The sequence below is a fragment of the Staphylococcus simulans genome (genome assembly GCF_002994445.1).
Lineage (GTDB): Bacteria > Bacillota > Bacilli > Staphylococcales > Staphylococcaceae > Staphylococcus > Staphylococcus simulans_B.
This window is the reverse complement of sequence record NZ_MRZJ01000009.1, coordinates 1-84,345: the sequence shown is the minus strand read 5'-3', so window position 1 is coordinate 84,345 and position 84,345 is coordinate 1. Positions and strand designations below refer to the sequence as shown.

The 84,345-nt window shown below is 36.9% G+C and carries 63 protein-coding genes, 1 tRNA gene and 2 pseudogenes; 26 read left to right on the top strand and 40 right to left on the bottom strand.

Translation table 11 applies throughout. The annotated features are described in order from the left end of the window. Both C7N65_RS10600 and C7N65_RS10595 read right to left on the bottom strand, forming a co-directional pair. Positions 1-4,799, bottom strand: a 4,799-nt coding sequence (locus C7N65_RS10600) for a YSIRK-type signal peptide-containing protein (RefSeq protein WP_234019084.1), incomplete at its 3' end; no start/stop codon positions are given. 229 nt (positions 4,800-5,028) lie between these two features. Then, positions 5,029-5,118, bottom strand: a tRNA-Ser gene (locus tag C7N65_RS10595). A 141-nt stretch (positions 5,119-5,259) separates the two neighbouring features. On the opposite strand from C7N65_RS10595, the gene C7N65_RS10590 reads away from it, so the two are divergent. Continuing rightward, positions 5,260-6,297 carry a DNA-3-methyladenine glycosylase family protein gene (locus tag C7N65_RS10590; protein ID WP_105994441.1) on the top strand — a complete coding sequence of 346 codons (1,038 nt, stop codon included), beginning with the start codon at positions 5,260-5,262 and terminating at the stop codon, positions 6,295-6,297. A 6-nt stretch (positions 6,298-6,303) separates the two neighbouring features. On the opposite strand, the gene C7N65_RS10585 is transcribed toward C7N65_RS10590, so the two are convergent. Further along, positions 6,304-6,894 carry a TetR/AcrR family transcriptional regulator gene (locus tag C7N65_RS10585; RefSeq protein WP_105994440.1) on the bottom strand — a complete coding sequence of 197 codons (591 nt, stop codon included), beginning with the start codon at positions 6,892-6,894 and terminating at the stop codon, positions 6,304-6,306. Between the two features lie 152 nt (positions 6,895-7,046). On the opposite strand from C7N65_RS10585, the gene C7N65_RS10580 reads away from it, so the two are divergent. Together C7N65_RS10580 and C7N65_RS10575 are read left to right on the top strand one after the other, a co-directional pair. Further along, a complete protein-coding gene (locus C7N65_RS10580; RefSeq protein ID WP_105994439.1) occupies positions 7,047-8,567 on the top strand; it encodes an MDR family MFS transporter in 1,521 nt (506 codons plus the stop codon). Next, positions 8,564-9,244: a DUF4811 domain-containing protein gene (locus tag C7N65_RS10575; protein ID WP_105994438.1), complete on the top strand. Its 681-nt coding sequence runs from the start codon at positions 8,564-8,566 to the stop codon at positions 9,242-9,244. The genes C7N65_RS10580 and C7N65_RS10575 overlap by 4 nt, the downstream gene beginning before the upstream one ends. An 89-nt stretch (positions 9,245-9,333) precedes the next feature. On the opposite strand, the gene C7N65_RS10570 is transcribed toward C7N65_RS10575, so the two are convergent. The 8 genes from C7N65_RS10570 to C7N65_RS10540 all read right to left on the bottom strand — a co-directional run bounded on the left by C7N65_RS10570 (position 9,334) and on the right by C7N65_RS10540 (position 19,289). Next, positions 9,334-10,638 (bottom strand): anaerobic C4-dicarboxylate transporter family protein, encoded by a 1,305-nt coding sequence (locus C7N65_RS10570; protein ID WP_105994437.1) that lies wholly within the window; start codon positions 10,636-10,638, stop codon positions 9,334-9,336. A 220-nt stretch (positions 10,639-10,858) separates the two neighbouring features. Then, positions 10,859-12,793, bottom strand: a complete 1,935-nt coding sequence (locus tag C7N65_RS10565; protein ID WP_105994447.1) for a catalase — start codon at positions 12,791-12,793, stop codon at positions 10,859-10,861. Between the two features lie 712 nt (positions 12,794-13,505). Then, positions 13,506-13,742, bottom strand: a complete 237-nt coding sequence (locus C7N65_RS10560; protein WP_105994436.1) for a hypothetical protein — start codon at positions 13,740-13,742, stop codon at positions 13,506-13,508. A gap of 50 nt (positions 13,743-13,792) precedes the next feature. Then, positions 13,793-14,413, bottom strand: coding sequence for an ImmA/IrrE family metallo-endopeptidase (locus C7N65_RS12635; protein WP_199790684.1), 621 nt, complete (start codon positions 14,411-14,413; stop codon positions 13,793-13,795). Next, positions 14,398-14,901, bottom strand: a complete 504-nt coding sequence (locus C7N65_RS12630; RefSeq protein ID WP_199790683.1) for a hypothetical protein — start codon at positions 14,899-14,901, stop codon at positions 14,398-14,400. Before C7N65_RS12630 ends, C7N65_RS12635 begins: the two co-directional genes overlap by 16 nt. A 93-nt stretch (positions 14,902-14,994) precedes the next feature. Then, positions 14,995-15,789, bottom strand: coding sequence for a putative hydro-lyase (locus C7N65_RS10550; protein WP_105994435.1), 795 nt, complete (start codon positions 15,787-15,789; stop codon positions 14,995-14,997). Positions 15,790-15,978: 189 nt separating this feature from the next. After that, entirely contained in the window at positions 15,979-17,445 is a 1,467-nt protein-coding gene (locus C7N65_RS10545; protein WP_105994434.1) for an MDR family MFS transporter, read from the bottom strand. A gap of 260 nt (positions 17,446-17,705) precedes the next feature. After that, on the bottom strand, positions 17,706-19,289 hold the full coding sequence (locus tag C7N65_RS10540) for an FMN-binding glutamate synthase family protein (RefSeq protein WP_105994433.1): 1,584 nt from the start codon (positions 19,287-19,289) through the stop codon (positions 17,706-17,708). A 390-nt stretch (positions 19,290-19,679) separates the two neighbouring features. On the opposite strand from C7N65_RS10540, the gene C7N65_RS10535 reads away from it, so the two are divergent. Next, positions 19,680-20,384 carry an SDR family oxidoreductase gene (locus C7N65_RS10535; protein WP_105994432.1) on the top strand — a complete coding sequence of 235 codons (705 nt, stop codon included), beginning with the start codon at positions 19,680-19,682 and terminating at the stop codon, positions 20,382-20,384. A gap of 127 nt (positions 20,385-20,511) precedes the next feature. Here the strand turns inward: C7N65_RS10535 and C7N65_RS10530 are convergent, their stop codons facing one another. After that, positions 20,512-20,703, bottom strand: coding sequence for a hypothetical protein (locus C7N65_RS10530; RefSeq protein ID WP_105994431.1), 192 nt, complete (start codon positions 20,701-20,703; stop codon positions 20,512-20,514). Positions 20,704-20,820: 117 nt separating this feature from the next. Between C7N65_RS10530 and C7N65_RS10525 the strand changes: the two genes are divergently transcribed. The 4 genes from C7N65_RS10525 to C7N65_RS10510 all read left to right on the top strand — a co-directional run bounded on the left by C7N65_RS10525 (position 20,821) and on the right by C7N65_RS10510 (position 23,940). After that, complete coding sequence (locus C7N65_RS10525) at positions 20,821-21,210, top strand: hypothetical protein (protein WP_105994430.1); 390 nt, start codon at positions 20,821-20,823, stop codon at positions 21,208-21,210. A 102-nt stretch (positions 21,211-21,312) separates the two neighbouring features. Then, complete coding sequence (locus C7N65_RS10520; protein ID WP_105994429.1) at positions 21,313-22,455, top strand: hypothetical protein; 1,143 nt, start codon at positions 21,313-21,315, stop codon at positions 22,453-22,455. Positions 22,456-22,665: 210 nt separating this feature from the next. Continuing rightward, positions 22,666-23,106, top strand: a complete 441-nt coding sequence (locus C7N65_RS10515; protein ID WP_105994428.1) for a MarR family winged helix-turn-helix transcriptional regulator — start codon at positions 22,666-22,668, stop codon at positions 23,104-23,106. A 78-nt stretch (positions 23,107-23,184) separates the two neighbouring features. Beyond that, the gene (locus C7N65_RS10510) at positions 23,185-23,940 is read left to right on the top strand and encodes an SDR family NAD(P)-dependent oxidoreductase (protein WP_105994427.1); all 756 of its coding nucleotides are present in this window, start codon (positions 23,185-23,187) and stop codon (positions 23,938-23,940) included. Positions 23,941-24,040: 100 nt separating this feature from the next. Here the strand turns inward: C7N65_RS10510 and C7N65_RS10505 are convergent, their stop codons facing one another. The 12 genes from C7N65_RS10505 to kdpF all read right to left on the bottom strand — a co-directional run bounded on the left by C7N65_RS10505 (position 24,041) and on the right by kdpF (position 35,549). Beyond that, the gene (locus C7N65_RS10505) at positions 24,041-24,949 is read right to left on the bottom strand and encodes a hypothetical protein (protein ID WP_105994426.1); all 909 of its coding nucleotides are present in this window, start codon (positions 24,947-24,949) and stop codon (positions 24,041-24,043) included. Positions 24,950-25,123: 174 nt separating this feature from the next. Then, positions 25,124-25,861 carry an acetoacetate decarboxylase gene (locus C7N65_RS10500; RefSeq protein ID WP_105994425.1) on the bottom strand — a complete coding sequence of 246 codons (738 nt, stop codon included), beginning with the start codon at positions 25,859-25,861 and terminating at the stop codon, positions 25,124-25,126. A 104-nt stretch (positions 25,862-25,965) separates the two neighbouring features. Continuing rightward, positions 25,966-27,324: an adenosylmethionine--8-amino-7-oxononanoate transaminase gene (bioA, locus tag C7N65_RS10495; protein ID WP_105994424.1), complete on the bottom strand. Its 1,359-nt coding sequence runs from the start codon at positions 27,322-27,324 to the stop codon at positions 25,966-25,968. Further along, positions 27,321-27,992 carry a dethiobiotin synthase gene (bioD, locus tag C7N65_RS10490; protein ID WP_105994423.1) on the bottom strand — a complete coding sequence of 224 codons (672 nt, stop codon included), beginning with the start codon at positions 27,990-27,992 and terminating at the stop codon, positions 27,321-27,323. Before bioD ends, bioA begins: the two co-directional genes overlap by 4 nt. Next, positions 27,973-28,545: a biotin transporter BioY gene (locus C7N65_RS10485; protein WP_232168104.1), complete on the bottom strand. Its 573-nt coding sequence runs from the start codon at positions 28,543-28,545 to the stop codon at positions 27,973-27,975. Before C7N65_RS10485 ends, bioD begins: the two co-directional genes overlap by 20 nt. Before the next feature lie 155 nt (positions 28,546-28,700). Continuing rightward, positions 28,701-29,381: a thiaminase II gene (tenA, locus tag C7N65_RS10480; RefSeq protein WP_105994422.1), complete on the bottom strand. Its 681-nt coding sequence runs from the start codon at positions 29,379-29,381 to the stop codon at positions 28,701-28,703. Positions 29,382-29,396: 15 nt separating this feature from the next. Further along, positions 29,397-30,263 carry a patatin-like phospholipase family protein gene (locus C7N65_RS10475; RefSeq protein WP_158698121.1) on the bottom strand — a complete coding sequence of 289 codons (867 nt, stop codon included), beginning with the start codon at positions 30,261-30,263 and terminating at the stop codon, positions 29,397-29,399. A 702-nt stretch (positions 30,264-30,965) separates the two neighbouring features. Then, positions 30,966-31,121, bottom strand: coding sequence for a hypothetical protein (locus tag C7N65_RS12625; RefSeq protein ID WP_162912203.1), 156 nt, complete (start codon positions 31,119-31,121; stop codon positions 30,966-30,968). A gap of 12 nt (positions 31,122-31,133) precedes the next feature. Then, positions 31,134-31,697 (bottom strand): potassium-transporting ATPase subunit KdpC, encoded by a 564-nt coding sequence (gene kdpC / locus C7N65_RS10470; protein ID WP_105994420.1) that lies wholly within the window; start codon positions 31,695-31,697, stop codon positions 31,134-31,136. A gap of 12 nt (positions 31,698-31,709) precedes the next feature. Continuing rightward, positions 31,710-33,731 carry a K(+)-transporting ATPase subunit B gene (locus C7N65_RS10465; RefSeq protein ID WP_105994419.1) on the bottom strand — a complete coding sequence of 674 codons (2,022 nt, stop codon included), beginning with the start codon at positions 33,729-33,731 and terminating at the stop codon, positions 31,710-31,712. A gap of 33 nt (positions 33,732-33,764) precedes the next feature. Then, a complete protein-coding gene (kdpA, locus tag C7N65_RS10460; RefSeq protein ID WP_105994418.1) occupies positions 33,765-35,444 on the bottom strand; it encodes a potassium-transporting ATPase subunit KdpA in 1,680 nt (559 codons plus the stop codon). 24 nt (positions 35,445-35,468) lie between these two features. Beyond that, positions 35,469-35,549: a K(+)-transporting ATPase subunit F gene (gene kdpF / locus C7N65_RS10455; RefSeq protein ID WP_105994417.1), complete on the bottom strand. Its 81-nt coding sequence runs from the start codon at positions 35,547-35,549 to the stop codon at positions 35,469-35,471. Between the two features lie 170 nt (positions 35,550-35,719). Here kdpF and C7N65_RS10450 point away from each other — a divergent pair, with 170 nt between their 5' ends. The 4 genes and pseudogenes from C7N65_RS10450 to C7N65_RS10435 all read left to right on the top strand — a co-directional run bounded on the left by C7N65_RS10450 (position 35,720) and on the right by C7N65_RS10435 (position 41,217). Next, positions 35,720-38,350: an ATP-binding protein gene (locus tag C7N65_RS10450; protein ID WP_105994416.1), complete on the top strand. Its 2,631-nt coding sequence runs from the start codon at positions 35,720-35,722 to the stop codon at positions 38,348-38,350. Beyond that, the gene (locus C7N65_RS10445) at positions 38,347-39,042 is read left to right on the top strand and encodes a response regulator transcription factor (protein ID WP_105994415.1); all 696 of its coding nucleotides are present in this window, start codon (positions 38,347-38,349) and stop codon (positions 39,040-39,042) included. The genes C7N65_RS10450 and C7N65_RS10445 overlap by 4 nt, the downstream gene beginning before the upstream one ends. A 50-nt stretch (positions 39,043-39,092) precedes the next feature. Beyond that, entirely contained in the window at positions 39,093-39,521 is a 429-nt protein-coding gene (locus tag C7N65_RS10440; RefSeq protein WP_105994414.1) for a very short patch repair endonuclease, read from the top strand. Positions 39,522-39,629: 108 nt separating this feature from the next. Beyond that, positions 39,630-41,217 (top strand): annotated as a pseudogene (locus C7N65_RS10435) (BCCT family transporter). 60 nt (positions 41,218-41,277) lie between these two features. Here C7N65_RS10435 and C7N65_RS10430 read toward each other — a convergent pair. From C7N65_RS10430 to C7N65_RS10410, 5 genes are all read right to left on the bottom strand, one after another. Next, positions 41,278-42,477 carry a Fic family protein gene (locus C7N65_RS10430; RefSeq protein WP_158698120.1) on the bottom strand — a complete coding sequence of 400 codons (1,200 nt, stop codon included), beginning with the start codon at positions 42,475-42,477 and terminating at the stop codon, positions 41,278-41,280. A gap of 333 nt (positions 42,478-42,810) precedes the next feature. Beyond that, a complete protein-coding gene (locus C7N65_RS10425; protein ID WP_105994412.1) occupies positions 42,811-43,455 on the bottom strand; it encodes a metallophosphoesterase in 645 nt (214 codons plus the stop codon). Positions 43,456-43,458: 3 nt separating this feature from the next. After that, positions 43,459-45,093: an ABC transporter permease gene (locus C7N65_RS10420; protein WP_105994445.1), complete on the bottom strand. Its 1,635-nt coding sequence runs from the start codon at positions 45,091-45,093 to the stop codon at positions 43,459-43,461. Positions 45,094-45,239: 146 nt separating this feature from the next. Next, positions 45,240-46,274, bottom strand: a complete 1,035-nt coding sequence (locus C7N65_RS10415) for an extracellular solute-binding protein (RefSeq protein WP_105994411.1) — start codon at positions 46,272-46,274, stop codon at positions 45,240-45,242. Between the two features lie 2 nt (positions 46,275-46,276). Further along, positions 46,277-47,317 carry an ABC transporter ATP-binding protein gene (locus C7N65_RS10410; RefSeq protein WP_105994410.1) on the bottom strand — a complete coding sequence of 347 codons (1,041 nt, stop codon included), beginning with the start codon at positions 47,315-47,317 and terminating at the stop codon, positions 46,277-46,279. A gap of 168 nt (positions 47,318-47,485) precedes the next feature. Between C7N65_RS10410 and C7N65_RS10405 the strand changes: the two genes are divergently transcribed. Next, positions 47,486-48,355 carry a LysR family transcriptional regulator gene (locus C7N65_RS10405; RefSeq protein ID WP_105994409.1) on the top strand — a complete coding sequence of 290 codons (870 nt, stop codon included), beginning with the start codon at positions 47,486-47,488 and terminating at the stop codon, positions 48,353-48,355. Between the two features lie 90 nt (positions 48,356-48,445). Here C7N65_RS10405 and C7N65_RS10400 read toward each other — a convergent pair whose 3' ends face one another. Next, a complete protein-coding gene (locus C7N65_RS10400; RefSeq protein WP_105994408.1) occupies positions 48,446-49,219 on the bottom strand; it encodes a hypothetical protein in 774 nt (257 codons plus the stop codon). Between the two features lie 187 nt (positions 49,220-49,406). On the opposite strand from C7N65_RS10400, the gene C7N65_RS10395 reads away from it, so the two are divergent. Both C7N65_RS10395 and yidC read left to right on the top strand, forming a co-directional pair. Then, positions 49,407-49,997: a hypothetical protein gene (locus C7N65_RS10395; RefSeq protein ID WP_105994407.1), complete on the top strand. Its 591-nt coding sequence runs from the start codon at positions 49,407-49,409 to the stop codon at positions 49,995-49,997. A 177-nt stretch (positions 49,998-50,174) separates the two neighbouring features. Beyond that, on the top strand, positions 50,175-51,038 hold the full coding sequence (gene yidC, locus C7N65_RS10390; RefSeq protein ID WP_105994406.1) for a membrane protein insertase YidC: 864 nt from the start codon (positions 50,175-50,177) through the stop codon (positions 51,036-51,038). Between the two features lie 65 nt (positions 51,039-51,103). Here the strand turns inward: yidC and C7N65_RS10385 are convergent, their stop codons facing one another. Continuing rightward, positions 51,104-52,030: a DMT family transporter gene (locus C7N65_RS10385; RefSeq protein WP_105994405.1), complete on the bottom strand. Its 927-nt coding sequence runs from the start codon at positions 52,028-52,030 to the stop codon at positions 51,104-51,106. Between the two features lie 1,019 nt (positions 52,031-53,049). After that, entirely contained in the window at positions 53,050-54,084 is a 1,035-nt protein-coding gene (locus C7N65_RS10380) for a DUF4352 domain-containing protein (protein ID WP_105994404.1), read from the bottom strand. A 474-nt stretch (positions 54,085-54,558) separates the two neighbouring features. Here C7N65_RS10380 and argF point away from each other — a divergent pair, with 474 nt between their 5' ends. The 4 genes from argF to C7N65_RS10355 all read left to right on the top strand — a co-directional run bounded on the left by argF (position 54,559) and on the right by C7N65_RS10355 (position 62,286). Further along, positions 54,559-55,563, top strand: a complete 1,005-nt coding sequence (gene argF / locus C7N65_RS10375) for an ornithine carbamoyltransferase (protein WP_105994403.1) — start codon at positions 54,559-54,561, stop codon at positions 55,561-55,563. Between the two features lie 14 nt (positions 55,564-55,577). After that, positions 55,578-56,510 carry a carbamate kinase gene (gene arcC / locus C7N65_RS10370; RefSeq protein ID WP_105994402.1) on the top strand — a complete coding sequence of 311 codons (933 nt, stop codon included), beginning with the start codon at positions 55,578-55,580 and terminating at the stop codon, positions 56,508-56,510. A gap of 432 nt (positions 56,511-56,942) precedes the next feature. Further along, positions 56,943-58,508, top strand: a complete 1,566-nt coding sequence (locus C7N65_RS10365; RefSeq protein ID WP_199790685.1) for a YfcC family protein — start codon at positions 56,943-56,945, stop codon at positions 58,506-58,508. A gap of 2,485 nt (positions 58,509-60,993) precedes the next feature. After that, on the top strand, positions 60,994-62,286 hold the full coding sequence (locus C7N65_RS10355; RefSeq protein WP_105994399.1) for a transposase: 1,293 nt from the start codon (positions 60,994-60,996) through the stop codon (positions 62,284-62,286). 56 nt (positions 62,287-62,342) lie between these two features. Here the strand turns inward: C7N65_RS10355 and C7N65_RS10350 are convergent, their stop codons facing one another. From C7N65_RS10350 to C7N65_RS10340, 3 genes are all read right to left on the bottom strand, one after another. Next, positions 62,343-62,681 (bottom strand): nucleotide pyrophosphohydrolase, encoded by a 339-nt coding sequence (locus C7N65_RS10350; RefSeq protein ID WP_105994398.1) that lies wholly within the window; start codon positions 62,679-62,681, stop codon positions 62,343-62,345. Then, positions 62,674-64,197, bottom strand: a complete 1,524-nt coding sequence (locus tag C7N65_RS10345) for a DNA/RNA helicase domain-containing protein (protein ID WP_415918798.1) — start codon at positions 64,195-64,197, stop codon at positions 62,674-62,676. Before C7N65_RS10345 ends, C7N65_RS10350 begins: the two co-directional genes overlap by 8 nt. 431 nt (positions 64,198-64,628) lie before the next feature. Further along, on the bottom strand, positions 64,629-65,882 hold the full coding sequence (locus C7N65_RS10340; protein WP_158698119.1) for an MrcB family domain-containing protein: 1,254 nt from the start codon (positions 65,880-65,882) through the stop codon (positions 64,629-64,631). Between the two features lie 305 nt (positions 65,883-66,187). Here C7N65_RS10340 and lpdA point away from each other — a divergent pair, with 305 nt between their 5' ends. From lpdA to C7N65_RS10320, 4 genes are read left to right on the top strand one after another with little or no spacing between them, the layout of a single operon-like run. Then, positions 66,188-67,546 carry a dihydrolipoyl dehydrogenase gene (gene lpdA, locus C7N65_RS10335; RefSeq protein ID WP_105994395.1) on the top strand — a complete coding sequence of 453 codons (1,359 nt, stop codon included), beginning with the start codon at positions 66,188-66,190 and terminating at the stop codon, positions 67,544-67,546. A gap of 23 nt (positions 67,547-67,569) precedes the next feature. Then, positions 67,570-68,517 (top strand): thiamine pyrophosphate-dependent dehydrogenase E1 component subunit alpha, encoded by a 948-nt coding sequence (locus tag C7N65_RS10330; RefSeq protein ID WP_105994394.1) that lies wholly within the window; start codon positions 67,570-67,572, stop codon positions 68,515-68,517. 18 nt (positions 68,518-68,535) lie between these two features. Next, complete coding sequence (locus C7N65_RS10325) at positions 68,536-69,576, top strand: alpha-ketoacid dehydrogenase subunit beta (protein ID WP_105994393.1); 1,041 nt, start codon at positions 68,536-68,538, stop codon at positions 69,574-69,576. Between the two features lie 18 nt (positions 69,577-69,594). Continuing rightward, entirely contained in the window at positions 69,595-70,851 is a 1,257-nt protein-coding gene (locus C7N65_RS10320; RefSeq protein ID WP_105994392.1) for a dihydrolipoamide acetyltransferase family protein, read from the top strand. A 61-nt stretch (positions 70,852-70,912) separates the two neighbouring features. Here C7N65_RS10320 and C7N65_RS10315 read toward each other — a convergent pair whose 3' ends face one another. The 4 genes and pseudogenes from C7N65_RS10315 to C7N65_RS10300 all read right to left on the bottom strand — a co-directional run bounded on the left by C7N65_RS10315 (position 70,913) and on the right by C7N65_RS10300 (position 80,671). Further along, entirely contained in the window at positions 70,913-76,201 is a 5,289-nt protein-coding gene (locus tag C7N65_RS10315; protein ID WP_199790682.1) for a helicase HerA domain-containing protein, read from the bottom strand. Continuing rightward, positions 76,182-77,233, bottom strand: a pseudogene (gene dptG / locus C7N65_RS10310) (DNA phosphorothioation-dependent restriction protein DptG). Before dptG ends, C7N65_RS10315 begins: the two are co-directional and overlap by 20 nt. A 300-nt stretch (positions 77,234-77,533) precedes the next feature. Continuing rightward, positions 77,534-79,423, bottom strand: a complete 1,890-nt coding sequence (gene dptF, locus C7N65_RS10305; protein ID WP_158698118.1) for a DNA phosphorothioation-dependent restriction protein DptF — start codon at positions 79,421-79,423, stop codon at positions 77,534-77,536. A 372-nt stretch (positions 79,424-79,795) separates the two neighbouring features. After that, positions 79,796-80,671, bottom strand: coding sequence for a sigma-70 family RNA polymerase sigma factor (locus C7N65_RS10300; RefSeq protein WP_105994390.1), 876 nt, complete (start codon positions 80,669-80,671; stop codon positions 79,796-79,798). A gap of 303 nt (positions 80,672-80,974) precedes the next feature. On the opposite strand from C7N65_RS10300, the gene C7N65_RS10295 reads away from it, so the two are divergent. From C7N65_RS10295 to C7N65_RS10285, 3 genes are all read left to right on the top strand, one after another. Further along, positions 80,975-81,808 (top strand): DUF3100 domain-containing protein, encoded by an 834-nt coding sequence (locus C7N65_RS10295; protein ID WP_105994389.1) that lies wholly within the window; start codon positions 80,975-80,977, stop codon positions 81,806-81,808. Further along, a complete protein-coding gene (locus C7N65_RS10290; RefSeq protein ID WP_105994388.1) occupies positions 81,792-82,250 on the top strand; it encodes a hypothetical protein in 459 nt (152 codons plus the stop codon). Before C7N65_RS10295 ends, C7N65_RS10290 begins: the two co-directional genes overlap by 17 nt. A gap of 150 nt (positions 82,251-82,400) precedes the next feature. Next, positions 82,401-82,901 (top strand): hypothetical protein, encoded by a 501-nt coding sequence (locus C7N65_RS10285; protein ID WP_105994387.1) that lies wholly within the window; start codon positions 82,401-82,403, stop codon positions 82,899-82,901. A 100-nt stretch (positions 82,902-83,001) separates the two neighbouring features. Here the strand turns inward: C7N65_RS10285 and C7N65_RS12760 are convergent. Continuing rightward, positions 83,002-84,345 (bottom strand): SdrD B-like domain-containing protein (locus C7N65_RS12760; RefSeq protein WP_234019082.1); only part of this gene is annotated, 1,344 nt, incomplete at its 5' end.

Genomic DNA, 84,345 nt, shown 5'->3' with positions numbered 1-84,345 from the left:
CCATCTGAGAAGGTTACTTGTTTATTGCCATTTGGTAATGTTGTTGTATCTGTAATTGTGATTGATGTTCCATTTTCACCTTTTGCACCTTGTGCTCCGGTTTCACCACGGTCACCTTTGTCTCCTTTTGCACCTTTAGGAACAACTAATGATTTGCCATCACTGAAGATAACTTTTGTTGAACCATCGGCTTGAGGTGTAATGCTTGTAATTGTGATAGATTCGCCTTTTGCTCCTGTTGCACCGGCTGCACCTGTATCACCTTTATCGCCTTTTTCACCTTTTGGAATCACAAATTCTTTATTATCACTGAAGACTACTTTTGTTGAACCATCTGGTTGAGGCGTAATGCTAGTAATAGTGACTGAATCACCTTTTTCACCTTTAGCTCCAGCTTCGCCTGCGTCGCCTTTATCTCCTTTAGAGATAACAGCTGTTGAGTTATCGCTGAAATGAACGACTGTGTTGCCATCTGCATCTTTTGTTGTGCCTGTAACTGTTAATGGTGCTGCATCATGACCGTTTGTACCAGCTGCGCCTGTTTCACCGCGGTCACCTTTGTCTCCTTTAGAAATGACAGCTTGTTGACCATCACTAAAGTGAACAACTGTATTACCTGCTGGGTCTTTTGTTGTGCTTGTTACAGTTAACGGTGCAGCATTTTGACCTGCATCACCTTTATCCCCTTTGGCACCTTTAGGAATTGTTAAAGATTTGCCGTCTGAGAATGTTACAACAGTATCGCCATTGCTTTGCGGTGCAATTGAACGGATTGTGATAGATTCGCCTTTTGCTCCTGTATCACCTTTATCTCCTTTAGCACCAGTTTCACCACGGTCGCCTTTAGCAATTACTGCTTGTGAACCATCACTGAAGTGAACGACTGTGTTACCGTCCGAATCTTTATTAGTGCTTGTAACTGTGAGTGGTGCAGCGTTTTGACCAGCAGCGCCAGTTGCGCCTGTTGCGCCTGTATCACCTTTAGGAATTTCTAATTTTTTACCGTCACTGAATGTTACTTCTTTATTACCATTCGGCAATGTTGTTGTATTTGTGATTGTAATAGATTCACCTTTAGGTCCAGTTGCACCTGTGTCACCTTTCGCACCTTGTGCTCCAGTTTCACCACGATCACCTTTGTCACCTTTAGGAATAGTGATTGTTGTGTTATCACTGAATGTCACAACTTTATTTCCTTCAGGATCTGTTGTTGTTGATTTGATTGTAATTGCTTTTCCGTCTGCACCTTTTTGGCCTTTTGGAATCACAATTTCATGACCATCACTAAAGACTACTTTTGTTGAACCATCAGGTTGAACTTGCGTGCTAGTAATAGTAACTGATGTACCATTTTGTCCAGCAGCACCTGTTTCACCACGGTCGCCTTTATCACCTTTCGCGCCTGTTGCTCCAGCTGCACCTTGGGCACCCGTTTCACCACGATCTCCTTTATCACCTTTTGAAATTGTGGCTGTTGAGTTATCGCTGAAGTGAACTACTGTATTGCCAGCTGCATCTTTTGTAGTGTTTGTAACTGTTAATGGAGCTGCATTTTGACCTGCGTCGCCTTTGTCACCTTTAGCACCTTTTGGAATTGTCGCAGTTGAACCATCACTGAATGTGACAACGATATCGCCATTCGCATTCGGTGTAGATGATTTAACCGTAATTGGTGCACCATCTTTACCTTTTGGAATTATCATTGTTTTACTATCAGTAAATGTAACTTTTGTATCACCATTTGGTAATGCTTCAATTGTTCTGATACCAATTGATGTACCCGCTGCGCCTGTTTCGCCTCGGTCACCTTTATCACCTTTGGCACCTTGAGGACCGGCTGGACCTTGAATACCTTGGATACCTTGATCACCTTTTGGAATTTCTAATTTTTTACCGTCACTGAATGTAACTTCTTTATTACCATTTGGTAATGTAGTTGTGTTTGTGATAGTGATAGATTTTCCATCTGTGCCTTTAGGAATATCCATTGTTTTACCATCAGTAAATACTACATGTGTTGTTCCATCTGGTAATTTAGTAATACTAGTTATGCCGATTGATGTACCATCTGTACCTCTAGCACCTTGAGCTCCGGTATCACCTTTGTCACCTTTAACGCCTTTTGGAATTGTCATTGTTTTGCCATCTGTAAATGTGACTTTTTGGTCTCCATTTGCTAATGGTTCAATTTTTGATATTCCGATTGATGTGCCGGCTGCGCCTGTTTCTCCGCGATCACCTTTATCTCCTTTTGGACCTTGTGCTCCTGTTAAACCTGTATCACCTTTTTCACCTTTGTCACCTTTTAGACCTTGTGGACCGGTTGCTCCAGTTGTACCCTGAACACCTTGTATACCTTGGGCACCCTGAGGACCGGCTGGACCTTGTGCTCCTGTATCACCTTTTGGTCCCCTTGGAACAACTACTTGACTTCCATCTGAAAATACAACAAGAAGGTCCCCATTTGGCATTAAACTTCTAGATAATACTGTAATCGATTTGCCTTGTGCTCCCGTAGCACCCGTATCTCCTTTATCACCTTTTGGACCAGCTGAGCCTTGTGCACCTGCAGCTCCGGTATCTCCTTTATCGCCTTTCGGACCGGCTGGACCTTGTGCACCTGCAGCACCAGTATCACCTTTGTCGCCTTTCGCACCTCTTGGTCCTGCTGTTCCATCAGGAATGAATACAGTGCTGATTGGTTGGTTCGTATCTGCATTAATAATTGTTAATAATGTACCTTGTTTACCGTTTTGAGTCGTTCTTTCTTGTGTTGTTGTGATATTAGGCGTACGTCCATCACGAGGTACAATCATTTTACCTGGTAAACTTGTAGTTCCGTTTTTAGAAACAGTTGCTGTAACTACATCTGCTTCTCTTAACGGAGCATTTAAAGCCTGCGTAAAAGTACCTTGTGCATTAGATTGTGTTGTATACGTAGTAGGCCCTACATGAATAGTTACAGGTACATTAGGTTCTGTTTCACCTGTAACCGTTCTTGATCCGGATAATTGCGGATCTACGACAGGTGGCAATACAATGTCCGGTGTTTGTAGGGGCTGTCCAATTCCCAACTCGACAATTTTATTGACAGGCTGAAGAGTAACCACTCCTTGATCTCTTGTTTTACCAATTAACTCACCTTTGTAAGTTACAGTTGTTTCGTTGTATGTTTTAACTCCTTCACTACCTGTAGATTTAATTCGTTGTTGACCAGCTTGAAGGCTTGTTGTAGTCACATATTTCGTTTCAAACGGTAGAGGTTCACTCACTACACTTTTAGTAGTTTTGATATTAAGATCCGGGTTCCCATCCAAAATTACTTGCATTTTTTCATGGAAGTAATTATCAGTTGAATATGGATCGTGCTGTCTACTGTACGGTGAGTTTTGCGAATACATCATCGGGAATGCTTCTACACTTAAATCTCCATTCCAATCTGTAACAGGAACAGAAAACTCTAATAGACCATATCCTCCATTTGTCAATGTAGGATAATTGTTAAGCATTGGTCTAGAGTCCATGGCATAACCCTGCGGATAACCAGGTTTAGATAACCCTCCTTGTAGATAACCTGTACCTGGAGGAGAAGTAACTCCTGATTGTTTATATTTGTATGGAATCTGACTAGGGTGTTCATAAGCTTTACCAAGCTTCAATCCCCCTAAATCAATCGAATGATTTCCAGTGTTCACAGTAGCATCGTATTTAACTGAAAAATTCATTCTATTATTCGCTTTATCTGGAGTTGCAGTAAACACATAATGCGCTGGTAATTGACCAGAATATGTTTTACCTGTACCTGTAACAGATACACCTTGATCAGGAATACGTATTTCTGTTTTTAAAGCACCAACAACTTCAGTTGTTGTACCATTTTTAGGCAAAGTAACGTTTGAAGTTGTATTCTCATCACCTACAGGATACGTCTCATTAGTCGTACTTGATGATGTTGAAGTCGTATCAGATCCTGCTGCTCTTACTGCATAAACAGTATATTTAGAAGTTTGCTCATTTGCATACTCAATACCAGCTCGTAAAATATCTTGGAATAAATCTTCCGCAGAAACCGTATTATAGTCTACGTTAATTTTACTCATGATACCGTCTACATCATCTGGACCATAGTTATCCGCCAATAATTGACGTACTAACCCTTGTTTGTCCGATGTGTGCAAGTATTGTTCTACAAATTCTACAGGTGCTTTTTGCCCATCATTCAGCATTGAAAAATCTATAGAACTTGTATCCGCTTCTCTTGTACTTACTTTTGGCGCTTCAGTACTTTGATCGTTATTTTCAGTTGTAGTTTTCACTGCTTCAGTTGGCTGAGAATCTGCTGCTTTTGCAGGTTCTGTTGCTGTTTGCTTTTCTGCAGTCTGTGTACTTTCTGTGTTTGCAGGTGCTGCAGTATTTTGCTGAGGTTGTTCAGTTTTCACAGCTGTCTCTTTTTGTTCTGCGTTAACTTGCGTCGTTTTAGTCTGTGGGTTTGTTTCACTTGTTGCTTGAGGTTGTGAAACTTCTGATGTTTTTTCTGTGCTAGACTGTTCTGGTTTAGCTTCTGCATTTACAGCTTTTGTATTTTGGTCGGCAGGTGCTGCAGTTTGGTTCGCTGAATTTTCTGCTGGTTCTGTCGCTTGCTGAGAACCGTTCTCTTCAGCCGCTTCTGCATCACGGCTAGCCCCAAAAATTAATGTGGTCCCTAATAAAATAGATGCCGTTCCAACTGTAAATTTTCTAATCGAATATTTGTTATGAATATTCGGCAAGAAGTCTAAACGTTTGTTTGGTTTTCTCATGATGTCCTCCATGTAATTGTGTGTTTTTACTTTAAAACGCTGAAGTATTGCATGTTATTTTTTGTATAATGCATACTGATTAAGTATAACAAAGTTTTGTGCGTTTTAGTACAAATATTTACAAATTATGTACAATTCTATATCTAAAAATAGAATTTTTTCTATATATCGCTTGACTTCCTCAAAAATTAAAAACCGCCAATCCAACATTGGACTAGCGGTTATACAGCGGAGAAGAAGGGATTTGAACCCTTGCGAGCCTTTCGACTCCTGCTGGTTTTCGAGACCAGTCCCTTCAGCCGAACTTGGGTACTTCTCCTTCGTTATGAGTTGGTTGACATACATGCAAATTGATAATATCCATCACCAACATTATTTACACTAAAACTTTTGCAACATGATTTCAAAACCTTTGCTTAAACCATGCGGTATCACATAGTATGGTTCTAAGGAGGTTTCGATGATGCATCTCAAAACAAACTTCATAATAGATACACTTAAAACATTAGACGATCCCTATATCACTATTCCTGTACATGAAAGCTGGTATCAACATACCTTTACAATACATCTGCCCTATCATCCGCCTTACTTATGGGAAACTTTGCTTGCGTTTTTAGAACGTCGTGCGATACCAGGTGTAGAATTTGCGGATGAATCTTCTTATGCGCGTACACTGCTTATTCCGCAATCTGAATATCATATTCCGCTTAAAGGATGGCTTTCAGTTACACACGATTTTGAACATAACCAATTAAAAGCAGAAATGAGTGTCAGCTGTTATCCCGAATTAGGTAATATTCTTATGCGCCTACGTCATCTGTTTGATTTAGATTTCAATCCAGAAGTTATTAAAGCAGCACTCAAAGAACCCTGGATTGATCCGCACTTGCGTTTGCCTGGCGGTATGGACGGCTTTGAAGTAAGTGTGCGTACCATTTTAGGGCAACAAATTACTGTCAGTGCCGCAACCACTTTAGCAGGACGTTTGGTTAAACATCTTGGGACACCCTTTAATTATGGTCACCCTCAGCTGCAATATCTCTTTCCAAATGCTTCTATTATCATTGAAGCTGGCAGACAAAACCTTTTAGAAGGCGGTACTGGCATTGGTGATGTACTTGGTCCTTTAGGTATAACTGGTCGTCGTGCCGCAACTATCGAGGCAGTCGCAAAAGCTGTTCAATCCGGTGAAATCGCTTTAGCACCTCTGCCGATTTGGCAAAACGGCACACTCAATAACGATGCCATCATGAAAGCAGAACATATCATGAAACAATTATCTGCCATTAAAGGCATTGGACCTTGGTCTATGCATGCCATTGCGATGCGTGCTTTAGGTTATCCTGATGCTTTCTTAGAAACAGATATCGGTGTCATCAACCGTATGCGCGACATTTATCCGGAGATTGAACGTAAAGACAAGAAAAAACGCCTTGCTTACGCTGAAGCTTGGCGTCCATTACGCAGTTACGCGGTAATTAATCTATGGAAGTGATCAGCTTTAACGCTGTTGTTTTTGACTGTCTTCTAAAATATTTTTAAAGCCGTTCCATTGTACTGTAATGATGATGTCAGCAACTTCTTCAGAAGTCACTTCCTCTTTATGTCCTGCCCAATATTTGAAAGTCGTAATAAACATGTTGAAAATATATTCTTTCAACAAGTCTCTTTCGACTTTAGTCAGCTTTGTATTTTGACGAATAATATCAAAGCGCTGTTTCATATCATTTTTCAACTTCATTTCAAAGCTGGCATGGGTATTGAAACTTAATAAGAGATGTATTGTATCCGCATAAGGATACAGTGCATCAAACATTTCTTTGATTAATGCTTTTTCATAAAACTCAGTGCCGTCGCTTTTCGATTTAAATTGTTTGCGCAGTTCATTCAGCCTTTGGATAACTTCATCCTCAATTTCCTCCAGCAGTTCATATTTATCGTCATAATACCGATAAAATGTACTGCGTGTGATTTCTGCCGCTTCCGCAATCTGATGAATCGCAATCAAATCGAAATGTTTTTGTTTCATTAACTGAATCAACGCTTCTTTAATCTTTCGTTTAGTTTGATTCGTTTTTCTAGCATAAGGCATACATACCCCTCCATTTGCATTCAATATAACACAAAATCAAATAGACTGTCCTATTTTGGACACATTGTAACAATGTGTACTTTTTATCTTCAGAGTAAGGTGTTATATTGGAAAACGTCAATTTTTGAATAATAATTAATCAGGAGGAAAATATGACCTCAAACCACTCAACTCGCCCTGTCGATATACATGGCAAACCTTATAACCCGACGTTGATTATGGTAACAATGCTGCTGGCCACATTTTCAGGTGTTTTAATGCAGACATCGCTCGGCACAGCGTTACCGACACTTATGCACGATTTTGATATAGATTTCGCAACAGCACAACAAGCCACAACATGGTTCTTGCTCGCAAATGGTGTCATGATTCCATTATCTGCGTTCTTCGCAACACGATTCCCTACAAAATTACTGCACATCCTAGCATATAGTATTTTATTAATCGGCTTAGCGATTACCGCTTTAGCACCCAGCAGCCATCACTATTGGTTCGTATTCCTAGTCGGTCGTATTATTTCAGCTGTCTCTGTCGGCATGATGATGCCGCTGATGCAAATGCTGATTATTAATATGTATCCGCCGAAGAAACGCGGTGTCGCAATGGGACTCACAGGTCTTGCGATTGGTTTAGCACCTGCCATCGGTCCTACATTTGCCGGTTGGATTTTAGATAAGGACCACATTATTTTGGGTCTGACTTTAAGCAATTCATGGAGAAATATCTTTATCGTTCCAATCGCTGTGATGGTCATTGCATTAGTGCTTTGTATCTTCTTAATGAAAGATATTATTCCTAACAGAAAATTAAAACTAGATATTCCATCATTTATTTTATCGGTATTCGGCTTCGGTCTGTTCCTTTGGGGCTTTTCAAACGTGGCTTCAGAAGGATGGGGCAGCTTTTGGTGGGTCATTTTGCCGATTATCGCAAGTTTGTTCATCTTGACTTTCTTTGTAGTGCGTCAATTGAAAATGAAAGATCCATTCTTAGACTTGCGCGTGTTTAAAAACAGAAACTTCACCTTCGCCACATTGGGCATTGTATTAATCACAATGGCTATGTTCGGTGTAGAAATGATGCTGCCGACATACTTGCAGAATATCCACGGTTTCTCACCGCTTGTCGCAGGTTTGACTTTATTACCTGGTGCACTCTTAATGGGCATCACTTCACCGATTTCAGGTGCTTTATACAATAAAGTCGGTGTGAAACGTTTAGCATTTGTAGGTTTCTTTATTCTTAGTGTATCTACAATTCCTTTCGCCTTTTTATCAGGCGAAACATCTACAACACTTATTACAGTGTTATATGCCATCCGTATATTCTCAATTGCATTGATTATGATGCCGCTCACTGCTTTTGCGATGGATTCGATTCCTACAGAAGTCGGAACACACGGTACAGCAGTTAATAACACTGCACGTCAAATGGCATCTTCTATCGGTGTTGCATTATTAACATCTGTGACACAAAACATCATTAACAACAACGAGCCGAAAGCATCCTTAAAAGATACCGACCCGTTTGAATTCATGCGTCAATTCCAACATGCCATGATTGACGGTTTCAATACTGCCTTTGCGATTGGTTTAGTCTTCGCAATTCTTGGTCTTGCTTTAGTACCATTCTTAGGCAATAATCTTTCTAAAGAAAGTGAGGAAACAAAATGATTATATTAATATTACTAACACTTGCTGTTTTCCTCGCTTGGATGTTTATCAAGCCGAAAGCCGTTCGTATTGCGATAGGCAGTCTGTTAATGGTCTTATTACTGATTCAAGGTATCTTAATCGGTATGAACTTGCACCATCACTTTGGTATGAAGCAAGTCACAACAACTAAAGTACACCATAATGTTTACTCTGCAGGCGATAAACAAAACCCTGCTAATTTAATGATTGCAAAAGAACTCGGCAAAGATACAAACAATTATGTTTTGATTTATCGCGATCACAAAGATCAAAACAAAGCACAAGCTCATTTTAAACCTGACTTCAGCAAAGATAAACAAGTTGAAACTGTGAAAAAATCAGCGACGTATCAACTTAAAGACGTTAAACAACCTGAAGTCAAAACTAAAACTACGGCTTGGGTATTCGAAAATGATTTCTATCAAGCATTGATGAGCTTTGGTGATGATCACAAAGCATTAATTAAAGAGACTACAACCATTACTTTACCTAAAGATGAATGGGTTGCAGCATCACCAGAACAATTAAAACAGCTGCAAGCGAAACAAAAAGATTCTAGCAGCCAGCAAAAACAAATGGCCATGATGCAATCTATGCCGAAAGCAGAACAAACTAAAATGGCTGTGAAACAAATGAAAAAGATGTTAGGACAATAAGCAAACCAAAAGCGCGCAACCTTTAAAAGTGATTGCGCGCTTTTATTTATGTTTATATGCTTATTTATGCAATATACATTTTCAATCTCTTAATAACCTAAAAGAGCTTTCAATGAGAAACCGACTATAATCGAAACTGTAATAACAAAGAAGCCCGGAAGAATAAAGCTGGTCGGTCGTGTTTGTTTCGTTTCGTCTAGATCTACCGCAAAGAGTAATGTAGGCTGTGCCGGAATTACGAAGTTTACGTTTAATGTTTGAACCATCGCAATAAAGTACATCGGCGGCACACCGATACTCATCAATATCGGCAGCATAATCGAAGCTGTCGCAGATTGCGATATCACTATCATTGTCACCATGGAAACTAAAATAATGACAAGCCATGGTACTTGTTCAATAATGCCCCCTATTTCCTGGGTCATAATCTTTTGGTTGCTCGGTGCACTGAAGATCGTCGCACCTAACCAGCCGGGACCAAGGACCGCAAAGAGTGCACCAATTGCAGATTGCGTAATGTGTGCGTTCAAAATGTCTCTTGTATTCAGTTTAATCAGCACTAAGTTGATTGCGGCACTCGCATACATAAACAATTGCACTATCTCTGTTGTTTCTAACTTAACCGTCTCGCCATTTACTTTGAACGAAGGGACAAAATCTGAAAAGATACCAAAGAATAAAATACACGCAACTCCTGTTAAGAAAGCTGCTACACCGATTTTCACTCTTTTGGTAAATTCAGGACGCGGTTCTGTATCTTCTATCTCTTCTAAAAGCTGTTCCGCAAATTGACTCGGGTGCGGTTTGCGTCTGCCGACGACTGTGCAATAAACACTCAGCGCTAACATACTGATCAATGCTGTCGGCAAGACGATGGATAAGTATTTGCCCATGGTAATACCGGATACTGCGACAACAGAGATAATGTAAGCAGTCGCAGAAGCTGCAGGGCTGCATAATAAAGCCAAGTTCGCAGTCAGTACTGAGGCTGTTAAAGGACGCTTCGGCTGAATACCTGCACGTTTTGCGGTCTTCGCAATAATCGGTTCAAGCGATAAAGCAATATTCGCTGTTCCGATTCCGAATACAAAGAGAAACACAATCATCGGTGCGATAAAGATAATCGACTTAGGGAAGCGTTCAATAATTTTCGATGCCAAATGCACTAAATAATCAATACCGCCCGTTGCTTGCAGCGTACCGCCGGCAATACCGATAGATAATATAATCAAGACTGCAGTTACCGGCGCAGAACCCGGTGGTAATCCAAATATAAAAATCATGATTAATTGCGCCACAATCGCAAAGATACCGCAGCCTAATGCACCTGCTGCACGCAACCCGAGTAATATCGCCGCAATCATAATGATAATTTCTAAAATAAACAAGAACATGTTAACGCCTCACTTAATTTCTCTTTCTTGTGAAAAAAATAACATACTCTAGTTTATCATGATTCTTCACCGCTGTGCAGTGTAACACAATCGTCAAAAATGAAAATTTAGTGAAAGTCTAAAATTTTATATTGTTTCAATTAACAACTTATAACACACTATATTTTCTGTTCAAATAAAAAAAGCCCTCGGGTGTTACACCGAGGACCAAATGATTAACCTACGCTCTATCCCAATAGCGATATTGTTTGAATGCTTTTAAGATGGCTTCTGGATTATCTGAAACGATAACACCAGGCGAATCTAATTTCACTTTTTTATCTTGAAGCACTTTTGAAGCTGCTTCATTAAAGAGAATCGGTTTCTTATGCTTATAAGAAAGTGCCGCAAATTCTTCTGCTTCTGGTTCAAGCTCTGAACCATCTGATAATATAACCAGACTGTCGAATAATGTCGCATGTGCAGTGTCATAAGTCTCATTCACAGAAATATCTTCTGATAATGATTTTTGCTGCTTACCGACAAATGCATAGTTCAATTGATTATCCGCTGCACTTATCGCATAAGATTTTAATGTTTCTGGGTCCACATCACCATTGATTAAAATAGCCACAGAGTGTCCAGGTAATGGAATATCATATTTTTCCATTGTTAATTGACTGTCTTTCTTATCTGTTTTTACTTCTTCATTTTCTTCTGGTACTTCAACACCGACATTCGCCGCAACACGTTCAGCTAATTCTCGGTCAATTTTATTCAATTGATTCACTGCACGCTGACGTACGTCCATGCTTTTACATTTACCGATTTCAAATGAGAAGCCGTCTACAGTATGATCATATTCCGCTTGCGTTAAGCTGTTCAGATACAATCTTGGTTGTGAGTAATAGTCTTTGAAACTATCGCTGCGGCGTCTGATTTTATGTCCTTCTACTTTTTCTGGATAATGTTCATAACCACCTTCAGATTTAGAACTTGTAAACGGACAATTGCCTTCTAATTTGTTCTTATGATAAGAAGTCTGACCTTCGTGGATATTCATTTGATGCATCGCATCACGTTGGTTATTGCGTACTTTATTTACAGGACGGTTGATTGGAATCTGGTTGAAGTTCGGTCCGCCGAGTCTAGAAATTTGTGTATCTGTATAAGAGAATAGTCTGCCTTGTAACAACGGGTCATTTGAGAAGTCGATACCTGGTACTACATGACCTGGATGGAATGCCACTTGTTCTATTTCATCAAACACGTTATCTACGTTGCGGTTCAATGTCATTTTACCTACAACTTTAACTGGTATTTCATCTTCTGGCCAAAGCTTAGTAGGATCTAAGATATCGAAATCAAAGTCGAACTCTTGGTCTTCTCTAATAATCTGCAAGCCTAATTCCCATGCAGGATAGTCGCCTTTTTGAATAGATTCGTGCAAGTCTTTACGGTGGAAGTCGATATCTTTACCTTGCAAGATTTGCGCTTCATCCCATACTAATGATTCTAAGCCGTGTGTTGGGCGCCAATGGAATTTAACAAAGAAAGATTCGCCTTCTGCGTTGACTAATCGGAATGTATGTACACCGAATCCTTCAATTTGTCTGATATTCTTAGGAATACCGCGGTCACTCATCGCCCATACTGCAGTATGTGATGTTTCAGGGTTTTCTGCGAAAAAGTCCCAGAATGTATCATGTGCTGAACCGCCTTGCGGTGTTTCAGTATCTGGCTCAGGTTTTACTGCGTGAATCAAGTCAGGGAATTTAATCGCATCTTGAACGAAGAATACTGGAATATCGTTTCCTACTAAATCAAAGATACCTTCATCTGTATAGAATTTCGTCGCAAAACCGCGTACGTCACGTACAGTATCCGGTGAACCTTTTGAACCTTGTACAGTAGAAATACGCACAAACACCGGTGTTACTTTATCTGTATTCGTAAGGAAGTCCGCAGAAGTATACTTAGATAAATCTTCATATAATTCAAATTCACCATGTGCACCAAATCCGCGCGCATGTACAACACGTTCTGGAATACGCTCATGGTCGAAATGCATAATCTTTTCACGGAAATGGAAGTCCTCAAGTAGACTCGGCCCTCTTTTTCCAGCGGTTAATGTTAATTCATCTTCACTGACTTTTGTGCCATTATTCGTCGTCATTGCTTCATCTTGATGGCTTTTTCTGAATTGATCCAACTGCTCTTGCTTTTTGTTTTTGTGTTCGTTCACTTCAAAAAAACCTCCTCAAAAATCATGTCTTACTCCTACAATTCCCCGCACCTTTTAAGCAAAACATTTTTACACTTTGTTCACACTTTTTATAAATATATTATAAAGTGTTTGTATGGATTTACATTGAGGATTATCAAGATGTTAGAAAAAAAGCTGGAACTTTATTGTGTCTCCTAACTAAAAGCAGGAAGACCTTCATGATAAAAAAATGAAAAGTCTTCCTGCTTTAATTTTAAATAGTAATTACCGACTTGTAGAGCTAATAGTTTCTTGATATTAACTGCCATAAATATAATTTCAATTTCGATTTTGACTTTTTCTTTGCCCCTAAGGAACATCCGAGTGAAAACCAAATTATCCTACAGATTTCCGAAAAATGTTTCTATATCAATCTTATTGATTGTAGATTTTTGAAGTTTCCGTATCTGAAAGCATTTTCTATTACTACATTTGAAGTACTCCTACTTAAAGTTCTTCCTAATTTTCTTCTGTGTACTTATGTCTCAGTCCTTTATATGTGTTGACATAGTTTCTTTAATCCCTTTACATTGAGCTATTACTCATTTTGGAGTATTTACTTTTTACCAGTGTCTGAATTTTTACCGACCCTTTATTTTTTGTCACGACGGCGAGATATTTATCAACGCAACTTATCTTCTGTAATATTGTTATTTTTTGACCTTCTTAATGCTTCTTTTTCTTTTTGTGTCATTGGTCTTGCATCTTTGCTCGGACCATTTGGTGATTTTATACCTAATTTGTTGTTTAATTTAGCATAACCACGACCGTCTTGTTTTATTCTTTCTTCTAAACTTTGCTGTTTCATACCTCTTTCTCTATATTCTTTCATTATTTCTTTAACTTCTTTTTCATTCATATCCTAGCACCTCGTATATATGTCCTAACATCTTTACTAAGTATTCATATTTATTTTTTCAAAAATTTATATCCCTTATAACCAACACCTACTAACTGGAAAGCATCAGTATAAGAAATTTTATTTTGTTTTAAAGCATTGTCGACATATCTGAAGAAGACACTGTCCATTCTGTACTTCAGGTTGTTATTAAAGTTTCCGCCGGATTCAGAACTAAGCTTTTTATTCTTTTGTACTTTTGTATATGCCTCTTCGAGTTCCTTTACAGCAACTTGATAAGCGGTGCGGCTTATTCTATTTGTATCTAATAATCTTCTATATAAGACATATTGACTTACTGGAAATATTGTTTCTAGACTGTGAATATCATTTGTCTTGATCTTCTCAAATATGGATAGAGGTACAAGCAGTTCAGCTGTGATTTTATTAATATATGCTTCGAATGATTGCGCACTTTCTTCCAATGCATCACTATTGAAAATACCTTCATTACCTACAAACAAATGAACTAGTTCATGAATCAATGTGAACAAACGTCCCTTTTTAGTGTCTGTTTGATTAATAAAGATGATCGGTGCCTGTTTATCGCTTAATACAAAGCCTCTAAATTCTTTAATATTGAGCGGACGGTGTGTGTTGTCTTTTACTTTTCCATTTAAAAAAACAAACACTCCGATTCGATTGATTTTTTCCTGAAATAGTTAAATACATCAGGCTTTGCTTGTCCCATATAATCTTTTGGGACATCTAAAATTTTACGAATTTCATGTGCAACTTGAAGTACATCTGTTTGTGCTTTAAAAATATGGATATACGGAAGTTCATATTCTATCTCTTCTTTTAGAAACGCTTGCTTCATTCGCATTTCTTGTATTGTTGCTTTAAGCTCTTCGCTTTTACTTTCTGCCATTTTCGATTGAAGCACTCTAAAGTCCAATCTTTCTTTCGGCGCAGTCATTTTCTCATTCAACAATAATGCGCCAACGGGTACATTTATAATTTTCGCTATTTTGATAAGCTGATTAAATGTTGGGTCAATCTCTCCGCTCATGATGTCATCTATCTTTTCAACCTTCTCTTTAATAGCGGAGAGAGGCACATTTGCTTCTTGAATATACGCATTAAACACTTGTTTATTGAGTACGATACGTTTAACCATGGCGTTGCCTCCTCCAATATTTTTAAATATTATACCATGTCCCGTTAGTTAAATGATTGTATGAACCACTAAGCAACATCTATTTTTTTACCCTTAATCACTCAACTCGCTATCTTTAACATCTGTGATAAACATATGACCAGGCGCATGTGTGATGATGAGTTCTGGTTTTGCGTCTAATGCGACAGATTGCGGAGTAACACCGCATCCCCAGAATACAGGAACTTCACCTGGTTTAAACTGAACCGGTTCGCCGAAATCAGGATTATCCAAATCCGTCACGCCGATTGCTTTCGGATCTCCGATATGAATCGGTGTACCATGTACGTTCTTAAAGTGTGTTGTAATTTCTGTCGCTTTAATTGCTTCTGCCATTGTCATAGGACGCATGCTTACAGTGATATTACCATCAAAGCGGCCGCTTGGTTCTGCTGGAATGTTTGTAATATACATCGGCACATTGTGTCCTTCTTCAATGTGGCGGATAGGAATACCCGCTTCAAGCAGCGCATGTTCAAACGTAAAACTGCATCCGATTAAGAAACTGACCATATCTTCTGTAAAGACATGCCCGATATCTGTCGGTGTTTCAACTAACTCTCCATCTCGATACACACGATATAGTGACACATCTTGTGTGATATCCGCTTCTCTTCCATACTTCGTAAAATGTTTCTCCCCGACTTCTGACACGTCTAATAATGGACACGTCTTAGGATTCTTAAAACAAAACTTCAAGAAATCATATGCATACTTTTCAGGCAGAATAACCACATTCGCTTGAATGTACCCCTTAGCCATACCGCTCGTATGCCCTGTGATTTCCCCTTTCGCAATGGCATCGCGAATCTCTTTTGGTGTCGCATTTTGATAATCTTGTACTGTCATAAAACTACATCCCCTTTGTCTCTCTTTTGAACCATTCTATCATGAAACATTGTCTGTTGTATGGAGTTGCGAAAATATTCTGATAAAACAATTAAAGCAATTTATGCTTAATAACAAACAAAAAAGTCTTGGATACATTGTAAGTGCATATCCAAGACTTTGAATAAAGTATTATTTCAATATTTTTATTTATTGTATGTGTTGCTCGTCTGAAGTAAGCGGAGATGCGGCATCTGCGGCTTTTTTGCTTTTTAACAAGAACACGCTGATTAAACTGATCACCGCAATAATCACTGTAAACCAGAAGGCTGCGTGATAACCATTCAATAATGCATCGTGTTGTACAGCTTGCATCATCGCCTTCTTACCCATACCTTCATAATCCGCCATATCAGGTTTAAACGCTTTTGCATAATGACTCATGATTGTGAATAATGCGGCTGTACCGATAGAAGCCGCAATTTGTTGTACGGTATTCGTCATTGAAGAAGCATGCGCATTCAAATGCATCGGCAACTGGTTCATAATATGCGTCATTAAAGGCATTAAACCTAAAGCAATACCAACCATACGAATAGCGTAAACCGTCGCAAGCATGCCTGAAGATGTATCGCCATCCATAAAGACGAAGTACAATGTTGTCACAACAACTATTGATAAACCGATAATCGCAAGTATTTTGGCACCGAATTTCTGAAATAGAAAACCAGACAAGACAGACATGATTCCCATTACAATCGCACCCGGCAATAAAATAAGTCCGGATTCAAGTGCCGGTTTACCCATAATATTTTGTACAAAAATCGGTAATACCGTTTCTGAACCAATCATCGCAATCATCACAAAGGCCATTATCAAAATACCTACCGCAAACTGACCTTCTTTAAAGACTCTGAAATCAAGCAGCGGTGACGTTAAACGTGTTTGTCTGATGATAAAGATGACCACCAAAATTAAACCGCCGATAATCGTTGTTAAGACAATCGGATCATCAAAACCGTCTCTTGAAATTGAACTTGTGCCGTATAATAAACCGCCAAAACCTATGACTGAAAGTAATATCGATAATACATCAATCGGGACTTTCTTTGTGGTTCCTACGTTAACCACAAATTTCAAACTGCCTAAGAAAGTAAGCACCGCTATCGGCGCTACAACATGGAACAATGAACGCCAATTAAAGTATTCTACTAAGTAACCTGACAATGTCGGTCCGATTGCAGGTGCTAAACCAATCACTAAACCAAAAATCCCCATATATTTCCCGCGTTCATGCGGTTCAAAAATATCTAAGATTGTTGTCATCATTAATGGCATCATCATACCTGAACCGAGTGCTTGTACAATACGTGCAATCAACAGCACTGTAAAGTTCGGACTGAATCCAGCGGCTATTGTGCCGATTAAAAAGATTAAAATCGCTGTTGTGAAGACTTGGCGTGTTGTAAAGCGCTGGATAACCATCGCTGATAACGGTATAACTACACCATTTGTAAGTAAGAAAGCAGTCGTTAACCACTGTACTTGTGTGTATTCAATATTGAAATCTCTCATAATACTCGGCAATGCTGTCGCAAGCAGAGTTTCGTTCAGCAAACCGAAAAATCCGCCCATCAGCATTGTTATAATCATCACTAGTTTTGTTTTATGTGACATATTTCATCTCCTCTAAATTCTATTGCATGCTCATTCCCATTTTAAATAATGCAATTTATCATACCACAACTGTGCATTAAAAAGATTGATTCCAGTTTAATTAAGTGTTAAATCTAATAAAAATCAGTCAACTGGCAGATAGCACATTGAAGTATTGCATTTGCCATGGAATAGTATCCCATACAAAAAGCGACATTTTCCACATACATCTCATGGAAAATGTCGCTTAATAGACACAGCACTTCAGTTATAGATTATCTTTATGAAGCTTCAATCAGTTTCAGTTTATAATCATAAATTGATTGAAGGTCGCCGCTCTTGTTTTTAAGTATTAAATGCTCTTGCGTAATTTCAGTCGGACTATTAACACCGACTGCCGCTGCTAAGTTGAATAACCCTTCATGCAAGCTTGTCACATAGTTTGTGACACGGTAGTTCTTCTCATCTACAAATAAACCGCGTTCTAATTTAGGGTTTGTTGTCGCAACACCGACTGGGCATGTGTTTAAGTGGCATTGCTGACTCATGATACAGCCGACACTGATCATCATACCGCGTGCTACATTGACTAAGTCTGCTCCTAGACCAAGTGCAATTGCGATTTTATCTGGTGTGACCAATTTGCCTGATGCGAAAATTTTCATCTTATCGCGGATGCCGTATTTCTCAAGCATACCTGTTACAATCGGCAGTGCTGTAAACAGCGGCAAGCCGACACTATCTTGAAGCTCTTGATAAGTGGCACCCGTACCGCCTTCACCGCCGTCAATTGTAATGAAACTTGGGAATTGATTACGTTCTTTCATTGTCTTAACCAAGCCTTCAATTTCTGAGACACGGCTGACTACAATTTTGAATCCTACAGGTTTTTGTCCTGCTTCTTGCAGCTGCATAATCCAATCTAACAAGTCATCATAATTATGAATGAATTCAAAACGGTTTGGTGAATTGATTGTTTTACCGACTTCTACACTTCTTATTTCTGCGATTTCTTCTGTTACTTTAGCACCTTCCATGTGACCGCCGCGTGTTTTAGCCCCTTGTGCCAACTTCACTTCAAAGGCTTTCACTTGGTCCATGTCTGCTTTTTGTTTGAATTTTTCTATATCAAACTCACCGTCAGCGGTACGTACACCGAATAGACCTGGCCCGATTTGATAAATTAAATCTCCGCCGCCTTTAAGATGGTGGTCAGACAAACCGCCCTCTCCGGTATTCATCCAAGTCCCTGCACGTCCTAATCCCATTGAAAGTGCAGTAATCGCATTCTTACCGAGTGCACCATAACTCATACCAGATTGACCGACTAAACGTTTTACCACATAAGGATGTTTGAGGCCTTCGCCTAATACCACCGCATCCTCATCTGAAAGGTAATAAGGATCAACTTCATCCGATTCGCGATGTTCTTCACGGTCGAATAAACGTTCATTATCTACTTTATACAAGAAAGTAGAAATCAAGTTCGATTGATCGATACGCATTTCAGTTGCTTGTTTCGGAAACATTGTATTTTGAATGAAGAACCCATCTTCATAGTCCATTAATGTCCCAAAACTTGCCATACGCGACTTGTATTTACCCGCTTTAACAATATCCGTATATTGTCTGCGTGAAAACGGCTTCCCTTTCGTATCCTCTGAGAATAAATATTGACGCAGCTCAGGTCCGATCTTTTCGAAGAAATAGCGCACACGTGCAAGCACAGGGTAATTTCTTAGGACACTGTGTTGTTGCTGGCGCTTATCTCTGATTAACAAAACCAATCCAGAAATCAACAATCCCACGACAACGATAGCGATGAAAATGTTGAGTATGAATTGAAGAATCGTAAGCAATAGCATTTTTGTTCCCCTCTCTCTATTGATATGCCTTAACTCTATTTACTTCAATTCTCAGCAGCCCACTCTGCTGAAATTGCACATAATTTAAACATAATTTCATTGTATACCAAAATTTATCTAGTTTCATTATGCTTTTAGAAAACGTTTACATTTTCGTAGAAATAATTATGAAAGGATGCTTTTAATCGCATTTTCTACACTAGAAATGTAAAAAATTCCAACACCGTATTTAATCTAACATATCTCTAACCTATTCAAAACAGGGTTTTAAAGTTTTCAAATGTTCGGATTATTTAGTCTTTCTTATGTGTACACAATGCTTATACACAGAACAATTAAGGGAATATGTTAAAGTGTAGGTAAATAAGAGAGAGAAAGGCGGATTTACTCATGACAGAATTGAACAAGAAAGTCGCTGTAGTTACGGGTGCGAGCAGCGGTATCGGGAAAGGCATCGCACTTAAACTATCAAATGAAGGCGCAACGGTCGTACTTGTTGCACGTGATGAAAACAAATTAGATGCGGTTTCTACTGAATTAAGAAAAGCAGGTGCGAAGAATTTTGAAATCATCAGTGCAGATGTCACAAAACGTGAAGAAATCGATCGTGCCGTTGCACAAGCTGTAGAAGAATTCGGCAAAGTAGACATTTTAGTCAACAGTGCAGGACAAATGAAATCATCTCAAATCACAGATGGACAAGTAGAAGCTTGGGATGACATGATTGATGTAAACCTTAAAGGTACACTATACGCAATCAACGCAGTCATGCCCCACTTCCAAAAACAATCCAGCGGACACATTGTCAATATTGCTTCAATTTCGGGATTTGAAGTCAGTAAGACAAGTGCACTCTATAGTGCCACAAAAGCAGCTGTTCACGCTATTACACAGGGCTTAGAAAAAGAACTGGCTAAAACTGGTATCCGTTCTACAAGCATTTCACCAGGTATGGTAGACACTGCAATGACAAGCGATACAGATTGGGGCAACCGTAAAATGTTAGAACCTAAAGACATCGCAAATGCCGTTGTATACGCCTTAACACAACCAGGTCACGTCAATGTTAACGAAGTCACAGTACGCCCTGTATAAAAAGGTACTATACGAAACACTTAGAAAATGAGTCATAAGCCGAGGGACAACCTTGGCTTATGCTTTTACATAGATGCAATCGCATAAAAAAGGTACTAAGCTTAACTTAGCACCCCCGCAGATTGCTTTAGATTTTAGGCTGGAATAAGATAAAATAGATTGTAAATAATACAAGATAGACAGCCATGAAAATACCGACGCGTTTTAAAAGATACAGTCCAGTATTGGAACGATTTTTGATAAATCGATTTGAAATCGCGTTCGTTACTAGAAAACTGATGACTATAATCAATACATAGACAAATGTTGTAACATCCATTGAAGTTCTCCTTCATTTTATAATTCTTATTCATTAATGTACCATAACCTGCGGTACAATCCTATATGAATCATCCGCACATTCGTCTAGATGTAACATTGAAGAAAGGATAGAGACATGCTTCAAGAATATTTAACAATCGCCCAAATAATGACAAGAAAATATAGTTTGCCTGAACTTAAGAATATTTGCAGGAAATATCATATTCATGGTTTTGCGAACACCAGAAAGAATGAAATTGCCTTAATGATATCTAAAACATTCTACGAAGAACCTGATGAAATGCTGGATATCCTATTAGAAGATGACGAAGCCGTCGCACTGCTTTCGCTGTTTTTTGTTCATGAACATAATGCTGTCAGTCTAAAAGACCCAGTACCTTCTGCCATCGATGATGCGTTTATGGTCAATTATAATAAAAAGAAGCACATGATCAGTGTCCCTCAAGATATCTATTTCATCCTCAGCAAGTACTTTAAAAAGCATCATATCGACATTAAAAGCTGAATATCGCTATTGTAAAATTGAATGATAGAATTATTAGTTATCACCTTGCTTTTAGTATAAAATAGATAAATAAGATTAATTAACGCATGAGGTGACAGATATATGTACGACTTCTCTGATAAATATGATAATTACGACCGACTCCTTTACGCAATACAAATTAAAAATCCGAACTATAAAAAAGAAGATGCTATGCAAATGACTGAAGCTGAAATTTTCGCTGATTATGCGAAATACAGTAATAAAAAAGAAAAACAAGTACTGGATTTCATTCTGTCTAATCAAATAGAAGTACCTGTAATCTCTGAGAAAGATGCTAGATACATGCCATTATTATCGGCGACCAACTTTATCTTTCCATTGGATGATGAAGGCTGGTTTGTGGATATTGATTTCCTCAATAATTACAACCAATATGTACTTAATAGTCAATACAAGCCTTTACCGCAATTAGATAACGATGAAGAAGAGGCTATTATAGAAATGCAGGAGCTTCATGAAGCAAGACAAGAATACGGACTTTATCACTTGCCTTACAGATTATGCGATTTTACAGTAAAAGAACTCAAACAAATCTGCCGCAACTTTAAAATCAAAGGTTTCTCAAAATGCAATAGTGATGAATTAATTGAATTGATTGAAGATGCCTTCATGGAGGATCCTTTCGAACGTTTCGATTATCTCACTGAAGATGCACGTGGTTTAATTGCTTATTTCATTGTGGAAGGAAGCAACGTCATTCCATTTACGCATGTATCAAACTTGGATTTAGACGTCTTTATGGTTGCTGCTGACTGGGATTATAGTGTGCTTTATATGCCGATTGATATCTTTGAATTCTTAGTTGATTATTTCGAACAAAACAATATCGATCCATTAGATTACATCGATCCCGACGACCGAGAAATTCTTGAAGAAATTAATAAAATGCAGAAATTGAACGCACTTACTTCAGAGATGCCTAAAAATATCGAAGGTGCCATTGCGGCCTTCTCAGAAGCAGGACAAGATGAAGACATGCGCGAAGTCGTTAAAGAATTACTCGCATTTGAAGACGATGGTTCAGATGACGCCAAAGTCATGAATGCGATTTTAGACGGTAAAATCACCTCTCAAGATGAATTAGACCAATTCTTATCAGAACTTCATGACGATACACCGACACAACCAAAACAACGCAAAACAAACAAATCTAATCACCCATCGCAAAGCAACGTGATTGATTTCAATCAATACCGCAAATAATACAGAAATTCAAAATAAAAAATCAAAACGCAGAACAGGAAGATTTTCATGATTATAAAGTGAAAATCTTCCTGTTTTACATTAGTGATTAATATCATCTCATTCGCTTTCACAAAAACAATCAAATCGTAACCATATACCTAAATAGTTTACCAGTAAGCATCTTACCGGTATAATAATATTATACAACACTTTAACTGAGGAGAGATTATGACAAACAACAACTTTTTTGAACTCATTCATCATTCAGACCTTTTGAATTCTGCCACAATGACCCTCTTTATCAAAAGGTTTGATGAAAATGTAAATATTTCTCAAATTTTAGTGCTATCGAAGTTAGCAAAAGAAGGTCCTCAAAAGCCTACAGATATTGCACATTCGTTAGACTATACATCTGGTGCAGTCACTAAATTAATCAACAACTTGCTTCGCAATCAGTATGTAGAACGTAAAGCACACCCGCATGATCGACGCGTCTTCTTAATTTCCATCACAGAAAATGGACAAAACTTATTAAGCAAAGCACAAGAACAAGGTCAAAAAATGAACCAAGAAATCTATTCTGTTTTAAACGAAGAAGAAGTCGAGCAACTGTTAAGCATTCAAAACAAACTATTTAATCACGTCAAAGAATTAAATGAAAACAATTAAGACACACCTAAGATAACTCAGAAAACAAACGTAATCAGATGCACATGGAAAAATATATTCAAAGGATGGTTATCTTAAATGGCAAAATTAGACAATAAAGTAGCAATTGTGACAGGCGGCGCAGGCGGTATAGGGTCTGGTATTGTCCGTGCGTATGCAAAAGAAAATGCACGTGTTGTGATTGCGGATATTGCTGAAGAAAAAGGACAAAACTTAAGCGAAGCATTAAACCAGCAAGGCTATGAAACAACATTCATCAAAACAGATTTAACTGATAAAGCCTCGCTGCAAGCATGTGTAGATCAAACAATAGAGAAATATCATCAGATTGATATATTGGTTAATAATGCACACGCATCTCGCATGAACAGCTTTTTAGATATTACAGAAAACGACTTGAACTTATCATTCAACACTGGATTTTTTGCGACATTTCATTTATGCCAGATGACAATTCCTTATTTAAAAGAAACTAAAGGAAACATTATCAACTTCGGTTCTGGTGCTGCGATGAAAGGAGACAAAAATCAAGGTGCTTACGTTGCCGCAAAAGAAGCAATTCGAGGTATCACGCGTGTGATAGCTAACGAATTCGGTGAATACGGTATCAACGCCAATATTATTTCTCCAATCGCTTACTCTGAAGGTGTCGACCAGTGGAGACAAAACAACCCTGAGTATTATGAAAAAGTAGTTAACGGCATTCCGCTTCAAAAATTCGGTGATGTTGAACAAGATATCGGACCTGTTGCGGTATTTTTAGGCAGCAGCGATTCTCAATACATCACAGGCCAAACATTAATGGTTGATGGCGGCAGCATCAAACTTTATTAACATGAATAAAACACTCCCTTATGGTTTTAATACTAACCATCGGGGAGTGTTTTTGTCTCATTATTTTTTTATCATACTTTATTTTGATGATAAAAAGTGCTTATACTTCATCGCCGTTTTCATCATATTTTGTCACAGTGCCGTCCGCATCAATGATATAAGAACCGACAAGGTTGCCTTGTTTATCTAAAATAGAGAAGCCCCATCCACCGTCGCTGCGTTTTTCAGGCTCTTTGAATGTATACGTGCTGGTATCTAATGTATGGCCTTCATATTCTTCAACTTTATCAATTACATTTTCACGTGTTACTGTACCTTCATCCGAAGTACTTTCAGAAGCTTCTGTTTCAATATTGTTCGCATTAGATTCAGGTACTTTTGTGCCGTCGCTGATCCAGCCTTCTACTTGATGTACCAAGGCATCATTGCCATCATAAAGCGGTACTACTTTGCCTTGGTTCATAATACTTTGTGATTCGCTGCGGCTGTATCCAGGCTCTATCCAGCGGCGATCTTGGAAATGGCTCGGTACAGGATAAATTGTGACTGTGCCGTCTCCATTGTTTTTATATACAACATGACCGGCTGCTGTCGGTGTAGCTGCTAATACATATGTTCCTTCGTCATAACGTACAGTATATTGGTTATACATATGCTGACCAGATACATCTAAATGGTCAATTGTGATAGAATCAAAATCACTTCCGCCATCTTGATAACTCTCTAACACACCTAACCAAACACGTGCTAAATATTCTTTACTGTTGGTATTCAAATCGCTGAATTTTTCTTTTGAAGATGATTCTTTTGAAGATTCATTTTGTGTGTCATTATTGTTCTCATGACTGTCTGATTCATTGTGATTGCTTTGATCTTGTTGGTTTGAACTATCTTGGTTGTGATTTGATTTTTCTTCTTGTTTTGTATCTTCGTTTTGTTCCTTTTGTCCGCATGCCGTCAATAATAATGCAGATGCGACAAGACTTGCACCTATATATCTGAATTTCATACATGTCCCCTGCTTTCGTATATTCTATTTTTCGATACTTAATAGCATTATACCCTAATCGAACACAACAAAGATATGTAATTCTAATGGTAGACATATATTGTCCATATAGCTTCTGCAAAACAAGTAAAAGGAGAAACAAGACCTCATGTCTCATTTCTCCTTATCTATTTATTATTCATTTAAATAATCATGTACAACTTCTGGTTTGCCTAATCTTAAGTCTGCAAGAATGTGTTGTGCATCTACAATTTCTTTAACTGGGAAGTCTGCTAACGGTGCATTGACATGTTCAAATAGTTGTAAGCGTGCATCGCCTCTGAATGCCTCTTTAATTTGAATGTCTGTAATTTGAGAACGAGTCATTTCTAAAATTCTAGATGTCCCGTCATAGTTCGGCATTTGTTTCAGCATAAAGCTTGGTTTGGTAATTAGCTCTTTTGCTTCCGCTTCTTCAATCGGATGATATTTATACGTCATTGTCGCTTGTGCCACGCGTAATGAATGATAATCCAATGTACCGACTAATGTATCATTATCGACATAAAGTCTTGGTTCACCGTATTTCTTAGGGAACGTCGACAACTCTCTGCCTAACGCAATCGCAGGCTGATTGTTTAAGTACATGGCTAAGTAATACTCGCCTTGTTCACCGTTATACTCAACCGGAATCACTTGTCCGCATTCTGTATAAGAGCCAAGCCCTGTACTATCAGGCATATCGATGACTTCAAATTTGATTAAATCACTTGTCACCTTTAACGGCTCTGGTACTACAGCTTTCAATTTCTCTATATCTGTTCTATATACAATGTTTAAAAATTCGCGGTTTCGAAAATGCACATCTACTTTGGCAAACGTCGGCGCATTGACAGGTGTAGATGCCATATCGAACAATTCTTTTTTATTCACGCAACTTCCTCCTTGATTTTCTCTATCTACTCTAACCTTATAGCCTTTATCAAGGAGATTCAATCTAAACGAAAGATTACGGCATTTATGTACAGAGTTATTCTTTAAACTGTTTGATTTTCTAGTACTTGTGCTAATGCGGCTTTAAAGATGTCTGTCATCTTTTGGATTTCAGATAAACTCATATTCAAGACCGGCACAAAGGTAATTACATTTTCTAAATTTCGAATCATCAAACCATTTTCCTTACACGTCTGAATGATGCGTTCCACCGTTGGAATCGCAAGCGGTTGTGCAGGATCTGACGGGTCGGCCAATTCTACACCGAACATCAAACCATAGCCGCGGACATTACCGACATAATCTAATGTTTTAAGTGCATTCAGATTATCTTCTAGTAACGCGGATGTCTTACTGATATGGTCGATTAAATGCGTTTCTTCAAATAAATTCAAGCTTTCAATCGCCGCAGCACATACGACAGGGTTGCCGGTATATGTGTGGCCATGGAAGAATGTTTTATCTGCGTGGCGATTGCTTATGAAGGCATCATACACAGCTTGAGAGGTCATCGTTGCGGCTAACGGCAAATATCCTCCTGTGATACCTTTTGCAAGACACATAATGTCTGGGTTTACATCTGCGCGTTCACACGCAAACATCGTTCCTGTACGGCCGAAACCTGTCGCTACTTCATCCACAATCAATAAGATATTATATTCTCGGCAAAGTTGTTCCACTGCTTTGATGAAATGCGGCGGTTGGGCATAGATTCCTGTCGCACCTTGAATCAAAGGTTCTAACACAAAGCCGCAGATTTCATCACCATGATGCTCTAAGACAGTTCTGATTTCTTCTACCAAACCTTCAACTAACGCTGCTTCTGTTTCATATTCTGATTGGAATAAAGACGGACAGCTGATTTGAATATTCTCAAAGATTAAATCTTTAAAGATTGCATGGAACGTATCAATTCCTCCGACACTGACTGCACCGATCGTATCGCCGTGATAGCCATTCTTCAACGTAATAAATTTCTTCTTCTCGGCAAAACGTTCTGCATCTAAATTCTTCCAATATTGATACGCCATCTTAATCGCAATTTCTACTGCGGCACTGCCTGTATCAGAATAGAAGACTTTCTGTAATCGCTCAGGTGTAATTTCAACTAAACGCTTCGCAAGTTCTATTGATGGCACATTAGAAGAACCCAGTAATGTCGAATGGGCAATTTTACCTAGTTGTTCTGTAATTGCTTGATTCAATTTCGGATGATTATGCCCATGGACATTGACCCATAAAGAGGCATAACCGTCTAAATAGGCATTATTATCAATATCATATAAATAACTGCCTTCTCCGCGTTCAATAATAATCGGATCATGTTCGCGATACACACCCATTTGCGTAAACGGATGCCAGACATAATCACGGTCTGCTTGAATTAATGCTTGTTTGTTCATGACACTTCACCTTTCATTATAGTTTCTATCAGTGCCTCAGACACTTCTCGGACTTCTGCCCCTTCGCTTAATGTGTAGATAGGGCGTGCTAAATATCGGGTTAACGTTTCGTAATTATCTTGTGCAATCCTAGAAGTGTTGAAACGATTCATAATCAAAATATTCTCCGGCAAATGATGCGCTGTTAAATAATACTGATGCATGATAATATCGCTGATGGCACCGAGTTGAGACGGTACTACACTGATCACTTTATCTGCAGTATCTTTGATTAAATCTTCTGTCATATAAAATGTATCTTGGTCTTGATGAATCGGTACGCCTAAACCGCCTGCACCTTCAATCAGCACCACATCAAAATGTGCCGCAAGCTGATCTGCTTTCTCTATGACAGCTGATCTGTTGAGTTGCTGATGAGGTTCTAATTTAAATCCTAAATGCGGAGACACCGGTTCATGAAAACGATACAGCGAGGTTGTCTCATAATCTAAACCGCTGACTTTGCGATATGCTTCTAAGTCTGGATACGTTCCGTCTGCTTGTTCCTCGGTTTGAAAAGGTTTATACAAACCGACATGATAACCATGCGCTGATAAAGCACGATACAGTAATAAAGTTACATAAGTCTTGCCTACATCTGTACCTGTACTAGTGATGAAGACCTTCACGAATGCCAGCTCCTTTCATTACTTTCTCTAAACGTAAAATCAATACCGCTGATACCGCACCTAAAATGATGTCTCCAGGACCGCTGAGCAAAACGATACCGCTGAAAGTCTGGCTTGCTGTTATCGGGGTATGTAATACAAAATTCATAATGAAATAAAAATAAACACATCCGAACACATAAATAATCACAGTTCCTGCTAAATTAATCAGAAACGTCGTCACAAAATTGCGCTGTGTCCATTTTTGTTTCAGTATGGCCATCACTAAAGCCGCAACGACAAAGCCGATTAAGAATCCAAATGTTGGTTTCATTACATAAAAAAGCCCTCCGCCGCTTGCGAAGATCGGCAGCCCGAGCAAGCCCATCACCACATACAAAGCCTGACTCCAAAATGCGATTTTCACACTGAACAAATGCGCCACAATAAAGACTGTGACAATTTGAAGAGAGAAGGGAATCGGCCCTAATGTAAAGTGCAGCATACTTGAAACAATCGTAAGTGCTGTAAATAAACTGATAAATACTAAATCTCTTGTCTTGATGTTAATCACCTCAAAAGTTATTTTAGTACTCTGTTTCTTAAATGTAAACTTATTTTATTATTTAGTTTACATTTAAGTCTGTTATATCGTAAACGCAGGCATAAAAAAATGCTCAACAGCGTCAGCCATTGAGCATAAGAAATCATTATTAAAACTATTTTGTTTTATTTTACTGGGACATCCCATGTTTGAAGATGTTCTGCCATGTCCCAGAATTTATATTCATAGTAACTTGTACGTACGACGATATCTTCTAAAGCTTGAAGTTCCGCTTCTGTACGTCCCTCTGTCACTTGATTCATCAATTGTACACAATCTTCTTTGAATTGTGTAAATTCCTCTGATGCATACATATCTACCCATTCTCGATACAGCGGGTGATCTTTTGCGGCATCTTGTTCATCAAGTTTCAAGCCGATATAGTTGTAACTCCATGTGCACGTCAAAATAGCCGCAATGACATTTTCAATACCGCCGATTTGTGCCATATTCAGCATATAACTTGTATAAGCCGTTGTTGTTTCGGCAGGTTCTGTCGCTTCTAATTCTGATTCGCTGATGCCGAATGATTTGGCATAGTTGCGATGCAGATTCATTTCGGTATTCAACGTACCGTCCATTAATTGTGCATATGTCGACATCATCGTTAAATCGGTTGCTTTTGCTGCACCGATTGCGAATAAACGTGCATATTCAATTAAGTAAATATAATCTTGTTTCAACCAATGTTTGAATTTCTCCTCATCCAAAGAACCGTCTGCCAATCCTTTGATAAAAGGATGTTCCATATAAGATGCCCAAATAGGCTCAACGCGTTGATACAATCGATCAGTAAATTGTGTCACTGTTCTGCCTCCTCATTAATGTTGATTCCAAAATTGGTACATAGCGTCCACATCATTATAACCTTGTTTCGCACCTGCTTCAGCAATCTTAGTCCGAAGTTTAGGATTCATCGCATTTTCTTTAAAGTCTGTTAATATTTGTTTAACATGCTTATCCGGTGTCACCACACGTACGCGCTGTCCTTTAACACGCATTTTATCCACTAATTCATCTAAAGGATAAGGATAGGCAATCGGCAAATCCGCAGCTAAAATGACTACTGTTTTGGCATCTTTTGCCAAGTCTGCATTTTCTGCAGAATAAGAGGCGCCGTCATAATAATGTCTGCCGTTCATCTCAACTGGTGCCCAAACACCTGGGAAAGCAGAACTGGCAGTGACTGCTTTAATCAAATCTTCTCCTTCATCAAAAGAGAACAGATGACGTGCATTAGTCTCTGATTTTGTTGCAGCAATATGCAGGGCTTTTGGCCATGTTTCGCATGACGCACTGCCTAAACGCTTGCGAATCATTTCAAAACGCTCTGCTTGTGTAATGTCAGGGTGTGTAGCCTTGGATAAAGTGCTCAATCCATTTATCCACGCTGTCTCAGTTTCTGCGTCTTGTGCAATTGTCCTTATTTTTTGCTGCAGCTGTGCCATAGCTTCATCTGTCAGCGGTGAATCTTCTTGAATCGGCTGTTCGATTTGTTCTTTCCATATCGTATTCCAATGTAAATCAGAGGTAATCAATGCACCGACTTGTGCCCCTGCAGAAGTTCCCACTACTTCTTTTACATCTCTTAATTCAATGCCGCAGTCTGACATCCCCTTCAAGTATCCGAGCTGCCAAGCTATTGCATAATGACTGCCGCCGCCAAGTACTAAAGCTGACTTATCCATTTCAATCACTACTTTCATTCAACGATTTGAGGTTGTCTCTTACATGCATACGTACAAACTTGCAATATTACTCTTAAGTTTCCTCTACCCTATTTCTCAACCCTTAATAATTGAAAAAGCCGCCTTACTGAAATCAGTAAGACGACCAAAATGAACATAAAGCTTAATGAATGTCTTGTTTTCCGCCAGAAATGAATTGTGCAACAATTTGTTTAATAATTGCAATGATACTTTCTAACATGAAGTTCACCTCCGCTTTTGGATAAGGCGAGTATAATCCTATTACAGTTGATTTTGGGGCTTAGTGCCTAAGTCGTTTTATTGCCTGCCCAGTCTTTTTATCCGCTTTGCTTTTAAACAGTTATGTATGCTTAAGTGCACAAGAAACAGCCGGCAGCTGCTTTAGCAGCATACCGGCTGTAAGGATTGGATAGAATTGAATAGAGTTTACTTTCATAACAAGTTTATTTTTATTTTGGGATTATGACTTCATGCTTTTAGGGGAGGAACATGAAGTCTTATGCACTGAAAAAATGTGTTATCTTTATAGGTTGTCTGAACAGTTTGGATGTTAGGTATTGTTCAGTATGTTTTCCTATCAAGCGTTTATCAGGACATCATCGCCTCCTTTACTGTGCTTTGCACAGTACGATAAAATCTCATCTCACATATAAAGCACCACCCCCTTTGATGTATGTGTGTTTACCTTTCGTCAAAGTATTGTTTTTGAGCAATCAAGCCTTTTTCAATCATTTCCAGCTCATAATCTTTGGCGTGCAGATCATCTGTCTTTCTTAAATCATCAATGACTAAAATGAGAACTATGATAAATAAAATCAGCGTACTGATTATCCACATATGCATCCTCTCCTATGCCTTTAATTGATCTAATGCGATATTCATTTTCAAGACGTTCACATATGGTTCTGCCATAGGTGACGTTTGTTTGTGGTGCTGAATAATTTGTTTGACTTTATCTGGTGAAATATTACGTTCTTTAGCGATACGTTCTGCTTGTCTGTTCGCATTTTGAACCGTAATATCCGGGTCTAAACCTGAACCTGAAGCAGTCACTGCATCTACAGGCAGCTCTTTGCCTTCTTTATCGATAGTTTGTTCAACACGTTCTTTTAATTTTGGGTTCGTATTGCCGAAGTTGGAACCGCCTGAAGCCGGTCCGCCGTTTTCTTTGACTGCTTTTTCATCCATATTGTAATCCACAGCACTGATACGGCCGTGGAAGTATTTCGCATCTGTCCATTGCTGGCCGATTAATTTCGAGCCGACTACTTTACCATCCTGCTTTACCAGACTGCCGTTGGCTTGTTCGTTAAAGAGTACTTGTCCTGCCCCGGTAACTGCTAAAGGAAAGATAAAACCGCACAGCAGCAGCATCATGATGACCAGTCCTAAACTATTTCTGAATACATGCATGGCAATTGCCTCCTATACAAAGAATTGAATGACTAAATCTATGAGTTTAATACCGATAAACGGTACAATCATTCCGCCAAGCCCATAGACCAGCATATTTTTCATTAAGATTGTTTGTGTAGATGCGCCTTTGAATTTCACACCGCGCATCGCAATCGGTATCAGCAATACAATAATCAGTGCATTGAAAATCAGTGCAGATAATACTGCTGACTCTGGAGAATGCAGCTGCATAATGTTCAAGTGCTGCATTTGCGGCATCGCAGCCATAAACATTGCCGGTAAAATCGCAAAGTATTTCGCAATATCATTCGCAATACTGAATGTCGTCAATGAACCGCGTGTCATCAATAATTGTTTGCCGATCATCACCACTTCAATAAGTTTTGTCGGGTTAGAATCTAAGTCGATTAAATTTGCGGCTTCTTTGGCACTCATTGTTCCGGAGTTCATCGCCAGTCCGACATTTGCTTCAGCTAATGCCGGTGCATCATTTGTGCCGTCGCCTGTCATTGCGACGATATGACCTTTAGCCTGTTCTTCGCGGATGACATTGATTTTATCTTCCGGTTTGCATTCTGCCACAAAGCGATCAACACCTGCTTCTTTAGCAATAGTAGCGGCTGTTAATTCGTTGTCTCCGGTACACATAACTGTTTCAATTCCCATGTTGCGTAAAGCCTGGAAACGTTCAACAAGTCCCTCTTTAATCACGTCTTTTAAATAAACGACCCCTAAGATTTCTGTATTTTCGATTACTACTAACGGTGTACCACCTTTTTTAGAGACAGATTTCACGATGCTTTCAATATCCGGCGGAATCGTACCGCCAGCATCTTTTACGCGTTTTAACATACTGTTCGGTGCACCTTTATAAACCTCTCTATCACTGAAGACGACACCGCTCATACGTGTTTCTGCTTTGAACGGCTGATATTCGCCGACTTCTTGCGGTAAATCAATACCTTGTTTGTATGCGAGTTTAACGATACTTTTGCCTTCAGGCGTATCATCTGCGACAGATGTTTCGTAAGCTGCTTTGACTAAACGTTCATAATCGCATGTCTTCACAGGCAGAAAGGCATCTGCCATACGGTTGCCGTAAGTAATCGTTCCGGTTTTATCTAAAATCAAGACGTTGACATCACCGCAAGTTTCTACAGCACGGCCGCTTTTCGCTAAAATATTAAACTGTGTCACACGATCCATTCCAGCAATCCCAATCGCAGAAAGCAAGCCGCCGATGGTTGTCGGAATCAAGCAGACTGTTAATGCGATCAGCATCGCGATAGATAAATCTAAGTGTAAAAACTTCGCAAGCGGAAACATCGTTAAAATTACCACTAAGAAAATAATTGTCAGGGTCATCAAAAGCGTAAACAATGCAATTTCATTCGGTGTTTTCTTACGTGTTGCACCTTCAACCAATCCAATCATTTTATCTAAGAATGAATGACCGGGTTCAGATGTAATTTCGACTTCCAGCCAGTCAGATGCGACCACTGTACCGCCGATAACATTGTCGAAGTCACCGCCAGATTCTTTGATGACAGGTGCGGATTCCCCTGTAATTGCCGATTCATCGACTGTCGCAATGCCTTTGATGACTGTGCCGTCATTCGGGATTTGTTCTCCCGTTTCGACACGGACGATGTCCCCTTTCTTTAAATCAGATGCATCAATCGTTTCATAACTGCCGTCAGATTGAATACGGCGTGCAGTCATATTGGTTTGCGTTTGGCGTAGTGCATTGGCTTGTGCTTTCCCTCTGCCTTCTGCGAGTGCTTCTGAGAAGTTCGCAAATAGAACTGTCAGTAATAAAATGATAAAGATGCTGAGCAGATAAAAGCGCGATACAGATTCTTGTGCAAATAAATCTGGTACAAAAATCAAGATAAATGCCAAAACCATTCCTACTTCAACCACGAACATAATCGGGTTCTTAATCATATATTTAGGATTCATTTTGACGAAACTTTCTTTAAAAGCTTGTTTCATCAAATCCTTTTGCATACTTTGAGCGGATTGTGCCATCGTATGTTCCTCCTTATCTCTTCATCGTCATGGTTATCCATGCAGTAATAAATGTTCTCCGATAGGTCCAAGTAATAAGTCCGGCAAGAATGTCAAACCGCTTAACAAGAAAATAAAGATAATCAGCACCGCACTGAAAAAGACATTGTCGATCGGTACATCTTGATGCTGGTTTTGATATGTTTTCTTGCTGACTAGGCTTGAAACAATTAACAGTTGCAGCACAATCGGAACAAAGCGTGCCAGCAGCATTACTACCCCTGTAGAAATGTTCCAAAATGTTGTATCGTCTCCTAAACCTTCAAAGCCAGAACCATTGTTCGCAGAAGAAGATGTGAATTCATACAACACTTGCGACACACCGTGAAACGATGGATTTGTAATTGCGTCTTGTGCGCCCGGCACCACAAAGGCAAGTGCACTAAAGATTAAAATCAGCAGCGGATGCACTAAGAATGATAGTGCGATTAATTTCATTTCTTTGCCTTCTATTTTCATGCCTAAATAACTTGGTGTTTTCCCAATCATCAAACTGCAGATAAACACGGTTAACATCACATAAATAATCATGTTCATCAGTCCGACACCTTCACCGCCGAACACAGCATTCAGCATCATCAGTACCATTGGTACTAAACCGCCAAGCGGTGTCAAACTGTCATGCATGTTGTTGACTGTTCCAGTTGTAAAGGCAGTCGTAATTGTCGTGAAGAGTGCAGAAAGTCCGATACCAAAACGGGTTTCTTTCCCTTCCATATTGCCGCCGTCAATGCCTAATTGATGCAAGATCGGATTGCCTGCATATTCTGCGAATAAGCATAAGCTTAAAAAGCCGATAAACATCGCAAGCATTGCGATGAAAATCATCCATGCATGTTTATGGATATGTGCTTTATCTTTCATCATCATGCGTCCGAATAAGAATACTAATGACCCGGGTAATAACATCATACTTAACGCTTCTGCATAATTAGACCAATAAGTCGGGTTTTCAAACGGTGTTGAAGAGTTAGCGCCTAAGAAACCGCCGCCGTTCGTACCTAAGTGTTTAATCGATTCCAAGGACGCCATCGGACCGTAGGCAATCGTTTGTTTCACACCAGAAAGTGTATCGATGACTAAATTGCCTTTTAACGTTTGCGGTGTGCCTTGGCTGATTAAGAATAAACTGATGATAAACGCAAACGGAATCAGTACACGTAAAATAAAGCGTGTCATATCTTGATAATAGTTGCCGATGACATCCGTCACGCCAGTTAATCGTCTTAACATCGCAATACATACCGCATAACCAGATGCTGCAGATGTGAACATTAAGAAAGTAATGACACACATTTGTGTTAAGTACGTCAAACCTGTTTCACCTGCATAGTGCTGTAAATTCGTATTGGTTAAGAACGATGCCATAGTATTAAAGGCAAGTGATACGGATTGGTTCATGTTGTGATTCGGGTTTAAAAACAGCCATTGCTGAACTAATAAGAATAAGAATGAGATTAAACCCATCAACCCATTCACAATTAAAAAGTGTTTAATGTAAGTTTTGCCTGACATATGTTCAAGCTTTGTGCCGATAATGCGGTAGATCACATGTTCAATCGGCTGAAATACTTTATCCATTTTTGAGGGTGTCACCAGTGCGACAGAATAGAGATATCTGCTGACGATGTATGTCAACGCAATGAAGACACCTATAAAGATAACGATACTCATCTCAAACTGACCTTCTTTCATTAATTAGAATTTTTCACTGTACAACAGCGCATAGCATAAATACACAATAAGCGCGATAATCACCGCGACAAGTACTCCTCCCATTTGTCGTCCCTCCTTACTTTCAAGCCAAAGTTTACCAAGCAATGTATAACGGAAGTGTTAACGTTTCAGGAAAGTTATAAAGAAGTTATAAAGATGAGAAACAAAGACGTGAGGTCTGTCAAAAGTTGTATATACTATAGATAAAATAAACAAAAGCGTGGTGAGTCAGAATGCAAGAAGAGTCCATCAAACGCGGCAAGCTGACATTATATTTAGGCTACAGCCCAGGCGTAGGAAAAACATATGAAATGTTATCGAATGGTATTGATGCCTATCATGACGGTATTGATATTAAAATCGGTTATATTGAACCGCACCAAAGAATTGAAACCAGCCGTTTGGCTGAACAGCTGCCGCAAATCGAAACACGTTCTCATCAATTCGGCAGTCATACGTTTAATTATGTAGATGTGAATACAATTATCGAAGCACAGCCGGATATTGTATTAATTGATGAACTCGCCCATACCAATGTCTCAAAGAATCGGCATCTGAAGCGTTATATGGATATTGAAGAAATTTTAGCGCATGGTATTGATGTATGGACGACTATCAACATTCAGCATATAGAAAGTTTAAGCGGACAGATTTCTTTAATGACAGGCGTTCAAGTAAAGGAACGTGTCCCTGATCAATTCATCATGTCGGCAGATGCTATTGAAGTGGTCGATATTTCGCCAGATATGCTGATACAAAGATTGAAAGCTGGAAAGGTGTATAAGAAAGAACGTTTAGAAACTGCCTTTTCGCATTTCTTTACGTATGAAAACTTAACAGAGCTGCGTGAATTAACTTTACGTACTGTCGCAGATATTATGAGTCAGAAAGAACAACGATATAAAACCAAACATACAGACGTCACACCGCATATTGCAGTGGCAGTCAGCGGCAGTATTTATAATGAAGGTGTCATCCGAGAAGCGCGCAGAGCAGCCTACAAAGAACATGCGAAATTCACCGCGATTTATATTGATATCTTTGAGAAGTCTTCAGACCAGCAGCCGGGGCATCATGCGCATAAAAATTTAATGCTTGCGAAATCATTAGGCGCAGAAATCAAAGTGCTGTATGCACAAAACATTGCTACAGAACTCAATCATTGGTGCGAACATGCACATGTAACAAAACTGGTCTTAGGCCAAGCAGAACGCCCGAAATGGAAGGATTACTTTAAGAAGTCGTTATTAGATGCACTGACAGAACAGCCGCATCATTATAAGATAGAGATTATTCCGATTAAGTATGTACGTACCCAGCCTAAACCTAAGCTTCAAACCAATACTGCGCCGACAACAAGATGGTCGATTGATATTTTCAAAATGATTGTCATTCAAACACTTTGTGTCTTAATTGGTATGTGGGTCTATTCCTTTGATAAAAGCGAGTCGAGTACGATTATTCTCTTGATGTTCCTCATCGGTATTATCATATTATCGATTTGGACACAGTCTTATCTCATAGGGTTTGCAGCTTCAATCTTAAATGTGTTCGTCTTCAACTATTTCTTTACCGTACCGCGCTTTACTTTAGAGATGTATCGCTTCGCTTATCCGATTACCTTTGCGACGAGTATCTTTGCGAGTTTATTGACGAGTGCTTTGTTGAAGAATTTAAAGTATCAGCACACATTGACAGAACGCCAGCTCTACCGTACAAATACGATGCTGCACTTCAACCAGACAATCAAACAGTCCTATACTATTGAACAATTGCTGAATGTCTCTGCTGAACAGATCCATCAGCTGCTCAATCAAACCGTCACAGCATTTGAAGTAAAACAACAACGTATTGTGTCTCAAGCGACCTTCGGTTCAAAAGATATACAACACTTGTCAGATACTGAAACTTTAGATTGGGTGATTGAAAATGAAAAGCGTGCCGGCCGGCTAACCGATACATTCCCCGGCAGTAAAGCCATGTGTATCCCCATCGGTACTGCACCGGTAAAAGGCATTATTTCGATTCATTTCACAGACACAGATGAAGTAGATGCTTATGACAACTCTATTTTAGAGTCGATGATTAATGATTTGACCCTTGCAGTAGAGAACGTGTATCTCTTAAAACAAACACGCCAATCTATGATTAAAGCGGAACGAGAAACAACACGTTCTAACTTCCTGCACTCTATTTCGCATGACATCAGAACACCGCTTACTTCGATTATCGGCAATTTGGATATGATGTTATATCATAGAGATAATATGAAAACACAAGAATCAGATCAGCTGCTGAGTGCATCATATGAAGAAGCACAATATCTGCACACCCTCGTCAGCAACATCTTATCTCTAACAAAGTTAGAGAGCTCTGAAATCAAAGTCTTGCGTTATCCTTACCTTGTAGATGAATTAATTGAAGAATATGAAGAAGGTTTAGTGCGCAGACACCAAAGCAGAAAAGTTCAGATTGAAGCAGAAGATATTATTGAACTCATCGATATCGACAGTAAATTAATCTTGCAAGTCCTGTTCAATCTGACAGATAATGCGATAAAACATGCACAAGCCAGTCAACCGGTGACTTTGAAAGTCGTACAAAAAGAAGAAAGCATTGAATTTGCGCTGTATGATAATGGCGTCGGTATTCCTGAGAAAGAATGTGCATTAATCTTTGAACCCTATTATTCTGGAGATTATTTTAAAGATAATAAGAAAGATAGTTTAGGGTTAGGACTCTATTTAGTCCAGCTGATTCTCAAGCAGCACAACAGCCAGCTGCATTATAAAGAAAATCAGCCGCATGGCAGTATCTTTTATTTTGCATTACCTATCAACCAAAGTGAGAAGGTGGAACCATGAATACAACTGTATTGATTGTAGAAGATGATGAATCGATTCTGCATCTGATCGACGTGTCTTTAACCATGGATTATTATAAAGTCGTTAAAGCCCAACAAGGCAAAGAAGTCGATTTCAGAATCCGTACAGAACATCCGAATTTGATTCTATTAGATTTAGGATTGCCGGATATGGATGGCTTAGATGTCATTCATAATATCCGCAAAGAATCAGATCTACCGATTATTGTCATCAGTGCAAGACATGAAGAACATATCATTGTCGAAGCTTTAGACCGCGGTGCCAATGATTATATGACTAAACCTTTCAGTATTGATGAATTGCGTGCACGTATTCGTGTGGTCTTGCGGATGTATAACCGCAACGAAGAAATCGAAGACCGCTTCGAAAACGGTCCGCTCTATGTCGACTTCAATGCTAAAACGGTCTTTATAGAAGGACAAGAAGTCCGTCTGACACCTAACGAATTCCAATTACTGGATGTCTTAAGCCATCATGTCGGTAAAGTACTGACATATCAAACACTGTTAAAAGCACTTTATGGTTATGTCAATAAAACTGAAATGGCGGCTTTACGTGTCCATATGGCTTCACTCAGAAAGAAACTTGCGATTGATGCTTCCGAATACAATGATAAAAAGCTGATTCAAACACATCCAAGAATCGGCTACCAAATGATTCATCTCACTTAGCAGCATAACAACAACTGAGAACGGGAACACTATAAGCGAGGTGATGCAGCATGACAGAATCTAAAGCTTATCGCTCAAAAATGATGTCTAAGATTCGTGCAACCGGAGGCAAAGCAGAAACACAACTCGCAAAAGCGTTATGGCATGAAGGCATCCGTTACTTCAAAAACTATAAAAAACTTCCAGGCAAACCAGATATAGCCATTACTAAATACAATGTCTTAGTCTTTGTGGATGGAGAATTTTGGCACGGCTACGATTGGGAAAATCAAAAACAAAAACGTATCCATACCCATCGTGATTACTGGATACCGAAAATCGAGCGCAATATGGAACGCGACCAAGAAGTCACACAACAGCTCAAAGACATGGGCTACACTGTCTTGCGCTTTTGGGAAAAGCACGAAGTCTTCAAAGATATGGATGCATGTATCGTTGAAATCAAAAAGGCGATTGAAGAGAATAAAACTGAGGAATAAGCATTGTGTCGTATGACGTGACGCTTTTTGACTTAGCAGCTGACTATGATAGTATGTATAACGTCTTTACCTTGTTTAATAATCAAAGATAGAAAGGGTGTTAAACAATTGAAAGATACAACGCATAAACAAAAAACATTTTCTCCGGTATTTACGTACGCTTCGGTTTTAGTCGGCATCTTAGTCTTAATCGGGGCTGTTTTCCCAGACCAATTCGGTAAAGTTTCAGGTGCACTCGGTGCATGGATTACCGAAACTTTCGGCTGGTATTACATGCTTATCTTCTTTGGCATTTTCATCTTCTGTGTCTTCTTAGTTTTCAGCCCGATCGGCAAATTGAAATTGGGCAAACCCACAGATAAACCTGAGTTTCGTACAGTATCTTGGGCTCGCAATGTTATTTAGTGCCGGGATGGGTATCGGACTGGTGTTCTACGGCGCTTCTGAACCTATTTCGCATTATTTAACACCGCCTACCGCAAAGCCTGAAACTAAAGCAGCACTTGCGGATGCATTACGTGCAAGCTACTTGCATTACGGTTTTCACCCATGGGCCGTCTACGGTATTGTGGCTTTATCGTTAGCTTATTTTCAATTCCGTAAAGGCGAAGTCGGTTTGATTTCTACAACATTGCGCCCGCTGCTCGGCAATCGTGTCGATCGCACACCAGGTACCATTGTCGATGTACTAGCAGTCTTTGCGACGATTATCGGTGTAGCAGTCTCACTGGGTGTCGGCGCAATGCAGATTAACGGAGGTTTGAACTACCTCTTTAATATTCCGAATAATAAGTTAGTTCAAGGAATTATTATCGCAGTCGTGACAGTATTGTTCCTCTACAGTGCATGGAGCGGTTTAAGCAAAGGTATTCAGTTCTTAAGTAACTTGAATATGGCATTGGCCGCAATATTATTTGCTATATTGCTCATTGTAGGTCCAACCTTATTGATTATGAATCTTATGACTTCTGCGACAGGCGATTACTTGAATACATTGATTTTCAACAGTTTAGATACTGGACCGTTAAACAAGCAAAAGCATGATTGGATGCAGACATGGACTGTCTATTATTGGGGCTGGTGGATGAGCTGGAGTCCTTTCGTCGGTGTCTTCATCGCACGTATTTCTAAAGGACGTACCATCAGAGAATTCGTTATTGCTGTACTGCTGGTCCCTACAGTCATCAGTATTTTCTGGTTTAGTGTATTCGGCTTAACAGGTATTAGTATCGGACAAGAACACAAAGAAATCTTCAAGCTGCCGCCAGAAACACAGTTATTTGGTATCTTTAATGAATTGCCTATGGGTATTGTCTTATCCATTGTCGCACTCGCATTAATCGGCTCATTCTTTATCACTTCTGCCGATTCCGCAACTTTCGTTTTAGGTATGCAGACATCTTACGGTAATTTAACACCTGCAGGCTTCGTTAAAATTGTGTGGGGACTTGCACTTTCAGCTATCGCCTACGTCTTATTATTAGCCGGCGGTGAAACAGGCTTAGATGCCTTGCAGTCAGCAGCGATTATCTCCGCCCTCCCATTCAGTATTGTAGTCATATTAATGACCATTTCATTCTATAAAGATGCTAACAGAGAACGCAAAGCTTTAGGATTAACTTTAACCCCGAAAGTGAACCGTTCAGAAATCCTGCATTCAACTTCTGATAAAACATCTTCTCAAAATAATAAATAAAAGAATTCAGCGCTTTCACTAAAACATCAGTGGAAGCGCTGTTTATTCATTAATTTAGTTTTATTCTTGAGCTGATAAATGCTCAATGAATGTATCGTCTAGTTCATATACTGCAGGTCTTGACTGTAATTTGATCAATACATTTTCATGCTTTTGAATCAGCTTATTAAGCGTTGGTCTTGAAACCTTCAATACCTCAGCCAAATCAATTAAACTCAAACGAGAATACTGTGTACCGAATATTTTGTCTTGCAGCAATACAAAGAAAAATTGTCTTTCCTCTTTTTCACACCCCATTTTTTGCAACGCATTATACAACTTATTTAAAAGATCAAGATTTTGATTTAGTTCAAATAATGTACGCTGCTGTCCTTTAATCAGTAAATCAAACATACTTAATACAAAGCATGTCATATCACCTTTATTATAATATTCAGATGTTGCTTCAAAAGCCTTGTCATATGCCTTGCGATTTCTATTTACAGTATATGAAAACGTTAATGCAGATAACTCATCTAAATTGTCATGCAATAACTTTGCCAACAAGTATCGCCCTAAACGTCCATTACCGTCATAAAATGGGTGGAGGTACTCAAACATATAATGCGTTGCCATTATCTTTGCTAAATCAGGCAGCGTCTTATCACACAAAATATCCAACAACTTTTCTAAAAATTCATGGATTGCCTGTTCATCGTATTCATTTCTGTGAAGCCATTTACCTCTAGATGTATCATGCACACCAATCCCTTTCGCTCTAAAGTATTGGCCGTCAGGTTGATTATCCGCTTCAATATCATTAGATAATAGTGCATCATAGACCTTTCTGAAATCTTCAACTTGTTCTATTAATATATCCGGATTGCCTAATAATTTATATTGATTCACTAGTCCGATAAAGCGTTTATTTTGTTTAATGGTCTTTAGGTTATTAAGTATGTATCCCAACTCTTTTTTAGAAACTTTGATATTTTCTTTTTCGTTGGTACCTTGCAGTTCATTTAATAATAACTTGCGGATATATGAGCGCAGTGCGATGTTAGGCAATCGATGTGTCAGTCTTTCGATTTTTAATGCATTGCGGTAGATTTCATCAGTCTTACTTAGTATTTCTTTAGTAATACAAAGAAACAAAGGATATTTCACATCAAGCAGTTGTTTTTGATCTCTTATAGGGTGAATGGCAATCTCAAAAATAATTGCAGCGTAATGATTCAATCTGCTTTGATAAGCTTCATTACATTTTTGTTCATTTTCCATATGGAATATTGTCTTCAAGGGCTTGTATTTCAAAATTACCACCTCTATACGATTTTTTATTATTATAAACCTTTCCGAAAAAAAGGGCTGTTTTTTTTCATAATGGTTTCTGCTTTTTGCGGTGAAATAGAAAAATCACCCGCACACTTCTGAATTTGAAATGAGCGGGTGATATATCATTTATGAGATTAACGACGACCTTTACGATCATTCATAATTTTACGCACAATACGAAAAACAATTTTGCCAATTTGCATTGCTTGTCTTTGGCTGATTTTTTCCATGATAAGCCCTCCAATTTTTTTGTTTAGTATAACACGGGTTGCGTGTACCTCAAATTGATATCTGTTTTACTTTTACCCTATATTGTTTATCATTCGTCACATCATATAATGTTAAATATTCGCCATGCCCTGCCCCTGTATCTATGTTAATGGCGTCTTTTGTTTTATAGATGATGCCTTTTTGATTTACTTTCCTGAAGGTAGGTACATGGCCGTGTATCATTATTTTGCCAGGGGTATGATTAACAAAGGCATTATGATAGAACCCGGTCAATTGTACAGCTGTTTGGGATGTGATTGGAATATTCGGTGCGATACCTGCATGAACAAAGAGATAGTCTGCTGTCTCATAGTAAGTTTGGAAGGATTCAATCAGCGGCCGCCATTTTAATTTACGTCCATCTTGTTGGAGACGTTGATAAGTCATAGCCAGTTTATGATGCATGGCTTGTTCAATGTGCTGCATATCGGCTAACCACTGCAATTCATGATTGCCGAGCAAGACAATGGCGCCTTCTTGCTGGAGCTGTTGAATCAAGGCTAATGTACCTTCAGAATCCGGTCCTTTGTTGACATAGTCTCCGCATAATACCAGTTGATCATTTCCTGGGTTATATTGCGCTTTGTCTAAGAGCAGTTTTAAGGATACCCCATGGCCGTGAATGTCTGAAGCGGCTAATAATCTCTTATGCAATACTTAACGCTCCCTTCTCTTCTGCCAAATATCCAACAAAATAAGAATGACTGACGTAATACCGACAGATAATAAGGCCATAGCCATCCCTTGTGCCGATTCACCTTGTTCGAATTGTCGGTAAATATAAGTCGCAGATGTATCTGTATTCGGCGGTCTCAACATTAATGAACCGACAAGTTCACGCATGGAAATACAAAAGATTAAAATCCATCCTGAAACAATACCGGGTAATAATAATGGAAACTTGATTGTTCTAAAGCGTGTCCATCCTGTACTGCCGCTCATTTCAGCTGCCTCCATCAAATTCTTGCCAATCGTTTGATTCACGTTTTTGATATTTTGTACGGCATACGGAATATAAAGTACAGTGTACGTAATCACTAATATCGCAATCGTATTATACGCAGGTATCGGATTGTTTGTGTTATTCCAAAAGAGAATCAAACCTATCACTACAATAATGCCTGGCACTGTATTCGGTAATAAACTAAAGAAGTCGATCAACTTACTGCTCCATGGTGATTTGGCTTTTGTTTGTTCAGATGCTAAAACAAACCATAAACCTAATGCACTCGCGATAGTTGCGGCTGCTAGGGCCAGCATGACACTATTCAACAGTGCAATACCCCCATTGCCTGATAAGACTAATACAAAATTTTCTAAAGTAATATTATGCAGTTTTAATCCTCTGGATAATTGCTTCACAAAGGCATTTACAATAATACTGGCATAAGGCATCACAATCATCATAAATAACAATAGCCCTACAATACCGTAAAGGAGACTATCCCATTTACTTTTTGGTTGCTGCATCGTCTTTCTGCCTTTACCGCTGTCTCCAGCAACTGCAGTACGTATTTGAAACCATGTTTGAAAGGCCCAAACGGTCATACTGACACCTAATAAGAGTGAAGACAATAATGCGGCATGTTGAAAATCTATCGGCCATATCGATGCACTATGATGAATTTCAGAAGTTAATACAGCATAGCCGATACGATTCCCCATTGTGACCGGTGTACCGAACTCGCCGATGGTCTTCACAAAGACTAATAAAGCTCCCATACTATAACCAGATACAAACATCGGCAGCATCACACGGCGAAAGCGATACATAAATGAACCGCCGTAAATTAATGCGGCCTCTTCTTGAGACTGCTGAAGATTTAATAATGCCTTTTTAAGAATGACATACAAGAATGGTGCTAAATGACAACTCATAATCAATGCCATCCCAAAGAATGAAAAGAACAACGGCGTGATCTTATCAATACCTGGAATCAACTGTTCTAGTAAGCCATTGTGCTGCATTGTCAGCATCCATCCCATCGCACCGATATACGGCGGTGTCATAAATGGAATCATAATTAATATATCCAGCCATTGATGTCGTGCTAATGCAGTCTTTACCATAATGAAACTTAAAGGCAATGCGATCAGTGTAGAAAGGACAACGACCGCAAGTCCCAAAATGATAGAATTCCACAATATCTTTAAATTGTCTGCTTGAACTAATTGTTTTATATTATCTAGAAATCCCGCTTCAGCACTCGGCATAAATCCTTTAATCAAAATCATACATAAAGGCATGACAATTAAACACACTAAAATAACAATCGCAAGCAGGCGATTCATACTTTGTGCTATACCTCGGCTTTCAGCAAAACTTGAATGCGGTTCTTTCACTTTCTATTACTCCAATCTGTAAAAAAGTAGGCGGTACAACAACAAAACAATGTCTGTTTGTTTTGCTGGTTGGACCACCTTTTCATCACTTTGTTTTAACCTTTCATCATGCTCATGAATTTTTTAAGTACTTTTTCGCTTTCTCCTGATAATGATGGCCAGTCGTATTTCAATTCTTTAATATCTTCACGTGCTTTTGTCTCTTTATTTTTATGCGCTGATTTATCATTTGGAATTAAGAAGTGCGCATCAACTTGTTTTTGTCCTTTTTCACCTGTCGCATAATCCATATACGCTTTTGCGGCTTCTTTATGTTGTGCTGATTTCAAAATGAATGCTGGGCGCGGTGAAATTGCAGTACCTGATTCTGGGAAAGTAATATCTACTGGTTCACCTTTTTTCTTTGCTTTATAGACCATATAGTCTACGCCGCCGTAGACAGCTTTATTTTCACCTTTGATTACTGTTTCAAGTGCAGGTTTGTTCGCACCCGCTAATTTCATACCGTTATCTTTTAATGCTTGGTAGTCGCTCCATGCTTGTTGGTCATTGTTATGAACTTTGATAGATAACATATCTAAAGCAGTACCTGATTCAGATGGGTTCGGAATCGCTAATGCATCTTTATATTCTTTGTTTAATAAGTCTTTAACATCTTTAGGTGCTGTTTTGACTTTATCTGTATTGTAAGAGATACCAAGTGCACTGCCTCCGATACCATACCAATAACCATCTTTGTCTTGCCAATCTGGATACAGCTTATCAGCATTTTTAACTTTGTATGGTTCAATCTTGTCTTGTTTTTTATAATCCAGCGCTGCAGGTAATGAAGCTAACTGAACGACGTCTGCTTTCGGATTATCCTTTTCTGCTTCTAAACGTCCTAAGATTTCACCTGTTGTACCTTGATATACTTGAACTTTCTTGCCTGATTCTTTTTCAAAGTCTTTCACCATATCTTTTACTAATGCATCAGGACCTGCAGTATAAAGCACAAGTTTGTCTTTACTGTCTCCTGAATCTTTACTCTCTGATGATTGTGCTTTGTCTCCTTCTGGTTTATTTTGACAACCTGCGAGTACAAACACCATTGCGATCACTGCGATACTGAACTGTACAATACGTTTCATTATTATTTCTCCTCCAAATTAATGAGATAGTGTTGTGATATATCAAACTGCAAAGTCACTTTGTCACCTTCATCAAAGTAGGCGTCATCATAAAACATGACCGTGACACCTTCTATGTATGCGGTATATTCATAACGTTCACCTGTATAACTCACTGTAGCAATTACAGCTTCATAACCCTTTTGTGCTCTGTAAATGTGTTCTGGTCTAAGTAGCAAGCCTTTGTGTCCTGTTGCTTGTGTATGGTTCACCGGCAGCTTAAGCGTTGTCTGATCAATATGCATATACTGTTCGGATAGTGTGCCTTTTAAGAATGTCCCTTTTCCTATAAAGCGTGCGACTGCTTCGGTGTTTGGATGTGCATATAAATTTTCCGGTGTATCAAATTGCTCGATTGTGCCGTTTTGCATGACTGCGATACGGTCTGACATGGTCATAGCTTCGTATTGGTCATGTGTTACGAATATTGCGGTCATGTTGTATTGTTTCACTAAGCGCTGAATCAATATACGCATATCCTCTCGCAGTCCTGCATCTAAAGCAGATAAGGGTTCATCCATTAATATCAGTTCGCATTTTGAAACAATCGCACGTGCTAAAGAGACACGTTGTTGCTGTCCGCCGGATAGTTCATGAATTTTACGCTTCCCATAACCTTCTAAGTGAACTTCTTTCAAGACTTCATTGACACGTTGTTTTAAATCCTTAGTATCTTTTTTAACGCGCAAAGGATAGGCAACATTTTCAAAGACTGTCATATGCGGCCATAAGGCAAAGTCTTGAAAGACCATTCCGATATTGCGGCGTGAAGGAACAAGACTGATGTTTTTACCTTGATTTGAAAAGAAGACACGACCGTTTTGTTCAATATGGCCGCTATCTGCTTTTTCTAAGCCGGCAATTAAACGCAGTAATGTAGTTTTACCGCTGCCAGATGCGCCAAGCAAAGCAACAAACTCACCTTCAGCAATATCTAAGTCCACACCTTTAATAACCGATTGAGTACCAAATGCTTTTTTCAAATGACGAATTTCAAGTGCCACTGCTTTCACCTCTCTTCAATGCCAACTATAAACAACAGATATTAATGCATATTAAATACAGCATTAACAAACTATCAATATTTTCAATGTAGTATGTATATTGATATAGAGTTTCTCTATGTCTTTTTATATATTGTGATGTCACTACATAGATAGAGGAGACTAATGATGAATATTAAGCAAATGATGATATTTAAACAGTTCGTTGAAGTTCAAAATGTGAATGTGGTCGCAGAGAAGCTGAATATCACCCAGCCCACTGTGACGTTTCATTTAAAGAATTTAAGTGCCGCACACCATGTGCCGCTCTATCATAAAAAGGGAAAGTTGATTACATTAACGCAAGCGGGTCAAATACTGTATCAAAACAGCATTAAAATTTTAGCGTTAGTTGAGGAAACTGAAAATATATTGGGAGACTATAATACTTCCAAGAGAGGAACACTTAGAATCGGCGCTAGTCACGCACCGATTTATGGGATTTTGCCTAAAACTTTAAAAGCATTTATGGAACGTTATCCGGATATCGATATTCAACTAGAAGTCGATACGGCACCGAATACCATACAAAAAGTAAAACATAGAGATGTAGAAATTGCGGTGATTTCTGAAAGCGGACTTGAAGACCATGATATTGAAATCAAACGACTGCTTTCAGATCCGTTAATGTTAGTCATGGACCAGCAGCACCCATTAGCTGACAAAGCTGAAATCACTGTTTCAGATATTCAAGCCTATCCGCTGATTATTCATAGCAGCGGTTCTACTAAAGAAAAGATTGATGAATGGAAACATACGAATCTCATCCAGCTGCATCCCGTCATGCAGTCGAACAGCATGAGCAGTATTATCGAGACAATTCGAGATTCACACTTCATCAGTTTGTTAAGTGCCAGTGCTGTGACACACCCTAATATCATCAGCAAAGCAATTCCGGATGCACCGGCAGAACGTCATATTTCAATCGCTTATAAATCTGACCGTGTCATTACTCCTATCATTCAAAACTTCATTTCATTGTTATATCAACTAAAATAAAAAATGACCTCCCGTCAGTCTTACGTCACTGACCGGGAAGCCTTACCGCTATACATCTAATGCCTTTGTTATGCTGTTTAGCGGTAACCTTTAATAATTTGAAAAGATCATATCTGTTTTTAATTGATCATTAGTTTCGTGAATACCCATTGCATCTAATTTATGAATGATAGATTGCTGTACGCTTTTAGCCTCTGATTCACTTGATACTTTAGAAGAGATTTCAACGACATTATTTGAACCGATATCCCAGTTTTCAATCTTCACTTCATTGCCATCTATATTTCCTTTATGGCGTTCAAAATGAACAGGACCGATAAGTGACGGATTTGAAAATTGAAGCAACGATTTAAACGGTGCTTTGGCATTCGCTTGCAACACTTCTAAACTTTTTGAAGCATCCGGCAATTGACTGCCTAAGCTGACTTTTGATTCGTTAGAAGCACTTAATGTTTGCTTGCCTTCTCCATACTCTACTTCATATTCATCTGTTTGAAAGCCGTCTTGCTTTGCTTTAGATACTGCACTTTCTACATCGCCATTCATGATGGGATAACGTTTCTTATACTGTAGTTTAGTCTCTGCATCTTCTTCAGATTTTCTGACACGATAAGTGATGTTTTGGCCATAGTTTGTACGCTTTGCGTCATCTATGTATTGTACAGAGAAGTCTTCATCCTTATCTTCTGAACCTAACTGTTCTAAAATGTCGTGTTGAATATGACGATTATCTTTCACAATTTTGTCTGCTTTTGCATACACCTTCACTTCATATTGATCGACTTGTGCGTGACTTTGACCACCTGGCAGCAACATGAACATTGCGCCGATGGCGCAGCTTGATTTTAAAAGTATTGATTTCATAACTCCACCTCCAATTTCAATGTACCTTTAAAATATAAAGCTTTGACTTGTCTAGATTTAACTTCTTATAAATTTTCAAACAACTGATTAATACCTATATAGATAAACTGAATAAAATAACAATTGATTTAGGTTTAAACTTACATATATGCTGATAACATACAAAGAAACAGGAGGTCATATTAAGATGAATGAGGCATGGCAAACAGGCATCCAATTTCTAGGTCAATTATTCACCGGACAAGTACCGGCTGCTTTTATCATCATTCTCGTTATATCATTTCTGCTCAATTTTTCAATTGATTATATCTATGAAATGAATCGTTCAACTGATTTAAACCCGATTACTAACCTATTGAAAAATCTCATAGAATCGACAATAGAAACATTAGCATTCATTTACTTTTTTATTGCGTTTATACATATGCTTACCGTTATTCCATTTTTAAAAATTATTGACACTTCTACCCTGGCAATAGGCGAAATGACATTGATTTGTTATGCGGTTTACAGTGTTTTCAACATTCCATCAATCATGATTATGTACGCACCTACTATGCTTGGCCGTATCTTTAATTTGCTTGGGCAAGTCATTATCGGAGGATTGATTTACTACTTATTGTTGATAATTATGCCGCTGCATATTCCATTTAATATGCCTTTAATCATCGGTGCTTTTGTCTTAACACTTATTGGAAATCTTATTATTTGGAGTGCCACAGTCGCTGAAGCTGAAAAAGAAAAAAGTGAAAAACAAGCGAAAGCCAGCAAGCAATAAACTGCCGTCTTTCTTCTCTTTAATCGCATCACTTTCTATGTTAGGATTATTACTTGTAAGTGTACATGATATAGTGAAAATGCGAGATGCAACCTTAAAGCGAGGTTGCTTTTTCAATGAGATTCTAAGGAATAAGTCCTGATTATTTTTCAATAAAAGAGAGAAAGGCAGAGAAATATGAAAATCAAATACATACTGTTGCTTGCACTCACGACGGTACTGCTTGCGGGTTGTGATTATTCGAAGAGTTCCAACCGTGACGGCTTCTTCTTTAACACGTTCGCAAAACCAATGGATCAATTGCTGCATTGGTTAGGCCATAACCTTAACAACAACTATGGACTTGCAATTATTGTCATTGTCTTAGTGATTCGTTTGGTAATGCTTCCGTTTATGTTAAGCCAAACTAAGAACGGTCAAATCATGCGTAAAGTGATGGAATTTGCAAAACCAGATATGAAAGAAGCACAAGAAAAAGTTAAACGTGCGCGTACACAAGAAGAAAAAATGGAAGCACAGCAAGAAATGATGAAAGTCTATAAAAAATATGACATCAATCCGATGAAAAACATGTTAGGCTGTCTTCCAATCTTAATTCAAATGCCTGTACTATTCGGTTTATATGTCGCATTAAAATGGCCATCTCAAGGCGGCATTTTAGATCATCCGAACTTCTTATGGTTCAAACTGACTGAACCAGATATTTGGATTACGATTATTGCCGGTGTACTTTACTTCTTGCAATCACTAGTAAGTTTAGAAAATATGCCGAAAGAACAACGCCAAATGGGTTATATGATGATGATCATTTCACCTATCTTCATCGTATACATCTCACTAACATCAGCATCAGCACTTGGCCTATATTGGTCAGTCAGTGCCATCTTTATGATTATTCAAATGTTCTTTGCGAATAGACATTATAGTAAAGTCGCAGATGAAGAAGTGGCACGTATTAAACGCGAACAAGCTAAAAAAGAGGGCAAAGATAAAAAGCCTAAAAATACAAAAGTCGTTGCTAAGAAGAAAAAGAAAAAATAAGCAATACTTAAGCCCGGGAAGTCGTTATTTCTCGGGCTATATTTATGTCTAAGTATTCAACTGTCTTAAAAGAAACGCAGTAAAATGATACCGATAAAAATACAAATAATGCCTGTAATTTTACGAGCATTGATTCTATTTTGTTTAGCACCTAATATACCGAAGTGGTCAATAATCACACCCATTAACATTTGACCAAGCATTCCGACAATCGTTGTCAGTGCTGCGCCAAGATGCGGCATTAAAATAATATTAGCTGTAACAAATACCACACCTAATATACCGCCGATAAAATAAATCGGCTTGATTTTACCGATATTCGGTTCGAATTTTGAAAGTTTAAATGAACGATTCACTATCGCTGTAATGATTATCAGTGCAATCGCACCAATACAAAATGAGATAAGCGAAGCAAACAGTGAACTATTTACTTGCTGACCTAACTGACTATTAATCGCTGTTTGAATCGGAGGCGCAAATCCGAACATAAAGCCGATAACCAGCCACGGCAATACCATTGCTGATGTCTCAGCTTTTTGTTTATTACGCACATAATTCATCACAATAATGCCGATAAATAACAGTAAGACACCGACGAATTTTAAAAATGTAAATGGCTGAACATCCGCATTAAACCACCCGAAAGTATCTATAACACCCCCCATAATAATTTGACCGGCAATGGTAATAATCACTGTCAACGATGCACCTAAACGCGGAAATAACAATAAATTACCTGTTAAAAATATAACACCTAACAATCCGCCTACAAACCATGTGTAATTCAAAGATTGATTGGCAAAAAAGCTCGGCGTAAAGTGACTCGGTGTCACTATTAAATTAACCAACAGTAAGAAAATAGCCCCTACTGAAAATGAAATCGCTGATGAATAAAAGGACGAATGTGTAAATCGTATCAGCTTTGTATTAATAGATGTTTGAACCGGTACAACCATACCAGCTGCCAAACCTAATAAGAATAAAAACAGCATAAGCTACCTTCTTTCTAGTCTTAGTTAGATTAGTATAGCAAACCCTGAGATCTTCATAAATGCTAATTATCTCAAAAGATTATTGAAGCAAGAATACAAAGAGTAAACAGGCAATCTCCAAATGATTTTCATTATCTTGTTCAACACTCTAAAAAGCAAAAATCAGCATGTTTAAAGTAATTCAAAAAATTGAATTTATCAATAGGGCTATAACAATAGAACCATTAAACTTGCATCTAAACTTGCATCGTTTCTTGATTTTTGTTTAATATATATACAAAATCAGTTACAATGAGTTTAGATGTTGCACAAATGCAACATGTTTTTCATACAAAAAAGTCCACACGGCAATGTGGACTTAACTTACTAGTTATATTTCAGCAGTAATAAATCTGTAAACCATAAGAAAAGAGTAGATTAGGTATCAACTATCAGCCTATTCTGCTCTGTTTTTTTGCCATTCTGCTAACATTGGCGAAACTGCTGCTATTATTGAAATAACTTCATTTAAATTTAATTTAATGATTATTTCTATGATACTAACACCTCCTTTCATAGCTGAAAAGAGTGACTAGTAAGTATGTATTAATTATACGAACATTTGTTTCAAATTTCAAAGCGTCTTGACCCACTAAAATTTTTTTAATTTTGTCAATTTTAGAAAGAACACTGTCATATCAACCTTTTCAGACTTGAAATTACTCAATATTTTCCCGAAAATTAAAATTTGTAATTTTACCCTTGCTATTTTCAAGTTATTTTAAATGTATGACACTGTTGGGATTGATAAATATATACAGAACACATGTTCTATTTTATAAGAATGGGTATCTCTCTAAAAGAACAAGAAACAAAAAGCCCACGGTTTTCATGAGATTCAAAGTATAAAAAAGAATAGCACCCTGAAAGCAAGTAATCCAAGTTGCTATTCAAAGTGCCGTCCAAGTCCTTAAACTTTTGACTATATTAAAATTTTCACTTTTCTATGTGATGTGTGATTAAGCAGCCACAGTTTAATCCTAATATTCTTCTGACTCAGCTTCTGCTTCTTCTTGTTTTTGAAGTTCAGCTTCTTGTCTTCTCATTGCTTCTTCTTCTCTTGCGGCTTGTTCATCTTGACGTTTCATTTCAGCTTCATAAGCACGTTGATCGGCTTCTTCTTGTTTTTGACGTGCAGCTTCTTCACGTTGATAAGCCTCATCTTGGCGTTTCATTTCCGCATCGAATTCCTTATCGAGACGGTCTTGTTCTTTTTGCCATTCAGCTTCTTCGCGATCCAATTGCTTTTGGTATTCTTTTTCCCACTCTTCACCTAATGCTTCATAGAGTTTCTCAACACGTGCTGCTAAATCATTGTATTCTTTATTGGTTACCCCACGTGTCACATGATTCATTTTTTCTCCATCTGTCAGTGCATTATACTCATCTACTAATGCATTGTATTCTTCTGCTGTATAAGGATAATCTTCAGAATCATCTTTTGTTTTAGAAGATTTTTCTTCTGATGCTTCTTCTGTCTCACTGTCATGTGATTTGCCTTCTCTGATAAGTGCTTGATGCAAATTCCATTTTGCTTTTACATTGCTGTCTTTGAAGTACGTATCCATCTCTAAGGTATAGACTTTTGCGTCCGGCACATCAAATACTAATGTACCTGTAGCTGTTTTACCTTGATTTAATTGATGTGAGAACATACCGTCTGTACCGTCGCCGCCATACCAATCAGGATAAGTTTCTCCTCTGACGTTCATTGTAAATGCGCTTGAATCTACAAGTACTTGATCGCTGTTGTTATTTTTAAATTTCAAAGTTACTTTTAATGCTTTTCCGTTTTCAGGTGCACTGTATTCATCATAATCATTGATGTACTCTGCTTTAACGACACGTACATCGACACCGTCGGCGTCTACGATTTGCCCCACTCGGAAAGTTTTCATTTGTTCTGTTGCCTTTCCTCTGCTTTCTGTTGTTTCAGTCTTTTCTTCAGACTTTGCGCCGCTGCAGGCTGCTAATAAAAATAATACACTTACCATTAAAAACCAAAGTCTCTTCATCTGTCTCTCTCCGCTCTGTATTTAGTTGTAAAAATCCTTAGATAGCTAATGTATTCGACATCAAATTATCTGTATAACAACATTTTATAATACTTTTAACACAAAGCAATCTATTTTTGAGTTTTTGTTAAGAAATAATTAATTTAACATGATTTAAATGCTATAACCCATGTATCATGCAAGATTTGTGTGAATATGACTGTGTAAATTTGTAATTTTCGTAGAAATTAGGATTAAGACCTTTCTATTAGGAAATACATATAAAAGTGGGATATTTATTCATACAATTTAATGAATAATTTCCTTTTTGCATTTGCGACAAATGCACGTTTGAAGTTATCTAATGCATAACGGTAACTTCTCTGACAAATTTAACGATAAATTTATAATAATTGTGCAACATTGCATTGACGAAACCAATGGAAAGCGTTTACAATTAATGTGAAATCAATCACATAGAGGAGTTGTATTAGAATGCAAAACTTAAGAAACAGACATTTCCTAACATTATTAGATTTTTCAAACAGAGAGATGGAGTTCCTATTGAACTTATCCGAAGATTTAAAACGAGCTAAATACGCTGGAATCGAACAGCAAACGCTTAAAGGAAAAAATATTGCATTAATTTTTGAAAAAGACTCAACTCGTACTCGTTGCGCATTTGAAGTTGCAGCAGCAGACCAAGGTGCAAGTACTACTTACTTAGGACCAACTGGTTCTCAAATGGGCAAAAAAGAAACAGCAGCAGATACTGCACGCGTTTTAGGCGGCATGTATGACGGCATCGAATACCGCGGATTCTCTCAACGTACTGTTGAAGTACTTGCAAAAGAATCAGGTGTTCCAGTATGGAACGGTCTTACTGATGAAGATCACCCTACTCAAGTATTAGCTGACTTCTTAACAGCTAAAGAAGTATTGAAAAAACCTTACCATGAAATCAACTTCACTTACGTTGGTGACGGACGCAACAACGTTGCGAACGCATTAATGCAAGGTGCAGCGATCATGGGTATGAAATTCAACTTAGTTTGTCCAAAAGAATTAAACCCAACTGATGAATTATTAAACCGTTGTAAAGATATCGCTAAAGAAAACGGCGGCGAAATCTTAGTAACTGACAACGTTGACGAAGGTGTTAAAGGATCAGACGTTCTTTACACAGACGTTTGGGTATCTATGGGTGAACCTGATGAAGTTTGGGAAGAACGTATTAAATTATTAAAACCTTACCAAGTGGACCAAGCAATGATTGAAAAAACTGGCAACCCGCATGTTATCTTTGAACACTGCTTACCATCATTCCACAACACTGACACTAAAGTCGGTAAAGAAATCTACGAAAAATTCGGCTTAAAAGAAATGGAAGTAACTGATGAAGTCTTCGAAGGCAAACACTCAGTAGTATTCCAAGAAGCTGAAAACCGTATGCACACTATCAAAGCTGTAATGGTAGCAACTCTAGGAGATATTGGATAAGGAGGACATAAAGCATGGCTAAAATCGTAGTAGCATTAGGCGGAAATGCCTTAGGCAATTCCCCACAAGAACAATTAGAACTAGTGAAAAACACATCAAAATCACTTGTCGCATTGATTCAAAAAGGGCACGAAGTAGTCATCAGTCACGGCAACGGACCGCAAGTCGGCAGTATCAACCTAGGATTAAACTTTGCGGCAGAACATGATCAAGGTCCAGCTTTCCCATTCCCAGAATGCGGCGCAATGAGTCAAGCTTACATTGGTTATCAACTACAACAAAGTTTACAAAACGAACTACACAATTTAGATATCAAAAAACCTGTTGTGACTTTAGTCACACAAACAGTTGTATCTAAAGAAGACCCAGCTTTCGAGAACCCAACAAAACCAATCGGTAAATTCTACGACAAAGATTTAGCAGATACAATCTCTAAAGAACGTGATTACACATTCGTAGAAGACTCAGGTCGCGGTTACCGCAGAGTGGTACCATCACCTCAACCGATTGAAATTGTGGAATTACCAAGTATCGAAGACTTAATCAATAACGGATCTCTTGTTATCGCCGGCGGCGGTGGCGGTATCCCAGTTGTTAAAAACGACCGCGGTGATTTACAAGGTGTAGACGCAGTTATCGATAAAGACAAATCAAGTGCTATTCTTGCAGCACATATCAAATCTGATAAATTGATTATCTTAACTGCAGTAGATTATATCTTCATCAACTTCGGTAAAGAAAATGAAGAAAAATTAACTGAAGTCACAACTTCTGATATGGAAAAATATATTGAAGAAGGTCAATTCGCAAAAGGTAGTATGTTACCTAAAGTTGAAGCTTCTCTACAATTTATTGAAAAGAACCCAGAAGGCGAAGTACTCATCACTTCTCTAGAAAATCTAGATGCTGCATTAGAAGGCAAAGTGGGTACAGTGATCAAGAAGTAGACCATTTTCACTTACAACTAAGTGATTAGTACATTAAATTGATTATAAAAATTGCCTGAACACGATTGAACAATTCAACTTTTGTTACAACTTGTTCAGGCTTTTTTATAAATTTTCATTACATAATTTATATTCATATTCTATCGCAAATAGGTATTAGGTTGTCAGTTCTCATCACTGACAAAAAAATTTTACGTTTTAAAAAAGAGTATTCTTACACTCAGTTAATATGATAACTGCATCTCACACTATCCCTGCTTGAATAGCGTTTGAATATAAATTTAACACTGCTTTTAAGCACAGCTTGAAAAGCGATTAATAGTAAGGGACAAAAAATGCATCTTGTCTTTCTATTCTATCTTTAAATATACTCGCTGCATTTTGCGCTCCTTTGCTTATAAGGAGATGATTAGTATGGATCATGCAAATGAAATGAATGCTGCAAAAGAATCAACTGAACCACCTAAAAAGAAGAAATTTAAACTGCGAATGCCTGGCGCCTTTGCCATTTTATTCATTTTAACAGTAGTAGCAGTCATCGCAACTTGGCTGATTCCAGCCGGTGCCTATTCTAAACTTTCCTATGAGCCTGGTTCTGATCAATTGAAAATCGAGAATCCTCAGAAAGAAATTAAGAAAGTACCTGGTACACAAGAACAATTGGATAAACTCGGAGTTAAAATCAATATCGAGCAGTTTGAATCTGGCGCAATTAACAAGCCGATTTCCATTCCTGATACTTATGAACGATTAGAACAAAATCCAGCAGGACCGGCACAAATTACAAATGCAATGGTACACGGTACAATCGAAGCCGTAGATATCATGGTATTTATCTTTGTACTTGGTGGATTAATTGGGGTCGTTAGCGCAAGCGGTTCATTCGAATCTGGACTGTTAGCCCTAACGAAGAAAACAAAAGGACATGAGTTTGTGCTCATATTTATGGTATCTATCCTCATGGTTCTAGGCGGTACCTTATGTGGTATCGAGGAAGAGGCCGTCGCCTTCTATCCAATACTGGTGCCTATCTTCATAGCCATGGGTTATGACTCTATCGTCTGTGTGGGTGCCATATTCTTGGCAAGTTCCGTCGGAACTACGTTCTCAACAATCAACCCATTCTCTGTAGTAATTGCCTCTAACGCTGCAGGTACTACATTTACAGAAGGATTGTATTGGCGTTTAGCAGGTTGTATTGTCGGTGCAATATTCGTTATCGGATACTTATATTGGTATACTCAAAAAATCAAGAAAGATCCAAAAGCATCTTACTCATATGAAGACCGAGATAAATTTAATGAACAATGGTCAGTTATGGGTAAAGACGAACACGCAGATCAATTTACATGGCGTAAAAAAATCATTTTAATCTTGTTCGTTATCCCATTCCCATTAATGGTTTGGGGCGTTATGACACAAGGTTGGTGGTTCCCTGTTATGGCCGCAATGTTCTTATCTGTCACAATCATCATCATGTTCATTGCTGGTATGGGTAAACATGGATTAGGAGAGAAAGGAACCGTCGATGCCTTTGTCAATGGTGCATCAAGTTTAGTAGGTGTATCATTAATCATCGGTTTAGCCCGCGGTATCAACCTTGTTATGAATGAAGGTTTAATTTCAGATACTATCTTGAAATTCTCTTCTGATATCGTATCTCATGTGAGCGGTCCGATCTTTATCATTATATTATTAATAATCTTCTTCTTCTTAGGATTTATCGTACCGTCATCTTCTGGTTTAGCAGTACTATCTATGCCTATCTTTGCGCCGCTAGCGGACACAGTAGGTATTCCAAGATTCGTTATTGTTACTGCATACCAATTCGGACAATATGCAATGTTATTCTTAGCACCAACTGGACTTGTAATGGCTACATTGCAAATGCTCGATATGAAATACTCTCACTGGTTCCGATTTGTATGGCCAGTTGTAGTATTCGTACTGGTATTCGGTGGTGCCATGTTAGTAACACAAGTATTGATTTATTCATAATCAAAGATAAAAAATATTATACCTTAAATCTAAGCGGAGGTTCGAAAGAATCTCCGCTTTTTACATTTATATAGGAAGAAACTCGTAATTTTATCCCCTATCCACCTTTTTTCTGCTTTTTACATATAACGGAGCATAATAAAAGCCCGCTGCTTAATTTAAGCAACAGGCTTCAATTTATTTTAAATAGAAAAGTAGTGAAAGTGATGCACTAATTCAAAATGCTTTTCTCTATAAGCACAATAAAACTAAATAAGGGGAACAGCTGAACACTGCTCCCCCTCATAAAAAAAGAATCAACTATTATGTGCATGCATGCTATGCAAGCAACAAAATTCCCTTCTTAAGGGCTGATGTAGCGTTTACATCTTTAGAGCAATTATAGCGGCCAACGCAGTATCTTAATTGGAAAAAATACTGCGTTAACCTAGTTGGAAAAATCTGTAGAACTAAGATAAAATTTACATCCTGTCTGAATACTTAGTAGTTCTGTGTGAAGTGGGACCTGTACCAGTTGATTTCTTTCAGGCAGCACCAACCATTAAAATGCTGCTTTGAAATCAAAATGCTAAATTGGGATAGGCTTTACAGTAATTCTCTATCTTTCATACTATAAAGCCCGGCATTTGGATGACTGATACACAGGAGAAAGCTCTGTGATCAATCATATAATTTTTGAAATGCAGTTTTCCTCTTTATCTTTTCTGCATCCATGTTTCAGTTGCATATAATTATGATCAGCCTTTATTTATCTATCAGGCGTTTCATCGTAGTTATGTTCTCTCTTTCTACAACTGCGTTCTGTAATGTTTCTATATCTGTTTTACAAAAAATCATATACGTTTTGAGTTCTAAGTGACTAATAGATGTGTGCGTGTTTATGTCCAACTGGATTTTTAACTGGAAATAACATAACCGTTATGAAATAGATTGCCTTTCATAAGTTATTTTTTTACCAGCTGTCCGATAAACAAATAGTTGATTGATCATCTTACTGTCAAACCTCATGAAGTTAGTTACTATTTTCTTGTTTGATGATTCAATCTTGCACAAGCCCTAACCTTCTGTGTATGCAAACATAAGTTGGGATATGTTGGCCTTACAAACACCAACTTTAATCTTTGTTTGAGATTCTATTTTGCAAGCACTGGGCTTGTGCATGGATAAATATTAACACCTCTTTTTTTGATAGTCAACAAAAATCTTAAAATTTTTATAGGTTTTATTAAAAACATTACATTCCACCGCAATTTCTAGGCGCTCAAGTTTAAGAAATAAGCACAATCGATATATTTATAAAATCGCTTTACATCAGCTTTCAAAAGACTTTTTTCAGTATTTTGTTACTAAATTAGTAACGCAGTTACTTTTGTTAGAAAGATAACTTATTCGTTGTTCACCACATTTTTATAAAAATATAATTAGAAAAATTTTAGTACATCCTTTTGATAAAATTTCTTTACATGCTTCAAAAGTTAATATATAATTTTGCTTATCTTAAGAGCGAGGTACTAACATATGCGTTAGTTAATCCTGTAATCCTATTTCAATAAACCAGAAAATTCACCTGCTGCTGTCAATTTGTCTCGCTCTTAAGTCCTTATACAGTAGGCCTATCTTTCTGGCTGCCGCCCTGCTTGGGCGGCTTTTATTATATTCATAGACAAAACAAAAAGGCCCAATCACAAAGCAGATGCCTTGTGATCAGACCCTCAGAATAGAATGTCTAGCATTAAGAAAAACTTAATACTAGTAGTGGATATGTAGTTTCTTTCGAAACTGCATGCTAAAATCTTAGCATTACCGCAATTCTTTTGTCAATCTAATATTTTAATTTTTGTATCGAGTTTAATAACGCTTTTGTCTCATTAACAAAATATTTACACTTATTGCTTACAATATGTACTAAAAAACAAAATTATGGAACATATTTCGTTGTATAATTTCGAAGTTTCAGAAGCTTTCACGCGTAATTTTTCTTCAAAAGTTCAAACAATGTACTTACCTTATGTTTAAAGGGTTCATTCAATGTTTACCACTTAGAATTGTCAAACTATTTTAATTTTTTCTTCAAAAAAGTATTTACAAGCTTCAAAAATCATTCTATAATTCGAATATCTCATGAGGGAAGCTAAAAACTCCTCTTTAACAATCTTCTTTTCTCTTGTGAGTCATACACCTTTGTATTCATAGCTAAGATGACTAATAACAGTGCTCAAAAATAATACAAAAAGTGTGTCAGTAATGACACACTCTACACACCAAAGAAAGGAGTGCTGATTTATGATTAAAGATTTTAAACATTTTATAAAGCGTATCCGCAAACATAACTTCTGTTATTTGCAGCCGCTTAAATACTTACTTTTACTAGAGCTTTCTAGTATCATTCTACTTATATCACTGCTTTTTGAGCAGCACCTTCTCAATAAATTATTATGTAATTCATTAAACGTAACAGAAAAAAACTTGCCTCGGGGTGTTTATTATGAATTTTAATTATCATTTTTTAGATTATGACTTCGTAGAAGACAAAGACAAACTAGATGAATTTCTAAATGCGAATTGTTTATATGATCATCCCTACCATCAATTCACTGCATTAACAAATGCAATAGACAACAGTAATTTAGAATTGCAGGATAAGAAATGTCTTAAAATAATGCTCACATATCTGCAAAAAGAATACCCTTTTGATATTATCCAAAAGCTTGATTCAGAAGTTATAAATGTCACAAAGCTTAAGAATGCTTCGTTTAAGTCCGCATATTATACTAAAATCGGTCAATTAGATATCAAGGTACCAGAACACCTTTATACTGTATTCGATCCAGAAATCATGCACAATTATGAATTGCCGCATGCGGTGATGCTGACGTACTTGCTTGATAATCACATCAATGGCCTTACTTTAAACAAAGCACATGATGCGATATTCAACTTCTGGGGTGCATCGGTTACTAAAGATGCTGTCCAAGTAATGAAAGACCATTTGAATAAAGTTGTTGCCCCTTGGCGCTGCCGTTCATATTCTGAATCGCACTACTACTTCTTGCATGCTGACATGCTTAAAGTCCCTGTGTTTAAAGGTGACGAAATCGATTTTGCTAATTTATATACAATCACAGGTATCGATAAGAACGGCCGACAAAGCATCTTAACTACACGTCTCTCATTCGAAACAGAAGCAAAGGTATGGAAGTCTCTGTTTAAAGAACTGTTTGATAGAGGGTTGAATGAACCCCTATTGCTTTCAGGCGGTGTATCTGATGATTTAAAAGCAGCTGCACAAACTTACTATCCGAAGATGAAATATCAAATCTGCTCGATAGCAATGCGTACTGCGATCAAAAATGAATTTGATAAGCAATTGAATACAGATCAGCCTATAGACCCGAATCTGCCCGATGTATCTAAACGGGCACATAAACTGGTCACTGCACTATACCATCACAGAACGGATTACAATATCAATGTCCAATTGAAAGAAGAACTGATTCAGTTGACCGACGGTCAACCGCAATATCAATCAGGCATCGCGCTATTAAATCGTTACTTTGAGGATTGTTTCACTTATCTGTCATTACCTTTAAGACCTAATCAAAACTACACCCTTACAAGCAACAATGCGCAAAAAATAAACAATGAAATCAAGCGTAAGAACGAATGCCCGATGGTCTATGCAAGTATTGAATCTGCTGAAACAGCTATTAACTGCCACATGATGTATTTAGAACAAGAAATGTTCTTTAAAACACTGAAACTTGCAGTTAGAGACTAACAAATTAAATTAAAAATCAAAGGACTGCTCGTTGAAATTTCGAGCAGTCCACACTTCTATAATTCATTATATTTTTTATTTGAGTCTTTGCTTTTCTCAACAGGATACTTGATCGCATTCTTCTTCAGTTTTTGTCTGATAATGTCATCAATATCCATATCCAGGTTATCCGCAATCATATAACTGTAAATGAGAACATCTGCGAGTTCTTCTGCTATGCGCTCACGTTTTGCATCATTGACCTCTTCAGGTTGTTTCCACTGATACAGTTCTAAAAGCTCAGAAGCTTCTAGTGATAATGAAATTGCTAAATCCTTTTCATTATGAAAAGGGCGCCAATTACGCGCATTGCGAAAATCATTAATTTCTTGAATCAGTTGTTCTGTATTATTCATGATCTATACCTCCGTTTGCGGCACGTTTAAGTTCGTTTTGCAGGGCTTCGTCAACTGCGTAAATATATAAGCCATTAACGCCGCGTGTTAATAAGACGTTTAATTCATTCTTAAGCAATTCTTCTGTGAATTTAGCTTTAGTGTTATCTGAGAGCGTTCTATTTCTAGTTGCTTTTTTATTATAACTCTCTGAACCATCAAAAATAATTTTACCATTTCTGAATTTCACAGACGGACCAATAATCACACCTGCATAATTTAAATCAAAACCTTGTATGGTAAATGTTGAACCCACTTCATCGATAGTTTGACTTTGCTCAGGCCAAGATAAATATTTTTCTCGTCTTTGGACTTTAAGTTGACTATTCCAAGGCATACTCCATTCACCAATACTTACACGCCAATAATCCGAGTCCTCAGGCTTGTTGCTGCTATACTTCCAATCATAAGTCGCAAGCAAGCGTGAAATACCAGATTCTTGAGATCGAGCTTTATTTCGTATTGCTTGTTCTAATTGTATAGGTTGATCAAATACTTTAATGTCATACTTTTCATCTTCAGGTATATTATTTATGCTTTGTTTATCTATAAGACTACGAATCCAATTGACAGTGTCTTCATTACTATTGATACGCATTTGATTATTAAGCTGTATGTGATTACTATTTGATTTAGTTTCCTTGATCATTTTTTCTAACTGATCTGCTTCTATCACTTGTTCAGTACTTAAGATTTGGTTTCTATCAAATACCGCAACAACAACCTTAGCACGTTCAATCAAATCATTGAGCTGGTTCTTACCGCGATAAGATTGCTTGCCTTGTGTCCATAGTAAATGCGCCTCATCCACGATTACAACATCAACCTTATCTTCTGGGCTGCGTTGATTAATAAAACTCGTAGGCTTATTTACAATAGCTTGTTTTTTATCTTTCTCGTCATAAAGTCCTAACTTCTTAGCGATTTCTTGATAGACCTTTAATTGTTCATCATGATTTACAAGCAAGTAAACATTCAAAGGTTGATTGTCATTTTCTTCTAAAGCATCACGCTTCAAATCAAAAAACAAACTGCTCATTAATACTGTTTTGCCAGACCCCGCTTCACCTTCTACCAACACTAACTGTTCTTCTAAATGATTATGTAACGCTACTTTAATCTTCCCTATAATCATTTCTTTCGCTATATTTTGTTCTCGCGTCAATTTATGGAATGGAGAAGCTTTGAATATCGCTGAATCTCTAATAATACTTTCAACTGGAAACAGGATATCATTCTCTTTGTTAAGCTCTTTCCAAATATCTGTAAAAATCGTATCTAATTGATCAGAAGTATAATACTCATTCTGCTGATTCGTTCTACTATTAAAGATTTTTTCGATACTTTGGACACTCGATAAATATTGCATTAGTCTATTCTCTATATCCAACGTTAGAGACTTATTGAAATAATAATGACCGATCACATACATATTTGAAGTTAACGATAATGAAAAGTCTTGCCAATATACTTTCATTCTCGCATCCGTATTAATATGAGTCGAGGTACGTCCTCTTATATCAGACGTCTCCCCTACATATACCTTAAAACCATCTTTTTTCTCCTGACTATTGATAATATAGACAGTTGGGTAACTCAACAGATACTTCTCATCATCAGAATGTCGCCACATATTCACAGAATCATTCAAATCACGCATCGAATACCTTATGTTCCTTACTATAGGTTTCCGCTTCCTATTCATGTTAATCACCTATCGCACCGTGTAATTATTGTAGTAATGATTTACTACAATGGTATTTAAGATAATTATAGTTGTCGATGATGAGGAATACAATGGTTATAAACCTTTACTTGTACAATTACAAACATGGAATATATCATTTTCACTCATTGATTTTCAATAAAAGTAAGTGATATGCTTTATTATAAAATAAGTGGAAACATTTACTCATCGTATGTTCGGAAGATTTTATATTGTATCGCCTCTGCGTCAAACACTTTACTTATCATATCTTGAACATCTTTAAATTCACTATGATTTTTATAAGGATCTACAATGAAAGCCTGTGGTTGATCGCCTTCTATATCGTAAATGCGTAATATAAGATAGTCACCTGGGTTTTCGTAAATAGAGAATAATTCATTCAGAGATATATAATAAGGCTCAGTTTTATCTTTTGACTTAGTTGTTTTAACCTCTATATATTTCTTTGTTGGATTTTTCATATCAAATGGATCAAATGCTTCCATATCGTAACCAGCACCATGATTCTTACCCATTGAAGTATCTATAAGTTTATAAAACTCTTGTTTTTTCTCTTCATCTTTAACTTTATCTTCTATCAATTGTTTAAAGTACTTGTATGCTAGTTCTTCCCCGATATCACCCGTTAATTTTTGTTCTCTGTTAGCTTCTTCTATTTCACTATCTTTAACTTTCTTGGCACTCACCTTTTTCTTTTTACTGTATTTTGTTGTTGTAGGAGGATCAACCATAGCTAAAGTCGTATTTTTGTTTTTTTCTCTTATTTGTTTTATCTTTTGTTCATCTGCTTTTTCATTTAATCCGTGAAGCATTGAGTCATAAAATTCTCTTGTAACTTTCTTAGCTAGATCATCATAAATATCAATAAAATTATTTAAGTCTCTATGTAGCTCTTCATTATCTAATTCATCAAACGCATAATATTTATAGACAATTGATGTAAGTGCATAGCCTGATGGAAGACCTTTTGCAATGTCATATGTGCTATCTCCATTTTTACTATAATAAAATCTCCCTTTCTTATAATCGTTATCCTCAACATATTTCAGCATTTCTTTAGATAACACAAGTGCATTCTCTTTTGCTTTTTTGTTATATATCTTGTTTATCGCTTTCCACCCTTGTTCTAAAACAAGATAAACCCCTTTACCTTCAGGATGGAATAAATAGACGAGATAATAACCTTCTTGTGTTGTAGTACTTATTTCAGGATTAAAAATTGCAACCCAAGGAACATTACTGTAATTGCCTGCACCAACACTACCACCGATCTTTTTGTCTTCAATATTAAAATTCTTCTTTATATATTCTGTTAATTGTTTATCAACCAGATTTTTATATTTCTCTCCTTTGTCCCATTGTTTTTTTGAACTAATTGATCTATCTAAAATTTCCTTCTTTAATTTCAACGCTTTTTTAATCATTTCTTTCATGTTCATCCCACCTGTATGATAAATTATTGTTTCTGTTTCAAATCTTCATACTTACGCAACACAAATTTATTTGACTACTATTATTTATGCCATTATAGCAATAATTTCATATTAAATTAATGTATATACTAAAGATAAATGAATTTACTAACACATACTTACCTCAACATTAAAAATCATTTTTTGTTTCCAATGTAAATTATTTGAATATTGCGAATACATTAAGTAGAATAAACTTAAGCTAAGTAAGCGCTTACATTTTTAGTTTGTTTTTTCTATTCATTTGTTGTAAAGGGGGCGATAATTTGAAGCAATATGATTTAGTGATCATTGGTGCTGGTCCTGGCGGTTATGTTTCAGCTATACGTGCATCACAATTGGGATTAAAAACAGCAATCGTTGAAAAGCAATATTACGGGGGAACTTGTTTAAACGTAGGCTGTATTCCATCTAAATTACTTTTAGAATATGGTAAGAAAGTTCATAACATTCACCTTTCTAACTCTTGGGGTATTAACACAGGAAAATTAGACATCGATTATTCAAAGTTATCTTCTAGGTCAAAGAAAGTAATTTCACAACTAACAGGCGGTGTTGAACATCTGCTTAAATCAAACGAAGTTGACCTTATTAAAGGTGAAGCAATTGTGCATGATGGCCTTACTATTCACGTAGATGACCAAAAGCTCCAGGCCAAAGATATTATTCTTGCGACTGGCAGTACTCCTTTTGTTCCTCCTATTTTCGGCTTAGATAAAGTGAAATATCATACTACCGACACTATTTTTAACATGCAATCACTTCCTAAATCATTAGCTGTCATCGGTGGCGGTGTGATCGCAACTGAAATTGCATCCTCAATGGCAGACCTTGGTGTCGAAGTCTCAATCATTGAAATTGCTGATGATATTTTACTTACTGAAACTGATGAAATCCGTTCTATTTTAAAAGCACATTTAGAATCCCAAGGTATTAATGTATTAACGCAATGCAATATTAGTAAAGTTACTCAAAGCCAAATTGAATTAGAGCATCAAGACTCTGTAAATTTTGACACTCTCTTAGTAGCAACTGGTCGAAAGCCTAACCTTCAAGTTGCTGAAAACCTGAATTTAAAACAAAGTAATAAGGGCTCCTTTATAGAAGTGGATGAGACTTATCAAACAAGTATTCCACACCTTTATGCTGTAGGCGACTTGATCGATAGTTATCAACTTGCACATGCTGCAAGTATTGAAGGCATCACAGCCGTTGAAGCAATAGCTGGTCTAAAACCTACCCCTGTGAATAAAGAAATGATACCTCGATGCATTTACACACGCGTTGAAGCTGCATCTGTTGGTCTTTCTCAATCACAAGCAGAGGCACAAGGTTATAAAGTTAAAACTGTTGAAGCACCGTTTCAAAGTAATGCCAAATCAATGATTGAAGGTGAAACTGACGGTTTTATTCAACTAGTGATTGATACTCGATATGGTGAGATTCTAGGTGGTTTTATTACAGGTCCGAATGCTACTGAATTAATCGGAGAGCTGCTAGGTGTCAAAGTCTCGGAAGGAACGATTGAAGAATTATCTCAAGTGATTCAGCCGCACCCTTCCCTGCTTGAAGTTATGGGGGAAGCTGCAGATGACTACTTAAAGAAAGCAATTCATAAGCAGTAATTTTCTATAAGGGGGAATTAGTTATGGATAAAGAAAAAGCACGCTGGATTTATAAGACAATGAATGAAATTAGAAACTTTGAAGAAACGGTACATGAAATCTTTGGTAAAGGTGAAATCCCTGGTTTCGTTCACTTATACGTAGGTGAAGAAGGTGTTGCTACTGGAGTCATGTCATTGTTAGAAGATGATGATTATATTACAAGTACACACCGTGGTCATGGACATGCTATCGCAAAAGGATGCGATTTAAATGGTATGATGGCTGAAATTATGGGGAAAAGAGACGGCTTAGGTCACGGTAAAGGCGGATCCATGCACGTAGCCGAAATTGATAAAGGTATGCTCGGCGCAAATGGTATCGTAAGCGGCGGATTTGGTTTAGCTACTGGCGCTGGTATCTCACTTCGGAATCAAGGTAAAAACAATGTGGCAGTCTGTTTCTTCGGTGATGGTGCTGCCAATGAAGGCAACTTCCACGAAGGATTAAACTTTGCGTCTATTTTAAACTTACCTGTGATATTCGTTTGTGAAAATAACCAATTCGGTGAAGGTACAACACATAAATACGCAAGTGCTTCAGAAACAATTGCTGAACGTGCAAGTGCTTATAATATGCCAGGTGTCTATGTAGACGGTATGAACGTTGTAGAAGTTTATGAAGCTGCTAAAGAAGCAGTCGAACGTGCTAAAAATGGTGATGGCCCTACGCTTATCGAATGTGACACATATCGTAAATTCGGGCACTTCGAAGGTGATGAGCAAAAGGTTAAATCCAAAGATGATCGCAATGCTGATCGTAATCCGACGGAAGAATTCCGTAAATATGCGATTGAAAACGACTTATTAACTGAAGATGAAGCAGATGAAATTGAAGAGGCAGCCAAGAAAGCAGTACAAGACGCTGTCGAGTTTGGTGAAAACAGTGAATTACCTGATTTAGATTCATTATACAAAGATGTATTTGCTTAAGTTAAAGGGGGACTAACAATGAGTGAAAAACGTGAAATTACATTTATGACTGCCATTAATGAAGCCATTGATTCTGCAATGCAGCAAGACGAAAATGTTATTTTAATCGGTACTGATGTTGCTGGCGGTGCAGATGTTGACCACTTGCAAGACGATGACTCATTCGGCGGTGTTTTCGGTGTAACTAAAGGTCTTGTGAAAAAATATGGAAGAAATCGTGTCATTGATACACCTATCGCAGAACATATCACACTGAGTTCAGCAGTCGGTGCTGCTGCTACTGGTTTACGACCAATTGCTGAATTAATGTTCAATGATTTTATCGGATTCGGCTTAGATCCGATTTTAAACCAAGGCGCAAAAATGCGTTATATGTTTGGAGGAAAAGCGAAAGTCCCTATGGTACTTCGAACAGTTCATGGAGCTGGCGCTGGTGCTGCAGCACAACACTCTCAAACACTTTATAACATTTTTGCTAGTATACCAGGTGTTAAAGTTGTAGTACCTTCCAATCCTTATGATGCTAAAGGTTTATTATCAGCAGCAATCCAAGATGATAATTTAGTTGTCTTTTCTGAAGACAAAACTTTACTCAGCATGAAAGGCGAAGTACCTGAAGAAGAATATACTGTAGAAATTGGTAAAGCTAACGTAGTTCAAGAAGGTGAAGATTTAACAATTGTTGCTATTGGTAAAATGGTTCAAACTGCTTTAGAAACTGCAGAACAATTATCTAAAGATAATGTTTCAGCTGAGGTAATCGACTTGCGCTCCATTTCTCCATGGGATGAAGAAACAGTTTTAGACTCTGTTAAGAAAACTGGACGCTTAATTGTAATCGATGAATCAAATCCTCAGTGCAACATTGCAGGAGATGTCGCTTCAGTCATTGGAGATATCGGCTTTGACTACTTAGACGGACCTATTAAAAAGGTTACTGCACCTGATACACCAGTACCTTTCGCACAAAACCTTGAACAAGCTTATATTCCTAGTGTTGATAAAGTGTTAGATGTAGCAAGTGAACTTATTGAAGACTTAAAACAAGTAAAATCTTAAGCCAAGGGGGTGGAATAGATGAGCACAAATATTATGATGCCAAAACTTGGAATGACTATGAAAGAAGGCACAATTGAAGAATGGCATGTACAAGAAGGCGATGTTGTCAGCAAAGGTGATATCGTAGCCTCGATCAGTTCAGAAAAACTGACACAAGACATCGAAGCGCCTGCTGACGGTACAATATTAAAAATCACTGCTCAAGCCGGCGAAGATGTAAAAGTTAAAACACCTATCGGCGTGATCGGCGAAGAAGGTGAAACTGTTGAAGATTCACTTGATACAGATCAAAAGGCAGAGGCAGAAAAGACAGAAGAAGCGTCTGATGACAAACAGAAGAATAAAAAAGAAGTTCAATCATCTAAAGCAGATGAACAACTTACTCATAATCAAGGCGATAGAATTTTCATCTCCCCTCTTGCTCGCAATATGGCAGATAAAAACGACTTAGACATCACACGTATTAAAGGAACAGGCGGAAATGGAAGAATTACAAAACTTGATGTTCAGCGTGTACTTGAAAATGGTTTAGATAAAAAAGCTGAACAAACTGAATCTGCAGCCGTTGCATCCGCTTCTTCTGCTTCGATTGGAGAAGGTTTGAATCCTATGCGTAAACGCATTGCTCAAAATATGCGTCAAAGCTTAGACCAAACGGCACAACTTACGTTACATCGAAAAGTAACTGCAGATGCTTTATTATCATTTAAAGAAAAACTATCAAAAGAGTTAGAAGACGCTGGACAAGAAGTAAAACTATCAGTCACTGCATTGTTGGCTAAGGCTGTTGTACTCGCCCTTCAAGAGTATCAAAAGATCAATGTCAGATACGAAAATGGTGAACTTAAGGAATTTGACGAAGTGCATCTAGGCATTGCTACTTCATTAGAAGACGGACTCATGGTCCCAGTTATCGAAAACGCAGATGGTAAAAGTATCGGTGCACTAGCAAATGAAATTAAATCATTAGCTAATAAAGTGAGAAATGGCGAAACAGATGATATTGCATTATCAGGTTCCACATTCACTATTACCAATATGGGAGCAAGCGAGATAGAGTACTTTACACCAATATTGAATGTTGGAGAAGCGGGTATTCTCGGAGTCGGTTCAATGCAATCTGAAGTCGTTATTCAAGACGGAAACGTCAGACAAATACAGCGTCTGCCTTTCAGTTTAACATTCGATCATCAGTTGCTAGATGGCGCAGATGCTGCTGAATTCTTAAAAGTTTTAGCTAAATATATTGAAAATCCATATTTATTAATCTTATAAATTGCAAAACAGGGATGCGTATCATGTAAGATCGCATCCCTGTTTCATTTTGCTTTTTTATTTATCTTTCTTCAAGAGGCGTAATGTCGACCACTTCATTAACTTTCTTTAATTCATTATTAATTAAAGCATAGCCATTAATTAAACACTGTCCTTTATTTAGAGAAGCCAGTTGTTCTTCAATACGTTGCCTAGTATTTTTATCAGTTGCCATCGTCTTACTCACACTAACTATTTGGTCTTCTGGTGGAGCGAAATGAATTTGTAATGCCGCATTATATAATGCATCAGTTTCTCCCCCAGCATTTTTAATAGAACTAATAGATTGGGTTGCTAACCAAGATGACCAGCCAAATTTACGTCCTTCTTTAAGAATTTTTGTAGTTGGCGAAGAAGTTTTGTGATTTAGATTTTGCATCTCATCCAGTAATACTGGTATTGGATAGTTTTTGTTTCCTTCTCTTTCGGTAAAATTATACAAGTCCCATAATAAGAATTCTGTGATAATTTTTTGGATTTCTGGACTATATCCTTTCAACTGAAAAATATTTACATCTCCATTGAAATTAAATATATCTTTCCAGCTGAATGCATTGTCTTTATAAGCAAATGGATCTTTATTTAACAAATTGCTTATTCTGCCATGCAATGTCAAAGCATGGTTACTTTCATCTTCTAATAGTCTTTGTTTAATTATTCCAAAAGTAAGATCTTCATCAAAAATATCTAAACCACTTCTGATATGCTCTTTTAGTAAACTGCTTTGTTGAATACCTAAACTAAATACAAAATCGACAATTTGAACTACCCTATCAGCAATATCATCATTTGTTTCCTCGATAACTAAACCGCCTAGATCAATAGTATTACGTTTGAATGGGTTTATTGGTAATTTATCTTTATAAATATATTTAGGCTTAAGATGATCTTGTAATTTTTCAACAAACTCATCCTCTAATTGCGGAACCAAGAAACCATCAGTATAATCTACAACAAGACTGTCAATTTTATTTTTGGACATTTCATATAAAAGGCATTGCATAAAATATGTCTTTCCTTGGCCTGATTTGCCGCTAATTAACAGATGTCTATTAGGTAAACCTTTATCTCCGTATTCCCAATAAGATTTTTCAGTACTGCCGTGAATATTACCTAATAAAATTCTTTTCCCATCAACTTTATTAATTTGTTCGCTATTTTCAAGTTCTTCATGATTCTCTTGATCAGGAATAAAAGTATCATTCATAGAATCATTTTTGATAGTTCCATTAACATCTTCTGATGGATCTCCTGTCTCTTGATTAATCGTCTTTAATTCAGACTCACTATCATCTATTTGATATTGTGATTCATTCTCTTCTCTGACTTCTATATCCTCATTTTCCATTCTATTATAGTCAGTATTTTCTTCTAATAAGTTTAATGAAATACCTCTTTTACCACCCTGGATTTCTTCTTTTAGGACTTCATATCCTTTTTCAGCATCGATATATGCATCCCTTTCAGTTAGATGCAATTCTAAGATATTACTATTCGGTTGCTTTAATACTTTTCTAAAGCTATTACCATCAGTAAAGTATACCGCTGCGCCTTTGGCAATTGTATGGTTAAAGGTATTACTGAAGTGAATTTTATTATTTAACACATCTGTTTTATGTTGTAGCATTTCAATCTTATTTTCATCTTGAATAACGCCGTTATCTATAAACTTCTTCAAATTTCCAAAATATATATTTGCGAAAAAGAGTCTATAATAATCTCTTGTGAATGATAATTCATCTTCATTTATTAGTTGTTTATTTAACACCTTGTATAACTCTGACACTTGAATTGATGCCTTAGTCATAACTGAAGAATCATTTTGTCCTACTTTCACTTCAGCTGGCAGTAAATAAAATACACCTTCATTTTCTTCATTGATCTCAAAGCCAATAAATAACAAGTCATCAGAAATCGATCCTTTATGTTTTAACTCTTTTGCTGAAAAAATATCAGTACTCGCGTCTAACCCTTGTTGTCTACTTACTCTGATGATTTCTTCTAAAGAGACCGGTATCCATGTAATTGAACTTTTATCCAGTAGCGATAATAGTGTTTTATAAGCAGCAATTATGCTTAATTTTTCCCTTACCTTATTATCAACATTATGACTGCGGCTATTTCGAGTACCTATAATAGATAATAACCATTCGCCGTTTAAAATATTAAACGAACGAATAATAGACTCCATATTCTCAGGATGAAAATCAACATTAACCTTAGCTAAAAATTCTTTCAATACATTCTCATATTGTGATGTGTTGTTAGTAACAGTAATTGACTCATAATTAAACGATGAAGTTTGATCATTGTAATGAATAACATATAGTTCATGTTCACTATCATTAAAATAAGATAAATCTACTGAAGGATCTATAAAGGTAACCCAGTTTGATGTATCAAATATTGGTTGTAAATTTTGCTCTGATAAACTAATAACATTATTTGCTATAACTTCATTTCTCTTAAATGGATTCAATCGTTTATTCTGATTGTTAGATACAAAGCTGTTCCAAAGTTTTGCACTATTTACTAGCGTGCTATGTGAAGTAAGGCCATTAACACCAAAACCTGATACAAAGCTATTTCCCAATTCTGTATACGTCAGATCCGATAACAATCCATTATTAGCAATAGAACTGTTCAACTTATTAAAATCATTTATACTAAACTGTGGCTTTTGATAAAAATTCAGGAATGTTATATGGAATAAATTATCATTTTGATTAAAGAAGATGTTCACCTTGTCCTTTAATGCTTTTATAACATCTTCTTCCTCATTATTATTTCTAACTTTGCTCGGTACTTTGATTCCAAGCATTTCAACTAATTCTTTATAATTACTGATGTTGTAAAATTCTTCAAATAATATGTCGTTGTTGCGGTTAGTATCCTTATATCTATTTTCTGATGTATTATCAATAAATACATTTATCGGATTAATAAGGCTTATATACTGGCTATTAGAGAATTCATTAAAGATATATTCACATACACCTTTTAATATCATCTTATAGTCATCTACATCAATAAACCTAGTATTCAATGCGAATTCATCACTTATGTTAAACAGATATTCGAAGTGTGTCTTAAAATCATTTAATCTAGACTTGATAATTAAACTCATTTTTTCAGCATTTGTTTTACTTTTCGAAGTATATTGTTTATAAATGATACCTCTAGGATAGTCGTCTTCATTATTTGAGAAATAATAATGTTCTTCATCGACAAAATACGGTAATAACCCCGCTGGATTATATTTTTTTATAATTTTTTCAGGTAACTTGTTGTCTTGAATAGCTTTAGATTTTTGAATTTCATATCTAAGAATCAATGGATGTAATGGGGTTAAGTATAACAAGTCATTTCCCTTAATCATGCCAACTTTATGAATGTTTTGAGTTTGAATATCAACAATCTTTTCATTATCTCTTAATTCATCTAACTCATTTTCAAATAAAGAACAATATTTTTCAGCGCTTTCCAATAATTCGTTATCCAAATACACTAAGCTAGGCAATGAGTTTCTCTTTTTTATCTCCTCAACTAAATTATCATACGCTTCTATAAGTTCAGGCTTTAAATCCAACCTCTCACCATAAAAGCTTTCGCTAGTTAGTATTCCATACATAAAACCATTGTTGATCATTTCTTCTTCAATGTTCAGTATCTTTTTAAAAGCAGCAAAAGGATAGTATTCACTATTACCTTGAATTACTTTTCCTTTTTCATTTTCCATTGAGATTTTTTTATTATATAATTCCTTCATCAAAAAGCTTCCTGAAACAGGAACCGGCTTTTGTGTAACCTCATTCAACTTCACCTTATAGAAGACATTATTAATTAATAGTTGAATATAAATGTTATTTTCATCTTCTGAAATCAGTTCATTAAATTTAAATACGTTATTATATTCAATATTAAATGCCTGACCGTTTTCTTTTACAACAGCTTCTTTAAATTCTGAATCATTTAATACTAGTTCATTTTCTACATCTTTTACTGATACTTCTACCATTTTAGTTTTTGTATCATATTTTAACGTATAGTTAGTTCTTAGCTTTTCAATTAAATGGCTTTCAAAGTTAACGATAAGTATTCTGAATTTAAAAGTTAAGGACGTGTTATTTTTATGTTTATAGCTAAATTCCAGGTAGTAATCATCGTTATCATTAAAGTTCGCAGTGTTTATTATAATATTATTTTTGTTACCTTTCATTTCGATCTCTATTTTAGAGTTATTCGTAAGATTGAAGAGTTTTTGTCCACGTTTAATGATTGAATTAGTATCTATTTTAATATTATTAGAAAATGGAAGCTTTATTCTCTCTATTGCGCTGTTTTTTCTAAAGATGATTATACTACGTTCTCGTCTTTGTACTCTGGTTTTTCCTTTTGGTTTATCCCATACTTCTATATTTTTAAATTGTTTTAAAAAGTCTTCTTCAAGATAATCCATATCAACTTTTTTTAATTTGTCCATTGCCTCTTTACTGTTTTTTACAGTTTCAAAATCCATTTCGTACCAGTCGTCTTTGGCAAGTTCATTCACGACACTGTCTCGATCAAAGTTCTCCTCTAAACTTTCTCTTGGGTTTCCTCGATCATGATAATAATTAACATCGTCAAATAATGTTTTATTAGTTTCTAGTCGTGTTTGTATCTCTTTATCGGCAAATGTATCTATTTGTTTATCTTCAAAAAGCCCTAGTTGATGATAGTTTTCTTTATTGATAGATCCTTGTTCTATAATACTGAAAACCGCTTCAAAATCCATCAGTGTATATTTAACCAATTCATCATCGAAGGTATTTTCTATTACAAAGTTCATAATTATTTTTTCGTGATCTTTTAGATTGTTTTGTGTGTTTTCAACTTGCTTTTTTAAATTATTACGCAACGTACGTGTATGGAAGGGCGCACCTTGTTTAGCTAAATCAAATGCACCCCCTGTTATACTATCGAGATCCTCGTTTATCACAAATATTACTATTGAGTTTTCCCATTCGTTCTCTTGTAAAGACACTTTATTACGAATAGTTACTAAGAAATCATTTTTCACACCTTGTTTGGCAAATACAAAAATCGCATTTAACCCTTGAACATCTATACTTTCAGTTGTAAATTGAAACTCTTCACTTTTAAATGTTTTTATTTTGTTCGACTCAGAATTGATGATTGCATTTTGCAATTTTTCAATTTCTTTCTCGCTATTTAAAATTAAATAATACCTATCACCTTCATTAAGGGTACTGTGTTCTAAAAATTCTACGAGCTTACCACTTAAAAAATTATAGTATTGGCTTGACATACTTAGCCTCCCCGCTGTCACTTTTCTTATCTAAAATATTCATTCTTTCATATAACTCAACAATTTCTTCTTTAGAATATCTATCTAAAAATACTCCACGTTTCTCAAATTCAACAAATACATCTCTTATAATCATTTTTTATCTTTAACTATTAATGCTGTTAACAAAATAATCAATTCTTTTCTAAGTGTCAGTACTTTCCCTAGTTGCCCTCTACGTTTCAAGAAATATAAGTCACCTATCTCTTCAATCGGTTTAGGAAAACGAGATACTGTTTCACTCGGAAGATCTTTGACTAGCCAATCCCTAAACATTGAAATTTTACTTTCTAAATCAGAAGGTAAGATTTCATTTCTATCAGTAGAAACCTTATATTTGTCTAGAAACTCTTTAAACTCAGCATTTAGATCTTCTTTACGATTATCTTCCATATTTTTAATATCTTGTATTGAGTGAAATTCATTACTTTCAATCAGTTCGTTCAAATATCCTATTAAGTTGTCATTAGCTTGAATATTTTTGTATGTTTTTTTCAATAAATTAAAGCCACTTTTATTAGTTATTCTTGTACTTGTTATTTTTTCTGAGTCTAATGTGTAATATAACTCAAAAACGCGATCATCATTAATGTTAAGTCGATCAACTTTTAGCACTGTTTGCATTAAAAACTGGAAATAATAAAATGCAAAAAACAAGCTCATATTTTTTATAGCAAAATCCTTATGTTTCAATAAATAAGACAAATCTTCAAACCTTTCTCTAAGAATATCTCCAGAAATTACGACAAAGTTATTATCCACCTCTGTACTATTCATTTCACCTAGAGAATCTATTAATAAATCTTCAACCAAATTAGAAGTTGACCGATCATTAATAAATTGTTTCCATTCATTATGGTTATTTAAGTCAAAGATTCGACATAAGAATTTTGCAATATCGATTTCACCCTTTTTTTCATTGTTTTCACTCACAGCATAATAATTGAGCAGATAAGGGTGGTTAAAAGCTTTTATATAAGACTGATCAAACATATTTGAAAGAAATCGAATCTTTTCTTCTTCGTCCATTTCTTCACCATTAATCAACTGAACACTGTCAATGTTTTCTGCAATATTTTCAATAGTATATTCATCTTTTAAATAAATCGGATTCCACCCAATACTTATTCTTGATAAAGCACCTATCACCGGGTCAAACCCTTGTGAAAATTTAGCCCTTTCTGGATTCCTTGTAAAAAAGGGCAAAATTTTATGTTCAAAATTTCTTTTGAAACTAGGTTTACCTTCATTTAACTTCAATTTGTTTATTAATTGTGCACTTAACTCTGCCATCTATCTTATCTCCTTAATTTCATATCCTAAGAAGCCTTTTTGCACTTCAAATTTCTTATTACTCTCTACAAGACTTACAATTGTTTTTTCTTTAGAAACTAAGTTATTCAAAATATTCTCTACAAATTCTGAGAAAACTACTGCATCTTTTTTATCCTTGGATTTAAGAACATATCCTTTTTCAATTTTGCATAGAAGTTTGTACAGGTTATAGTCGATTACTATTTCCATACTTTTTCCATTAACATTTATTCCAACTTTAATCGTATAATGATCAGTAACTTTGATATATTCATGCTTGTATTTAAGTTCTAATCCTATTCTCATCTTAGAGTTAAATTCAAAGTTTTCGTTGTAAATAAATCCTGTTTGCGGGCTTCCATTCCAGTGATATATAGCTTTTTGGATTTTTAACAATATCGATTTTTGTGAGGCTTTATTTGTTTCCACATCCCTTAGCAATTGCAGAAATTCAATATATTCCTGATTATCATAATCTTTATGATTAAAAAGGTAATGTAACCTAATAAGCATTTTAAATCGTCTTATATGCTTTAATCCTTCAATCAGCATGATATATTCTTCTATAAAGCTATATACTTTCTCACCAAAGAAATGTTGACATTTACCATAAAAATCTAAAGCATTATATAATTCAACATTAAGTTTATCTATCTTATAATTCTGAATATTACTTGGATCTTGGCTACTTATAGACTTTAATAAAGGGGACCTGTCCGCACTTTCAAACAATAAGTTCATTAATAGGTTATTATTTTCTTTATTGTTATCAGGAACTATAATATCGTGTATAAAGTTAAAAAGTGCTCTGGTTGAGATAATTCTTTTATTTTCAATTTGGATCTTTATGAGTAGGTGAATTACTGCGCTTTGCACTTCTTTGTTTAACATTAATTTGTAGTTTTTATATAAACTTTCAGATCTGTTAAAGCCATCATCTTGAATAAAAGCAGCATAAATTGGGTTGTTTAGCTCTTTTTTAAACACCTTATCCATTAATTGATTGTAAAAATCACTATAGATTCCATTTTCGTCTATTTCAAAAGGCTTTTCACTTAAAAATGAGACAATAGATACTTCTTCGTTATCCTTTTCATTTATATCAGACGTACTTTCTGAAAAAATATTTGTCTCTTCAATTATCTCTCCTAAATAAGATATATCAGAAATTTCAGAAAGACTTTCTGTTAATTTATGTAGCATACCTATATTTATAGCGATTATTATTTTTCCATCTTCATTCTTATACTTCTTAAATATTTCAATGAGTGTCTCTTGAGCTGTTCTATAAGGATTGTCACTCTCTGTGGCATCATTATAAACAGTTGTTCCGTCCAAAAGTTCAGGATGGTTTTTATTTAAATGTGCAAGTAAGTGTGATTTACCGTCCCCTACTGAACCCACTAAAAGAACAATTCCTGATCCTTTTTCATTTAATTTTTTTATCGTGTTTATTAATCGTTGTCCTATTGGTCTATCAATATGCATATACTCATTAAACTTTGTAAAGGACTGAGAGTTTACTATTGATTCTCTTGAAGTAACACTTAGATGTTTCATGATTTCTTTAAATCGATCACTAGCTATACTAGATTTATTATTAGTATATTTTATCAATCTGTCTAGCTGATTTTTGATAGTTTGAATGCTGTGAGTGTCATTAAATTTATTAAAATCTGCTATCCCTGTTTTAATATTTCTCATTATTTCTAAAGTTGTATTATCAATGCTATTTTTCATTTTTAATTGTAAAATTTCTTTATTGAAGTCCGCTATATTGACGTTACTAATTTTAGTTGCTTTTAGATGTATTCCATTTTTTCTTAAAGACCAAAATAAATTTTTTTCTAGTTCTTTTAATTCAACCAATTCATTCTCTCCTTCAAACATATGCATTTCTATCTTTTATTTTAAACTATATTTCAACATCTTAGTAGTAAATTATTGTTGATTATAAGCATATTACTGTAATGAGGTGCTCTATATTATTATCCTTTATTTCTAATTAGTAGACTATGTAACCTTTCACTCAATAATTAAACCTTAATACATTTTTTAGTAACTTTTCTTTGTCTAATAAACATTTACCACTTTCAATCAAAGCTATGTTATTTATATCTCCCAATATCTTGGCTTACAAATATTTACTTATTAACAATTAAACCTCTGTAATCACAAGAGCCATGTACTTCTGTAGTTTCTTACACAAAGTACATGGCTCTTGTTTGTTATATTATTCTGTTAGTTTCTAAAATATCCCTTTTGTCTTAGTGCTTTCTTTAATTTTCTCATAGCGTTCTTCTTTCTATAGCTGCCACAGGATTTGGAGCAACCTTCTTCACGAGATATTTGTGCTGTTGGTGTGGCTTCATATCCATTTAATCCAAAGTATCTTTCTAATAATTTCCATTCTGATTCAGTTAAATTCTCTTTAGCGATACGTTCTACATCTTCATACAGAATCTTACTTACGACTGTAGTTTCAGTTGAATGGCTTAAGTCTACATCTAGAAAGCCTAAGGCATGTTCAATACACTCTTCTTCTTGAATTTTTTCGTATTCTGCATCTAAAGAAATTAATCCTTTAAAATGAGTATGATAATACCCTCGCAGCTCCATTAATTCATTTTCACTTATTCTCATTTGTTCAATAAGCAATTGATCTAACTCATTTGAGAGTAGATATGGATTTCGAACCATAATAGTACTCATCTTGTTGAGTTTCGTCATCTTTTCGGCTGGAAGTTTAATAGTTGTTCTATTGGCCGAAATTGCCTTAAGCATCAAGAAGTTGATATTGCTGAATAAGTAACTAGAAAATTGATATTTTTTATCCATATCAAATCGCTCGATCGTATAGACGATTCCCATATTTCCTATTGAAATCAAATCGTCTATATCCGTTATCGTTCCATTAGCAAGTTTTAATAACCTTCTTGCAAAATAACAGACACTTTTGCGATTGACGTATATAAGTTTTTCAGTCAAACATACCTTTCTCTTTTCATCAGTACAATCTTTTAATTCTGCTAAATATTCCATATTGTTATGATAGGTATCAGCTTTGGAATATTGTTTTTTCTTAGTAGTTGTTGTGATATCTTTATGATTTTTCATTGTTGTCTCTCTCTATCAATTTTTTTATATTACCTGTTTTTATTTTGCTATTTTAGTATTATTCGCCCATTTGAAAATCACACTCCATCCTTGAATTTGAATCAGCTATTGGAAATTCATCAACTCTCTTTCTCTTATTAATTATCCAATTTTATTTTACGGCATAATCTACTGATTTTCCTTTACTAAATAAGTAAAATAAATGCTTTAACCTCTTCACTTTCTTACTCAATAGAGTTACAATGAGTTCATTCACGCAATATTCTGATTATTGTGAATATATTTTAATAGGAGGAGATAACTATGAATCAAAGACAACATTATTGGAAAGATTGGCGATTACATACTTTAGTATTAGCCATTGTTGTTGTTTGTGAACTCATCGGACCGTTCGATATTCCACTTGGAGTAACATCAATTTTATTATTACCTGTAGTTTATGGAGTTGTCTTAGGTTTATTAGCTTATTTCACTCCTTTAGTCAAAAAGAAACAGGCAAAGAACTCTGAGCCTATGGTATTTATTTCGGTGGCCATTTTGATTGCGAAATTTGGTACAGAAGCTGGCCCTGCATTACCGAAAATCATTGCGGCAGGTCCTGCTTTGATTTTGCAGGAGTTAGGTAACCTTGGAACAATTTTCTTATCTTTGCCTTTAGCAATTATGTTAGGACTTCGTCGTGAATCAATTGGTATGACGCATTCAATTGGACGTGAAGCCAACATGGCTTTGATCACAGAGAAGTTCGGCATTGAATCGCCTGAATGGCGCGGTGTCATGTCTATGTACATCTTTGGTACAATTTTCGGTGCTATTTTCTTCAGTATCTTTTCAGGGCTTATCGCTTCTGTTCTTCCGCTACACCCACTGGCATATGCTATGGCAACGGGTGTCGGCAGTGGAGTTATGTCTGCAGCAGCAGTAGGTCCTATTATTGAAATGTTTCCAACTTATGCTAGTGATATCAAAGCCTTTTCTGGTGTAAGTAATCTTTTAACATCAGTAACCGGATTATACATGGGTATCTTAATCGCATTACCGTTAACGATCCGTTATTACAATGGCGTTATGAAACTCAAAGCAAAGATTAAACGAAACGTACCAGAAAAGAGGGATACTCATGAAACTCACATCTAATATTATTAATTGGTCTTTGACGCTTGTAGTTGTTGGAATTATCGCAGTGATCAGTAATTGGATTGGTCAAAACATTATGCCTGCAAAGGCTGTACCAGGAGTACTTGCATTGATGGGCATTGCTTTGATAGGTATGATTCTTCAGCAATTAATCCCGCTTAATATTCCTAGCATTGCTTATATAGGGATTTTGGCACTAATCTTAACAATTCCTGGAGTGCCGACGGCACCTTACATTGTCAGTTGGACACATAACGTAGAACTGATGGCACTTGCTACACCTGTCGTTGCTTATGCTGGAATTTCTATCGGAAACTCTTGGACTGATTTTGCTAAACTGGGCTGGAAGACCATTGTAGTAGGAATGGTTGTTTTAATGGGAACTTATGTTGGCTCAGCAGTAGTTGCGCATATTGTTTTGAAGCTGCAAGGCATTATCTAATACAAACCAATGATTTTACCTTATATGTAAACGAAAGTCGATTGTCTCGTCGGCTTTCGTTTTTTATAATGACTACACCACTAATTCAAACTGCTTACTCTCTATAAACACAAACCATCTAATATTCTAATGATAGAGAGGTACTTATTTATGAAAGTCACATATGTCGCTATATATTATAAAAATGATCCAAAGCTTGAAGGAAAATACTTCTTTGTAGATTTTGATGTAGAATCCTTACACGAATTAATGCCGCCGATTGAAATGCTGCCGGCTGAAGATTGTTTAGGTTTTGCTTTAGCAAAGTACAAAGAATTAGGGCTGCCTTTACCAAAAGCAGCACCCATTGAATTAATATTTTTGAAAGACACATTTTATTATGAGAAAAAAGCCATAACGATTGAACTCAATGAGTATGCAGGAACGAAAAAGAGAAAGCCGAAGAAATTCATTCCTGAATGGCTCTACCAATTTGAAATGAGTGAACACGAAAGATTTTGTATTAAAAGAGAAAGAGAATGGCAAAGACAGGCTATAGATGAGCTTATGAACACAGAATTTGAAGGTAAACATGCAGGATTCATGTCTGGCAGACCATGGCTGCCAAGAGCCTCAGAAACACTTTATACGGATGAGTTAAATTTACATTAAAAAGAAGCCTCCTTATGCAGACACATACGTGCGCTAAGGAGGCTTTGCTTATGCATTAGTAAAATTAGAGAGATATTTACTATACATAGGTCATAACAAATTATTTATTTTCTTTTGAGTCTTTTTTACGACGATTAAATAAGAACACACTACCTAATGCCGCAAATAGTCCGCCGAATAATGTTGCATTACCAGTTGAGTTACCTGTATCAGGTAATTCTTTAGATTCTTGTGTTTTAGCTGGTTGTTCCTTAGCAGGTGCTGTAGGTTGTTCAGCATCTTTAGACACCGCTGGTGTGTCTACTGAAGATTTAACTGGTTCACTTGGTTCTTCTGGCGTATTTGGTTGTACCGGTACTTCAGGTTGTTCTGGTTGTTCCGGTGTATTCGGTTCTTCCGGTATTTCCGGTTTCTCTGGTTGTTCCGGTGTATTTGGTTCTTCCGGTACTTCTGGTTTCTCTGGTTGTTCTGGTGTATTTGGTTCTTCCGGTACTTCTGGTTTCTCTGGTTGTTCTGGTGTATTTGGTTCTTCCGGTACTTCTGGTTTCTCTGGTTGTTCTGGTGTATTTGGTTCTTCTGGTATTTCCGGTTTCTCTGGTTCAACCACTGGTTTATAGAAGCCGCTGTCGATTGTGAAGTCGTCTGCGTTATCTACTACTACTTTCACTGTTGATCCATCTGAATCTAACGCTTTGTCTCCAACATTTACTTTTGTACCTTCATAACCTTCTGGTGTTTCAAATGTTACTGTGTACTCTCCGTTGTATAGACCTGTGAATTTGTAATTTCCGTTTGCATCTGTTGTTGTTTCTGTTGTTGTGCCTGCTTTATCTGTCAACGTTACTTTTACGCCTTCAATGCCTTTTTCATTTGAGTTTTGTACACCATCTTTATTACTATCGTCCCATACTTTATCTCCGATTGTGTATGTTGCTGGTTCTGGTTGTGGTTCAACCGTCGGTTTGTAGAAACCACTGTCGATTGTGAAGTCGTCTGCGTTATCTACTACTACTTTCACTGTTGATCCATCTGAATCTAGCGCTTTGTCTCCAACATTTACTTTTGTACCTTCGTAACCTTCTGGTGTTTCAAATGTTACTGTGTACTCTCCGTTGTATAGACCTGTGAATTTGTAATTTCCGTTTGCATCTGTTGTTGTTTCTGTTGTTGTGCCGTCTTTATCTGTCAACGTTACTTTTACGCCTTCAATGCCTTTTTCATTTGAGTTTTGAACACCGTCTTTATTGCTGTCGTCCCATACTTTATCTCCGATTGTGTATGTTGCCGGTTCTGGTGTTGGTTCAACCGCAGGTTTATAGAAGCCACTGTCGATTGTTTTGTTATCTGCGTTATTGATTGTCGCTGTTGTTTTAACACCGTTTGAATCTAGTGCTTGATCTCCAACATTTGTTTGAGTTGCTTCGTAGCCTTCTGGGGCTGTGAA

What these genes read in the sequence shown, in the direction of transcription:
- C7N65_RS10590 (WP_105994441.1), top strand. Translation starts at nt 5,260, where the DNA reads ATGATGCATCTCAAAACAAACTTCATAATAGATACACTTAAAACATTA.
- C7N65_RS10585 (WP_105994440.1), bottom strand. Translation starts at nt 6,894, where the DNA reads ATGCCTTATGCTAGAAAAACGAATCAAACTAAACGAAAGATTAAAGAA.
- C7N65_RS10580 (WP_105994439.1), top strand. Translation starts at nt 7,047, where the DNA reads ATGACCTCAAACCACTCAACTCGCCCTGTCGATATACATGGCAAACCT.
- C7N65_RS10575 (WP_105994438.1), top strand. Translation starts at nt 8,564, where the DNA reads ATGATTATATTAATATTACTAACACTTGCTGTTTTCCTCGCTTGGATG.
- C7N65_RS10570 (WP_105994437.1), bottom strand. Translation starts at nt 10,638, where the DNA reads ATGTTCTTGTTTATTTTAGAAATTATCATTATGATTGCGGCGATATTA.
- C7N65_RS10565 (WP_105994447.1), bottom strand. Translation starts at nt 12,793, where the DNA reads ATGACGACGAATAATGGCACAAAAGTCAGTGAAGATGAATTAACATTA.
- C7N65_RS10560 (WP_105994436.1), bottom strand. Translation starts at nt 13,742, where the DNA reads ATGAATGAAAAAGAAGTTAAAGAAATAATGAAAGAATATAGAGAAAGA.
- C7N65_RS12630 (WP_199790683.1), bottom strand. Translation starts at nt 14,901, where the DNA reads ATGGTTAAACGTATCGTACTCAATAAACAAGTGTTTAATGCGTATATT.
- C7N65_RS10550 (WP_105994435.1), bottom strand. Translation starts at nt 15,789, where the DNA reads ATGACAGTACAAGATTATCAAAATGCGACACCAAAAGAGATTCGCGAT.
- C7N65_RS10545 (WP_105994434.1), bottom strand. Translation starts at nt 17,445, where the DNA reads ATGTCACATAAAACAAAACTAGTGATGATTATAACAATGCTGATGGGC.
- C7N65_RS10540 (WP_105994433.1), bottom strand. Translation starts at nt 19,289, where the DNA reads ATGCTATTGCTTACGATTCTTCAATTCATACTCAACATTTTCATCGCT.
- C7N65_RS10535 (WP_105994432.1), top strand. Translation starts at nt 19,680, where the DNA reads ATGACAGAATTGAACAAGAAAGTCGCTGTAGTTACGGGTGCGAGCAGC.
- C7N65_RS10530 (WP_105994431.1), bottom strand. Translation starts at nt 20,703, where the DNA reads ATGGATGTTACAACATTTGTCTATGTATTGATTATAGTCATCAGTTTT.
- C7N65_RS10525 (WP_105994430.1), top strand. Translation starts at nt 20,821, where the DNA reads ATGCTTCAAGAATATTTAACAATCGCCCAAATAATGACAAGAAAATAT.
- C7N65_RS10520 (WP_105994429.1), top strand. Translation starts at nt 21,313, where the DNA reads ATGTACGACTTCTCTGATAAATATGATAATTACGACCGACTCCTTTAC.
- C7N65_RS10515 (WP_105994428.1), top strand. Translation starts at nt 22,666, where the DNA reads ATGACAAACAACAACTTTTTTGAACTCATTCATCATTCAGACCTTTTG.
- C7N65_RS10510 (WP_105994427.1), top strand. Translation starts at nt 23,185, where the DNA reads ATGGCAAAATTAGACAATAAAGTAGCAATTGTGACAGGCGGCGCAGGC.
- C7N65_RS10505 (WP_105994426.1), bottom strand. Translation starts at nt 24,949, where the DNA reads ATGAAATTCAGATATATAGGTGCAAGTCTTGTCGCATCTGCATTATTA.
- bioA (WP_105994424.1), bottom strand. Translation starts at nt 27,324, where the DNA reads ATGAACAAACAAGCATTAATTCAAGCAGACCGTGATTATGTCTGGCAT.
- C7N65_RS10475 (WP_158698121.1), bottom strand. Translation starts at nt 30,263, where the DNA reads ATGGATAAGTCAGCTTTAGTACTTGGCGGCGGCAGTCATTATGCAATA.
- C7N65_RS12625 (WP_162912203.1), bottom strand. Translation starts at nt 31,121, where the DNA reads ATGTGGATAATCAGTACGCTGATTTTATTTATCATAGTTCTCATTTTA.
- kdpC (WP_105994420.1), bottom strand. Translation starts at nt 31,697, where the DNA reads ATGCATGTATTCAGAAATAGTTTAGGACTGGTCATCATGATGCTGCTG.
- C7N65_RS10465 (WP_105994419.1), bottom strand. Translation starts at nt 33,731, where the DNA reads ATGGCACAATCCGCTCAAAGTATGCAAAAGGATTTGATGAAACAAGCT.
- kdpA (WP_105994418.1), bottom strand. Translation starts at nt 35,444, where the DNA reads ATGAGTATCGTTATCTTTATAGGTGTCTTCATTGCGTTGACATACATC.
- kdpF (WP_105994417.1), bottom strand. Translation starts at nt 35,549, where the DNA reads ATGGGAGGAGTACTTGTCGCGGTGATTATCGCGCTTATTGTGTATTTA.
- C7N65_RS10450 (WP_105994416.1), top strand. Translation starts at nt 35,720, where the DNA reads ATGCAAGAAGAGTCCATCAAACGCGGCAAGCTGACATTATATTTAGGC.
- C7N65_RS10445 (WP_105994415.1), top strand. Translation starts at nt 38,347, where the DNA reads ATGAATACAACTGTATTGATTGTAGAAGATGATGAATCGATTCTGCAT.
- C7N65_RS10440 (WP_105994414.1), top strand. Translation starts at nt 39,093, where the DNA reads ATGACAGAATCTAAAGCTTATCGCTCAAAAATGATGTCTAAGATTCGT.
- C7N65_RS10430 (WP_158698120.1), bottom strand. Translation starts at nt 42,477, where the DNA reads ATGGAAAATGAACAAAAATGTAATGAAGCTTATCAAAGCAGATTGAAT.
- C7N65_RS10420 (WP_105994445.1), bottom strand. Translation starts at nt 45,093, where the DNA reads ATGAATCGCCTGCTTGCGATTGTTATTTTAGTGTGTTTAATTGTCATG.
- C7N65_RS10415 (WP_105994411.1), bottom strand. Translation starts at nt 46,274, where the DNA reads ATGAAACGTATTGTACAGTTCAGTATCGCAGTGATCGCAATGGTGTTT.
- C7N65_RS10405 (WP_105994409.1), top strand. Translation starts at nt 47,486, where the DNA reads ATGAATATTAAGCAAATGATGATATTTAAACAGTTCGTTGAAGTTCAA.
- C7N65_RS10400 (WP_105994408.1), bottom strand. Translation starts at nt 49,219, where the DNA reads ATGAAATCAATACTTTTAAAATCAAGCTGCGCCATCGGCGCAATGTTC.
- C7N65_RS10395 (WP_105994407.1), top strand. Translation starts at nt 49,407, where the DNA reads ATGAATGAGGCATGGCAAACAGGCATCCAATTTCTAGGTCAATTATTC.
- yidC (WP_105994406.1), top strand. Translation starts at nt 50,175, where the DNA reads ATGAAAATCAAATACATACTGTTGCTTGCACTCACGACGGTACTGCTT.
- C7N65_RS10385 (WP_105994405.1), bottom strand. Translation starts at nt 52,030, where the DNA reads ATGCTGTTTTTATTCTTATTAGGTTTGGCAGCTGGTATGGTTGTACCG.
- C7N65_RS10380 (WP_105994404.1), bottom strand. Translation starts at nt 54,084, where the DNA reads ATGAAGAGACTTTGGTTTTTAATGGTAAGTGTATTATTTTTATTAGCA.
- argF (WP_105994403.1), top strand. Translation starts at nt 54,559, where the DNA reads ATGCAAAACTTAAGAAACAGACATTTCCTAACATTATTAGATTTTTCA.
- arcC (WP_105994402.1), top strand. Translation starts at nt 55,578, where the DNA reads ATGGCTAAAATCGTAGTAGCATTAGGCGGAAATGCCTTAGGCAATTCC.
- C7N65_RS10365 (WP_199790685.1), top strand. Translation starts at nt 56,943, where the DNA reads ATGAATGCTGCAAAAGAATCAACTGAACCACCTAAAAAGAAGAAATTT.
- C7N65_RS10355 (WP_105994399.1), top strand. Translation starts at nt 60,994, where the DNA reads ATGAATTTTAATTATCATTTTTTAGATTATGACTTCGTAGAAGACAAA.
- C7N65_RS10350 (WP_105994398.1), bottom strand. Translation starts at nt 62,681, where the DNA reads ATGAATAATACAGAACAACTGATTCAAGAAATTAATGATTTTCGCAAT.
- C7N65_RS10345 (WP_415918798.1), bottom strand. Translation starts at nt 64,197, where the DNA reads ATGAAAGTATATTGGCAAGACTTTTCATTATCGTTAACTTCAAATATG.
- C7N65_RS10340 (WP_158698119.1), bottom strand. Translation starts at nt 65,882, where the DNA reads ATGAAAGAAATGATTAAAAAAGCGTTGAAATTAAAGAAGGAAATTTTA.
- C7N65_RS10330 (WP_105994394.1), top strand. Translation starts at nt 67,570, where the DNA reads ATGGATAAAGAAAAAGCACGCTGGATTTATAAGACAATGAATGAAATT.
- C7N65_RS10325 (WP_105994393.1), top strand. Translation starts at nt 68,536, where the DNA reads ATGAGTGAAAAACGTGAAATTACATTTATGACTGCCATTAATGAAGCC.
- C7N65_RS10320 (WP_105994392.1), top strand. Translation starts at nt 69,595, where the DNA reads ATGAGCACAAATATTATGATGCCAAAACTTGGAATGACTATGAAAGAA.
- C7N65_RS10315 (WP_199790682.1), bottom strand. Translation starts at nt 76,201, where the DNA reads ATGTCAAGCCAATACTATAATTTTTTAAGTGGTAAGCTCGTAGAATTT.
- C7N65_RS10300 (WP_105994390.1), bottom strand. Translation starts at nt 80,671, where the DNA reads ATGAAAAATCATAAAGATATCACAACAACTACTAAGAAAAAACAATAT.
- C7N65_RS10295 (WP_105994389.1), top strand. Translation starts at nt 80,975, where the DNA reads ATGAATCAAAGACAACATTATTGGAAAGATTGGCGATTACATACTTTA.
- C7N65_RS10290 (WP_105994388.1), top strand. Translation starts at nt 81,792, where the DNA reads ATGAAACTCACATCTAATATTATTAATTGGTCTTTGACGCTTGTAGTT.
- C7N65_RS10285 (WP_105994387.1), top strand. Translation starts at nt 82,401, where the DNA reads ATGAAAGTCACATATGTCGCTATATATTATAAAAATGATCCAAAGCTT.